This window comes from Flavobacterium aquariorum (assembly GCF_003254745.1).
In the GTDB taxonomy this organism is placed as follows: Bacteria; Bacteroidota; Bacteroidia; order Flavobacteriales; family Flavobacteriaceae; genus Flavobacterium; species Flavobacterium aquariorum.
The window spans coordinates 57,672-172,525 of record NZ_QKXH01000009.1 but is presented as its reverse complement, the minus strand read 5'-3'; the positions used below and the strand labels follow the sequence as shown (position 1 = coordinate 172,525).

109 protein-coding genes and 1 rRNA gene (1 of these 110 only partly in view) are annotated in these 114,854 nt (G+C 34.3%); 55 read left to right on the top strand and 55 right to left on the bottom strand.

Annotated features, from left to right (window positions below; genetic code table 11):
• Window positions 1-136: 136 nt before the first annotated feature.
• Window positions 137-246: ribosomal RNA gene (gene rrf, locus DOS84_RS14855) — 5S ribosomal RNA — on the top strand.
• Between the two features lie 135 nt (window positions 247-381).
• Here rrf and DOS84_RS19410 read toward each other — a convergent pair.
• Window positions 382-588, bottom strand: a complete 207-nt coding sequence (locus DOS84_RS19410; RefSeq protein ID WP_111410906.1) for a transposase — start codon at window positions 586-588, stop codon at window positions 382-384.
• 462 nt (window positions 589-1,050) lie between these two features.
• Between DOS84_RS19410 and DOS84_RS14840 the strand changes: the two genes are divergently transcribed.
• From DOS84_RS14840 to DOS84_RS14810, 7 genes are all read left to right on the top strand, one after another.
• On the top strand, window positions 1,051-1,881 hold the full coding sequence (locus DOS84_RS14840; RefSeq protein WP_111410904.1) for a 1,4-dihydroxy-2-naphthoyl-CoA synthase: 831 nt from the start codon (window positions 1,051-1,053) through the stop codon (window positions 1,879-1,881).
• Window positions 1,882-1,970: 89 nt separating this feature from the next.
• Window positions 1,971-2,486, top strand: coding sequence for a PH domain-containing protein (locus tag DOS84_RS14835; RefSeq protein ID WP_111410903.1), 516 nt, complete (start codon window positions 1,971-1,973; stop codon window positions 2,484-2,486).
• Window positions 2,486-4,006: a PH domain-containing protein gene (locus tag DOS84_RS14830; protein WP_111410902.1), complete on the top strand. Its 1,521-nt coding sequence runs from the start codon at window positions 2,486-2,488 to the stop codon at window positions 4,004-4,006. The genes DOS84_RS14835 and DOS84_RS14830 overlap by 1 nt, the downstream gene beginning before the upstream one ends.
• Window positions 4,007-4,112: 106 nt before the next feature.
• Window positions 4,113-5,075 carry a 1,4-dihydroxy-2-naphthoate octaprenyltransferase gene (menA, locus tag DOS84_RS14825; protein WP_111410901.1) on the top strand — a complete coding sequence of 321 codons (963 nt, stop codon included), beginning with the start codon at window positions 4,113-4,115 and terminating at the stop codon, window positions 5,073-5,075.
• Between the two features lie 89 nt (window positions 5,076-5,164).
• Complete coding sequence (locus DOS84_RS14820) at window positions 5,165-5,842, top strand: metal-dependent hydrolase (RefSeq protein WP_111410900.1); 678 nt, start codon at window positions 5,165-5,167, stop codon at window positions 5,840-5,842.
• A 142-nt stretch (window positions 5,843-5,984) separates the two neighbouring features.
• Window positions 5,985-7,184, top strand: coding sequence for a tetratricopeptide repeat protein (locus DOS84_RS14815; RefSeq protein WP_111410899.1), 1,200 nt, complete (start codon window positions 5,985-5,987; stop codon window positions 7,182-7,184).
• 47 nt (window positions 7,185-7,231) lie between these two features.
• Window positions 7,232-8,275, top strand: a complete 1,044-nt coding sequence (locus DOS84_RS14810; RefSeq protein ID WP_111410898.1) for an o-succinylbenzoate synthase — start codon at window positions 7,232-7,234, stop codon at window positions 8,273-8,275.
• Between the two features lie 137 nt (window positions 8,276-8,412).
• On the opposite strand, the gene DOS84_RS14805 is transcribed toward DOS84_RS14810, so the two are convergent.
• Both DOS84_RS14805 and DOS84_RS14800 read right to left on the bottom strand, forming a co-directional pair.
• Window positions 8,413-8,970 carry an acetate uptake transporter gene (locus tag DOS84_RS14805; RefSeq protein WP_111410897.1) on the bottom strand — a complete coding sequence of 186 codons (558 nt, stop codon included), beginning with the start codon at window positions 8,968-8,970 and terminating at the stop codon, window positions 8,413-8,415.
• Window positions 8,971-9,083: 113 nt separating this feature from the next.
• Complete coding sequence (locus DOS84_RS14800; RefSeq protein ID WP_243636381.1) at window positions 9,084-9,371, bottom strand: DNA polymerase III; 288 nt, start codon at window positions 9,369-9,371, stop codon at window positions 9,084-9,086.
• A 37-nt stretch (window positions 9,372-9,408) separates the two neighbouring features.
• Between DOS84_RS14800 and DOS84_RS14795 the strand changes: the two genes are divergently transcribed.
• Window positions 9,409-9,594, top strand: a complete 186-nt coding sequence (locus DOS84_RS14795; protein ID WP_111410895.1) for a hypothetical protein — start codon at window positions 9,409-9,411, stop codon at window positions 9,592-9,594.
• 145 nt (window positions 9,595-9,739) lie between these two features.
• Here the strand turns inward: DOS84_RS14795 and dnaX are convergent, their stop codons facing one another.
• Window positions 9,740-10,825 carry a DNA polymerase III subunit gamma/tau gene (gene dnaX, locus DOS84_RS14790; protein ID WP_111410894.1) on the bottom strand — a complete coding sequence of 362 codons (1,086 nt, stop codon included), beginning with the start codon at window positions 10,823-10,825 and terminating at the stop codon, window positions 9,740-9,742.
• Window positions 10,826-11,051: 226 nt separating this feature from the next.
• Between dnaX and DOS84_RS14785 the strand changes: the two genes are divergently transcribed.
• The 8 genes from DOS84_RS14785 (at window position 11,052) to DOS84_RS14750 (ending at window position 17,669) form a co-directional block, all read left to right on the top strand.
• Entirely contained in the window at window positions 11,052-12,182 is a 1,131-nt protein-coding gene (locus DOS84_RS14785; protein WP_111410893.1) for an NAD(P)/FAD-dependent oxidoreductase, read from the top strand.
• A gap of 354 nt (window positions 12,183-12,536) precedes the next feature.
• Window positions 12,537-13,043 (top strand): hypothetical protein, encoded by a 507-nt coding sequence (locus tag DOS84_RS14780; RefSeq protein WP_124020651.1) that lies wholly within the window; start codon window positions 12,537-12,539, stop codon window positions 13,041-13,043.
• A gap of 269 nt (window positions 13,044-13,312) precedes the next feature.
• Window positions 13,313-14,023 (top strand): methyltransferase domain-containing protein, encoded by a 711-nt coding sequence (locus DOS84_RS14775; protein ID WP_111410891.1) that lies wholly within the window; start codon window positions 13,313-13,315, stop codon window positions 14,021-14,023.
• Between the two features lie 48 nt (window positions 14,024-14,071).
• Complete coding sequence (locus DOS84_RS14770) at window positions 14,072-15,124, top strand: type III polyketide synthase (protein WP_111410890.1); 1,053 nt, start codon at window positions 14,072-14,074, stop codon at window positions 15,122-15,124.
• Between the two features lie 40 nt (window positions 15,125-15,164).
• The gene (locus DOS84_RS14765) at window positions 15,165-15,593 is read left to right on the top strand and encodes a 3-hydroxyacyl-ACP dehydratase FabZ family protein (protein WP_111410889.1); all 429 of its coding nucleotides are present in this window, start codon (window positions 15,165-15,167) and stop codon (window positions 15,591-15,593) included.
• Window positions 15,594-15,607: 14 nt separating this feature from the next.
• Entirely contained in the window at window positions 15,608-16,882 is a 1,275-nt protein-coding gene (locus DOS84_RS14760) for a beta-ketoacyl-[acyl-carrier-protein] synthase family protein (RefSeq protein WP_111410888.1), read from the top strand.
• A 44-nt stretch (window positions 16,883-16,926) separates the two neighbouring features.
• On the top strand, window positions 16,927-17,181 hold the full coding sequence (locus DOS84_RS14755; protein ID WP_111410887.1) for an acyl carrier protein: 255 nt from the start codon (window positions 16,927-16,929) through the stop codon (window positions 17,179-17,181).
• Window positions 17,178-17,669, top strand: a complete 492-nt coding sequence (locus tag DOS84_RS14750; RefSeq protein ID WP_111410886.1) for a 4'-phosphopantetheinyl transferase family protein — start codon at window positions 17,178-17,180, stop codon at window positions 17,667-17,669. The genes DOS84_RS14755 and DOS84_RS14750 overlap by 4 nt, the downstream gene beginning before the upstream one ends.
• 9 nt (window positions 17,670-17,678) lie before the next feature.
• Here DOS84_RS14750 and DOS84_RS14745 read toward each other — a convergent pair whose 3' ends face one another.
• Together DOS84_RS14745 and DOS84_RS14740 are read right to left on the bottom strand one after the other, a co-directional pair.
• A complete protein-coding gene (locus tag DOS84_RS14745; protein ID WP_111410885.1) occupies window positions 17,679-18,275 on the bottom strand; it encodes a 3'-5' exonuclease in 597 nt (198 codons plus the stop codon).
• A 2-nt stretch (window positions 18,276-18,277) separates the two neighbouring features.
• Window positions 18,278-20,194: a DUF294 nucleotidyltransferase-like domain-containing protein gene (locus DOS84_RS14740; protein WP_111410884.1), complete on the bottom strand. Its 1,917-nt coding sequence runs from the start codon at window positions 20,192-20,194 to the stop codon at window positions 18,278-18,280.
• Between the two features lie 173 nt (window positions 20,195-20,367).
• Here DOS84_RS14740 and DOS84_RS14735 point away from each other — a divergent pair, with 173 nt between their 5' ends.
• Window positions 20,368-20,874 (top strand): DUF2911 domain-containing protein, encoded by a 507-nt coding sequence (locus tag DOS84_RS14735; RefSeq protein WP_111410883.1) that lies wholly within the window; start codon window positions 20,368-20,370, stop codon window positions 20,872-20,874.
• Between the two features lie 414 nt (window positions 20,875-21,288).
• Here DOS84_RS14735 and fucP read toward each other — a convergent pair whose 3' ends face one another.
• The 4 genes from fucP to DOS84_RS14715 are packed head-to-tail and all read right to left on the bottom strand — an operon-like array spanning window position 21,289 to window position 25,955.
• A complete protein-coding gene (fucP, locus tag DOS84_RS14730) occupies window positions 21,289-22,662 on the bottom strand; it encodes an L-fucose:H+ symporter permease (protein ID WP_111410882.1) in 1,374 nt (457 codons plus the stop codon).
• Between the two features lie 12 nt (window positions 22,663-22,674).
• Entirely contained in the window at window positions 22,675-23,616 is a 942-nt protein-coding gene (locus DOS84_RS14725; RefSeq protein ID WP_111410881.1) for a carbohydrate kinase family protein, read from the bottom strand.
• A 31-nt stretch (window positions 23,617-23,647) separates the two neighbouring features.
• Entirely contained in the window at window positions 23,648-24,523 is an 876-nt protein-coding gene (locus DOS84_RS14720; protein WP_207802068.1) for a sugar phosphate isomerase/epimerase family protein, read from the bottom strand.
• 49 nt (window positions 24,524-24,572) lie between these two features.
• Complete coding sequence (locus tag DOS84_RS14715; RefSeq protein WP_111410879.1) at window positions 24,573-25,955, bottom strand: carbohydrate porin; 1,383 nt, start codon at window positions 25,953-25,955, stop codon at window positions 24,573-24,575.
• A 354-nt stretch (window positions 25,956-26,309) separates the two neighbouring features.
• Here DOS84_RS14715 and DOS84_RS14710 point away from each other — a divergent pair, with 354 nt between their 5' ends.
• A complete protein-coding gene (locus tag DOS84_RS14710; RefSeq protein WP_111410878.1) occupies window positions 26,310-27,047 on the top strand; it encodes an NUDIX hydrolase in 738 nt (245 codons plus the stop codon).
• Between the two features lie 66 nt (window positions 27,048-27,113).
• Here the strand turns inward: DOS84_RS14710 and DOS84_RS14705 are convergent, their stop codons facing one another.
• Complete coding sequence (locus DOS84_RS14705; RefSeq protein ID WP_111410877.1) at window positions 27,114-27,575, bottom strand: SRPBCC family protein; 462 nt, start codon at window positions 27,573-27,575, stop codon at window positions 27,114-27,116.
• Window positions 27,576-27,725: 150 nt separating this feature from the next.
• On the opposite strand from DOS84_RS14705, the gene DOS84_RS14700 reads away from it, so the two are divergent.
• A complete protein-coding gene (locus DOS84_RS14700) occupies window positions 27,726-28,955 on the top strand; it encodes a multidrug effflux MFS transporter (RefSeq protein WP_111410876.1) in 1,230 nt (409 codons plus the stop codon).
• Window positions 28,956-29,195: 240 nt separating this feature from the next.
• The gene (locus DOS84_RS14695; protein WP_111410875.1) at window positions 29,196-30,500 is read left to right on the top strand and encodes a rhamnogalacturonan acetylesterase; all 1,305 of its coding nucleotides are present in this window, start codon (window positions 29,196-29,198) and stop codon (window positions 30,498-30,500) included.
• 167 nt (window positions 30,501-30,667) lie between these two features.
• On the opposite strand, the gene DOS84_RS14690 is transcribed toward DOS84_RS14695, so the two are convergent.
• Window positions 30,668-31,864: a PAS domain-containing sensor histidine kinase gene (locus DOS84_RS14690; RefSeq protein WP_165830450.1), complete on the bottom strand. Its 1,197-nt coding sequence runs from the start codon at window positions 31,862-31,864 to the stop codon at window positions 30,668-30,670.
• Window positions 31,865-32,133: 269 nt separating this feature from the next.
• A complete protein-coding gene (locus DOS84_RS14685; protein ID WP_111410873.1) occupies window positions 32,134-32,547 on the bottom strand; it encodes a hypothetical protein in 414 nt (137 codons plus the stop codon).
• A 92-nt stretch (window positions 32,548-32,639) separates the two neighbouring features.
• On the opposite strand from DOS84_RS14685, the gene DOS84_RS14680 reads away from it, so the two are divergent.
• Window positions 32,640-32,939, top strand: coding sequence for a hypothetical protein (locus tag DOS84_RS14680; RefSeq protein ID WP_124020650.1), 300 nt, complete (start codon window positions 32,640-32,642; stop codon window positions 32,937-32,939).
• A gap of 49 nt (window positions 32,940-32,988) precedes the next feature.
• Here DOS84_RS14680 and DOS84_RS14675 read toward each other — a convergent pair whose 3' ends face one another.
• The 8 genes from DOS84_RS14675 to DOS84_RS14640 form a co-directional block, all read right to left on the bottom strand.
• A complete protein-coding gene (locus DOS84_RS14675; RefSeq protein WP_243636380.1) occupies window positions 32,989-33,855 on the bottom strand; it encodes a hypothetical protein in 867 nt (288 codons plus the stop codon).
• Between the two features lie 221 nt (window positions 33,856-34,076).
• Window positions 34,077-34,835: a hypothetical protein gene (locus DOS84_RS14670; RefSeq protein WP_111410871.1), complete on the bottom strand. Its 759-nt coding sequence runs from the start codon at window positions 34,833-34,835 to the stop codon at window positions 34,077-34,079.
• 124 nt (window positions 34,836-34,959) lie between these two features.
• On the bottom strand, window positions 34,960-35,538 hold the full coding sequence (locus tag DOS84_RS14665) for a hypothetical protein (RefSeq protein ID WP_111410870.1): 579 nt from the start codon (window positions 35,536-35,538) through the stop codon (window positions 34,960-34,962).
• 80 nt (window positions 35,539-35,618) lie between these two features.
• A complete protein-coding gene (locus tag DOS84_RS14660) occupies window positions 35,619-36,269 on the bottom strand; it encodes a hypothetical protein (protein ID WP_111410869.1) in 651 nt (216 codons plus the stop codon).
• Between the two features lie 111 nt (window positions 36,270-36,380).
• A complete protein-coding gene (locus tag DOS84_RS14655; RefSeq protein WP_111410868.1) occupies window positions 36,381-37,652 on the bottom strand; it encodes an NAD(P)/FAD-dependent oxidoreductase in 1,272 nt (423 codons plus the stop codon).
• A gap of 173 nt (window positions 37,653-37,825) precedes the next feature.
• Window positions 37,826-39,160 carry a DEAD/DEAH box helicase gene (locus DOS84_RS14650; protein ID WP_111410867.1) on the bottom strand — a complete coding sequence of 445 codons (1,335 nt, stop codon included), beginning with the start codon at window positions 39,158-39,160 and terminating at the stop codon, window positions 37,826-37,828.
• A gap of 198 nt (window positions 39,161-39,358) precedes the next feature.
• Window positions 39,359-40,897 carry a DEAD/DEAH box helicase gene (locus tag DOS84_RS14645; protein WP_111410866.1) on the bottom strand — a complete coding sequence of 513 codons (1,539 nt, stop codon included), beginning with the start codon at window positions 40,895-40,897 and terminating at the stop codon, window positions 39,359-39,361.
• A 109-nt stretch (window positions 40,898-41,006) separates the two neighbouring features.
• On the bottom strand, window positions 41,007-41,534 hold the full coding sequence (locus DOS84_RS14640) for a DUF6155 family protein (protein ID WP_111410865.1): 528 nt from the start codon (window positions 41,532-41,534) through the stop codon (window positions 41,007-41,009).
• A gap of 105 nt (window positions 41,535-41,639) precedes the next feature.
• Here DOS84_RS14640 and DOS84_RS14635 point away from each other — a divergent pair, with 105 nt between their 5' ends.
• Together DOS84_RS14635 and DOS84_RS14630 are read left to right on the top strand one after the other, a co-directional pair.
• Window positions 41,640-41,915, top strand: coding sequence for a DUF3817 domain-containing protein (locus tag DOS84_RS14635; RefSeq protein ID WP_111410864.1), 276 nt, complete (start codon window positions 41,640-41,642; stop codon window positions 41,913-41,915).
• Window positions 41,916-41,919: 4 nt separating this feature from the next.
• A complete protein-coding gene (locus tag DOS84_RS14630) occupies window positions 41,920-43,176 on the top strand; it encodes a mechanosensitive ion channel family protein (protein WP_111410863.1) in 1,257 nt (418 codons plus the stop codon).
• A gap of 90 nt (window positions 43,177-43,266) precedes the next feature.
• Here the strand turns inward: DOS84_RS14630 and DOS84_RS14625 are convergent, their stop codons facing one another.
• A complete protein-coding gene (locus DOS84_RS14625; protein WP_111410862.1) occupies window positions 43,267-43,653 on the bottom strand; it encodes an acyl-CoA thioesterase in 387 nt (128 codons plus the stop codon).
• Window positions 43,654-43,723: 70 nt separating this feature from the next.
• Here DOS84_RS14625 and DOS84_RS14620 point away from each other — a divergent pair, with 70 nt between their 5' ends.
• The 11 genes from DOS84_RS14620 (at window position 43,724) to DOS84_RS14570 (ending at window position 54,690) form a co-directional block, all read left to right on the top strand.
• Entirely contained in the window at window positions 43,724-44,122 is a 399-nt protein-coding gene (locus tag DOS84_RS14620) for a glyoxalase (RefSeq protein ID WP_111410861.1), read from the top strand.
• A gap of 341 nt (window positions 44,123-44,463) precedes the next feature.
• The gene (locus tag DOS84_RS14615; protein ID WP_111410860.1) at window positions 44,464-45,024 is read left to right on the top strand and encodes a gluconate 2-dehydrogenase subunit 3 family protein; all 561 of its coding nucleotides are present in this window, start codon (window positions 44,464-44,466) and stop codon (window positions 45,022-45,024) included.
• A gap of 48 nt (window positions 45,025-45,072) precedes the next feature.
• Window positions 45,073-46,776, top strand: a complete 1,704-nt coding sequence (locus DOS84_RS14610; protein ID WP_111410859.1) for a GMC oxidoreductase — start codon at window positions 45,073-45,075, stop codon at window positions 46,774-46,776.
• Between the two features lie 17 nt (window positions 46,777-46,793).
• Complete coding sequence (locus DOS84_RS14605; protein ID WP_165830449.1) at window positions 46,794-47,948, top strand: Gfo/Idh/MocA family protein; 1,155 nt, start codon at window positions 46,794-46,796, stop codon at window positions 47,946-47,948.
• Between the two features lie 10 nt (window positions 47,949-47,958).
• The gene (locus DOS84_RS14600; RefSeq protein WP_111410858.1) at window positions 47,959-49,011 is read left to right on the top strand and encodes a sugar phosphate isomerase/epimerase family protein; all 1,053 of its coding nucleotides are present in this window, start codon (window positions 47,959-47,961) and stop codon (window positions 49,009-49,011) included.
• Window positions 49,012-49,030: 19 nt separating this feature from the next.
• Complete coding sequence (locus DOS84_RS14595; protein WP_111410857.1) at window positions 49,031-49,393, top strand: c-type cytochrome; 363 nt, start codon at window positions 49,031-49,033, stop codon at window positions 49,391-49,393.
• 14 nt (window positions 49,394-49,407) lie between these two features.
• Complete coding sequence (locus DOS84_RS14590; RefSeq protein WP_111410856.1) at window positions 49,408-50,871, top strand: Gfo/Idh/MocA family protein; 1,464 nt, start codon at window positions 49,408-49,410, stop codon at window positions 50,869-50,871.
• A gap of 25 nt (window positions 50,872-50,896) precedes the next feature.
• Window positions 50,897-51,607: a 3-keto-disaccharide hydrolase gene (locus tag DOS84_RS14585; RefSeq protein ID WP_111410855.1), complete on the top strand. Its 711-nt coding sequence runs from the start codon at window positions 50,897-50,899 to the stop codon at window positions 51,605-51,607.
• A gap of 40 nt (window positions 51,608-51,647) precedes the next feature.
• Entirely contained in the window at window positions 51,648-52,877 is a 1,230-nt protein-coding gene (locus DOS84_RS14580) for a nucleoside permease (protein WP_111410854.1), read from the top strand.
• 19 nt (window positions 52,878-52,896) lie between these two features.
• The gene (locus DOS84_RS14575; protein ID WP_111410853.1) at window positions 52,897-53,790 is read left to right on the top strand and encodes a hydroxypyruvate isomerase family protein; all 894 of its coding nucleotides are present in this window, start codon (window positions 52,897-52,899) and stop codon (window positions 53,788-53,790) included.
• Between the two features lie 27 nt (window positions 53,791-53,817).
• Entirely contained in the window at window positions 53,818-54,690 is an 873-nt protein-coding gene (locus DOS84_RS14570; RefSeq protein ID WP_111410852.1) for a sugar phosphate isomerase/epimerase family protein, read from the top strand.
• Window positions 54,691-54,801: 111 nt separating this feature from the next.
• On the opposite strand, the gene DOS84_RS14565 is transcribed toward DOS84_RS14570, so the two are convergent.
• The 12 genes from DOS84_RS14565 to pckA all read right to left on the bottom strand — a co-directional run bounded on the left by DOS84_RS14565 (window position 54,802) and on the right by pckA (window position 66,551).
• Window positions 54,802-56,454, bottom strand: coding sequence for a M1 family metallopeptidase (locus DOS84_RS14565; protein WP_111410851.1), 1,653 nt, complete (start codon window positions 56,452-56,454; stop codon window positions 54,802-54,804).
• Between the two features lie 172 nt (window positions 56,455-56,626).
• Window positions 56,627-57,226: a bifunctional phosphoribosyl-AMP cyclohydrolase/phosphoribosyl-ATP diphosphatase HisIE gene (gene hisIE, locus DOS84_RS14560; protein WP_111410850.1), complete on the bottom strand. Its 600-nt coding sequence runs from the start codon at window positions 57,224-57,226 to the stop codon at window positions 56,627-56,629.
• Between the two features lie 43 nt (window positions 57,227-57,269).
• On the bottom strand, window positions 57,270-58,025 hold the full coding sequence (hisF, locus tag DOS84_RS14555; RefSeq protein WP_111410849.1) for an imidazole glycerol phosphate synthase subunit HisF: 756 nt from the start codon (window positions 58,023-58,025) through the stop codon (window positions 57,270-57,272).
• A gap of 12 nt (window positions 58,026-58,037) precedes the next feature.
• A complete protein-coding gene (locus DOS84_RS14550) occupies window positions 58,038-58,343 on the bottom strand; it encodes an NIPSNAP family protein (RefSeq protein ID WP_111410848.1) in 306 nt (101 codons plus the stop codon).
• Between the two features lie 6 nt (window positions 58,344-58,349).
• Window positions 58,350-59,075 carry a 1-(5-phosphoribosyl)-5-[(5-phosphoribosylamino)methylideneamino]imidazole-4-carboxamide isomerase gene (gene hisA / locus DOS84_RS14545; RefSeq protein ID WP_111410847.1) on the bottom strand — a complete coding sequence of 242 codons (726 nt, stop codon included), beginning with the start codon at window positions 59,073-59,075 and terminating at the stop codon, window positions 58,350-58,352.
• A 55-nt stretch (window positions 59,076-59,130) separates the two neighbouring features.
• Window positions 59,131-59,712, bottom strand: coding sequence for an imidazole glycerol phosphate synthase subunit HisH (gene hisH / locus DOS84_RS14540; protein ID WP_111410846.1), 582 nt, complete (start codon window positions 59,710-59,712; stop codon window positions 59,131-59,133).
• 4 nt (window positions 59,713-59,716) lie between these two features.
• On the bottom strand, window positions 59,717-60,064 hold the full coding sequence (locus DOS84_RS14535; RefSeq protein WP_207802067.1) for a nuclear transport factor 2 family protein: 348 nt from the start codon (window positions 60,062-60,064) through the stop codon (window positions 59,717-59,719).
• 11 nt (window positions 60,065-60,075) lie between these two features.
• A complete protein-coding gene (hisB, locus tag DOS84_RS14530; RefSeq protein WP_111410844.1) occupies window positions 60,076-61,212 on the bottom strand; it encodes a bifunctional histidinol-phosphatase/imidazoleglycerol-phosphate dehydratase HisB in 1,137 nt (378 codons plus the stop codon).
• A 4-nt stretch (window positions 61,213-61,216) separates the two neighbouring features.
• The gene (gene hisC / locus DOS84_RS14525; RefSeq protein WP_165830448.1) at window positions 61,217-62,263 is read right to left on the bottom strand and encodes a histidinol-phosphate transaminase; all 1,047 of its coding nucleotides are present in this window, start codon (window positions 62,261-62,263) and stop codon (window positions 61,217-61,219) included.
• Window positions 62,253-63,545: a histidinol dehydrogenase gene (gene hisD, locus DOS84_RS14520; protein WP_111410843.1), complete on the bottom strand. Its 1,293-nt coding sequence runs from the start codon at window positions 63,543-63,545 to the stop codon at window positions 62,253-62,255. The genes hisC and hisD overlap by 11 nt, the downstream gene beginning before the upstream one ends.
• Before the next feature lie 94 nt (window positions 63,546-63,639).
• Window positions 63,640-64,497 carry an ATP phosphoribosyltransferase gene (hisG, locus tag DOS84_RS14515; protein WP_111410842.1) on the bottom strand — a complete coding sequence of 286 codons (858 nt, stop codon included), beginning with the start codon at window positions 64,495-64,497 and terminating at the stop codon, window positions 63,640-63,642.
• Between the two features lie 434 nt (window positions 64,498-64,931).
• Window positions 64,932-66,551, bottom strand: coding sequence for a phosphoenolpyruvate carboxykinase (ATP) (gene pckA, locus DOS84_RS14510; protein WP_111410841.1), 1,620 nt, complete (start codon window positions 66,549-66,551; stop codon window positions 64,932-64,934).
• A gap of 285 nt (window positions 66,552-66,836) precedes the next feature.
• Between pckA and DOS84_RS14505 the strand changes: the two genes are divergently transcribed.
• On the top strand, window positions 66,837-68,537 hold the full coding sequence (locus DOS84_RS14505; protein ID WP_111410840.1) for a putative transporter: 1,701 nt from the start codon (window positions 66,837-66,839) through the stop codon (window positions 68,535-68,537).
• A gap of 78 nt (window positions 68,538-68,615) precedes the next feature.
• Here the strand turns inward: DOS84_RS14505 and DOS84_RS14500 are convergent, their stop codons facing one another.
• Window positions 68,616-70,592, bottom strand: coding sequence for an alpha-ketoacid dehydrogenase subunit alpha/beta (locus DOS84_RS14500; RefSeq protein ID WP_111410839.1), 1,977 nt, complete (start codon window positions 70,590-70,592; stop codon window positions 68,616-68,618).
• Window positions 70,593-70,764: 172 nt separating this feature from the next.
• Between DOS84_RS14500 and DOS84_RS14495 the strand changes: the two genes are divergently transcribed.
• From DOS84_RS14495 to DOS84_RS14475, 5 genes are all read left to right on the top strand, one after another.
• Window positions 70,765-71,715: an isopenicillin N synthase family dioxygenase gene (locus tag DOS84_RS14495; protein ID WP_111410838.1), complete on the top strand. Its 951-nt coding sequence runs from the start codon at window positions 70,765-70,767 to the stop codon at window positions 71,713-71,715.
• Between the two features lie 79 nt (window positions 71,716-71,794).
• A complete protein-coding gene (locus DOS84_RS14490) occupies window positions 71,795-72,124 on the top strand; it encodes a translation initiation factor (RefSeq protein ID WP_111410837.1) in 330 nt (109 codons plus the stop codon).
• A gap of 121 nt (window positions 72,125-72,245) precedes the next feature.
• A complete protein-coding gene (locus DOS84_RS14485) occupies window positions 72,246-73,118 on the top strand; it encodes a nucleoside phosphorylase (protein ID WP_111410836.1) in 873 nt (290 codons plus the stop codon).
• A 133-nt stretch (window positions 73,119-73,251) separates the two neighbouring features.
• Window positions 73,252-74,376, top strand: a complete 1,125-nt coding sequence (locus DOS84_RS14480) for an SDR family oxidoreductase (RefSeq protein ID WP_111410835.1) — start codon at window positions 73,252-73,254, stop codon at window positions 74,374-74,376.
• Between the two features lie 152 nt (window positions 74,377-74,528).
• Entirely contained in the window at window positions 74,529-75,461 is a 933-nt protein-coding gene (locus DOS84_RS14475) for a transglutaminase-like domain-containing protein (protein ID WP_111410834.1), read from the top strand.
• Between the two features lie 177 nt (window positions 75,462-75,638).
• On the opposite strand, the gene ung is transcribed toward DOS84_RS14475, so the two are convergent.
• The gene (ung, locus tag DOS84_RS14470) at window positions 75,639-76,310 is read right to left on the bottom strand and encodes a uracil-DNA glycosylase (protein WP_111410833.1); all 672 of its coding nucleotides are present in this window, start codon (window positions 76,308-76,310) and stop codon (window positions 75,639-75,641) included.
• Between the two features lie 179 nt (window positions 76,311-76,489).
• Between ung and DOS84_RS14465 the strand changes: the two genes are divergently transcribed.
• From DOS84_RS14465 to DOS84_RS14455, 3 genes are read left to right on the top strand one after another with little or no spacing between them, the layout of a single operon-like run.
• On the top strand, window positions 76,490-78,655 hold the full coding sequence (locus tag DOS84_RS14465; protein ID WP_111410832.1) for an endonuclease MutS2: 2,166 nt from the start codon (window positions 76,490-76,492) through the stop codon (window positions 78,653-78,655).
• Window positions 78,656-78,711: 56 nt separating this feature from the next.
• A complete protein-coding gene (locus DOS84_RS14460) occupies window positions 78,712-79,236 on the top strand; it encodes a DinB family protein (protein WP_111410831.1) in 525 nt (174 codons plus the stop codon).
• A 19-nt stretch (window positions 79,237-79,255) separates the two neighbouring features.
• On the top strand, window positions 79,256-79,672 hold the full coding sequence (locus DOS84_RS14455; RefSeq protein ID WP_111410830.1) for a thiol-disulfide oxidoreductase DCC family protein: 417 nt from the start codon (window positions 79,256-79,258) through the stop codon (window positions 79,670-79,672).
• 280 nt (window positions 79,673-79,952) lie between these two features.
• Here the strand turns inward: DOS84_RS14455 and ettA are convergent, their stop codons facing one another.
• From ettA to holA, 4 genes are all read right to left on the bottom strand, one after another.
• Window positions 79,953-81,644, bottom strand: a complete 1,692-nt coding sequence (ettA, locus tag DOS84_RS14450; RefSeq protein ID WP_111410829.1) for an energy-dependent translational throttle protein EttA — start codon at window positions 81,642-81,644, stop codon at window positions 79,953-79,955.
• 51 nt (window positions 81,645-81,695) lie between these two features.
• On the bottom strand, window positions 81,696-81,872 hold the full coding sequence (locus tag DOS84_RS14445; RefSeq protein WP_207802066.1) for a CAL67264 family membrane protein: 177 nt from the start codon (window positions 81,870-81,872) through the stop codon (window positions 81,696-81,698).
• A gap of 75 nt (window positions 81,873-81,947) precedes the next feature.
• Window positions 81,948-83,903 carry a type I pullulanase gene (gene pulA, locus DOS84_RS14440; protein WP_165830447.1) on the bottom strand — a complete coding sequence of 652 codons (1,956 nt, stop codon included), beginning with the start codon at window positions 83,901-83,903 and terminating at the stop codon, window positions 81,948-81,950.
• A gap of 76 nt (window positions 83,904-83,979) precedes the next feature.
• Entirely contained in the window at window positions 83,980-84,984 is a 1,005-nt protein-coding gene (gene holA, locus DOS84_RS14435) for a DNA polymerase III subunit delta (protein WP_111410827.1), read from the bottom strand.
• 77 nt (window positions 84,985-85,061) lie between these two features.
• On the opposite strand from holA, the gene DOS84_RS14430 reads away from it, so the two are divergent.
• From DOS84_RS14430 to DOS84_RS14420, 3 genes are all read left to right on the top strand, one after another.
• Window positions 85,062-85,535: a type I restriction enzyme HsdR N-terminal domain-containing protein gene (locus DOS84_RS14430; protein ID WP_111410826.1), complete on the top strand. Its 474-nt coding sequence runs from the start codon at window positions 85,062-85,064 to the stop codon at window positions 85,533-85,535.
• Window positions 85,536-85,587: 52 nt separating this feature from the next.
• The gene (locus DOS84_RS14425; RefSeq protein ID WP_111410825.1) at window positions 85,588-86,583 is read left to right on the top strand and encodes a glycosyltransferase family 2 protein; all 996 of its coding nucleotides are present in this window, start codon (window positions 85,588-85,590) and stop codon (window positions 86,581-86,583) included.
• 72 nt (window positions 86,584-86,655) lie between these two features.
• Complete coding sequence (locus DOS84_RS14420) at window positions 86,656-87,507, top strand: OmpA/MotB family protein (RefSeq protein ID WP_111410824.1); 852 nt, start codon at window positions 86,656-86,658, stop codon at window positions 87,505-87,507.
• Window positions 87,508-87,912: 405 nt separating this feature from the next.
• On the opposite strand, the gene DOS84_RS14415 is transcribed toward DOS84_RS14420, so the two are convergent.
• The 7 genes from DOS84_RS14415 to DOS84_RS14385 form a co-directional block, all read right to left on the bottom strand.
• Complete coding sequence (locus DOS84_RS14415) at window positions 87,913-88,953, bottom strand: carboxypeptidase-like regulatory domain-containing protein (RefSeq protein ID WP_111410823.1); 1,041 nt, start codon at window positions 88,951-88,953, stop codon at window positions 87,913-87,915.
• Between the two features lie 80 nt (window positions 88,954-89,033).
• Entirely contained in the window at window positions 89,034-89,654 is a 621-nt protein-coding gene (locus DOS84_RS14410) for an L-threonylcarbamoyladenylate synthase (RefSeq protein WP_111410822.1), read from the bottom strand.
• An 80-nt stretch (window positions 89,655-89,734) separates the two neighbouring features.
• Window positions 89,735-92,071 carry an ATP-dependent helicase gene (locus tag DOS84_RS14405; RefSeq protein WP_111410821.1) on the bottom strand — a complete coding sequence of 779 codons (2,337 nt, stop codon included), beginning with the start codon at window positions 92,069-92,071 and terminating at the stop codon, window positions 89,735-89,737.
• 575 nt (window positions 92,072-92,646) lie between these two features.
• Entirely contained in the window at window positions 92,647-93,465 is an 819-nt protein-coding gene (locus tag DOS84_RS14400; RefSeq protein WP_111410820.1) for a glycoside hydrolase family 16 protein, read from the bottom strand.
• A gap of 63 nt (window positions 93,466-93,528) precedes the next feature.
• Window positions 93,529-93,948: a DUF1801 domain-containing protein gene (locus DOS84_RS14395; protein ID WP_111410819.1), complete on the bottom strand. Its 420-nt coding sequence runs from the start codon at window positions 93,946-93,948 to the stop codon at window positions 93,529-93,531.
• A 212-nt stretch (window positions 93,949-94,160) separates the two neighbouring features.
• Window positions 94,161-94,478 carry a hypothetical protein gene (locus DOS84_RS14390; RefSeq protein ID WP_111410818.1) on the bottom strand — a complete coding sequence of 106 codons (318 nt, stop codon included), beginning with the start codon at window positions 94,476-94,478 and terminating at the stop codon, window positions 94,161-94,163.
• Between the two features lie 402 nt (window positions 94,479-94,880).
• Window positions 94,881-95,420, bottom strand: coding sequence for a lipid-binding SYLF domain-containing protein (locus DOS84_RS14385; RefSeq protein WP_111410817.1), 540 nt, complete (start codon window positions 95,418-95,420; stop codon window positions 94,881-94,883).
• Between the two features lie 250 nt (window positions 95,421-95,670).
• Between DOS84_RS14385 and DOS84_RS14380 the strand changes: the two genes are divergently transcribed.
• Window positions 95,671-96,141 carry a hypothetical protein gene (locus DOS84_RS14380; protein ID WP_111410816.1) on the top strand — a complete coding sequence of 157 codons (471 nt, stop codon included), beginning with the start codon at window positions 95,671-95,673 and terminating at the stop codon, window positions 96,139-96,141.
• A gap of 123 nt (window positions 96,142-96,264) precedes the next feature.
• Here DOS84_RS14380 and DOS84_RS14375 read toward each other — a convergent pair whose 3' ends face one another.
• Window positions 96,265-96,819, bottom strand: coding sequence for a hypothetical protein (locus DOS84_RS14375; protein ID WP_111410815.1), 555 nt, complete (start codon window positions 96,817-96,819; stop codon window positions 96,265-96,267).
• 270 nt (window positions 96,820-97,089) lie between these two features.
• Window positions 97,090-97,857, bottom strand: coding sequence for a sulfite exporter TauE/SafE family protein (locus DOS84_RS14370; protein ID WP_111410814.1), 768 nt, complete (start codon window positions 97,855-97,857; stop codon window positions 97,090-97,092).
• Between the two features lie 130 nt (window positions 97,858-97,987).
• Between DOS84_RS14370 and DOS84_RS14365 the strand changes: the two genes are divergently transcribed.
• Window positions 97,988-98,509, top strand: a complete 522-nt coding sequence (locus DOS84_RS14365; protein ID WP_111410912.1) for a DUF7935 family protein — start codon at window positions 97,988-97,990, stop codon at window positions 98,507-98,509.
• Window positions 98,510-98,596: 87 nt separating this feature from the next.
• On the opposite strand, the gene DOS84_RS14360 is transcribed toward DOS84_RS14365, so the two are convergent.
• Together DOS84_RS14360 and DOS84_RS14355 are read right to left on the bottom strand one after the other, a co-directional pair.
• Window positions 98,597-99,496, bottom strand: coding sequence for a patatin-like phospholipase family protein (locus DOS84_RS14360; RefSeq protein WP_111410813.1), 900 nt, complete (start codon window positions 99,494-99,496; stop codon window positions 98,597-98,599).
• Between the two features lie 80 nt (window positions 99,497-99,576).
• Window positions 99,577-101,640 carry a M1 family metallopeptidase gene (locus DOS84_RS14355; RefSeq protein ID WP_111410812.1) on the bottom strand — a complete coding sequence of 688 codons (2,064 nt, stop codon included), beginning with the start codon at window positions 101,638-101,640 and terminating at the stop codon, window positions 99,577-99,579.
• Between the two features lie 101 nt (window positions 101,641-101,741).
• Between DOS84_RS14355 and DOS84_RS14350 the strand changes: the two genes are divergently transcribed.
• Window positions 101,742-102,479, top strand: a complete 738-nt coding sequence (locus DOS84_RS14350) for a Dph6-related ATP pyrophosphatase (RefSeq protein ID WP_111410811.1) — start codon at window positions 101,742-101,744, stop codon at window positions 102,477-102,479.
• A gap of 64 nt (window positions 102,480-102,543) precedes the next feature.
• Here DOS84_RS14350 and DOS84_RS14345 read toward each other — a convergent pair whose 3' ends face one another.
• The 4 genes from DOS84_RS14345 to DOS84_RS14330 form a co-directional block, all read right to left on the bottom strand.
• Window positions 102,544-104,028 carry an aminopeptidase P N-terminal domain-containing protein gene (locus DOS84_RS14345; RefSeq protein ID WP_111410911.1) on the bottom strand — a complete coding sequence of 495 codons (1,485 nt, stop codon included), beginning with the start codon at window positions 104,026-104,028 and terminating at the stop codon, window positions 102,544-102,546.
• Window positions 104,029-104,237: 209 nt separating this feature from the next.
• Window positions 104,238-104,669 carry a hypothetical protein gene (locus tag DOS84_RS14340; protein WP_111410810.1) on the bottom strand — a complete coding sequence of 144 codons (432 nt, stop codon included), beginning with the start codon at window positions 104,667-104,669 and terminating at the stop codon, window positions 104,238-104,240.
• A gap of 84 nt (window positions 104,670-104,753) precedes the next feature.
• Window positions 104,754-105,299, bottom strand: a complete 546-nt coding sequence (locus tag DOS84_RS14335) for a DUF1697 domain-containing protein (protein ID WP_111410809.1) — start codon at window positions 105,297-105,299, stop codon at window positions 104,754-104,756.
• 60 nt (window positions 105,300-105,359) lie between these two features.
• Window positions 105,360-105,806, bottom strand: coding sequence for a NanQ anomerase/TabA/YiaL family protein (locus tag DOS84_RS14330; protein WP_111410808.1), 447 nt, complete (start codon window positions 105,804-105,806; stop codon window positions 105,360-105,362).
• 188 nt (window positions 105,807-105,994) lie between these two features.
• Here DOS84_RS14330 and recG point away from each other — a divergent pair, with 188 nt between their 5' ends.
• From recG to DOS84_RS14305, 5 genes are all read left to right on the top strand, one after another.
• Window positions 105,995-108,103, top strand: a complete 2,109-nt coding sequence (gene recG, locus DOS84_RS14325) for an ATP-dependent DNA helicase RecG (protein WP_111410807.1) — start codon at window positions 105,995-105,997, stop codon at window positions 108,101-108,103.
• A gap of 553 nt (window positions 108,104-108,656) precedes the next feature.
• Window positions 108,657-109,715 (top strand): efflux RND transporter periplasmic adaptor subunit, encoded by a 1,059-nt coding sequence (locus DOS84_RS14320; protein WP_111410806.1) that lies wholly within the window; start codon window positions 108,657-108,659, stop codon window positions 109,713-109,715.
• 71 nt (window positions 109,716-109,786) lie between these two features.
• Window positions 109,787-112,885 carry an efflux RND transporter permease subunit gene (locus tag DOS84_RS14315; protein ID WP_111410805.1) on the top strand — a complete coding sequence of 1,033 codons (3,099 nt, stop codon included), beginning with the start codon at window positions 109,787-109,789 and terminating at the stop codon, window positions 112,883-112,885.
• A 167-nt stretch (window positions 112,886-113,052) separates the two neighbouring features.
• Entirely contained in the window at window positions 113,053-114,363 is a 1,311-nt protein-coding gene (locus tag DOS84_RS14310; RefSeq protein ID WP_111410804.1) for a TolC family protein, read from the top strand.
• Between the two features lie 24 nt (window positions 114,364-114,387).
• A protein-coding gene (locus DOS84_RS14305) for a bestrophin family protein (RefSeq protein WP_111410803.1) crosses the window boundary here: on the top strand, window positions 114,388-114,854 show its 5' portion. 397 nt of this gene lie beyond the right edge of the window; the window shows 467 of its 864 coding nt (coding positions 1-467); it begins with the start codon at window positions 114,388-114,390; its stop codon lies off the right edge, out of view.

The following is a 114,854-nucleotide window of genomic DNA, read 5'->3' as shown; positions in this document are numbered from 1 at the left end:
CGACTTCGGTCGGGAGAAGAAACTTTCTAATACTTTTTATGTTCTTTATCTCAGTATGTTAAGATATTATGTGATTGATGATTATCAAAAAAGATAAACATCATTACAATGATTGCCCAAAGCAATTGTAACGACTTAAGGTGGTTATTGCGGCGGGGCTCACCTCTTCCCATCCCGAACAGAGTAGTTAAGCCCGCCTGCGCAGATGGTACTGCAGTTATGTGGGAGAGTATGTCGCTGCCTTTTTTTATAAAACCCTTCATCTAAAGATGAGGGGTTTTTGTTTTACAATAGGTTTAAAAAAACAGATTTTATAAAAACTGAAAATCTGGAACTATGCGTAATTACGGATCAAGTCCAAAACCTGTGGGAGCGTAAAAATTAAGCATAAATATTTGTTAGTCTAAAGAGGAAATATTCTATATTTCTAACACCTCTAAATTGTGATCTAAAAGCTTTTATTTTTGCATTAAAAGATTCTTCGGATGCATTGGTACTTCTATTATCAAAATAGTTTAAGATTGATTGGTAATTGAAAGTTATGGTATTGAGTAGAATATTATAGTTTTTAAACCTTGACTCATTCACGTTTCTATACTAATGCGCCAGTTTAGACATGGCAATATACTATTGTAAATACCTCTAAGCTGTTGATTTAGATTATATACTGTCATTATATCAGAGTATAAGTCAAAGATCAACTGCCCCCTTTCTTTTTGGCTATAAGTCCTTTTTGGGCTAGATTTATAAAGTATATATCTTCTTATGGCCAATAGCTGTTTTAGAGAATCCCATTGGATAAAAGCTGCAAGATGTATGTTTTGTTTTCTGATCTTGCTTTTATTAATAATTGATTTTCAAAATCCATAGCTTCCCATCGATGTTTGTTTCTCATCTCTGGTAAAGCTTCCAAGGTTAACTTTGTATCAAAGGTTATATTAGCTGTTTTGTAATTTATTTATTGATTAAGATGTTGATTAATTGTTTTTATATTTTAGAAGTATAAAAAATGCCTTATTTTTACATTATAATAATTTAAAAGTAAATAGAATGGATTGGATAATCGCCAAAGAATTTGAAGATATAACCTATAAAAAATGCAATGGTGTTGCCAGAATTGCATTTAACAGACCCAATGTACGCAACGCTTTTAGACCCAAAACAACATCTGAATTATATCAAGCATTTTATGATGCGCAAGAAGACACGTCCATAGGTGTGGTTTTGCTTTCTGCCGAAGGGCCTTCTTCTAAGGATGGTGTGTATTCTTTTTGTAGCGGTGGAGATCAAAATGCCCGTGGTCATCAAGGTTATGTGGGGGATGATGGACAACATCGTTTGAATATTCTTGAAGTACAGCGCTTAATCCGTTTTATGCCAAAAGTGGTTATCGCGGTAGTCCCAGGTTGGGCTGTCGGTGGAGGACATAGTTTGCACGTAGTTTGTGATATGACTTTAGCTAGTAAAGAGCACGCTATTTTTAAACAAACCGATGCCGATGTAACTAGTTTCGATGGTGGATATGGATCTGCTTATCTTGCCAAAATGGTTGGGCAGAAAAAAGCAAGAGAAATTTTCTTTTTGGGACGAAATTATTCTGCTCAAGAAGCGATGGATATGGGTATGGTAAATGCCGTTATTCCTCATGCTGAATTGGAAGATACTGCTTATCAGTGGGCTCAAGAAATACTTGCAAAATCACCTATGGCTATCAAAATGCTAAAGTTTGCGATGAATCTTACCGATGATGGCATGGTGGGACAACAAGTATTTGCTGGAGAAGCAACAAGATTGGCCTATATGACTGAAGAGGCAAAAGAGGGAAGAAATGCATTCCTTGAAAAGCGCAAACCAAATTTTGAGAAAAAATGGTTACCTTAAAAAAAAGAATTTAAAATGTTTAAAAGTTTAAGGGTTTCAAGTTTTGCGATTTGAAACCTTAAATTTTATATTTATTCAAAAAAAAAGATATGGAAGACTTCATGAACGAAACTATTGATACTACTCAACTTCCTAAATTTGAAGATGTAGTATTTTCTATTTTGCATCCTAATTATTGGAAAGTGACTTTGATAAGTTTGGCGGTATTTTTTTTGGTTTTGGCAATAGGAGTGGGACTTGTATTTTATTTTAATGAAGATCTTTATCCTTTCATTTATCAACTGAGTATTGTTTTTGCAGTTTTGTTACTATTAGTGTTTTACTTTTCGTGGATAAGTTTCAAGAAAAAAGGTTTTGCTTTTAGAACCCATGATGTGTTATTTAGACATGGAATAATTGCCACAAATACGCTTGTAATTCCTTATAATAGAGTACAACATGTTGCTTTACATGAAGGGTTTGTTTCTAGGTTCTTTGGCTTGGCAAAAATTCAAATCTTCACAGCAGGTGGAAATTCCAGTGATATTGAAATTCCAGGAATTGCTAAAGAGGAAGCCGAAAACATCAAGCAACTTTTGATGGGTAAAATTCAAAAACAATTGTAATGGGATCCGATTTTAATCAGCCACAACGACAATCCATCGTTGGAATTTTAGTAATGTTTGTTTATTCACTTCAAGGATATGCAAAAGCATTATGGCCTATTTTGGTGATTTGGATTTTTAAATTTGATCAAATCAATAAATTCTATTTATTGATAGGTATAATTGTCGTTTTTACTATAGTTGGAATCGTTTCTTATTTGAGATATTTGAATTTTACCTTTTACATAGATCATAAAAATGGGGAGTTTATTATAACCGAAGGGATTTTTAACAAAACCAAAACAACTATACAGCTTTATAAAATCCAACAAGTAAATATCAATCAGTCGCTAATTCAAAGGTTGGTGGGTGTTTATGAATTGGCTGTCGATACTGCGGGTTCTAATAAAAAGGAAGGAGATATCAGAGCTATTTCTCATGAATTGGCATTGGACTTAAAAGTTCGTCTATTAGAGAATGAAAATAAAAAAAATGTAAATAATGACGATTCAATTAGCACTTCAGATGAAATTTCAATTGAGAAAACTATTGATTCTGAGGCACCTTTTATAAAAATCAGTTTTTTGAGTTTATTGAAAATTGGAATTACTTCCAATTATGTAAAGAGCTTTTTCGTTTTACTGGCTTTTTTTATCACGCTTTTTGATCACATTAAGCAAATAACGGGGAGAGATATTTTACACGATGAAAATATCGAAGATTATGTCGATAAAAGCCAAATTGCCACTACATTTTTGATGTTATTTGTCATTTTCTTTTTGGCAGTTATTATAATTAATTTGGTTAAAACGATTTTCACCTATTTTGATTATAAAATTGCCAGACAAAAAGGTTCTCTATTGCTTTCTTATGGATTGTTGAATGCAAAAAGCACTATTATAAAGCCAGAAAAGGTTCAAATAACAAGTATTACCCAGAATTATTTTCAAAAGAAGATGAATGTGTTGCATCTTAAAATTAAACAAGCTACTGGTGGAGAAAAAGAAGACCACAAACTCGCTATCGAAATTCCCGGTTGTGACAAACTGGAAAAAGATTCGATTTTGAAATTATTATTTCAAAAGATTCCCGAAAAAGGAGTGATGCTAAAACCTAATTTTAGAAAATTGGGATTTTCTGTTTTTCTGACTATTGGATTGCCACTGTTAGGTTTTTATTTTGTTAGGGATTTGATAATTGAAGAATTGCCAACGATTGATTATTTTGTGCTGTTATTTGTTCTTTTCATTGGAATAATTCAGTTTTTTGCATTCAAAAACACCCGTCTCTATATTAATGATGATTTTTTAATCCTGCAAAGTGGTGCTTGGGATGTTACAAATAAAATTATTTTACCCAGTAAAATTCAAGCGATTACAACTTCTCAACTATTTTGGCATAAAAATATCAATATTGGATCATTAACTTTGCATACTGCTGGAGGGAATATTAGTTTTCAATTGGGTAATTTTACAGCTATAAAACAATACGTCAATCTTTGGTTGTACGAAATGGAAACTTCCGATAGCAATTGGATGTAGCCCCTAGCTTCCGAAGGGAAAAAGATTGTAGATTACAGAATTATAAATTATGAGAATTTGTTTAAACTCTTAAACAAATTAAACTTTTAACAAACTAAACAACGCAATGAAACATTGGATTGAAGCAGCAAGATTAAGAACATTACCATTATCAGTTTCTGGAATTATAGTTGGAAGTATGTATGCTTTGGCGAACCCTACCGAGAATGTACTCACACCGACAGAAGTTTTCAATTGGAAAATATTTGCTTTTGCTTTATTGACAACTTTAGGGTTGCAGGTGCTTTCAAATTTTGCCAATGATTATGGCGATGGTGTAAAAGGAACGGATAATGAAGATAGAGTAGGGCCAAAACGCGCTATCCAAAGCGGTGTGATAACGCCACAAGCAATGAAAAAAGCATTGGTGATTACTTCGATATTAACTTTAGCTTCTGCAATATTCTTGATTTACGTCGCTTTTGGAGAGACAAATCTTGTGTATTCCTTGTTTTATTTGGTGTTAGGGATTTTGGCCATAGCATCCGCGATTCGCTATACAGTAGGTACTTCAGCATACGGATATCGCGGATATGGAGATGTTTTTGTCTTTGTTTTTTTTGGATTAGTAAGTACTTTGGGCGTTAATTTCTTGTATTCAAAACAATTGGATTGGGTGCTTATTTTGCCGGCTATCGCAATTGGATTATTAAGTGTTGGCGTTTTGAATTTAAACAATATGCGTGACCAAGCATCTGATGCCAAATCAGGAAAGAATACTATGGTTGTAAAAATGGGTGCCGAAAAAGCAAAAAAATATCACTATTTCCTAATTGTTTCCGCTATGATTTCGGTCGTTGCGTTTGCTATATTGAGTAATTTTCGTTTTGATCAATATTTGTTTTTATTAGCCTATATCCCGTTGACAAAACATTTAATCACAGTTTCCAAAAACCAGGACCCTAAATTATTGGATCCAGAATTAAAGAAAGTAGCATTGAGTACCTTTTTGCTCTCTATATTGCTATCTTTATGTATGATTTCGTTGATTTCGGACATCATAGTAAATGTTTTCTTGGGAGGAAGATAATGACAATATCAATTTCACTGGCAATAGCAATATCAAAAAACAATGTAAATAGTGTTTTTAACTTTTTTCAATTTTAAACTTATAATAAAATGAAAATAACATTCTACGGTCACAGTTCTTTAGGGATAGAAGTCAGTGGCAAACACATTCTGGTTGACCCTTATATTTCGGCCAATCCAAAAGCAGCTCATATTGATATTAATACTCTCAAGGCCGATTTTATTCTTTTGACGCATGCGCACGGTGATCACGTTGTCGATGTAGAATCTATCGCCAAAAGAACGGGAGCTGTAATCATTTCCAATTATGAAATTGCGACCTACTATGGAGCGAAGGGCTTTCAATCGCATCCTATGAATCACGGTGGAAGTTGGAATTTCGATTTCGGAAAATTAAAATACGTAAGCGCCATTCACTCGAGTTCTTTTCCTGACGGAAGTTACGGTGGGAATCCTGGCGGTTTTGTAATTGAGGGCGAACACAAAAACATTTACATTGCTGGCGATACTGCCCTTACTATGGATATGAAACTCATTCCGATGCGAACCAAACTCGATTTAGCGATTTTACCTATCGGTGATAATTTTACCATGGATGTGGACGATGCCATAATTGCTTCCGATTTTGTGGAATGTGATAAGATTTTGGGCATGCACTACGACACATTTGGGTACATCGAAATCAACCACGAGGAAGCCATCAAGAAGTTTTTTGACAAAGGAAAAGATTTGATGTTGCTTGAAATTGGCAGTTTTATCGAACTGTAATTTGGAGCTTTTTCCTGCTATCCGCTTGTATCTTTATTGAAGCGAAAAAAAAATCGCTTCAATAAAGGATACCGCTTCTATCAGGGCTAGGGTACACCGTTTTTAATATCTTTTCTTTTAAAGAAAGACCAATATTTCCATAATGAAAAAAAAACACTTCCTATTATTTATTGCGCTTCAATTCACCATAAATATTTTTTCACAACAGGATGGTTATTGGGATAAAAACCGTTCGACTACTAAGGAAATCAATATTTCCGCTAGAGACCGAATCGTCATAAAAACCGAAGATTTACCGCTTGGAACTACCGAAATCGTATATAGAATCACCCTTTTGGACGAAAATCAGCAACTGGCCAGCAGTTTGGTTTCTGTTTTAAAATCAATTCCCGATCCTACAGGAATTAGTCAAGGTTCTGCTGGAGCTGTTTTTGTGTTGTCAAAAATATCTGGTGACGATAAATGTGCATATGCTATTTTTTCTAATGATAAATTAGCTTTAGAATACAAAGATTCAGGAAAAACGCTGGAATCGTGTTTGGCACAGGACGAACCTGTTAGTAAAGATGCCAAACGTCTTTCTGTTGATAAATCAACTTGCCTTAATGGAAGTGCTCTATGGTTTGGTTTTGAAAGTAAAAATTGGATTATGAAGCAAAAAATCGTTTTGGAAGTTGTGCCTTGGGTGGACAAAAAATTAAGCCGAGGATGGAGCGTTGATAACAGAAAGACTATTATTGACCAATGCAAAACTTCTAATTTGGCTCAAAAAATGACCAATTCGGATAATTTTTGTGTTTGCGTATTGGATAAAATCCAAGACAAGTACAAATTTCAAGAGTTTCAAAAATTGTTGGCAATTGAGCGTTCCAAAGTTTTTAAAGATGCCGGCGATACCTGTTTCGGTGAAACAAGCACTTCTACCGCTGTTTATTCCGATTTACGTAAAGAAGCATCGCTTTTAATAAAAAAAGGCAAATTTGGGGATGCAATTGATAAATTAGGGGTAATTATAAATGATGGTAAAGCTACAGCATTGGATTATAGTGCAATCGGGAGCTGCTATCTTTTGACCAAGCAATACGGAAAAGGATTAAAATACTTGAAAGACGGAGAAAAACTTGACAATACGGAGCTTTTGGTTCAATTGAATTTAGCTCATGCGTATCTATTGAACGACAATTACAAAGAAGCCAAAAAAATCTACAAAAAATACCAAAATCAAAATGTTACCGATAGTTTGAGTTGGGTTCAAAAAACAGAACAGGATTTCAAGGCTTTCCAAAAAGCAGGGATTCAGAATGAGGATTTTGAGAGAGTGTTAAAATTATGGAAAGATTAGTTAAAAATCTAATAATCCAAAAGTCCAATAATCTATAAATCTAAAATATGTTTGCTTCATACCACAAATACATCCTCAATTTTAAACGCCCATCCGGAACTTCTCGTGGAGTGATGACCGAAAAAGAAACCTGGTTTATTGTTTTGGAGCAATACGGTAAAAAGGGAATAGGAGAGTGTGGTATTTTGAGAGGATTGAGTATTGACGACCGTCCCGGTTATGAAGAAAAATTGCAATGGGCGTGTGCTAATATTCATCTTGGTAAAGATCAACTTTGGGAAGCCTTATTAGAGTTTCCATCTATACAGTTTGGAGTCGAAATGGCGTTCCAGTCCTTGGCTAGTGAAAATCCTTTTTTACTCTTTCCGTCAGACTTCACAAAAGGGATAAAATCAATCCCAATAAATGGTCTGGTTTGGATGGGAGAAGAGGCTTTTATGAAGCAACAAATCGAGGAGAAATTAGCCGATGGATTTCGATGCATAAAACTCAAAATTGGAGCTATAGATTTTGATAAAGAATTGCAATTATTGCGTTATATTAGGCAACATTTCACCCCGGAACAAGTTGAAATAAGAGTCGATGCTAATGGTGCTTTTGATTTAAATAAAGCTTTATATAAATTGATGCAATTATCTGAATTTGTATTGCATAGCATTGAGCAGCCTATTCAAAAAAACAATACTGACAGTATGGCAGAGCTGTGTAAAACGACTCCTTTTCCTATTGCATTGGATGAAGAGTTAATAGGAGTGTTTACTGCTACTGAAAAAGAAGAGTTACTCCTTAAAATCAAGCCGCAATACATCATTTTGAAGCCTAGTTTTGTTGGTGGATTTCGTGGTACTCAAGAGTGGATTTCTTTGGCCGAAAAGCACAATATTGGATGGTGGATAACCTCTGCTTTGGAAAGTAATATTGGATTGAATGCTATCGCTCAATGGACATTTACATTGAATAATTTAATGCCACAAGGATTAGGAACGGGGGCATTATATACCAATAATTTTGATTGCCCACTACAGGTTTCAGAAGGGCAATTGTGGTATAGTAGCGAGTTAAATTGGGATTTGGATATCGATACATTTTAATTGAAGAACGAAGAATTACTTAAGTTCTGACACAGTTGTTTTATTACAATTGTTTCGCAAATACATTAAAAATATAAAAAAGGCTCAAAACGTATCACAGTTTTGAGCCTTTTTGGATGATATCTAAAAATTGTTTATTAGTAAGGTAGAACTCTTTTGTTTTTTGTTTCTTCCAAAAGTTCAGCTACTGCTAAATAAAAAGCACTGCTACCACAAATTATACCAATTGCACCAGCAACAGGAGCTAAAGGTTCAATTCCGGTAAATTTTTCTATAGCCAAAACGAAAAACAAAATGGTTAAAGATAAAAAGACAAATTGCTGTACTTTGCTGCCGCCCCAAGTTCCCCACCACATAAAAGCAGTAAAAATCCCCCAAAGAGTTAAATAGCAGCCGAAAAATGGAGTAGGAGTTGTTCCAGCCATTTCAAATCCTGTATTTGGTAAAAGCCAAATTCCGACCAAAGAAATCCAGAAAAAACCATAGGAAGTAAAAGCAGTCCCTGCAAATGTTTTCCCGTTTTTGTATGATAATATTCCGGCTATTATTTGTGCCAGCCCGCCATAAAAAATACCCATCGATATGATAACGGCGCTTACTGGGAAAAAGCCCAAATTGTGGATGTTTAATAAAATTGTGGTCATTCCAAAGCCTAAAAGGCCTAAAGGAGCTGGATTAGCTGGTTTGTTCTCCATTTTAGTTTTTTAATTGTTAGTAAAGTTTAAAAATAACGTTATAGTTCGTTATCAATTGATACGAAAATGACATTTTATGATATGAAATGCTCACTTATTAGGATAATGAATTATTAAGCGTCTAAATCCAAACCAAAAGTGGTTCTCAATAATTCAATATTAGGATTGATTTCTAAAAGTCTGTTGTAACGGTCTTGGTCTGTAAAACTTCTTCTTATTTCGATGCTTTCATTTACATTCACTTCGATGGTAATATCATGATTGTGTAAATGACCGCGCAAATGGCCTAAAAGACCAATCATTTCTTTCTCAAAATCTAGTTTTGATCCTTCGTTTGGTAGTTCAAAAGTGATGCTGGTACCGTCTAATTTTGGATCATTGATCAATAATAAGGATTCCATTATTTTGTATCCTTTTTCACCTAAACGCTGAGCATATTTGGTCCATTGCAAAAGCATTTCGGTCTCTGTAAAAGCTTCAGAAGGTAAATTGGTGTTGTCTTCCTTTATAAATCCTTTTAGACTTTCTTCTAATGATTTCTTGGCTCGAATACTGGAAAGTGATAAAGCTGAAAACTTAACTTCGTTGTTCGAGGGTGTTGAAACTGCAGGATTTGGAATCTGAGGTTTTTCTTCAGCAACTGCAATTGGCTTTACAGTTTCAGTCTTTTCAATGTCATCGGAATCGGTATTTCCATTGCCATTTTTTTCTTTTTTAACAGCTTCAACTATAGAGTAATCTGCAACTTTTCTAAAATAAGTAGGCGAAATTATAAATTGCTCAACTTTTTTTTTTCTCCATCATAAGTGATAGAGGCAAGTTGCATCAAGCAAAGTTCGACAAGAAGTCGTTGATTTTGACTAGCTTTGTATTTTAAATCGCAATCATTGGCAATATCTATTCCTTTCAACAAAAAGTCCTGGCTACATTTTTGAGCCTGAATTCCGTACATCTTTTGAGCTTGTTCTCCAACCTCAAGTAGTACAAGTGTTGCGGGTGTTTTGCTTACCAATAAATCTCTGAAATGTGTGGCTAATCCTGAAACAAAATGATGACTGTCAAATCCTTTGGACAGAATATCATTAAATGCTATCAATAAGTCTGGTATTTTGTTTTCCAGAATTAAATCGGTAACGTTAATATAGGTTTCGTAATCTAAAACGTTTAAATTTTCGGTAACCGCTTGACGAGTAAGATTATTTCCGCAAAAAGAAACTACTCTGTCAAAAATTGACAAAGCGTCACGCATAGCGCCATCTGCTTTTTGGGCTATGATATGGAGTGCATCATCCTCAAAAGCTACACCTTGGCTGGTTGCAACATCAGCAAGATGTTCTTTTGCATCTTTTACGGTGATTCTTTTAAAGTCAAATATCTGACAACGAGATAAAATCGTTGGGATAATTTTATGTTTTTCGGTTGTAGCCAATATAAAAATGGCGTGTTTTGGTGGTTCTTCCAATGTTTTCAAAAAAGCATTAAAAGCAGCCGAAGACAACATATGGACCTCGTCAATAATATACACTTTGTATTGCCCGGTTTGTGGAGGAATACGAACTTGATCAATCAAATTTCGGATATCATCAACAGAATTGTTGGAAGCGGCGTCCAATTCGAAGACATTGAAAGCAAAATCTTCGTTGGGATCATCATAGCCGGGCTGATTTATTTTTCGAGCCAAAATACGGGCGCAAGTTGTTTTTCCGACACCACGAGGTCCCGTGAATAAAAGAGCTGAAGCTAAATGGTTGTTCTCTATGGCATTGAGTAATGTATTGGTAATCGCTTTTTGTCCCACCACATCTTTAAATGTTTGGGGACGATATTTACGTGCCGATACTACAAATTGTTCCATAGGTTTTTTTATTCGAAAGCAAATATAGGACTTGATAAATCAAAAAGCAAGAATCAAAATTTTAATTTTTTAAGCTTATAGTTTTCTTGTCAAAAAAACGTTCAGGTTCAATTTTCGAACTACATTTGTGTATTTCACTTACATTTTTAATTATTATAACGAGTATTTAGGCTTTTCAAAGACAATAAGAACATTTTATTAACATTCTTTATAATTTTACTTCTATATGATTACTAATAGGTCGGTTACAATTGTTGGAGGAGGATTGGCTGGGCTGACAGCAGCAATACATTTGTCTAAAATTGGTTTACAAGTTATTGTTATTGAAAAAAATGAATATCCAAAACATAAAGTTTGTGGTGAGTACATTTCAAATGAAGTTTTGCCTTATCTGAATTGGCTTTCGCTGAATATTTCAGAATTAAATCCTACTCATATCTCAAAATTAGATTTTTCAACCCCAAATGGAAAATTAATCAATTGTGATTTACCACTTGGTGGATTTGGTGTCAGTAGGTTTACATTGGATGCGTTTTTATGTAAAAAAGCTATCGAAAATGGGTGTGAAATTGTTCAGGACAATGTAGATGATATCGTTTATGAAAACGACGTTTTTACTGTTTCGACTTTAAAAAATAGAGTCATATCCTGCGAAATTGTTATAGGAGCCTTTGGAAAACGGTCTAATATTGATCAGAAATTAAAAAGAGGATTTATTCAGGAAAAATCACATTGGTTAGCTGTGAAAGCCCATTATTCAGGTGAGTTCCTAAATGATTTAGTGGGGCTTCATAATTTTGAAGGTGGGTATTGCGGTGTTTCAAAAGTCGAAAATAATGTTATTAATATTTGTTATTTAGCAAGTTATGAGTCATTCAAAAAATACAAAAGCATCGAGGAGTTTCAGAGTCAAATTGTAAGCAAGAATCCTCATTTGAAACAGATTTTGGACACTAGTAAAATGCTTTTTGAGACTCCATTGACAATCAGTCAAGTGTCATTTGATAAAAAAGCAAGCGTAGAAAATCATATTTTGATGATTGGGGATACTGCGGGTTTAATCCATCCTTTATGTGGTAATGGTATGGCGATGGCGATTCATAGTGCCAAAATTGCTTCTGAGTTGATTGGTGATTTTTATACAGGCAAGATAAAATCGCGAGAGGAATTAGAGAAAAAGTACATTGCAGAATGGAATGCTAATTTCAAAAAGAGATTGAGAATTGGTCGTGTTTTGGCTTTTATACTGCAAAAACGAAAAGTCTCTGCTTTTTTCATGAAAATAATGATTGAATTCCCGTCTTTAATGCCATTTATAATAAAACAGACTCACGGGAAAACAATTGATGTTAAATGATTTGAATAAAAGCAATAGCAATATATATATTCTAAAAATAATTGTGTAAAAATATTCTTGAAAGGATACTTTGTATTTAGCGGATAAGATTTTAAATAAAAAAATGATCTCTGTTATAAATGAAAAAGCAAGGTGTGTGGCTTTCTAATATCATTCCCCAAATTGATAAATCTGAATATTTTAGTTTTTTGCGAAAATGCAAATGAGGTTTATTTCATATTCTCAATATTGCACAAATACGAAGTACCGAAATCATTTTCAAACATTGTGGACGCTGCCTATGAATAATGCTATTCATAAATGGTAAATGTGGTGGTCGTGTAAAATCGTAACAATCAAAAAAAACAAAATAAAATGAAAACATCAATTTATTTGCTATTAGTGTCGGGTATGTGCTATGCGCAAACTACTACAGTGCATTTCTTTTACGGAACATCAGAAATAGCAGGAAGTGAAATGACGTTCAATATACGTGGAACGGAATCTACATATATTGGCGGAGGATTTAGCGGAGCATTAAATCAGAAAAAATCTGATGGTACCATCGCATACGGACATATAAGCGAATCGGAGATGCAATATGCTACCAAATCATTAAATGAGGAATGGTGCTCAATCTATGGTGTAGGTGGTGCTGGATTCATTAGAAAAGTGTTAATCAAATACAAAGCAGGATTGTCTGTTTACAACAAAAAAATAACATTCGACAATGGTCAGATAATATACAATAAAATTGACAAAGTATTGTATAAACCTCTTGTTGGTGTTGGAGCAATGTATGAAATTAATAAAGATTTCGGTGTTGAAATAGGTGTCGACACTTTTAATAAATTCACTGGAGGATTTGCGGTATTATTTTAGGAAAAAACGCATAAAAATTTGCTTTAAAAACAACATTTAATAAAGAAATCAATTCCAATTCGGTATTTTACAAGAATTTTGATATGTTTAAAATTAAGCTCGTACTATAACCGAAATAATAAAGATACAACGAGAAGTATCTATTTCACAGAATTATAGTTTTTAATGATTTTTTTGTTTACCCGAAATTTTTTTTCATATCTTACAGGCGATTAGAGAGCTTAGGGCAAAAAAGCAATAGAATTTAATTTTGAAATAATTAAAAATTAATGCTTGTAAATACACAACAGCGTACCAATAATCCTGAAATAATGGATGATTTTACTTTGGAAGGCAATGCTTTGAAATTAGCATTGGATAAAATAGCGCAAATAAACCAACTTTTAGGAGGGAACCGATTGACTTTGAAAGGTGTTGCGAAATTGTTAAAAAATGAATCCAATTTAAGCCCGGTCACAATTGTAGATGTTGGTTGTGGTAATGGGGATATGTTGCGGAAATTGGCTGATTTTGGTTTTCAGAATAATTTAAATTTGGAATTGATCGGTGTGGACGCAAATCCATTTACGGTAAATTACGCAATCGATTTGTCCAAGAATTACCCCAATATTAAATACCGGTGTGAGGATGTTTTTAATCAATCTTTTAATGAATTGAAGTTTGATATATTGCTTTGCACATTGACTTTACATCATTTTGATAATAATGAAATCGTAGAATTATTAACGTTATTCAATCGAAATTCAAAACTCGGTTTTGTTGTAAATGATTTACATCGCCATTCAGTTGCGTATAGATTATTTCAAGGACTTTGTTTTGTTTTTCGAATGAATAAAATGTCGCGGGAAGATGGTTTGACTTCTATATTGAGAGGTTTTAAAAGGGAGGAGTTAATTGCTTTTTCGGAAAATTTGAGATTTAAAAAATACAGTATACAATGGAAATGGGCTTTTCGCTACCAATGGATTGTAGAGAAATAAGATTATGTTGATTTTTGAAAGTTTAAAATATACCCCAAAAGAAAATAAATGAGTGTAAAAATAAAATGTGTTGCGAAGCAATTGCCAAAGTTTTCAAGAACTACAGAGGAGATTCTTCCTTTTTTGGATATTTGGTTAGAAGGTCAAGAAGAGCGTTTTATTCGAAAAGTTAAAAAAATTTTTGAAGGTGCCGGAGTAGATAAGCGGTATTCGATAATGGATCCGTTGGCGGTTTTTGAAAACACCTCATTTGAAGATAAAAATGATATTTATATTAGGGAAGTGATTGATCTGGGTGAAAAAGTCTTAAATAAAGCATTGAAAAAAGCACAATGGCTCCCTGATGATTTGGATTATATCATAACTGTTAGTTGTACTGGAATAATGATTCCTTCCTTGGATGCTTATTTGATTAACAGTTTAAAATTAAGACAAGATATAGTGAGATTGCCGGTGACCGAAATGGGATGTGCAGCAGGAATTTCAGGAATTATTTATGCGAAAAATTTTCTTCAGGCTAATCCAGGTAAAAAAGCGGCGGTTATTGCGATAGAAAGTCCCACAGCTACGTTTCAATTAAATGATTTTTCGATGCCAAACATTGTAAGCGCTGCAATTTTTGGTGATGGAGCGGCCTGTGTTTTGCTTTCGTCAGTGGAAGAAGAGGAAGGACCAGAGATTTTGGCAGAAGAAATGTATCATTTTTTTGATAATATTCACATGATGGGATTTAAGCTTACCAATTCAGGATTGCAAATGGTTTTGGATATTGATGTTCCTGAAACAATAAGTTCTCATTTTGGAGATATTATTCATCCTTTTCTGAAAAAGAATAATTTGGAAATATCAGATATTGATCATTTGATTTTTCATCCGGGAGGAAAAAAAATCGTTCAAATTGTGGAGGATCTCTTTTTTGACCATGGAAAAAATATTGACGATACCAAAGCTGTTCTGAAGCTTTACGGTAATATGTCAAGCGCAACCGTGTTGTATGTTTTGGAGCGATTTATGGATAAAAATCCAGAAAAAGGCTCTCAGGGCTTGATGTTGAGTTTTGGTCCCGGATTTTCGGCTCAAAAAGTGTTGTTGCGGTTTTAGAACATGAGATTTTGAGTTATGTGCATTTTAAGTAAAATCAATGGAAAAAAAAGATATAATTTCAAAATTGCCCTATTCCAAACCGTTTTTGTTTGTGGATGAAATAGTAAGAATTGATGAAGATGGAGTGGAGGGTGAATATACTTTTGATGAAAATCTTGATTTTTACAAAGGTCATTTTAAAGAAAATCCAGTTACTCCTGGAGTAATTTTAACGGAGGTCATGGCTCAGATTGGGGTGGTTTGTTTGGGAATATTTTTATTAAATGAAAAAATAAGTTCAATATCAGTAATTGCTTTAACATCAGTTAGTATTGATTTTTTAAAACCTGTTTTTCCAAATGAAAAAGTAACTGTAATTTCTCAAAAAATCTATTTTAGATTTGGAAAGTTAAAATGCAAGGTCAATATGCAAAATGTAAAAGGAGAAATAGTTTGCAGTGGAATAATTGCAGGTATGATAGTTTGAAATTGTAATTAAAAATGAAAAAGCGAGTTGTTATAACAGGTCTTGGCGTAGCTGCTCCAAATGGGGTGGGGCTTGATGTATTTCAGCATGCTATAAAAAATGGAATTTCGGGAATAAGACATTTTGAGGAATTGGAAAGATTGAAATTTTCTTGCCAAATTGCCGGGATGCCTGATGTCTCAACGGAATTGGCATTGCAATATTTAACAGAGCTGGAACTTAAAAATTTTAATGCGACAGGAATTTTATATGGTATTATTGCAGGGATTGATGCTTGGAATGATGCTTATCTGTCAATTGAAAAAACGGATGTACCTGATTGGGACAGCGGAATTATTTTTGGGGCAGGAACTTCAGGACTTGATAAGCTCCGTGAAAGCATTTATAAAATTGACGATTTTAAAGTCAGAAATTTAGGGAGCACCACTGTGATTCAAACAATGAATAGCGGAATAAGTGCTTATTTAGCGGGAAAATTAGGCTTGGGTAATCAGGTTACTACCAATTCCTCAGCATGTACGACGGGAACTGAAAGTATTATTATGGCATATGAACGCATAAAGTCGGGTTTGGCCAAGCGGATTCTTGCAGGAAGCACTAGTGATTCCGGGCCTTACATTTGGGGTGGATTTGATGCTATGAGAGTTTGTACATATAAGCATAACGATTCGCCGGAAACAGGTTCGAGACCAATGTCGGAAAGTGCTTCAGGATTTGTGCCTGCTAGTGGTGCTGGTGCTTTGGTTTTGGAAGATTTAGAAACAGCTTTGGCAAGAGGTGCTAGAATATATGCAGAAGTATTAGGGGGAGATTTAAATTCTGGAGGGCAAAGAGGGACTGGTACACTAACAGCGCCAAATCCTGTGGCTGTTCAAAGATGTATTCAGAATGCAATGAAGAATGCAGGAACTTTGGCTGAAGATGTTGATTTAATTAATGGTCACCTTACGGCTACTAGTAAGGATGGTTTGGAAATTTCAAATTGGAGCATGGCTTTAGGTAGAGGAGGAGTGGATTTTCCTTATGTTAATTCATTGAAATCAACCGTGGGACATTGTTTATCAGCTGCAGGGAGTATAGAAAGCGTGGCCAGTATTTTGCAATTGCACCAAGGTTTTATTTTTCCAAATCGCAATTGTGAAGATTTGCACCCAGAAATTACTGAAATCATTGATTCGTCAAGAATTCCATTGCAACTGATTGAAAAAGATTTAAATATTGTCATTAAAGCGAGTTTTGGATTTGGAGATGTAAATGGATGTGTTGTTTTTAAAAAATATTTATCTTAGTAAATGATAAGTTTTGGTAATTGGTTTAATAAAATATAAACTTTATGAGTAGAGAAGCGACAATAGAACAGTTAAAGAATATAGTAAAGCCTTATATTCAAAATCAGGAAGCATTTGATTCTCTTACGGAAGAAACTGATTTTGTGAATGATTTGAGAATCAATTCTGCAAATTTGGTTGATGTGATATTAGATATTGAAGAAAAATTCGATATTATAATTGATAATGAATCGATGGAGAAAATGGTCAATGTAAAATCAGCTATAGGAGTTATTGAGGCCGAATTATTAAAACAATGATTGGTAATGATATAGTTGATCTTGATTTAGCCCGAAAAGAAAGCAATTGGAAGCGGAAAGGATTTTTGGATAAAATTTTTTCTAAGCATGAGCAATACTTAATTCTTAATAATTCTAATCCAGAGCTCATGGTTTGGAATTTATGGAGTAGAAAAGAAGCTGCTTATAAGATTTACAATCGTGAAACAGGTACAAGCGGTTATTTTCCATGGCGATTGCAATGTCATTATGATGATGAAATTTCTGGAACGGTCTCTATTGACGGGTTTGTCTTTTATACCCAAACCTATATCACTGATTTTTATATTTATTCAATTGCTGTTTCCAAAATGGATTTTTTCAGTAAAATAAAGCCTTTGGATTCTTTAGAAAACATAAAAAAAGAAAATGGAATCCCTTATATTTTGGATACTTTTTCAAATGCAATTACTCCGGTCTCCATAACACATCACGGACATTTTCAAAGGGTAATTGCATTAGACCAGTAGCTTGAAAATTTATTTGATTCCTAATCTGTTCTTTAATTTTAAAAACAGCAATGCGATAGTGTAAGCCTCTTCGGAAGGAGATTTTCGGTAGCTTTTCGGTAATTTAAAAATTTCTGATAATTCATCAAGTGAAAACTGTTTATCGTTAACATCTATCAGTTTACGATACATTACATCAATGTCTAAAGCTTCATTTTTTAGTCTACCACAATCTAGCCTCATTAAAGCACTATTAATCATATCGACATCAAAATCCACATGATGTCCAATTAAAACGGCATTTCCAATATAATCGATGAAAGCATGAATCGCCTCTGGTTCGCTCAGTTTTTTCATTTTACTTTCCAGTATAAATTCATTTGATAAACCATTATCATGAAAATATTTATATTGCAGTAAAATAGACTCAAAGCTATCACCTATATGAATTTTGTTGTTTACTATGGCAAAGGAACCGATGGACAAAATAACATCCTTATCAGGATTCAGTCCAGAAGTTTCAGTAGAAAATACAACATATCGTTTTGATTTATGCTCAAACTTAGCAAGATAAGTTTTCCAAAAATCAGGGTATTCTTTGTTTATGTTTTTTAGCCAATCTAGCATTATTATGAAAATTGTGTTAGTTTGAAATTACTTTTAATTAATTCTTCCAGTTCTTTCATTGGGGCTAAGGCGTTCTTTAGTTTTTCTTTGTCTAATTTTGTTAGTTCACTTAGGTTTATATATTGTCCTGAATTTTCATTTTTCAAACCTTCACTTACTCTAAATTTTGATAAAGTCAAAAATGCTTCAGCGCAATTTAAGTAAATATCTGAATTTTTGGCGTCAATAATTGCTAATTGTTTGAAACGCTGGTAGGTATTATTTAATCCTTTGATGTTGAAATGCAAGGCAAATAATCTGGCTCCGTCAATTAAAGGCATCAGAGCTCTTGTTTTTATGTCAAATTTATCTTTGTTGGGTTCGTCTTCTTCCAGCACAAATTTCTTAAAAAAGGTGAGTGGGGAATTTTTTCTTAATGCGTCGTTGCCTAGGAAGTCAAAAAATAATGTATTGTGATCCAAGTCTTTCAAGATGACATTTTCTATGGCCTCAAATATCTTTTTTTCTCCAAAAACGAGTTCCAAATCAAAGAAAATACTACTAAGGTCATTGCTGTTTTCACCTGGAGTATTCATCCAACTGTCATATTGTTTAGTCCAGTCTGTCAGTGATTTACACCAAAGCATATTGCTTGCCATATGACCATTTGGACATAATTCGTAGCCAACTTTTTCAAGTATTGCAGTAGCTTTTTTTCCTAATTTTAAGAAATAATCTCTTACGTCTCTATATTTATCAGGCATCACGTCTTCAAATATCAATAAACTGTCCTGATCGGTTAGTAATAATTGCTCTTTTCTCCCTTGACTTCCAATACTTAACCATGCGAATCGTGCAGGAGGGGATCCTAAATCTAGAATAGATAATTCTACAGCACGTTTTAATATAGCTGAGTTTATTTCGCTGGCTATATTGTTTATGTTAGAAAGTGGTATATTTTTATGAATTGAATTCTGAATTAATTCAGTCAATCTTTCTCTTAAATGTTTTAGATCCTTGGCATTGGATGATCTTTTGATTTCCTTGATTAAAACACCTGGATTATTGGCTTGGGCGATAATTAGGTCATGTTCAGAAATTACTCCTTTCACAGTGGATTTATCTGTTCCGTCCGAAGTCACACACAAATGGGTTACATTGTTTTTTAACATCAAAAGTTGTGCTTCTGCCAAAGAGACATTTTCTACTACAGTTACAACAGGAGCAGACATGATTGCTTTCATGGTAACGGTTAGAGGAAACTGTCCTGTTGCAATTTTGGAACACATATCCGTATGGGTAACTATTCCAATGGGTAATTGATTGTCACAAATAACGACACTGGTAGAACTGTTTTCGGTCATTCGCAGGGCAACATCTTTTGCAATGTCATTAATAGTTGCGGTAAGCGGTAATCTATTATAGGTCAATGACTGAAAATATTGCATTTCAGACTTTTGGTCAATATAAAAGACATTATCATTGGCCAATTTGCCTCTTAAATTTTCTTTTTCTTTTGGATTCCAAGTATTAGTAGCGAAACTTTCTAAAAGAAAATTCAATACATCTGGATTATTGGCTACAAAAGGTCTAAAAGTGACAATTGGTATAGCATAAATAATACTTTCTTCACGGGCTTTGGCCGTCATCATGTAATTATTTTTAGCAAAAAAGGGTCTTAAACCCAAGATATCACCTGCATGACACTTATTCAATAAAGTTTCTTCGGCATCAGCGATAACGGATAAATGAATTACACCAGAGGCAACAACATAGAAACAATCATGCAGTTTGTCATTTATTTGGAATAAAGTTTCATTTTTTTCCAGATTCAAAACCCGAATACTTGTAGCAATGGCTGATAGTTCTTGAAAAGTCAAGTTGTCGAATGGAGGGTATTCTTTCAAAAAGTCAGCGATATTTTCCGCAATTGTATTCATAGTCTTGTTGTAAAGTAATGCTTGTAAAAATAATAAAAATAGACATCAAAAGTAAGGCTATAAAAACTAATTTTGATAAATTATGGTATAGTTAAATTTTTCATAAAATACTATGTGTTAGAATGATATTGAATACAATTATTTAATTTTAATGCTAAATAAATAAATAAACTATGAAAATTTTAAACATCTCATTACTAGTATTGTTCTCGTTTTTTGCGATTTCATTTGCAAATGCCCAAGAGAAACCAAAGAGTCCGCCAGAAAAAGCGACTGGAATGATAAATGGAGCTACAATTCAAATTAATTATGGAAGCCCTTCGGTAAGAGGACGAAAAATTTGGGGAGAATTGGTTCCTTTTAATGAAGTTTGGCGTGCTGGAGCTAATGAAGCTACAACTTTTGAAACAGATAAAGATATAACCATTGAAGGTTTAAGATTACCGGCGGGAAAGTATGCCTTTTTTATAATTCCTAATCAAAGCGAAAGTGTCATTATTTTTAATAAAGAAGCTAAACAATGGGGCGCATATAAATACAACGATAAACTCGATCAACTTCGTGTAAAAGTAAAACCTCAAATGGCTGATTCATCTACAGAAAAATTAACATATATTATAAATGCAACTGATGTAGAATTAGTTTGGGATAAATGGATTATTGGTTTCAGCGTAAAATAATTGTTGACATAAATCCGAATAGGTAGAATTATAAATGCAACTGATGTAGAATTAGTTTGGGATAAATGGATTATTGGTTTTAGCGTAAAATAATTGTTGACATAATTTTTATAAATCATCGCCAAAATAATGGCGATGATTTTTTTTGCGCTAAGTTTTTTATACTAGTCACAGAATAGGTAGATGGATGTTTTTTTGTGAAGTTATAAATATGGTAGAATACTAAGGATTTGGTGTTTTTAAAATATTCTATTTTACATAATATAAATTATAGTTCAAAAATGCATATTGAATAATTAATTTGAAATTGAGTTTTAATGCTAATTTTTAATATACCGTAACGAACAATAAAGTCTTACTGCTTGTTACGGTATGAAATAATAATTATTCTTTTTAATGCTTAATCATAAACAATTAAATTACAGAGTTTGCAATGTCAATACTTTCAAATTCATTGATTCTTGTAACTTTTTTGGATGATTTATAAGTGCTATAGCCATAATACGCTACAACAGACAAACAGATTAATGGCAAAATAAATGAAAAATTTACCTCTGGTATAAATCCTAAAATCCTAACATCTGAAAATCCTGAGCCACCCCAATCTAAAATGCTTCCTTGCATAACAGGCATTAATGCACCGCCAACAATAGCCATTACCAAACCGGCAGAACCAATTTTTGCTTCGTCACCCATGTCTTTTAATGCAATTCCGTAAATGGTTGGAAACATAATGGACATAAAAATAGAAATGCAAACCAAAGAAATTAAACCAGCCATCCCTTGTAATAGAATTGCTCCCATAGCACATAATACTCCGCAAATACCAAAAACCATTAATATTTTGGAAGGATTTATGCTTTTCATTAATCCAGTTCCAATCCATCGTCCGATTAAAAATAAAATCATAGCTGTTATGTTGTAATATGTAGCTGTTAATTCCAATCCGAAAGTCTTATTGATGTTGTCCACGTATTGAAAAATAAATGTCCAGCACATAATTTGTGCACCTACATAAAATGCTTGCGCTACAACACCATTTTTGTAATTTTTATTAGCAAATAACTTTTTGAATGATTCTGATATTGACATTTTGTCTTCGTGTGCAGTTTTTGGCATTTTGGTTAGAATAATAACAACTAGGATTATTAATACAAAAACACCCAATCCAATATATGGAATACTGATAACCCCCAAATCATTTTCACGAATAGCGGCCAACTCATTTGAACTTAAAGCTTTGAAAGCAGCAGGTGTATAATCATCTGATTTAATTTCTTTGATGACCAAGAATTGAGCCATTACCAATCCGGTGATTGCTCCGATTGGGTTAAATGCCTGGGCTAAATTCAAACGTTGTGTGGCTGTTTCTTTATTCCCCAAGAATAAAATCAATGGATTTGAAGTGGTTTCCAAAAAAGCCAAGCCACAAGTAATTACCCAAAGCGATACCAGAAAGAATGTATAACTTTGATAATGCGCTGCTGGATAGAATAAAAAAGCACCTGTAGCATACAATATCAGGCCAAGTATTATTCCAGATTTATAACTGAATTTTCTAACGAATAAAGCTGCTGGCAAAGCCATGAAGAAATACCCGAAATAAAAAGCAAATTGCACCAAAGATGCTTGCGTATTAGAAAGTTCCGGCATCACTTTCTTGAAAGTAGAAACCATTGGTGTTGTTAAATCATTTGCAATTCCCCAAAGGGCAAATAATATGGTTATTATTATAAATTGAAAAACAAATTCTTTACTAACTACAGGGATTTTTTTGGATAGGTTCATTGTTTTGTTTGTTTAGTTAATTGAAAATATATTTGATTCTTCAAAAACAGAATCGGTTTGTTCAAATCCGCATAAAAATTCCTCTATTTCAGATTGCGAAATTACAGGGTTTGCGCCTTCACTTTGAGCAACAATAGATCCAATTGCACTGGCGAAATTAATAGCATATTGTGGGTCTTTTTCGTTAAGGAGCATGATGATTAGGGATGCCAAAAAAGAATCTCCAGAGCCTACGGTATCCACAACATTTACTTTGAAACCTGAATTGTGATAAAATTTATTTTTATAATACAATACTGCTCCATGCGAACCCAAAGTAACACAGACGGTATTAGTGTTTGTTTTCTCTGCAATGAATTTAATATTTTGCTCTAAAGACTTTTTATTTGAATTCAAATCCTCGCAAATTTCATTTAATTCATCATCGTTAAACTTCAAGAAATCAGCCTCATTCAATAAATCCAAAACGTTTGTTTTGGTGTAATGGGGATTTCTTAAATTCACATCAAATATTTTATATTTTGCTACCGCCAAAAGTTCTTTTAGTGTGTCTCTGGAAACAGAATCTCTAGAAGATAAGCTTCCGTAAACAAAGAAATCGGCGTCTTTAACGATTGCTAAATTCTTGGCGGAGGTTTCAATTTTATCCCAGGCAGCTGGATAATTAATGTCGTAAGAAGCATTTCCTTTTTCATTCAAAATCACATTTACAATTCCTGTTGGATATGTATCATTAATTTGTACCGACTCTGTGTTTATTCCTTTGTCTTTCAAATAATCAATTAGTATTTTTCCGCTTTCATCATTTCCCACACCGCTGATCATAGCAATATCTGCTCCTAATGAACTTAATCGTGATGCTACATTTAGTGGCGCTCCCCCAATTTTTTTGTGTTCCAAGAAAACATCAAAAAGAATTTCTCCAAAACTGACACCTTTTAATTTCTTTTCCATTTTTTTAAATTTTATGTGTAAAACAATATTTTTAGATAGTTACTTTAATTCGGCTTAATGATTTGTTATACCATTTGTCCACCATTTCTTTCATGAATAAAAGACTTCCTTTGGCTAGATCTTCTGAGTTGTATTTGGAAGGTCTCCATAACGAAGTTGGGCCAACTAATGCTGAAATCTGTGATGAAAAATTTTCAAGCACCAATGGTCCTTGATAGTTAATAGTTGCCAATGCTTTGAAGAAATCATCCCAATGTACATTTCCTTCGCCTGTCATTCCCCGGTCGCTTTCGGTGATGTGGACATGTTTTAGATGATTCCCGGCACGAATAATAGGATCGTAAAAATTTCTTTCTTCGATATTCATATGAAATGTATCAAGGTGGAGTCCTATATTGGGCTGGTCAAGATGTTCAATCATATCCAAAACTTCGTCTGCAGACGTAAATACGTAGCTTTCGTAGCGATTGATAGGCTCTGGAGCAATTGTAACATTGCGTTGTTTGGCATAATGGGCGACATCCTCAAAAACTTGCAGCAGAATTACTTTTTCGTCTGGCGTGCAAGGATTTCCTGTAAATGTTCCAATAGCGGAATGCAATACTCCTCCTAAAAAATCGCCATCCATTTCGGCTACCTTGTCAAGAGCTGATTTAATGATAGTTATTGCTTGTTCAGGATGAAAAGGGATATGACAATCTGTTGGCAAGTTCAAGGTACAGCGTCCTAGAATGCCATTTTTATCAAGTTGTTTTTTTGTTTTTTTTGGATTAAAATCCAATGAAGCGGGTAAAATAATTTCAAGCATATCAAAACCATATTCAGCAGTTTTTTCTATAGCATAACGTCCGCCTTCCGTACTCCAGTTAGGAATAAAAGATAAAATTGTTGTTCCAAAAATTGGCATAATTATTTAGTTTTAAATTAGTTATTATTGAAGGGAAAAGTTATTCTTTTTAAAACAACCACCATTCTGTTTTAACTCCTACATATGTTCCCCAGCTCTTTTGATTCACTTGTAAATAAGGCGAATAATTGTGGTCGCGAGCGTAATCGTTGTAGTGAGCAAGCGTACAAACCAAGCGAATATGCGGACGACTCCAAGGATCTTTTTTGCCTAAGGGAACAATTGTTGGTGCAAATGAAAATTTCCACATTTTGGCTTCTGGGTTATCACCGTCTTTTCGAACAGCATAATGTACTTCTTCAATCAAATGCAGCCACTTGGTCACATAAAAGAAGCTTCTAAATCCTACCACAAAATCAGTTTTCTGGTTGTACAATTGATTTCCGTTTAAATATTCATCGGTGTTTGTACTTGATGAACCTCCTTTACTTTTGGTAAAAACACCATATCCATTGAGGCTGAATTTTGGAGTAAGATTTAATAGAAAATGTTCTACTGTTGTAAAGGAATACGCGTTGGTATATTTTCCTTCTGTATCTGGTGCTCCATAAGTAGCCCAAGTAAAAGTGTTTCCATTGTCACCACCGTTAGCAATTCCTGCTCCATAACGAACCGAAAACTGATTGAACGAACCAGTTAATTTAGTTTTGAATGAATTGTTGTATTTCGCTCCAATCACCCATCCGTTATCGGCAGGATATACTTTAGAAGCACTTTTGGAATTGGCTGAAACATAATGGAATTCACCCAAAAGTTTCAAAACACTATTGTTTTTCAAGTTAATGCTGTGCTCCCCTATCCAAACCATACGCTGACGAATGGCGGGATTGGTCGCGCCGGCAACGGTAACTTCATAATTATAAGGATAAACATTTGTAGAATCGGCTGAGGCAGGCATCAACATTGTTAATTCGGTGTTTTTGAAGCTAACGCCAAATCCCTGAGCAGAATGGTCATCAAAATAAAAATAATCACTGATGTGAATGTCATCATATCGACGAAAGCGGGAACCAACCCAAGCAGACCATCTGCTTCCCATGATATTTCTGGCTTCAACAAAAGCTTCAGGAAGAATAAAGGTTAGTCCGCCATTGGAGCGGGAACTTACATTACCAACAAATTGTCCGTTGGCTGCATACATTCCTAAACGCATTTGAAAAGTTACATTGGTACTGTCTTTTCCAATAAGTTTTGGAGTGAAATGTACTGCAGGTAAAATATCTACATAATCCGTTTGCTCCATACGGCCTCCTAAAGAACCTTGTCCGGAAAGGTTTAGTGGTTTCCACATATTTCCTTCTCCGTTTGGTGACAAGCCTACACCCATACGGCCAGTTGTTCCTAATGAAAAATTAGTGTTTGTTATGACGACTTGTGAATAAGTACATATTGAGGTTGTTAAAATGAGAAGCAAAAGAAGGGAGGTTTTCATGCACTTTTTTTTAAATATTAGATTTCATTTTTGGAATTATTTTTTGAATAATTAATAAACGTCAATATGACTATTTATTTTTCAAATGTAAAAATAAATTTAATATAACAATAAAAAATGATTAAATATTCTGAAATATAAGTAAAAATTAGTCTTAAATAATAGTAATATAATAAAATTACTTACAATTATTTGTTTTGTAGTTAATGTTTATATGACGTTTAATTGTAAAATATTTCAATTTAACAGTAAAATTATAATGATAAATAAATCATTACTTTTGTACTGATGAATGTTTAAGTAAAAGGGTTAATTGTTCTATAAAGTGTTTATTAATTATATCTAGTTCTCTTCATGATGCCTAAAATAATCCCCAACATATCTGTAGACTGCGTGGTTTTTGGATTTGATGCCAATACAAAATCATTGAATGTATTGTTATTAGATCGTTATCTAGAATCCGAAGAAAATCATGAAGTTTTAGTCAATGACTATGTGTTAACCGGATATCATACACTGGAAAATGAGACTATTGATGATACGGCAACGCGGGTTTTACGGGAACTTACGGGATTGGATAATTTGTACAAAAAGCAATTTAAGGTTTTTGGGGATCCCAACCGTTTGATGAATGAGAAAGATGTTATTTGGGCAAAAAGTGAAAATTTCAATGAGCGAACTATCACTATTGCTTATTATTTTTTAGTAAAAACACATGAGGTTGATATAGAAAACAATCAACATAAGCCAAAATGGTTTCCTGTAAATGATTTACCTGAATTGGGATTTGACCATAAAACGATTATCAATGAAGCATATACCGATTTGAAAGCTAAATCATTATATCAGCCTATCATTTTTGAGCTTTTACCTGATAAGTTCACTATTAAAGAGTTACAAGATGTATATGAATGCATATTGGGCGTTGAAATCGATAATCGAAATTTTAGAAGGAAATTGCTAACTAAAAAATATCTAATTGAGCTAGACGAAAAGCAAGTGGGTGTTTCCAAAAAGCCTTCGCAACTTTTTATGTTTAGTAAAGATGTTTACCAAAAAATATACAAGGAAAGCTATCTGATAAGTATTTAGTGATTTACTGTTTGGAATGTTTTATTTAAAAGAAAGCTTCCCTCCTTTTATCTGGTATGAATTGTTTTATAAAACCATTTTTATCAACTCATCTTCAAGTCTGTCAAAGTTTTCTTCATTTTTGTCAACTACAAATGGTCTTAATTTATTGCTTTCTTCAGCTGTTTCGAAAATCATTTTAAAAACTATCTTAGTTTTGTCGTTGGATATTTCTTCAAATGTGACAAGAACTTTAAAAAGCGGTTTTGAATGGCGTTTCCAAAAAATCAGATTGGGTTCGTCAATTTTTATAAATTCAACTTCATTGTGATAATTTCCTTTGTCTGGGCCGTGCATAATAAAGCTCCATTTTCCCCCGGGGCGTAAGTCAAATTCGTTGAAAGTGTTTGTGAATCCTTTCGGGCCCCACCAGTTTTTTAGATGGTTTGGATCGGTCCAAGCTTTAAAAGCAAGATTTATTGATGCGTTTACAATTCGGGTCGTTACAATTTCGTAGTCAGGAGTTGTTGAGAAAATTTCGGGTTCCATTGTTCTATTATTTTAGTGTTTGAAATGGGATTCTATTAATTTTCAAACAGAAAGATAGTAAAAAAAAGCAAAGTTCCATTCATTGGTATGCCTATTATGGACATTAATATGATATTTCAATATGTTATCTTTGCAAAAGATAAAAAGATTATGACAAAAGGAAAATACATTCAGCTGATATTAATTTTAGGTTCCATGACGGCGCTTGGACCGTTTTCAATTGATATGTATTTACCCAGTTTTTCGGGGATTGCCAAAGATCTTCATACTAGTGTAACTTTGGTTTCAGAATCGTTATCCAGCTATTTTATCGGGATTTCTTTTGGGCAATTATTATATGGGCCGTTACTGGATCGTTTCGGTCGAAAAAAGCCATTGTTTATTGGACTTCTAGTTTATATTCTGGCTTCTTTTGGATGTGCCGTAGTGTCCGACATTCATGTTTTTATAGGACTTCGGTTTGTTCAGGCTGTTGGGAGTTGTGCCGCTACCGTGGCTTCGGTTGCAATGGTTCGGGACTTGTTTCCAGTAAAGGAAATTCCCAATGTTTTGTCCAAATTAATGCTGGTTCTAGGGCTTTCGCCAATGTTGGCACCCACCATTGGGAGTTATGTAACCACTTATTACGGTTGGCATCCCATATTTTATATACTAATGTGTTTGGGAGGTTTTGTGCTTATTGCTTCACAATTGGGTTTGCCTGATACACACAAACCAGATCACACTATTTCATTGAAACCGAAACCAATTATCAGCAATTTTGTGGCGATTATCAAAGTACCACAGTTTTACACCTATGCTTTGACAGGGTCGATTGCATTCTCTGGATTGTTCACTTATGTTGCCGCTTCCCCGATTTTGTTTATGGATATTTTAAAAGTAGATGCCACGGTTTATGGTTGGATTTTTGCTTTTATGTCGGTAAGTTTTATTGGCTCAAGTCAATTGAATTCCTTATTATTAAGACGATTTTCTAGCGAACAGATGATTTTTGGTGCTTTGGTTGCCCAAATCGCAATAAGTGTGACTTTCTTGATTTTGGCAATAAATGGTGATTTAGGATTGTACGGTACTATTGCAATGTTGTTTCTGTTTTTGGCTTGTTTGGGTATTTCCAACCCAAATACAGCGGGATTGACCCTTGCTCCTTTTGCCAAAAATACCGGAAGTGCCTCGGCATTGATGGGAGCTACCCAATTGGGAATTGGTGCTTTATCTTCTTTTGCGGTGGGTATTTTTGTTAAAGATTCTATGGTACCGATGGTTGCTATTATGACTTGTACCACGATTATCGCCTTTATCATTTTGAATATTGGTAAAAGAAAAATAAAGAAAACTGTTATGAATTCTGGTGATGAGGAGATTATGATGGGACATTAATTTTCACCAGTTATTGATTCACTTTATGGGCACGGATTACTTCGTCAGTTCGCTTTCGGTCGTGTGTAAATCCGAGCTATTAGATTTTTTTTAAAAATCCTGCCAGTCAGATCCTTGTGTGTTGACTGGCAGGTTTTTTTCAACTAAATCAGAAAATGAGTGTCGAATTTCATAAAAATAAGAGCAATCATTGTACATTAGCAATCAGTTTATATCGAATAATTTTAAGAAACACAAATTATGAAACACTTTAAAAGCATCTTTTTATTTTTATGCATGACCCACTTTTTCTGTGCCAATGCCCAAGACAATGCGCCTATTAAAGAATTTACTTTTGGTGGAAATACTGATAAAAAATCAGGTACACTCATAAATAAAGCTGTTGCGTATACTAATGCCATCGGATACGGATTTGATTTACAATCCGATAAAAATGTAACATTTGGGGAAAAATCAATATCGGCTAAGAGTCCGTTCTATTTTTCGATGAAGCTTCCAGAAGGGAATTATAGTGTGGAGGTCGTTTTGGACGGGAACAACAGCGGAATTACAACTGTAAAGGCAGAGTCCAGAAGATTGATGTTGCGAGAAATTAAAACTGCTGCAAAAGAAACTAAAACAACACGTTTTGTGGTCAATGTCAGAAATCCGAAATTTGATGTGAACAGTACCATTAAACTTAAACCTGCTGAACTTAAGGGGCTGAATTGGGATGATAAATTAACCTTGGAGTTTTTGGGGACATCAATTGTTCAAAGCATCAAAATTTATCCTATTTCAAAAATTAAAACAATTTATGTAGCTGGAGATTCTACCGTTATGGAACATGATTCGGAGCCTTGGGCATCTTGGACTCAGTTTTTTCCAAATTATTTGACGACAGATGTAGTGATAGCCAATTATGCTTGTTCAGGTTTGACGCTCCGTTCTTTTACATCCGGATATCGATTAGATAAAATTTTATACTTGATGGAACCAGGTGATTATCTTTTTATTGAGTTTGGCCACAATGACGAAAAAGCAACAGGAGACGGGAAAGAAGCTTCGGGAGTGTATACCGCATTACTAAAGGATCTTATTACAAAAACTAGAAATAAAGGAGGTTCTCCAATATTGATAACTCCAATACAAAGACGTTATTTTAATCCTAATGGGACTTTAAAGCCTACTCACGGCGAGTTTCCAGATGCAATGCGAAAAGTGGCTCAAGAGATGCAGGTTCCTTTGATAGATCTTACTAAAATGACAACTTCTTTGTACCAAAGCTGGGGTAATGAACTTTCAAAAAAAGCCTTCGTTTATTATCCTGACAACACATTCCCTGGACAAATAGGTGCTTTGGTTGATAATACCCACTTTAATAATTTTGGTGCCAATGAAGTGGCTAGATGTATAGTACAGAATATTAAAAATACAGGTTTGGATCTTTTTAAAAATATAAAACCTACAGTTCCTCATTATATTTTTAAAAACCCAAGCAAACCAAGTGATTGGACTGTTCCGATGAGTGCTCGAATTGAAGTTACCAAACCTGATGGGGAATAAAAACTTAGATTTCTAAGCATATTGCAATGCCTCAAAATTATCTTATATAAAAAAATAAAGCTACTATAACAAGTAGCTTTATTTTTTTACGGATTGCAAATCCGCGATATCGGATTATGACTTGCACCACGATTATTGCTTTTGTAATACCTTTTCAACAACAAAAATTAAGCGCTTTCATCAAACATAATTTCGTCTGAACTGCCTATTTTATATAAAGGTTTCTCAATAAGTAATGTAAAATAGAAAGTGGATCCCTCTCCTTCGATACTTTCGACCCATATTTCACCGCCATTTTTTTCCAAAAAGCCTTTTACCAATAACAATCCAATACCCGCTCCTTTATTTTGTTTTCTTGTTTCAGAAAGTGTTTTCATTTGCGGTGTGAAAAGTTTTTCCATTATTTCTTTAGACATTCCAATTCCGGTATCTTTAACCTGGACAATAATTTTATCTTCTGTGCTTTTAGCCGAAATCTTTATTGAACCACCTTTTTCGGTATGTTTTATTGCATTTGAAACGATATTCTGAATGATGGAAATTAACATTTTACTGTCGGCAAAGACAGAAGTGTTTTCTTCAATTTCGTGATGGAGATTTATAGTGTTTATAGAAGCCGTTTCATTTAAACTATCAAAAACTTTATCAACGTATTCCGTTAGTTTTAATTTTGTTGGAGAGAAGGTGTCTGATGCGTATTTTATTCTTGCCCATTCCACTAAATAGTCCAACATTTCCAATTCATCAGTTGCGGATTTATGAAGCAAGTCAAGCATTTCCTGAACAGTATCAGGATTCATTTTACGGAAATTTTCTTTTAGATATTTTGCAGTACCTATAATGGCAGACAAAGGACTTCTCAAATCGTGTGAAAGGATGGCCATAACACTCTCTTTGTGAGTATTTAGATCTTCCAGTTCTCTGACATAATTTTTTATGGCATCCTCTGATTGTTTCCTATCAGTCAAATCCCTTAAAACCTTAACATAGCCTAGCATTTCTCCGTTTAGACCAATGAGAGGAAAAACCAATCCATAAGCATAAAAAAGGCTCTTGTCTTTGGCAATGTGCCATCTGTTATCGGTTGCTCTGCCTTCTTTTAAAGCAGTTTCAATTTCTTTTTTAGGAATACCATTTTTTAAATCTTCCTCTGTAAAAATTAAGTCAAAAGATTCACCAATAACTTCATCTGTTTCATACCCAAATATTTTTGCAGAGCCAGAACTCCAGCTGTTTATGATGAAATCATTATCTAATGTAAAAATGGAATAGTCTTGTAAACTGTCGATTATTTGGCTATAAAACTCAGCGGTTGGAATGTATTTATTTTTAAGAATCTTTGTGAAGTTTTGTTTGATTTCCATTGGATTTATTTTAATCATTATGATGAAATGGTAGGTATTAGGCAAACCACCATTAATCATAATGCTACTTTATTACTGCTGATTTTCGGCTAAATTAAGCCTTATCTTCGGATTTGTAACGACATCTGATAAAAACTATTTTCAAATTAAGGCTATTGTTTAAATCTCATGTAATTGCAGGAGGTTTCAGTTCTTAGTATTGAAAAACAACAGTATAATCTTGATCGTGGATTTACTTTATGGACACGGATTACAAATCCGCTATTGGATTACATCTTTTGCATATAGACTGATTTACCATTTACCATTACATCATACTGACCCGTTTTTTCATTAATAGTTGTTCGGACATATTTTCCTTTAAAAACAACAACTGCACCATAGATTTTTCCGTTTTTGACTGATTCAAAATCAAATATTAGTCTTTTGTTATCTGGGCTAATACTTAGTTTGTAACTGCTAAATTCTGCGTTTTTGGCAAATTCTAGTGTAGTGTCAATTATTTTATCGTCTACATAAAAATTGACGACTTTTTCGCTTAAGCTAATATCTGGATAATATTCATTCGCTTTTTTAAGCAATTCATATTGTGCCGGAGTTGCATTCTCAATTTTAGATGTAATATTTTGTGAAAATGATGCTACCGAAAACATAAGACCTAATATTAAAATGTACTTTTTCATAATGTTGATTTTTTATTTGTTACTAGATAGGTTTAAAACAGTAAGCAATTTACGAATATTTTTTATAAAAAACTGTAAAACAGATTGTTGTGTTGTTGATTCAGATAGCTAAACCTGAAAATGGTATCGCAAGAACTATAAATGGTATTGCTAAAAGTATGAATGGTATCGCAAGAACTATAAATGGTATTGCTAAAAGTATGAATGGTATCGCAAGAACTATAAATGGTATTGCCAAAAGTATAAATGGTATCGCAAGAACTATAAATGGTATTGCTAAAAGTATAAATGGTATCGCAAGAACTATAAATGGTATCGCAAGAACTATAAATGGTATTGCTAAAAGTATAAATGGTATTGCTATTACTGTAAATGGTGGTGACTATTTATGAAACAGGATAGGCATTTGTGGTTTTGCCTATCCTGCTTTGCTTTTGGATGTTATATTTTATTAGAGAATTTTAATCCTTTTACTTGAGCGAATTGTGGGGATGTTGCTCCGTAGATTGATTTTATGTATTTTTTTACATCGGCGACAACGTCCAGTAATCCTGTTTCTTCTTTGTAGAACAAGGTGTTGCGAGCGATTCGTGAGTTGCTTATGGCGGTATATGCTGTTGCAACGGCATTGTTTTTGGCAGTCAGGTCGGTTTGTTTTGCGGTTAGGGCGGCCACTTTTAAATCGGTTTCGTTTGGGGCATAACTGGTTTCCGATTGCACCACTGAAATTAATCCCGCCCAGTGCTGTATTTGCTGATCAAAGGATTGCTGACTTGTAGAAATAGTTTTGGGAGCTTCTGCATTCGGGTCGGTTAGTGTTTCGATTTTTTTTGATTTATTAGATCCTTGCAATTTTTGATTAAATCCTTTTGCATCCTCTACTTTTTTGGCTGTGGCATCGGTGATTTGCAATGCATTTACCACTCTTGTTGCCAGTGGTTTTAAATTACTAAAGGCCTCTGCCCTTTCGTTTGTTTTATTATTGAAAGCGGTGTTTTTGGTTACTACATCTCCTAAACTTGCCTGGCTTGCTGTAGCGAGTGCTGTAAGCTGAGGCAGTTTTAATGCGTTTTTGCTTGGATTGTAACTTGCTCCGTAAGCCGTAACGAAAGCGATTAAACTCTGAAGGTTTGCCACGTTCTTTGCGTGACCTGATTCGCTCACTGATTTTTTATTTGTAGTGGTGTTCGCGCTTGTTAAGTCGCTCACGGAAATTGTCTTTTTAGCGGAGTTCGCGCTTGTTAAGTCGCTCACTGAAATTGTCTTTTTAGCGGAGTTCGCGCTTGTTAAGTCTGATGTTGTTGTCATTTTTGAAAGTTTAAATTGGTTAATTAATCTTTCAAAAATAAAATTATAAAACTTAACTTACGCTATTTTTATTACAAAAAATAAAATATTTTGTAATAAAAATTTGCTTTTTTGTGATAAATAAGATTTTGTATTGGCACGAGCGGGACGCTCGCGCTAGCGGGGGGATTTACTTTGTGGGCACGGATTGCAAATCCGCGCTATCGGGGTTGAAATTTCATTTACAAAGCCCAGTTAAAAAGTCCTATAAAAAGCAAACCTGTCAAACAAACTAGCACAATTGATGAAAAAATAGATGACAAAATTAAGATATAACTTGTGCTTCTTTTTGTTGTCACAGAGTAAAATTTATATAGATGCAACTCAGAATTAATTAACCAAATAAGCGACAATATTAAGCAAAGCCAATCGATTGGAATACCATAATAGTAAAGTAAGGAAGTGAAATTTGTTATATTAAAGGGTAGAATGAAATTCAAGAGAGTCATGAAAATTGATAAAATTGTATAGAGGGCAATAAAGCTACCAAACAAATAACATTGCATGTAAAAAATATTCTCTAAATTACTTTTCGTAATTATAATTTTTTTCTTCAGTAGAATTATATATGAAAATAATAAAGGAGGCCAAATCGAAATAATTATAGCTTTGGTAATACGATTAGAAGAGAAATTAAACTCGAATTCAGTAATGTTCGTAGAATTACCACTGAATATGCCTCCAATTATAAATCCAATATATTCTAGTAAAATAGCATGAAATATTAACAGGCAAATGGAAAAAATAACCCAAAATGTTATTGGAGAAGTATAGGCATCATACTTATCATCTGTACGTTTATCAATTTCTTGTGACAAGACCGTAATCATTTTTTTAGGACGTCTAATAATGCAATAAAGAGTTTTTGGTGCTAATAAAATAAGACTTGCTAGCCAAAAAATCAATGCCTCTAACTCTGTTACTAATGATAGCCAATTCATAAGCAGTTGTTGTTTTTAATTTTTAGTATGTTCTATAAATTGACTGATGTCATTGAACTAAATTAAGCCCATTATTTGGATTTACTTTGCGGGCACGGATTGCAAATCAGCGCTATGGGGGTTACTATAGTCCACTTTTTTTTCCAAATATTGGTTGAAGTTTTTCCCAAATTTGTTGTTCAATAATTTCAACTACAAATCTTTCAATAACTTCGTTTTTATCTAATGATTTCACTTTAAATATATCGATGACTATTTCATAATTGAAGTTTTCATCCCATTTTGATAAATGTAAACTGTAAACTCTATTTTTTAAAACTCCTAAATGATTTTTAATTCTGGTTACAAAATCTGTTGTTGAGCTCCCAACATATAACACATTTGATTTTTCGCCATTAAATCTTGAGACATTTACGCGGTCAACATTTTTGACTTTCAGTTTGTTTTCTTTTGAAAATCTGAGAAATTTTTCAATAAGAACTTTAGCTGTGTTTTTATCTTTAACTCGAATTATATATATAATCGGAATTTCACTTTTCTCTAATTCATTGCTATGGGACTTTAAAGTCGGGCTATTTCTAAAGTTACTAGAGTGAAAGACAATTTGTTTATGATGCTGAAGATTTGACTTTGCCAGTTTATCTTGTAATAAAATGGAAAAATTCACTGAATTTTCGAGTATTTCTTTAGTGTCGATTTTCATGCAATTTCAAGATTACGTTGTGGTAATCAGCGTGTTTACTTTGTGGGCACGGATTGTAAATCCGCGCTATTGGGTTTCATTTATTTTATTATTTCACCTATACTTAAATTATCATCTATAGTCAAACTAAATAATACTTGTCCGTTCATATCTACATTTTTATAATTTCCATCTCCATCAAATTCAACAAATTCTAAAGCGTTACCAGTCCAATATACTTGATTTTCAGAACTAGCATGAATACTAATTTCATTAGAAAATTCTCCGTTACGGTTAATTATTTGCGGATTCCAATTTGTTCGAACATCTAGTTTTTCTGCAACAAATTTTGAAGCTTCTATTGCACATTCCATAAAATCAATTTTACCGTAAGTATTATGCATAATTGTAATTCTATTTCGTAAAAATCTAAACGTTGCATTGGGACTTCTTTCAAACATTGTTGAGACGCTTATTGAACATTGTCTTGCTTGCCTTCTTAATTGTCCATGCTTAATAGAATCGCCTAAGTCATGAATTATTTCATACGCCCTATTTTCTTTGGCTAACTGATTTGGGTCAGCTTGTAAAACATTCTCAGGCATGTGTTTAATTGCTAAAGTCAGTCCATTTGCAGAAGTTATAAAATCATTTATATTAGGATTCATTGACACAATTGTTGAGAATTTTATATTTAGTTCTTCCCATGGTTTTATTATTTCAGTAATAAATTTTATTGCCTCTTCTTTCATAGTTTTTCGATTAAGGATTAAAAATACCTATTTTAATTATAACTTTTAATTATTTCTCTAGTTGGAATAAAGGTGTTTTCAACTTGTTTCATAGTAAAAACTATTTTGGAACTAAGCCTCCCCTTTCGTTCTCTTCTCTGGTCTGATAATCATCCGTAACGATTGGTCTTTTGAAAAATAAGCAATCATCCAATGGTAAAAAGTATTTAATCTATTGCGGTAGGTTATCAAGGATATTAGGTGAACGAATAACCAAATCATCCAAGCGAAAAAGCCTTTGAAATGCATTTTTGGTTTTGGTAAATCGACAACGGCTTTGTTTTTTCCAATGATCGCCATTGAGCCTTTGTCATTGTATTTGAAGGGTTTTAATGGTTTGTTTTGAACCATTCGTTTGAAGTTTTCGGCGAGGTTTAATCCTTGTTGGATTGCCACTTGCGCCACTTGTGGGTGACCTCCCGGGAAATCGACATCATTGAGTTGGATGCAGGTATCACCAATGGCATAGATATTTTCGGTAGCGTTTACTTTGTTAAAAGCATCGGTTGCCATTCGTTTGCCACGACCGTAGCTTTCTGTCGGGATTCCTTCAAATTCTCTTGCAGAAACTCCTGCCGCCCAAATTAAGTTTTTGGTTTGAATGGTTTTTCCATCGGCAAAGAAAACGGTATCGTCTTTGTAATCCACGACACGAGTGTTTAGTTTTACGACTACTCCAAGTTGCGTCACTGCTTCGAGCGTATCCGCTTGCGACTCCAAGCTCATAGGCGATAACAGTGCATCTCCCCCATCGACCAAATATATATTACTGGCGGAGGTTTGTAATTCGGGGTATTCTTTGAGTAAAATGTTTTTTCGCATCTCGGCAAACATTCCGGAAACTTCCACTCCTGTTGGGCCTCCTCCAACTACGACAATGGTCAAATGCTTTCTGCGTTCGTGTATGTCTTTGCAAATGGCAGCTTTTTCCAGGTTTTTCAATAAGGCATTGCGCATTTCGATGGCATCATTGAGGGTTTTCATCGGGATGGCATTTTTCTTGACATTTTCCATTCCGAAATAACTGGTTTCGGCTCCTGTTGCAAAAACCAAGTGGTCGTAATGCAATTCGCCATTATTGAGGATTATTTTGTTTTCGGCAGGAATTACTTTTTGTAATTCGCCCAAACGAAACTGAAGGTTCTTTTTGCCTGCAAAAAACTTTCGGAAAGGATAACTGATGCTTGAAGGTTCCAAAAAGCCTGTGGCAACCTGATAGATGAGTGGCGGAAAGAAATTATAATTGTTTTTGTCAACAAGGGTTACTTCAATTCCTTTGTGGTTGGTGAGTTCTTTGGCTAAATTAATGCCGGCGAAACCTCCACCTATTATTACTATTTGCATATTGACTTTTATTAGTGATTAGCTGTTAGTAATTAGTGATTAGCTGTTAGTAATTAGTGATTAGTCAGCAGGAGATAAAACTATAAAAAAGCTAATCACTAATTACTAGTCACTAATAACTTACTATGACTATAAAAGTACAATTTATATTAGGAGGAAAAACTTATAAGTAATTAGTTTTTGAATTTTTTAACAGGCTTTTCCGCAATTTCAGTTTTGTTTTGCAACAAATAATTGGCCAACAATTTTTCGATCAATTCATCTTTGGTCAGATGATGAAAAATGGTTTTTATTTTTGTTTTTAATTCGGCATCCACGTCGTGATTCGGTTTGGTTTTGAAGATTTGCTTCGCCCATAAAAGCGTGTTGTTCTCTTCAATACTCGCAACAGATGGTTTTTTGTATTTGGTAAACTGGATTCCCAATTCTCTTTCGAAATCGGCAATTTCAGCTACTTCTTCAGGTTGCAAAACGGTCAAAGAAAGTCCTTTGGCCCCTGCCCTAGCCGTTCTTCCGCTACGGTGAACGTATACTTCATAGACATCCGGCAAGTGATAATTGACTACATAAGAGATTTCTTTTACGTCAATTCCCCTAGCGGCCAAATCGGTAGCCACCAAAATATTGATGTGTCCCTCACGAAATTGCTCCATGATTCGGTCACGGATTCCCTGTGACAAACTTCCGTGTAATGCTCCTGATGAAAATCTGTTGATTGCCAAGTTTTTTGCCAGTTTGTTAACAGCAGCTTTGGTTTTACAAAAGATAATACCGCGTTCGCCATCTTTGGAATTCAGGAAATGCATTAAAACATCCAGTTTTTCTATAGGATCTACCACAATATAGTTGTGGTCAATACCTTGATTACCGACAGTTTCCATACTGGCGCTTATCGTCACTACGTTTTTGTTTAGGTAATTCTGGATTAACTGCTTAATCGTTCCAGGCATAGTCGCCGAAAACAAAAAGGTTCTGTATGTTTTGGGTAATTCGGTTATGATTTCGTCCAAAGCTTCTTTAAGAATAGATACCATTTCATCGGCTTCGTCGAGAACCAGAAATTTGGTTTCTTTTAGGCTTATGGCTTTTCGTTGCAACAAATCGATCAAACGACCAGGTGTTGCCACGACGATATGCGTTGGAGTTTTTAATCTTTCAATTTGCGGTTTAATTGGGATTCCACCACAAACGGCTGCTATTGAAACTTCAGGAAGATACTTGGCATAACTTTCCAGATTATTGAAAATTTGTTGTCCCAATTCTCTTGTAGGCACCAGGATTACGGCTTGAACAGCAGCAACATTCGTGTCTATCAATTGTAATAAAGGTAATCCAAAAGCAGCGGTTTTTCCCGTTCCTGTTTTGGCAAGCCCCACAATATCGGTAGTGTTTGCTAACAATAACGGAATGGTTTTTTGCTGAATTTCGGTTGGGGTTACAATTCCCATTTCGGTAATCGCTTTTAGTGTACCTTTTGAAACTCCTAAATCTGAGAATTGTGTTGACATACTTTTTGTTTTTTTTATTGTAAAATGCTCTTGAATAGCAGAATGTTGTTTTAGCCCGGATGGCAGTGAAAATCCTTATGAGCCGGGGTTCGGCTTATAAGATTGCAACGGACAGCCGGAATAGCTCCTGAAAATTATTTATATAAATCAAAATAGAGACACATTGCTTGCGTCTCTACGTTGAAATTTGATGTTTTATTAATCGAGTTCGTTCATGACTTTTTCACGGTATTTTTTACCGATTAACAAGGTCATTTTAAGTTTATAATCGTCCATCAGCCATTCTCTGTAGTTCTTGCTACATTGACTAAGGCATTTTGAAAAACGTTTTACGCGGTATTCGATATCGGCTTCCAATTCTTTTGAAAGTGCTTTGGCTTCCTGTAATTCTTCGGTATTGTCCACACACATGGCGGCGTGTTGGTCAATTGATTTTTCTAAAACTACTTTGGATCTTAAGTTCTGAGCTATAGCGAGTTTGTGTTCTTCATCTACATCAAAAGTTACATCGGCAGTTTTGCTGAATTTGGCACGCAATTCTGGTGGCATCGAATATTTGAAATGCGTCTCAATTTCGCTGTCATCTCTTAAATTCTCTAAGTAAAACTCAGGAGATTTAAAGATATGCTGCCAGTTCACGGGATCGCTCCAGAGTCCGAAACGGGCGGCATTATTTCCTAAATCGATTACATTGAATTCGTCTTTACCAGGTAATTTTCGGGAACCACGACCTATCATTTGGAAATATAATGTTAGCGATTTGGTTGCTCTGTTCAAAATAATGGTTTCAACGGTAGGTTCATCAAAACCTGTTGTAAGAATCCCTACTGAAGTTAGAATCGCATCCGGCGTGTGCTTGAACCAATGCAGAATTTCTTTTCGTTCTTCGTTGCTGCTGGTGTTATCCAAGTGGCGAATACCGTAGCCTGCTTCCCTGAAAGTCTCATAAACATATAAAGATGTGTTGATTCCGTTGTTGAAAATCAAGGTTTTTTTGCCTAAAGATTTTTCGGTATACGCATGCAATAATTTTTCTTGCATGGCCATATTGGTATACAAATCATCGGAAGATTTCACGGTATAATCTCCGTTGATACCTACCTTTAAGGATGTCAATCCAACATCATAACTATAGGTAACGGCTTTTGCCAAAAAACCGTTTTCTATTAATGAGCTAATGGTGTCTCCCACGATTAGTTCATCATAGCTTTGGTGCATTGGTAATTTTATGTTTGAACTCAAAGGAGTAGCAGTTACTCCAAGGATGAATGCATTTTTGAAAGATTTCAATAATTTTCGGAAGGAATTGTAATGCGCCTCATCGATAATAACTAAACCAATATTGTCTAAATGTAGTTTTTCGTCATTGATACGGTTTTTCAAAGTCTCGACCATTGCCACAAAACAAGAGTAATCATTTTGGTCTGGAAGTTCTTTTACTTTACTATTGATGATTTTGTTTTTTACGTCAAAACCTTTTAACATTTTTGAAGTTTGCTTACACAACTCGATACGGTGCGTTAGCACTACCACTTTTTTGTTGTGTTGTGACAAATAACGGCGAACGATCTCAGAAAAAATAACTGTTTTTCCTCCACCAGTAGGCAATTGGTATAATAAATGATGTTGTGCAGGGGCATTGTCTATACGCTCAAATATGGCGTCAATGTCTCCTTGTTGGTAAGCGTAAAGTTCTTTTTTGGCTTCGATTTCAATTTCTAAACTCTCTTGATGCATTGTATATTTTTCGATTTTTGCAAAAATACGCCTAAAAAACAGTTATTCGGCCAATTTTTTTTAAAAATATATAGGACGGATTAATTAAAATCGATTACAAATGGGGTTCTTAGTCTTCCAAAAGTTCAATATTTGTTTTGAAATCAGTGGTATTCATCCATTTTTGATTTGATGCTTCTTCGCAAATGGCAATTAGTCGGTTTTTAAATTCACTGATAATTCCATTTGAAATAATGAATTTCAAGGCTTGTTCGAATGAATTGAACATGCTTTTGTAGAATAATTCCTGTTTTACTAGGTTCTCTGCAGAGAAAGTCTGGGCGATTTCAATGTTATAGAGCATTACATCGGCAATAACAAAGGGATCTACGCCCAATAAAATAAAATGCTTGATGTATTTTTGAGCTACCGAGCGTCTCATTTTTGGTTTTTTTCTTTTGCCTTTGGTTTGCAACGGAAAATATTCATGAGAGATTTTGAGTTTGCATTCCTGTAACAAGGTTTCCTCTTTTGGATTGAAAACAAAATTGTAATACACTTTTACGGGAGGGAATTTTTCATACAATTCAAGAATTTGCTCTTCTAATTGTTCTTTAGTAAGTTCATTCAAATATTTTTTTAAATCTCGCTTGCTCATTTTCAAAGTTTAAGAATACAAAAGTAATTTAGTTTTCTAATGAATACATCAATAATGATTGATATTGACTAATTTTGCCGCTTATAATTGCAAAAACAACTACTAATGCTTAAAATTTTCAAGGTTACTGCCATTTTAGAAGGTATCTCTTATTTGGTTCTATTTTCGAATATGCTCTTTATTAAAATAAATAATCCCGAACTTTATCATACGATATTGCGTCCATTGGGAATGACACATGGTGTGCTATTTATCGGTTACGTTTTATTGGCTTTTTTATTAAAAAAGGCACAAAATTGGAATTTTAAAGTCTTTGGTGTCATACTGGTTGCTTCATTAGTTCCATTTGGTACCTTTTATATAGAAAAAAAATACTTGTAAAATTATGGACAAACTCATTCAATTCATTTTTGAATTCCTCTACCCTATTTTTAGACATTGGGGAATGAGCAGAACTGCATCTACTTATTTGAGTTTGTTTTTCAATACTATTTTGCTTTGTTTTTTGGCTTACGGGTTATATGTGGTATTCCGTTTTATATTGGTTACCATAATGGCCATTGTCGCCCAAAGAACCAGAACTAGATTTGACGATTTATTGGTAAGCAATAAAACAGCTAAGTATATTGCTTATTTGGTTCCTTTGTTTTTTGTCTACAAATCGGTTCCGGTAATTCTAGATAAATTTGAATATTGGGAAAGTATTTTCGGAAAAACCGTGGGTGTCTATATTGTTTTACTGATTTTATGGATTATCCGAACCGTTTTTAATTCGCTGCGCGATTATTTGAAATTGATTCCAAGATATAGTGACAAACCGATTGACAGTTTCATTCAGGTTATAATGATTGTACTATGGATGTTTGGGATTGCATTAATTATTTCTAAACTGTTTGACATTGACCAAAAGGAATTGTTGACTATCTTGGGGGCCGTATCGGCCGTGATTATCTTAATCTTTAGAGATACCATTTTGGGTTTTGTGGCAAGTGTCCAAGTGGCAATAAATGACATGGTGCGTATTGGTGACTGGATTACGATGGATCGTTATGGTGCCGATGGAGATGTGATAGAAATTAACTTGGCAACGGTAAAAGTTCGAAATTTTGACAATACCACCACTACGATTCCGACCTATAGTTTGAGTTCCGACTCTTTTCAAAACTGGCGAGGAATGCTAAATTCTGATGGAAGACGTATCAAGCGACACATTATTATCAAAGCCAATAGTATTCGCTTTCTGGAAGATCAGGAGCTTGTTGATTTAAAGAAAATAAATCTTTTGAGCGCCTATATTGATGCGCGAAAAACTGAGATAGACAACTATAATAGTGGGCATGAAATTGATAAAAGCCTGGCTATAAATGGTCGTAACTTGACTAATTTAGGTTTATTTCGAAAATATATCACTCAATATCTTCATCAATATCCTGGATTAAATAAAGATATGTTGATGCTTTGTCGTCAATTGCAGCCTACTCCCTACGGCATACCTCTAGAAATATATGCCTTTTCAAAAGATAAACGTTTTGAAAATTACGAATATATTCAATCGGATATTTTTGACCACATTATTGCTTCGGTTTCTTACTTTGATTTGGAAATTTTTGTAATGCCTTCTGAAAATGTTGTCAAGCCTTAAGTAGGCAAAAAGGATATTGATAAAGCAATGATAATTCTTAATCGATTTGCAATCTCAGCAACTTAGAATCTTAGTTTCTTTTTACCGAAACTAACCTATCCTGTCTTTTACATACTCAATTTCCGTTTTACCGTGCGCTTTTGGTTTTCCATCTTCGCCTAAATTTACCATTGTAGTGCTATCTATAGTAATGATTGTTTCGCGTGTCATCATATTTCGGGCTTCACATATTAACTCAATCGAACTGCGTCCAAATTTTACAACGTCAATTCCAATTTCGATTATATCACCTTGTCGTGCAGAACTTCTAAAATTGATTTCAGACATGTGTTTTGTAACAATTCTGGAGTTTTCCAATTGAATAATGGTGTATAAAGCCAATTCTTCGTCAATCCAAGCCAATAATTTTCCGCCAAATAATGTTCCGTTGGGGTTTAAATCTTCGGGTTTTACCCATTTTCTAGTATGAAATCGCATATTTTTTTATTTAATAATGCTAAAATAAGACATTGCTAACAGTAATTTTTATATTTTTAAAGAAAAAACGATGAATCAGAGAGATAAATTAATCAGAGAAATTCGAGGAGAATCATTGGGAAACGTGAGTAATCAATCGTCTTCAGAAGAATTATTTCAAAATGAAGTACTTAGGCCGATTTTGAAATTGCAGAACGATTTGTTTATTGCCTCTTTTTTAAATTACATCAGCAAATACAAAAGAGATTTTTACTCCAAATCGGTTGAAAATAAACTATCTATTATTGAAAATGCGATTCAAAAAGACATTAAGTTTCGTAATGCCTTAAAAGGAATGATTATCGCATTGTTTACGACTGATGAATATGCACTATATATTCAGAATTCTTCCAGTCTGAACAAAAGGATGATGAATTTATTGATCGAAAGATTGAAAAGTCAAGTTCAGTTGTTTGATAAGGAGAACTAATTAACCCGTTAGTGTTATTTTAACGCAATGAAATGAATTGTTGATCTTATTGAATATTTTTAATAGGATTTTTATTGTGTAAAAAATCATATAATTCTTTTATATCTCAATTTTCTAAAAAAGCACCTTCTTAAAACTTTGCATTTTTTCTTGCTTCTTACAGCTTGTGGTCGTGTATTTTTTATATTATTTACAAAAACGTATTGTTAATTGTGAATTATTAATTTATTCTATTTAATTAACGTATTTATAGTGAATATGTTTGTTTTTTATTTATTATTGTAATGCATTGATAATTGCATTATTGATAATTATTAAATAATATTTTTAATATTTCGCAAATGGAAAGACGAGAGGCACTAAAAAAGCTAGCTTATTTGATGGGAGGAGCAATTTCTGCTACCACAATGGGTGTATTATTTGAAAGTTTTACTGTATTTGATCCCGAACAGAATACGTATTCTTTTACGGCTACCGATGAAGAAATTTTGGCTGAATTTTCGGAAATTATTTTACCAACTACCGAAAATTCTCCCGGAGCAAAAGCTGCCGGCGTTGGAGCTTTCATTCCATTAGTTATGAAAGATTGTTATCCTCCAAAATTGCAAGAAGTCTTTAAAAATGGATTTGAAGATATGTTAGCCAAATGCAAAGCTAAATTCAACAAAGAATTCTTGAGTCTCAATAGTGAAGAAAAGAATCAGCTTATGAATGAATTAAAGCAACAAGCTATCGATAGTAATAAAGAACCTTCTTTCTTTATGATTGCTAGAGATTTAACCATATTAGGTTATTTTTCTTCAGAAATTGGTTGTACAATGGCCAGAGAATATTTGCCTATACCAGGAAAATATGACGGTAGTGCAGAATACAAACCCGGTCAGAAAGCTTGGGCAACATAATGGGAAAGTACTTGCAACTAAATTTTATTAATTACTAAAAAGAGACTCGTGAATATAAATACAGATTTAAAGAAGCAAAATACTTATGACGCAATTGTTATAGGTTCAGGAATAAGTGGTGGATGGGCAGCCAAAGAATTAACGGAAAAAGGATTAAAAGTCCTGATGTTGGAACGTGGTATGAACATCGAGCACATTAAAGATTATGATTCGGCTATGAAAGCGCCCTGGGAAATACCCTATGCCGGAAAAATGACCGAAGAGCAAAAGCGAACGCATCCAGTGCAAACCAGAGATTACCCATATAGCCAGGCTAATGAAAAGTGGTGGGTAAACGACTTAGAATGCCCATATACTGAGGATAAACGTTTTGACTGGTACAGAGGTTTTCATGTTGGAGGCAAGTCTCTAATGTGGGGTCGTCAAAGTTACCGTTTAAGTGACCACAATTTTGAAGATAATGCCAAGGACGGTCATGGTAATGACTGGCCAATTCGATATAAAGATATTGCCCCGTGGTATGATTATGCAGAAAAATTCGCTGGAATAAGCGGCCAAAATGAAAATTGGCCTTTGCTCCCAGACGGTCAATTTTTGCCACCAATGGATATGAATTGCGTCGAAAAATCTGTAAAAGAACGTATTGAGAAGCATTACAATAAATCCAGAATTATGACAATTGGACGAACTGCAAATCTTACTCAACCCCATTTAGGGAGAGGCAGTTGTCAATATAGAAATTTATGCAGTAGAGGCTGTCCATTTGGAGCCTATTTCAGTACACAGTCTTCGACTTTACCGGCCGCTATGGCCACTAAAAGATTAACAGTCCGTCCCTACTCGATTGTTAATCATATAATTTATGACAAAGACACCAAGAAAGCCAAAGGAGTAATGGTTATTGATGCCCAGACGAATGAAACTATGGAGTTTTATGCAAAAATTGTTTTTGTAAATGGATCGACTTTGGGATCAACCTTTATTTTATTGAATTCAACTTCCGAAGCTCACCCGAATGGTTTGGGTAATGGTAGCGGACATTTGGGACATAATCTAATGGATCATCACTTCAGATGTGGTGCTGAAGGAAGCGCTGAAGGTTTTGAAGACAAATATACTTATGGACGAAGAGCGAATGGTATCTATATTCCAAGGTACCAAAACTTTAATAATGACAAACGCGATTATTTGCGTGGTTTTGGATATCAAGGTGGTGCCAGTAGAGGTAATTGGCATAAAGAAGTTGCCGAATTAGCCTTTGGTGGTGATTTCAAAGAAACAATGTCAAGACCAGCTGACTCATGGACAATGGGATTAGGAGGTTTTGGGGAAATGCTTCCTTACTATGAAAATAAAGTGTATATCGATCATTCTAAAAAAGATAAATGGGGACAACCCGTACTGGCAATTGACTGTGAATACAAAGAGAATGAAGCGAAAATGCGTGAGGATATGATGTATGATGCTGCTGAAATGCTGGAAGCTGCAGGTATGAAAAATGTAAAAACCTATGATAATGGTTGTTTTCCTGGAATGGCTATTCACGAAATGGGGACTGCCCGTATGGGGAATGATCCTAAAGAATCAGTATTAAACAAATGGAATCAAATGCACGAAGTGAGTAATGTATTTGTTACCGATGGTTCTTGTATGCCTTCTATTGCTTGTCAAAATCCGTCATTAACATTCATGGCTCTGACTGCCAGAGCTTGTGATTATGCTGTAAAAGAATTAAAGAAAAAAAATATCTAGATTAGGATTATTCAATTATGAGAAAATTAAAAATGGGAATGATTGGCGGTGGCAAAAATGCTTTTATCGGAGCAGTTCACCGCATTGCCGCCAACATGGATGGTTTAATCGAATTGCATTGTGGAGCATTTAGTTCCAATCCTGAGTTATCTCTTGAATCTGGTAAAGAATTAGGTTTGGCAGAAGATAAATGTTATGAATCTTATGTTCAAATGATTGAAACAGAAGTAAAATTACCTCCAAATGAGAGAATGGATTTTGTTTCGATAGTTACTCCAAATCATGCCCACTTTGCTCCTGCTATGTTAGCATTGGAAAATGGTTTTCATGTTGTTTTGGACAAGCCAATGACTTTGACTTTGGCGGAAGCTAAATTATTAGAACAAAAAGTTAAAGAAACGGGGCTTTATTTATGCTTGACACATACTTACGCTGGATATCCGATGGTAAAACAAGCTCGTAGTATGGTAGCTGATAATGATTTTGGGGCCATTCGAAAAATTATAGTAGAATATCCTCAAGGCTGGTTGAGTACTCAATTTGAAACTGGTGGAAACAAACAAGCGGTTTGGAGAACAGATCCATCAAAAAGTGGAATTAGTGGTTGTATGGGAGACATTGGAACTCATGCGGCACATTTAGCAGAATACATTTCAGGATTAAAAATCACACAACTTTGTGCTGATATTAATACTGTCGTTGCCAACAGAAGATTGGATGATGACGGAAACGTATTGCTTAAATTTGACAATGGAGCCAATGGAATTTTGGTTGCCAGTCAAATTGCGGCTGGTGAAGAAAATAGTTTGAAAATTAAAGTGTATGGTGAAAAGGGAGGCTTAGAATGGCATCAAATGGAACCAAACACTTTGACTGTAAAATGGCTAGACTCCCCTACTCAATTGTATCGTACCGGAAACGGATATTTATCACAGATAGCTGCTTTTAATACTCGAATTCCAAGTGGACATCCAGAAGGATATTTGGAAGCGTTTGGGAATTTATACAAAAACTTTGCGTTGACTTTACAGTCTAAATTAGAAGGCAAAGAACCAACAGCAAGTATGCTTGATTTTCCGACAGCAAAAGACGGTGTTCGAGGAATGGCTTTTATAGAAAATGTAATCGCTTCGGGAAAATCAACTCAAAAATGGACTGAATTTAAAATTTAAATCGAATCAAATGACCACAATGCAAGGACCTGCGGTTTTTTTAGCGCAATTTATATCTGATGAAGCTCCTTTTAATTCTTTGGAAGGAATTTGCCAATGGGCAGCCAATCTGAATTTTAAAGGGATTCAAATACCAACTCTTGATTCTCGTTTTATTGATTTGAAAAAAGCGGCTGAAAGCAAAACTTATGCTGATGAACTTACAGGGATTGTTGGTTCCTATGGATTAAAAATATCTGAACTTTCAACTCATTTGCAAGGTCAATTGGTTGCCGTTCATCCCGCCTATGATGATTTTTTTGATGGATTTGCTCCACAGGCTTTGCGAGGAAATCCAAAAGCAAGACAAGAATGGGCGGTGCAACAATTGCATTATGCAGCAAAAGCTTCTCAAAATTTAGGTCTTAATGCGCATGCTACTTTCAGTGGTTCGTTATTGTGGCAATATTTTCATCCTTGGCCTCAACGCCCACCTGGTTTAATTGAAGATGGATTCAAAGAATTGGCTAATCGCTGGTTGCCAATCCTAAATGAATTTGATAAAAATGGTGTGGATGTTTGCTACGAAATCCATCCAGGTGAAGATTTATTTGATGGTGAAACTTACGAAATGTTTCTCAAAGCGGTAAATAATCATCAACGCGCTTGTATATTATATGATCCTTCACATTTTGTTCTTCAACAATTGGATTACATTCAATATATCGATTTTTATCATGAACGTATAAAAGCTTTTCACGTGAAAGATGCTGAGTTTAACCCGACTGGAAAACAAGGGACTTTTGGAGGCTATCAAAGTTGGGTAAATCGTGCAGGACGTTATCGCTCCCCTGGTGATGGTCAAATTGATTTTAAAACCATTTTCAGCAAATTAGCACAATATGATTATAAAGGTTGGGCAGTGATGGAATGGGAATGCTGTTTGAAAAATCAAGAAGATGGAGCGCGTGAGGGAGCCGAATTTATAAAAAAACACATTATCAAAGTGACTGATAAAGCTTTTGATGATTTTGCAGCGGTCGAAACCAACACACAGCTTAATAGAAAAAATTTAGGGATATAAATTGTTTAATTATTACAATATGAAAATTAAAATTTTAGTAGCAATAATTGCTTTGGGAGGTTTAAGTTCTTTTTCTGAATATGAATCAATTCCAACGAAATATGGTGGTAAAGACCAGGCGCAACCTTCCGAAGGAGAGGCAATAATGAAGAAGCTAGATTGTGCTACCTGTCACAAAATAGACAAAAAAGTAATTGGCCCCTCTTTTTTGGATATTTCCAAAAAATACCCAATGAATGATAAAAACATCAATTATTTAGCCGATAAAATTATCAAAGGTGGTTCTGGAGTTTGGGGCGCTATACCTATGGCTGCTCATACTGCATTAAAAAAAGACGACGCTAAAAAAATTGCTAAATATATTCTTTCATTGAATAAATAAATTGAAACCTACTTATGGATCAAGACTTCAATCAAAAAAAAGAACCAGAATCAATTGTTCGCAGGGATTTTCTAAAAAAAGGGGCACTAGCTACAGCTGCATTTATGATTATTCCAAGGCATGTTATGGGCAGAGGCTTCGTGGCTCCCAGTGACAGATTATTAATTGCCAGTATTGGTGTTGGTGGAAAAGGAAGGTCAGATGTAGCTTCTTTTGATAAAAGTGGCCTCGCTAATGTAGCCTATTTGTGTGATGTTGATACGAGAAGAGCTGCTGATAGTGTAAAAGCCTTTCCGAAAGCCAAATTTTACAAGGATTGGAGAGAAATGTTTGATAAAGAGCATAAAAACTTTGATGCTGTTTCAGTTTCTACACCCGATCATAATCACGCTATTCAAGCCTTTTCGGCTATGCAGTTAGGCAAACATGTATATGTGCAGAAACCAATGGCTCATGATATTTACGAGGCACATATGATGACTCAAGCGGCTGCTCGTTATAAAGTAGTAACGCAAATGGGAAATCAAGGTTCGTCCAACGACGGTACTCGAATCCTAAAAGAATGGTACGATGCAGATTTAATTGGAGATGTACATACAGTTTATGCCTGGACTGATAGACCTGTTTGGCCACAAGGAATTCCTTGGTCAACAGTAAAAACAGAAATTCCTAAAGAATTGGATTGGGATTTATGGTTAGGAACTGCTCCTAATAAAAATTATGTCGACAAATTAGTGCCATTTAACTGGCGCGGTTGGTGGGATTATGGAACTGGTGCGTTGGGCGATATGGGATGCCATTTAATGGAAGCACCATTCTCAGTATTAAATCTAAAATATGCCAAAGACGTTCAGTGCAGTGTAGGTTCCGTTTATGTGGATGAATTCAAAAGAGGTTATTTTCCAGAAAGCTGCCCTCCTTCCAGCCATGTGATGTTAACATTTCCTAAGACAGATAAAACGAAAGGAGATGTCCAAATACATTGGATGGATGGTGGTATTCAACCAGAACGCCCAGAAGAATTAGGAGCAAACGAAATCTTTGGTGATGGTGGAAATGGAACTTTGTTCATTGGAACCAAAGGAAAAATGATTTGTGACACTTATAGTGAAAATCCAAGATTATTGCCTTTAAGTCGCAATGAAAATCTAAAGATAACTGAGAAGTATCCTCGAGTAAAAGATGGCGCCAGTGGTCATCAAAAACAATGGATAGAAGGCTGTATTGCTGGTTATGGCAAAAAAGAATTAAGTTCACCTTTTGAAATTGCCGGCCCTTTAACAGAAGCTTTATTAATGGCCAATCTTGCTGTAAGAGGTTATGATTTACACAAAGAAGTATTAGGCGAAGATGTTTATCCGGGCCGTTCGGTTAAACTACTTTGGGATAATGATGCAAAGAAAGTAACTAATATCGATGATGTGAATCAATTTGTTAAACGTAATTATAGAGAAGGTTGGAAAAACCTAAGTTTTTAAAATAATAAAATTAAATAGTAAACCCATGAAAAAAATAATAACAACAGTATTAGTCTTTACTTTATTTCAAACTCTACAAGCTCAAAAAGGATTTAAACCTATTTTTGACGGAAAAACAACGACAGGTTGGCATACTTACGGGAAAACTACGGCTAGTGCCGGATGGAAAGTTGAAGATGGTGTTTTGCATTTTGATCCAGAGGCAGCCAAAAATGGTCAAGGAGGAGATTTAGTAACTGATGCTGAATATGAAAATTTTCATTTAAAAGTAGATTGGAAAGTGGCACCGAATGCCAATAGTGGGATTATATTTTATATTAATGAAAACCCTGCAAAATATAAAAATACTTATGAAACTGGTTTAGAAATGCAAGTTTTGGATAATGACGGTCATCCCGATGGGAAAATAACCAAGCATCGTGCCGGAGATTTATATGATTTAATTCAAAGTAAATCAGAACCAGTTAAACCGGTTGGTGAATGGAATACAGCCGAAATTGTTTGTAAAAATGGAAAGTTGACTTACGTTTTAAACGGAGTTATTGTTGTTGAAACAACTCTTTGGGATGACAACTTTAAAGCATTGGTTGCAGGGAGCAAATTTGCAGCTTGGCCAGGTTTTGGAACGTTTAAAAAAGGAAAAATTGCTTTGCAGGATCACGGCAACAATGTGTGGTATCGTAACATCATGATTAAAGAATGGAATACGATGGAAACTACAACTGGCTGTAAATAATAGCTCTAAAACAAACTTAACCAAAAATCAACCTCTTTTTATGAATACAACTATCCGCATTAAATTATCTGTAATGATGTTTCTGGAATTTTTTATCTGGGGGGCATGGTTTGTCACTCTTGGTACTTTTTTAGGAAACAATTTAAAAGCTTCTGGTTCAGAAACGGCAGCTGTTTTTTCCACTCAATCATGGGGGGCTATTATTGCTCCATTTATTATTGGTTTGATTGCAGATCGTTATTTTAATGCAGAGAAAATCTTAGGTATTTTGCATTTAGCGGGTGCCTTTTTAATGTATCAGATGTATCAATCGGAAGATGTTGGGGCATTTTATATCTATGTATTGAGTTATATGGTTTTGTATATGCCGACATTGGCATTGGTAAATTCAGTGGCTTTCAACCAAATGAAAGATCCAGAAAAAGAGTTTGCCAATATTAGAGTTTGGGGAACTATAGGTTGGATTTTAGCAGGATTGTCTATTAGTTTCTTGTTTCATTGGGATTCCGTAGAAGCTGTTACTAATGGATTACTTAAAAACACATTTCTTTTGGCCGGAATTGCAGCTTTGGTTTTAGGTTTGTTAAGTTTTACGTTGCCTAAAACACCACCGAAAGTTAGTGAGGGGAAAATTAAAATTGCCGATATTATTGGTCTTGATGCTTTAAAACTTTTAAAAGATAAAAATTTCTTAATATTTTTTATTTCATCTATTCTAATTTGTATTCCGTTGGCTTTTTATTATCAAAATGCACATCCTTTTTTGACAGCTGCCGGAGTTGAAAACCCAACAGGGAAAATGGCAATAGGTCAAATATCCGAAGCTTTATTTTTACTATTCATTCCGGTATTCTTTGCGCGATTTGGATTTAAGAAAACAATTCTGGTGGGAATGCTCGCTTGGGCTGTTCGCTACGTTTTATTTGCATATGGCAACGGCGGTGATTTGAGTTTTATGCTTATTACCGGTATAGCTTTGCATGGAATTTGTTATGATTTTTTCTTTGTTTCAGGGCAAATTTATACGAATTCAAAAGCAGGAGAAAAATACAAAAGCGCTGCCCAAGGATTGATAACATTGGCTACTTATGGTATTGGGATGTTAATTGGGTTTGCGGTTGCAGGCTGGATTACGGATAATTACAAAACGGTTGAAGGAGCAATTAATTGGCAAATGGTATGGATAATTCCTGCCGGAATTGCTTTTGCAGTATTCTTAATTTTTGCTCTTTTATTTCAGGATAAAAACAAATTAGTCGAAGAAGTTTAAATATTTTAAATACAAAAAAATGAGTGCAACTTTTGATAGAAGAACCGCTATAAAAGGCATTCTTGCAGGAACTGTGACGTTAGGGATTCCAACAGGATTATCGGCTTTGGCAATACCGAAAGAAGAATTAAATTTAGAATCTAATATGTTGAAAGGAAGAATTAACCATTCAGTGGCTCGTTGGTGCTTCAGTGATTTTGATATTGAAACGCTTTGTTTGGAAGCTAAAAAAATTGGAATTACCGGTATTGATTTGGTTGGCCCAAAGGATTGGCCAATACTTAAAAAATACAATCTTGTTTCCACTATGTGTAATGGGGCCGAATTAAATTTAGTGGATGGTTTCAATGATTCAAAATTTCATGAACAATTGATTAAAAATTATACGGAAATGATTCCTTTAGTGGCTGAAGCGGGTTATAAAAACTTGATATGTTTTAGCGGAAGCAGAAGAGGAAAAACTGATGAAGAAGGCTGGAATAATTGTGTACTTGGGTTGCAAAAGTTAATTCCATTGGCCGAAAAACATAAAGTTACCTTGGTTATGGAGCTATTAAACAGTAAGATTGATCACAAAGATTATCAATGTGATAAAACCTATTGGGGAGTAGAATTAGTAAAACGAATCAATTCGGAAAATTTTAAATTGCTGTATGATATTTACCATATGCAAATTGATGAAGGTGACGTAATTCGAACTATAAAAGAAAGCCACAACTACATAGCCCACTATCATACTGCCGGAGTTCCGGGACGAAATGAAATTGACGAAACCCAAGAACTCAATTACAGCGCTATAATGAAAGCCATTGCTGACAGTGGCTTTACAGGTTTTGTAGGACAAGAGTTCATTCCTAAACAAAAAGATAAAATAGCCTCTTTGAAAAAGGCAATTGCGATTTGTGATATTTAATTTTTAATCTAATAAAAAGTAAAAACAATGATAAAGAGAAGAGATTTTATAATTAACAGCGGTTTGGCTTTGGGTGCATTGGCGATTGCTCCTTCCCTAGCTTTTTCAATAAAACCAAAAAATATTGGTCTTCAATTGTATACTTTGAGAGAAGCATTTTCTAAAGACGTAAAAGGCGTTTTAGAAAATGTGGCTAAGTCTGGGTATAAAGAAGTGGAAACGTATGGATTTTCAGCTGAAAAAGGATTTTTTGGTACTTCTCCAAAAGATTTCAAAAAGATACTGACTGATAGTGGACTAAAAGCGACAAGTGGTCATTATGATTTTAAATCATTTATAAAAGACAATAATAACGATTTTTTGAAAGCCTCTATTGAGTGTGCCAATGTACTAGGAAGTGAATATGTGGTTGTTCCTTGGTTAGAAGAAAGTTTAAGAAGTAAGCTAGACGATTACAAACAAATTGCACAAAAAGTAAACGAAGCGGCGGTTTTATGTAAACAATCTGGATTGAAGTTGGCTTACCATAACCATGATTTTGAGTTCAAGAAGTATGGTGATCAATGTGGTTATGATATTTTATTGAAAGAAACAGATAAAAAGTTAGTTGATTTTGAATTGGATCTGTATTGGGCAGTTCGCTCAGGAAATGATCCTTTGCAATTATTTAAAGCTAATCCTGGACGATTTACGATGTGGCATGTAAAAGATATGGATAAATCCAAAGTGGAATGGAATACAGAAATTGGGGAAGGAAGCATCAACTTTAAATCCATTTTCGCAGAAGCTAAGCTTTCCGGAATGCAGCACTTTTTTGTAGAACAAGAAACTAATTATTCTCCCAATCCAACTGATTCCATTAAAACTAGTTGGGATTATGTATCTAAAAATTTAATTTAAACTTATTTAGCTATTTCACTATTAAATTAATTTTAATAGCGAGTAAAAAAGTTCTTTAATAGAAAAAGACCAGCAATTGCTGGTCTTTTTCTATTAAAGAAGTAATGGTATTTAATTAGCATTCTTAGAAAAAACATAGAAATCCTTGTTTATTTCTACTTTTTCAATTTTAGAAGAATTTGTAAAATCACTCCAATCTGTCTTTGGGGTCAAAGTAACTTCCGTTCCGTTTAGAGCAACTTTTACTGGCATGTCAAAACCGGTGACAATATTTGTCCAACGGTATTTCAAAGTGTTGTTTTGATAAGTATATTCTAATGTTGGAATTCTAATGTCTCTCAAATATTGATTGAAGAATGGGTTTAAATCCATACCAACCTGTTGACTTAAATAATCTTCAATTTGTTTAGTAGTTACCGTCTGATGGTAAAAAGTACTGTTCAAACCTCTCAAAATACTTCTCCATTTTTCATCATTATTTACGATTTGGCGTAATGTATGCAACATGTTGGATCCTTTGTAATACATATCGCTCGAACCTTCATTGTTTACATCATAATGACCAATGATTGGAGTGTCATTTTGAATATTTTTTCGAATGCCTCTTTCGTATTCAAAACCTGCGTCTTTTCCATAATAGTACTCGACAAAAAGACTTTCGGAATAATTGGTAAAACTTTCGTGAATCCACATATCGGCAATGTCTTTGTAAGTAATATTGTTCGCAAACCATTCGTGTCCTGATTCGTGTACAATAATAAAATCAAATTTTAATCCCCAACCCGTTCCGCTCAAATCGCGTCCCAAATAACCATTTTGATAACCATTCCCGTAAGTTACGCTACTTTGATGCTCCATTCCTAAATACGGAACCTCTACTAGTTTGTAGCTGTCTTCATAGAAAGGATAAGGCCCGAACCAATATTCAAAAGCTTTCAGCATTCTCGGGACTTCTTTGAATTGCTCTTTTGCTTTTGCCAAATTATCTTTTAAGACATAGTAAGTACAATCTAAATCACCTTTTTCACCTTTGTATTTCTCTGAAAAAGTAACATAATCACCAATGTTGATATTTACCCCATAATTATTGATCGGATTTTTCACAACCCAAGTATACGTTTTGGTACCATCCTTTAGTGTTTTTACATTTTGCAAACGACCATTGGAAACATCGGTTAGTCCTCCCGGGACATTTACGCTGATTTTCATTCCCTCTACCTCATCATACATATGGTCTTTGTTAGGCCACCAAACGCTGGCTCCCAATCCTTGACAGGACGAGGCGATGAAATCTTTTCCATTTTTGTCTTTTTTCCAGGTTAATCCGCCATCCCATGGCGGTCTAACGGCTACTTTTGGTTTGCCGTGATAGAATATTTTTATTTCTTTTGTGGCACCAACATTTTGAGCAGAAGCCAATGTTATGAAAAAGGCGTTACCTTCTCTTTTATATTTTAATGTTACGCCATCTTGAGTAACCTTGGTGATTTCCATTGGATTTTGCAAGTCAATTTGCATTACATTATAAGGCTGTAATACTTTATATTGAATAACGTTAGACCCAGTAATTGTGCTATCTACAGGATTCACTTTTACATCCAAATCATAATGTTTTACATCCCACCAAACCCTTTCTCTGGTGATATTACCTCTTAATGAATCTTGTCTGGTAAAAACAGCATCCGATTTGCCAAGCAGTCCTTGCGCTTGGATTCCATTAGAGATTAAAAACACAATCAATAACGGTTTTAGATATTTTTTCATGGATTTGATAATTTTCCTCCAAAACTACATACTTTTTTTGATTTTTTATGATCAAAATAAAACCCAATAGCAATTAAATTGCTATTGGGTTTCTTGGAGTATTATGTTTACTTTAAAACTTTAAAATCTATTTTTTAGTTTTTACATGAGGCATATAATTGAAAAATATTTTTTATTTCTGACGGCTTTTTAAAACATCAACTACATCATTCAACTGAAACCCTTTTGCTTGCAGTAGAATCAAATAATGAAATAGTAAATCGGCGCTTTCGCTCAAGAACAAATCATTGTTGTCATCTTTGGCTTCAATTACCACTTCTACCGCTTCCTCCCCTACTTTTTGGGCAATTTTGTTGATTCCCAATTTGAATAAAGAAGCCACATAACTTTTTTCGGAATCAGCATTTTCTCTACGGGTTTTGATGGTATTTTCCAGATTCGAAATAAAACCATATTCCTGCTTGTTTTCGGTTGCCCAGCAGGTATCTGTCCCTTTGTGGCATGTTGGTCCCACAGGTATTGCCTGAATCAATAACGTATCATTGTCACAGTCGTTTTTGATATCAACCAAATTCAGGAAGTTACCACTCTCCTCGCCTTTCGTCCAAAGCCTTTGTTTGGAACGGCTGTAGAAAGTTACTTTTTTTGTATCCAAAGTTTTTTGATAGGCCTCGGCATTCATGTAACCCAACATCAAAACATTTTTGGTTTCGCTATCCTGAATTATCGCCGGAATCAATCCGTGTGCGCTTTTTGAAAAATCTATGTTCATAATTGTAGTCTAAAGTTGTAAAGTCGAATGTCTTAATGAAAAACTAAATGCGAACTTCTATATTATTGTTTTTTAATTCTTTTTTCAATGCTTTGATTTCTATTTCCTTAAAATGAAATACGCTTGCGGCCAAAGCAGCATCAGCTTTGCCATCAATAAAGGTATCTACAAAATGTTGCATATTGCCAGCTCCGCCTGAAGCTATTATTGGAATATTAACCAATTGAGACAATTTTGCCAAAGCTTCATTGGCAAAACCGTTTTTGGTACCATCGTGATTCATTGAGGTAAAAAGGATTTCTCCCGCACCTCTCTCTTCCACTTCTTTAGCCCAGTCAAACAATTTGATTTCGGTAGGTACTTTTCCGCCTACTAAATGCACAATCCATTCTTCATCAATTTGTTTGGCATCTATGGCGACAACTACACATTGGCTTCCGAATTTTTGTGCCAAATCATTAATTAACTGAGGATTTTTTACTGCCGATGAATTAATGGAAACCTTATCTGCACCATTTTGAAGCAAAACTTCCACATCTTCAACTGCCGAAATTCCACCACCCACAGTAAACGGAATATTAATTGTTGCCGCTACTTTTCGAACTAAATCAATCAAAGTTCTTCTTCTCTCTTCGGTTGCCGAAATATCTAGAAAAACCAATTCATCAGCACCTTCATCCGAATAGATTTTGGCCAATTCCACAGGATCACCGGCATCGCGCAAATCTACGAAATTAACGCCTTTTACGGTTCTTCCGTTTTTAATGTCGAGACAGGGTATTATTCTTTTTGTTAGCATTTTTTTGTTTTTTTATTCGAATACTGGACGTAAAAACGTTCGTTCGTAGCTCAATATACATCTTGTCTCTTCGGCAATTTTAAAAGCCTCGATACATTCTTGATCTTCCAAAATTAGTTTTCTGTAATTTTCATATTCTGCTAAACTAGAAAACGAAAACATTGCATAAGCTATGTTATTTGCTCCTTCAGATGGTAAAAAATAACCATGATGTTGCCCTCCAAAACGGTTGACTAATTTAATCCATCGTTTACCGTAATCTTCAAAAACATCTAGCTGAAAAGGGTCTATTGTGTATCTCAAATAACAAGTTACCATATTTTATTATTTACTAATTATATATTTTTCCAATTGTTTCAATGAAATCCTTCCTTCGTAAATGGCTTTTCCAATGATTGTTCCTTCACAACCTAATTCCGCCAGTTTAGGTAATTCATCAAATGTAGAAATTCCTCCAGAGGCTATCAATTTTATGCCATTGGCTTCCGCTAAAATCTTAGCATACAAATCAAAACTTGGTCCTTCCAACATTCCGTCTTTGGCAATATCAGTACAAATTACATACTGAATTCCTTTGTTTTGGTAATCTTGAATAAATGGTACCAAATCTTCATCAGAATCTTCCAACCAACCAGAAACAGCCACTTTTTCATCATTTGCATCCGCTCCCAAAATAATTTTATCCGAACCATATTCTGCAATCCATTTTTCGAAAATAGTTCTGTTTTTTACAGCGATACTTCCACCCGTGATTTGATTGGCTCCTGATTCAAAAGCTATTTTTAAATCGGAATCCGCTTTAAGGCCACCACCAAAATCAATTTTTAATTTGGTTTGTGTGGCAATTTGTTCCAATATTTTATAATTAATAATCTTGCTTGATTTAGCTCCATCCAAATCAACCAAATGTAAATATTCGATTCCGTGGGCTTCGAATGATTTGGCTACTTCAAGCGGGTTTTCGTTGTATATGATTTTCGTATTGTAATCGCCTTTGGATAAACGAACACATTTTCCTTCTATAATGTCTATTGCGGGTATTATTCTCATTGAGATTTTGGATTTTTGATTAACAATTTTTGATTTTAGATATTGTCATTGATATTTATAACTTCAAAAAGTTACCCAGTATTCGTTCGCCTACATCACCGCTTTTTTCGGGGTGAAATTGTGTTCCGTAGAAATTATCATTTTCCAACGCGGATGAATATTCCAGCTCATAATTGGTTGTAGAAATCGTTTCAGCACAAAGGGGAGCATAAAAACTATGAACCAGATACATGTATTCGTTCTCGGCAATTCCTTTGAACAAATCCGATTTTAGGTTGTAAATATTGTTCCAACCCATTTGTGGCACTTTTACTTTTGAAGAAAATTTAATCACATCTACATCAAAAATTCCCAAACCTTCCGTATTTCCTTCCTCAGAAGAATTACACATCAACTGCATTCCTAGACAAATTCCGAAAACGGGTTGTTTGAGCGTTGGAATTAAAGCATCTAGACCGCTTTGCTTAAGCATTTTCATTGCGTAACTCGCCTCGCCTACTCCAGGAAAAATTACTTTATCGGCAGACTTTATTTCTTCTGGATTATTACTCAAAACGGCTTTGAATCCCAATCTTTCGATGGCAAACATGATACTTTGAATATTTCCTGCTCCATAATTTATGATTACTATTTTCATTTTCTTAATTAGTATAATGGGCTATCATTTTATTTACCAATCCTTCATCATTGAAAAACATAACTTCGATAGCCATTTTATTCATAATAGATTTGTAATATAAAGCCACTGAATTAACACCAAATGTAACTTCTATTAGCTCAAAATGTAAATCAGGAAACTTAATCAAGGCTTTATTCCAATACTCTTTGACGGATTGTTTTCCGGAAAGAGAACCACTTTCTATTCCTCCGGCCAATTTTATCATTGGTGTGGTAATTTCAATGTCTTCTGAATAATGTTTCATTATGTTTTCTAAATCATGAGAATTCCATGATTCAATCCACTCTTTAGCAAATTTTTGAGCATCCATAATTGGTAATATTAAAGCATTCCTTTAGTTGATGGCAAAATCATCTTTTCTGTATCACGTTTTACGGCTACTTTTATCGCTTTTGCAAAAGCTTTAAAGATGGCTTCAATTTTGTGATGCTCGTTGGTTCCTTCCGCTTTGATGTTGATATTGGCTTTGGCTCCGTCAGAAAATGATTTAAAGAAATGATAAAACATCTCTGTTGGCATTTTACCTACCATTTCACGCTTGAATTCGGTTTCCCAAACCAGCCAGTTTCTACCTCCGAAATCAATCGCAACCTGAGATAGGCAGTCGTCCATTGGCAAACAAAAACCATAACGCTCGATACCTAGTTTGTTCCCTAATGCTTTGGCGAAAACTTCCCCAAGCGCAATGGCGGTATCTTCTATAGTATGGTGCTCATCCACTTCAAGGTCTCCTTTTACCAAAATGTCCAAGTCCATTTGACCGTGGCGCGCAATTTGGTCAAGCATGTGATCAAAAAACGCGATTCCGGTTTCAATTTTGCTTTTTCCCGTTCCGTCCAAGTTCAGGTTGATGTAAATATCAGTTTCATTAGTCTTTCTTGTAATCGAAGCCGAACGCGCTTCGAGTTTCAAAAACTCATAAATGGTTTTCCAATCGGTAGATTGCAATACGATTACTTCGTCTAATTCTTCTTTCTTACTTGAAACTTCAGCTACTCCTAAATCATCTTCTGATTTCATAAAAATTGCTTTAGCCCCTAGATTTTTGGCTAATTCAACATCGGTCAAACGATCGCCCAGAACGAATGAGTTAGCCAAATCATATTCAGGATTATTAATGTACTTGGTTAACATTCCTGTTCTTGGCTTGCGGGTTGGTGCATTATCTTCCGGGAAAGAACGGTCCACGAAAATATCATCAAAAAGAACGCCTTCATTTTCAAAAGCTCTCAAGATGAAGTTTTGGGTTGGCCAAAAAGTATCTTCCGGAAAACTGTCGGTTCCCAATCCGTCCTGATTGGTAACCATAACCAATTCGTAATCCATTTCTTTGGCAATTTTTGCCAAATATTGAAATGCTTTTGGATAAAATTCCAATTTTTCCAGGCTGTCTAACTGATAATTTTCAGGTTCTAAAACAATGGTTCCGTCACGATCTATAAAAAGTACTTTCTTCATTTTCTTAAGCTATTAATGCTTCTATTAATTTTTTATTTTCTTCTTCCGTTCCAATAGTCAAACGCAAACAGTTCTCACATAAAGGCTGTGTCGTTCTATTGCGGATTACAATTCCTTTGGCAATCAAATCATTGTATCTTTTGTTGGCGTCATCCACTTTGATTAAAATAAAATTTGCCTCAGTTGGATAGATTTTTTCCACGTATTTTATATCAAGTAAAACTTTAAGTAACTCATCTCTTTGCTTTATTATTGTAACGATTTCAGATTGTATGGCATTGGTATTGTTCAATCTTTCTAAAGCCCTTTTTTGGGTTAATTCATTTACATTATATGGTGGTTTTATTTTGTTTAAAACCGCGATTATTTCTGATGAAGCATAACAAATTCCCAAACGAATTCCTGCCAAACCATAGGCTTTTGAAAGTGTCTGTGTGATAATCAAATTAGGGTATTGGTCAATTTTTTTCAACCAGCTTTCTTTTTCTGAAAAATCAATATATGCTTCGTCAATAACAATCAAACCATTAAAGTGCTCCAATAAAGTCGTAACGCTTTCTTCTGAAAAAGAATTCCCGGTTGGGTTATTGGGCGAACACAAAAAGATCATTTTGGTGTTATCATCTATTGCCTTAAAGATTTTTTCAATTTGAGGTTGAAAATCGGTTGAAAGCAATACTTCTCTATTTTCCACCGCATTGATATTAGCCAAAACACCGTACATTCCGTAAGTAGGTGGCAAAGTAATCACATTGTCCTTTTTTGGCTCGCAAAATGCTCTGAAAATCAAATCCAGCACCTCGTCACTACCGTTTCCCAACAGCATTTGGTTCGGATTTACTTTGTTTTGTTTTGCAAGGATATTTTTTACCGAAGCTTGTTGCGGGTCAGGATAACGATTCACGCCACTATTGTATGGATTTTCATTGGCATCCAAAAAAACCATATCAGCAGTGTCAAAATCCTCAAATTCATCTCTCGCAGACGAATATGGTTTTAAGACCTTAACGTTGTCACGAACTAAACTATCTAAATTAAAACTATTTATCATTTTCAAGGGCTTTTAAGCGTAAAGTAACTGCATTTTTGTGGGCTTGTAATCCCTCGGCTTCTGCCATAATTTCAATCGCAGAACCAATATTTTGTATTCCTTTTTCGGAAATTTTCTGAAAAGTCATCGATTTGGTGAAACTATCCAAATTTACTCCACTATAATTTTTGGCATAACCGTTCGTAGGCAAGGTATGATTGGTTCCAGAAGCATAATCTCCTGCGCTTTCCGGAGTGTAGTTTCCAATAAAGACAGAGCCCGCATTAGCAATATTGTCTATATAAAAAGTTTCATCTTTGGTACAAATAATAAAATGCTCTGGTCCATATTCATTGATTAATTCTAAAGCGATGGTGTCATTTTCAACAAAAATCAATTTTGAATTTGCAATGGCTTTTTCTGCAATGGTTTTTCTTGGAAGAACTTCCATTTGCGATTGCACTTCTTTTGCTACGGCATCAATCAATTGCTTAGAAGTCGAAACCAAAATCACTTGACTGTCTGTTCCATGTTCAGCTTGGGACAGTAAATCGGAAGCTACGAAAGCGGGAACGGCAGTATCATCGGCAACAATCAACAACTCAGATGGACCTGCAGGCATGTCGATGGCAACACCAAATTGGGTAGCCAATTGTTTGGCAACGGTCACAAATTGGTTTCCGGGACCAAATATTTTATACACTTTTGGAATAGTAACAGTTCCAAAAGTCATTCCTGCAATGGCTTGAATTCCGCCAACTTTCAGAATTTTGGTCACGCCACATAGATAAGCGGCATACAAAATGGCTGGATTGATATTTCCATTTTTATCAGGAGGAGAACATAAGACGATTTCGCTGCAGCCTGCAAGATTAGCGGGTACCGCAAGCATCAATACCGTTGAAAATAAAGGAGCGGTCCCTCCTGGGATGTATAAACCAATTTTTTGGATTGGTCTTTTCTCCTGCCAACAGTTTACACCTTCTATGGTTTCCACTATGATGCGGTTTGTTTTTTGTGCAGCGTGGAATTTTTCAATATTTGATTTTGCCAATTGAATGGCTTCTTTTAATTCTTTCGAAATAGTTGCGATTGCAGTTGCTATTTCGGTTTGTGAAACTTCTAAATCAGGTACTGAAACCCCATCAAATAGAGATGTATATTTTGCAACAGCAAAATCACCTTTTGATTGTACTTCCTTGAAAATCCCTTTTACAGTTGCTTCAATATCATCAACTGTTTTAGTTGGTCTTTCTAAAATTGCTGACCAAGTTTCTGGTTTTGGATTGTATATTTTGTTCATTTTTTGTATGCTTTAAGCTTTAAGCTATATGCTATAAGCTAATTAACTTGTGTTTTAGAAGGCTTAGAGCTTATTGCCTAAAGCCTAAAGCTTGTTACAGTACCATTTTTTCGATTGGGCAAACTAAAATTCCTTCAGCACCAACGTCTTTCAATTTATCAATTACTTCCCAAAAGGTGTCTTTATCGATTACCGAGTGAACGCTACTCCATCCTTCTTGTGCCAAAGGCAAAACGGTTAAGCTTCGCAATACAGGAAGGATCTTTCCAACTGCATCAATTTTGTCATTTGGAATGTTCATCAAAATGTATTTTGATTTTCTTGCTCTTAATACTGATTCGATTCTGAATTTTAGGGTGTCTATTATTTTTTGAGATTCAGGGCTTACTTTTGGAGAAACCGCTAATACAGCTTCACTTTTGAAAATAACTTCAACTTCCTTTAAATTATTTTTGAACAAAGTACTTCCGCTGGATACAATATCTACAATGGCATCAGCCAAACCTATATTTGGGGCAATTTCTACCGAACCGGATATTTGGTGAATATCAACAGTTATTCCTTTAGAACTAAAAAAATCAATTACAGTGTTGGGATAAGAAGTTGCTATTCGCATCCCTTCTAAATCTTTTACTGATTGATAATTAAATGTTTTAGGTACTGCTACAGATACTTTGCATTTTGAAAATCCTAATTTTTGAATTACTTCAATATTTTTTCCTTTTTCAACCAATAAATTATCTCCAACAATAGCAATGTCTACTACTCCATCAATTAAATATTGAGGGATATCTGAATTTCGTAAATACAAAACCTCTAAAGGAAAATTCGAAGCCTCTGCTTTTAATTGATCTATTCCATTATCTATTGAGATGCCTGCATCTTTTAGGATTTGGATGCTTTCTTCGTTTAAACGTCCTGATTTTTGAATTGCAATTTTAAGTGTACTCATTTTTAGTTTTTTAGTTTGTAGTTTAAATTAATGTTTGAGTACAAAGAATAGGTAATAAAAAACCCGTTTGATGTACTCAAACGGGTTTAGATTATTGTGATTTACACGCATACCATTAACACATCGCTTGAGGGCAATTATGAGAATGATGATGATGTAATTGAATTGATAACATAACTTTATAAAATTAGATAACTCTTTGTTTCTTTTGCAAATATAGAGGAAAAATTAATTGCAATCCAATTTTTATTTTAACGTTTCAATAATTATTTGTTAAATTAAAAAGTAAGGATTCAATGGGTTTGTTAAATTACCACAAAACGAATTGATCTTGAGTGATATTTTTAATTTTAAATACAAAACACCTATCGATGCTGTTTTTTATGCATTATCAATAGGTGTTTAACCAACTTTAAATAATTATCAATAATTTTCTAATTTAAAACTGCTTCCAAAGAAGGTCCAGCAGCGACCAAACGTTTTCCTTCTTCAGTATCCGTATATTGCTCGAAATTTTTAATGTAACGCTCTGATAAATCTTTTGCTTTACTTTCCCATTCGTCGGCATTTTTATAAGTATCTCTTGGATCAAGGATTCCTTCGCTAACATTTGTTAAAGCCGTTGGGATAGTTAAGTTCAAGTATGGAACTGTTTTTGTATCTGCAGAATCGATTTCACCACTAATGATGGCATCAATTATAGCTCTGGTGTTTTTTAGCGAAATTCTTTTCCCTGTTCCGTTCCAACCTGTGTTTACCAAGTATGCTTTTGCTCCGTGCTCTTTCATTTTTCCAATTAATGTTTTAGAATACATTGTTGGATGTAATGTTAAGAAAGCTTCACCAAATGCTGGAGAGAAAGAAGGTTCTGGAGAAGTAATTCCTCTTTCAGTCCCTGCCAATTTGGAAGTATATCCACATAAGAAGTGGTATTGAGCTTGATCTTCATCTAAGATAGAAACAGGAGGCAATACTCCAAAGGCATCAGCAGAAAGATAAATTATTTTGCTTGCGTGCCCTGCTTTAGAAGGCAATACAATTTTGTTAATATGATAAATTGGATAAGACACTCTTGAGTTCTCAGTGATTGAGTGATCATAGTAGTCAATTTCTCCGTACTCATCAACGATTACATTTTCTAATAATGCATCTCTTTTGATAGCTCTCCAGATGTCTGGTTCGTTTTCTTCGGATAAATCAATTACTTTAGCATAACAACCTCCTTCATAGTTAAATACTCCATTGTTATCCCATCCGTGCTCATCATCACCAATTAAATATCTTTTTGGATCGGCAGAAAGGGTGGTTTTTCCTGTTCCTGAAAGTCCGAAGAATACGGCAACATCTCCTTTTTCGCCAACGTTGGCAGAACAGTGCATTGAAGCCATTCCTTTTAACGGTAAATAGTAGTTCATTATGGAAAACATGCCTTTTTTCATTTCGCCTCCATACCAAGTTCCTCCAATAATTTGAATTTTTTCAGTAAGGTTGAATACAACGAAATTTTCAGAGTTTAATCCTTGCTCTCTCCAGTTTGGGTTTACCGTTTTTGAACCGTTCATTACTATGAAATCAGGCTGTCCAAAGTTTTCCAACTCATAATTTGAAGGTCTGATAAACATATTGGTAACAAAATGAGCTTGCCAAGCGACTTCCATTACGAAACGAACCTTAAGTCTTGTGTCTGGATTTGTCCCGCAAAAAGCATCGACTACATATAATTTTGGAGATGTTGAAAGTTGTTTTAGAACTAGTCCTTTCAATTCATCATAAATTCCCTGAGTTGTAGGAAAATTCACTTTATCATCCCAATAGATAGTGTCTTTTGAAACGGAGTCTTTAACAATGTATCTGTCTTTAGGAGAACGACCCGTAAAAACTCCTGTTTTTACTGCAACCGCACCTGTATCAGTTAAAGCACCTTTTTCATATCCTTTTCTTTTATTGGAAACTTCTGCTTTGAATAATTCTTCATAAGAAGGGTTGTATACAACTTCATGGTATCCTGTGATTCCTAAATTGTGTAATTCCTGAATAATTTTGATGTTTTTCATGTTTCTTTATTTATGTAATTTGATGTGTTAATTTCTTTATCAAAAGTACTCCAGCTAACAAAGAAAAAAACTGATTTTTATCATGTTTGTCAAAAAAATATGCGCAAACGTTTTCGTTTTTGTCTTGTTTTACAAGGAGTTAGAAAGTATTCTTTAAAGTTACACTAAGTTTTGGTAACAATTTGATACTTAGTGTTAAAGTAAGTCAAAACTGATTTTTGTCATATTTAAATAACAAAATTATTAATTTATTTACATCATTATTCACAACTAAAATATAATATTATGTTTGAATGGTTTAAAGTATTATTTACTCCCACCGAAACACCAGAAATGACACAATCTCTAATAGTCTTATTTATGGCTATTAGTGTTGGATTTTTTGCAGGAAAACTTAAAATTGGTAATGTGTCGCTTGGGGTGTCCGCGGTAATGTTTGTGGGCTTATTTTTAGGTCATTTGGGGTTTAGTATGGATGCTGAACTCATTCAGTTCGTGCGGGAATTTGGTTTAATTCTGTTTGTTTACGGTATTGGGATCCAGGTAGGGCCAACTTTCTTTTCTTCTTTCAAAAAAGAAGGCCTGATTTTTAATGCTTTGGGAGTTGGAACCGTTTTTTTGGGTGGAATTATTGCCTATTTAATTCATTTATTAGCCAATGTAAAAATTGAAAATGCTGTTGGATTAATGTCAGGTTCGGTTACGAATACTCCAGGTTTAGGGGCTGCCAAATCGACTTTGATTGAAATCCAAAAACAATTGAACCTTCCTTCTGATCACTTTTCAGATCCAGCCATTGCTTATGCTATAACTTATCCTATTGGGGTTTTTGGGATTATCATGATTATAATATTAGCCAAAAACTTTTTGAAAATTGATTTGTCGAATGAAGTTATTTTACTCAATGTAAAAAATAAAGATTCAGAAAATAAAATAGTTCGTCAAAAATGCAGAGTTACGCAGCCCAATGTAGTAGGAAAAACAATCCGTCAAATATTCAAAGAATTTCATATTGAGAATGTAATTATTTCAAGGCAAAAACAAAGCGGAACCAAGGTGGTTTTTTCTCCTTCATTAGATTCTATAATAAAAGATAAGGACGTTTTGATGGTAGTAGCTAAACAAAAAGATATTAATAAATTTATTGATATTGTCGGAAAAGTATCAACGGATTTATTCATTGAGTCTGAAGATGATGTTACAACCAAAATCCTTAGTGTAACTAAAAAAACGGCGACTCATAAAACATTGGCACAACTGGATTTATACAATCAATTTGGTTTAAAAGTTACTCGCGTAGTTCGTTCCGGATTAGAAATTTTAGCACAGCCTACACTGGAACTTTATTATGGGGATACTTTATTGGTAGTAGGTAGTAAAGAAGCAATTCAGGAAGCTGAGAATATTATCGGAAATTCTAAAAAAATACTTTTGGAGCCTGATTTTCTTTCTCTTTTCGGAGGGTTGATTTTTGGTGTTATTATTGGGTCAATTCCAATAATGATTCCTTCTCTGCCTGTTCCGTTAAAATTAGGATTGGCTGCTGGTCCTCTTTTGGCCGCATTATTTATCAGTAGATATGGCGGAGTTGGTGTAATTCATTCGTATATCAATAACGGTGCAATTCATTTTATGAAAGATTTCGGAATTTGTTTATTCTTCGCAGCGGTTGGGATTAAAGCCGGTCATGGTTTCTATGATAATTTTATAGCAAATGATGGATGGATGTGGATTTATTATGGTTGCTACATTACTTTTATACCATTAACGATATTGGTACTTATAAGCCGATTTGTATTTAAACTTAATTTTTATCAAATGGTGGGTATTATGAGTGGCTCCTATACCGATCCTGCTGCATTGGCTTTTAGTACCAAATATTTAGATTCTGATATACCTAACCAATCGTACGCTACAGTTTATCCGTTAGTAACCATCAGTAGAATATTGGTGGCACAGCTTCTTATTTTGCTGTTTGCGAGTTGATCATTAATTTATTTTCCAAAACAAAAAGGATGTCTAATTGCAGACATCCTTTTTGTTTTTTAATTTATAGTTTCTTCATTAATACTCTAAAAGTGCTTTTAATTCGGTTTCAAATCGACCTTTCGGTAAATATTGATCTTCCAATGCCTTTGTAAATGGAATAGGAGAATCCAAACTCGCCACACGTTTTACAGGTGCATCTAAGTATTCGAAACAATTTTCCATAATCAAGGCCGAAATATCGCTAGCAACGCCACCAAACATAGAATCTTCTTGATAAATAATCACTTTTCCTGTCTTTTTAACCGAGGTATAAATCGCTTCGGTATCCAAAGGTTGAAGTGTTCTTAAATCCAATACATCGGCTTTTATTTCAGGATTTTTGCCTAATGTGTCCAAAGCCCAGTGTACTGCGGCTCCAAAAGAAATAATGGTAATATCATTTCCTTCTTTTAGCAAAGCGGCTTTTCCTAATGGAATAGTATAGTAGTTTGTAGGCACCTCTTGTGATAAACTTCTGTATAATTGTTTGTGTTCGAAGAAAAGCACAGGATTAGGATCATTGATTGAAGCATTCAGCAAACCTTTGACATCATAAGGAAAGGCTGGATATACGACTTTTAGACCAGGAGTTTTTGTAAACCAGGCTTCATTGGTTTGGGAATGAAAAGGTCCCGCCTGAGTTCCGCCTCCACAAGGCATACGAACCACGACATCGGCTTTCTCTAACCACCGGTAATGTGATTTGGCCAATAAATTAACTATTGGATTAAATCCAGTGGATACAAAATCGGCAAATTGCATTTCGACAATCGCTTTATATCCATTAATTGATAATCCCATCGCTGTTGAAACTACTGCGCTTTCGCAAATGGGTGTATTTCGAACACGGTCTTTGCCAAATTGCGCCACAAAACCATCTGTTATTTTGAAAGCTCCGCCATATTCGGCAATATCCTGTCCCATGATAACCGATTTTTCATGACGCTCCATAGATTGACGTAAACTGCTGGAAATGGCGTCTATAAAGCGAATATTCTCTACTTCTGCATTCGGAAGAAATTCTTCATGAATATAGGGTTGGTAAACATCATTTAATTCTCCTTCGTAAGTGGGAACTATTTCTGGTTCGGCATTAGCCATAGCCCAACTTTCGTCAATATCTTTTTTGATTTCGTGTTGTATTTCATCATCATGCTCTTTGGTAAGGATATTGTTTTGGTATAAATAGCTTCTGTAATTGTCCACAGGGTCTTTTGCAGCCCATAAATCCATTAATTCCTGGGGAACATATTTAGTGCCACTCGCCTCTTCATGACCTCGCATTCTGAATGTTTTGAATTCCAATAAAATTGGACGTGGATTCTCAGCAATCGATGCTTTTAATTCTGTTAATAGATTAAATACTTCCAAAATATTATTCCCGTCAACGATGTGACTTTCGATTCCGTATCCGATTCCTTTATCGGCAAGGTTTTCGCAACGATATTGTTCATTGGTAGGAGTCGATAAACCGTAACCGTTATTTTCAATTATAAAAAGAACTGGCAAATCCCAAACCGCTGCGATATTCAAGGCTTCATGAAAATCGCCTTCACTGGTGGCGCCTTCTCCGGTAAAAACAGCCGTTACTTTTCCGTTTTTCTGTAATTTATTGGCCAATGCTATTCCGTCGGCAACGCCCAGTTGAGGTCCCAGATGCGAAATCATTCCGATAATTTTATAAAGCTGTGTTCCAAAGTGAAAACTTCGGTCTCTACCTTTGGTAAAACCATTGGCTTTGCCTTGCCATTGTGAAAATAAACGATGTAAGGGAATGTCCCTTCCTGTAAATACACCCAAGTTTCGGTGCATCGGTAGAATGTATTCATCGGTGTCCAAAACAGCGGTAATACCTACTGAAATGGCTTCTTGTCCTATGCCAGAGAACCATTTAGACACTTTCCCTTGTCGAATAAGGATTAACATTTTTTCCTCAACCAATCTCGGTTTCAGAATTCTTTTATATAGATCTAATAAGGTATCGTTAGATAGGTTTTTTTTATCAAAATTCATTTTTAGTCGTATTTGGTGAATATCTCAAAGATAAAAAAATATAACAGTTTAACTGAAAAATGTTATATTATTTTAAAATGTCAATAATTTTTAAAATAACTTATCTATTTTATTTTTTATCTTTGTACTTACGAAGTTTTAAAACTTCTAAAGTATTAAATACAGACATAATATGCAAAACATTCCTAGTGTTGACTTGCGTGATTTCCTTTCGGACGACCCGAAACGTAAACAAAAATTTGTAAATGAAATCGGAAGTGCATTCGAAGATATTGGCTTCGTAGCGCTCAAAGGGCATTTTTTAAACGATCAATTAGTTGATGAATTGTATGGCGAAATCAGGAATTTCTTTTCCTTGCCATTAGAAACAAAACACAGCTATGAGATTCCTGGAATTGGCGGACAAAGAGGTTATGTTTCTTTTGGAAAAGAACATGCCAAAGGACGTAAAGAAGGGGATTTGAAAGAGTTTTGGCATTTTGGACAGTATGTGGACGAAGATTCCAAATATGCTTCGGAATATCCAGATAATGTTGAGGTAAAAGAATTGCCACGTTTTAATGTTGTAGGTAAAGAAGCTTACCAAATGCTTGAAAAAACAGGTGTTTATGTATTGAGAGCTTTGGCATTGCATCTTGGATTGGATGAATTTTATTTTGACGAATACGCCAAAGACGGAAATTCAATCCTAAGACCAATTCACTACCCTCCTATTACATCCGAACCTGAGAATGCTATTAGAGCAGCAGCTCATGGAGACATCAACTTGATTACTTTGTTGATGGGAGCTCAAGGAAAAGGATTACAAGTTCAAAACCATAATGGTGATTGGATTGATGCTGTTGCTGAGCCAGACGAATTGGTAATTAATGTGGGTGATATGTTATCGCGTCATACCAATAATAAACTAAAATCTACGATTCATCAAGTGGTTAATCCACCAAGAGAATTATGGGGAACATCGCGTTATTCTATTCCGTTTTTTATGCACCCAGTAAGTGATATGAAATTAAACTGTTTAGAAAACTGTATCGATGCCGAAAATCCTAAGAAATTCGAGGATATTACTGCGGGAGACTATTTATACGAACGCCTAGTTGATTTAGGTTTAATTAAGAAATAAAATTCCAAAAAGCTGAAGAGCCAAATTCCAATGATACACTTTTGGAATTTGGCTTTTGATTTTTTATAATTTGAAAAATATGGATTTACAAGACCAATTGAAGAATCTTTTTCCGGATCACGAAATGGCTCCCGAGGAGGCAATAGAAAAAGAAGCGCATGAATTATATGTTCAAAAAGAACCTATGATTTGCAAATTCGAAAAGAGAAAAGGAAAAGCGACCACTATAATTGAGGGATACGAAGGAACCGACGAGGATTTTAAAATTCTGGCCAAAGAAATCAAAACCAAACTGAGTGTTGGTGGGACTTTCAAAGACGATTCTATTATCATTCAAGGTGATTATCGCGATAAAATAATGACTATCTTAAAAGATAAAGGGTTTAAGGTAAAACGTGTTGGAGGATAGGAAAAGTTTAGAAGTGTTAAAAAGTTTAGAAGCAGATTTAAACTTTATAAACATCTAAGCCTTCTAAATATCAAAACATCTAAACTTCCTAAACTTTTAACCCCTCTAAACTCATAAATAAATGGCTATTCAACAATCCGAATTAATACTCAATCCTGACGGGAGTGTGTATCACCTTAATTTGAAACCCGAACATATTGCTCACGATATTATTTTTGTGGGTGACCAAGATCGAGTGGCAAAAATCACCAAATATTTTGATTCTATTGAATTTTCTATCCAAAAAAGAGAATTCAAAACTCAAACTGGTATATACAAGGGTAAACGCTTAACGGTGATGTCTACAGGAATTGGGCCTGATAACATTGATATTGTCATCAACGAATTGGATGCGCTTGTCAATATTGACTTAGAAACCAGAAAACCAAAAGAAAAGCTAACCTCATTAAACATTATCCGAATAGGAACTTCCGGTTCTTTGCACGCCGATATTCCTGTGGATAGCTTTGTGATGGCTCAATTTGGCTTGGGACTTGATAATATGCTTCGCTCCTATTTGGTCGATACTGTTTCTAATATTGAAATGGAAAATGCATTTATTGAACACACCAATTGGGACTTGCGTAAAGGAAAACCTGTTGTTATTCCTTGTTCTTCGGTATTGGAAAAAAGAATTGAAAGCGATAGAATGCACAAAGGAATCACGGCAACCGCAGGCGGTTTTTATGGACCTCAAGGACGTGTTTTGCGTTTAAAGATTCAAGATTCAAGTTTAAATTCCAAAATGGATAATTTCCTTTTTGAGGGCACAAGAATTACCAATCTCGAGATGGAAACTTCAGCCATTTATGGGCTTTCCGCTCTTTTAGGGCATCATGCATTGTCATTAAATGCTATTATTGCTAATCGTGCCAACGGAACTTTTAGTGCTGATCCATACAAAGCCGTTGATGAATTGATTGAGTATACATTGCAGAAATTAGCAGAGAATTAAAACCTAGATTTGCACGAAAATATTCTGATATGGATTTGTGAAAATTAGTGTAATTCGTTTCTATTATTTGCTTTGCCACAAACTTCCTCATTCTTTTTTTTAAAACTATATTTGCATTTCGAAAAATGAACCAATGAAAATAATTCTTACCGGCGCAACTGGAGTTTTGGGATCGCATATTATGTATGACATTCTAGAGCTTTTTATCAAACAAAGCAATAACGGAAAACTTTTTATTATTGCCAGAAACAAAGGAAAATTCAGTGCTTTAGACCGTGTTAATGAACTTTTGACCAGTGATTACACTCCTTCTATTTTACTGAAAACTGGTTTAGAAAAACTTCATGAGTATATAGAAATTATAGATTCGGATTTGGCTAATCTCCAAGATACTTTTTCTGAAAAGATAAAAGGAGCTTACTTTATTCACTCCGCAGGTTATGTTAATCTATCCACGGACGAGAATCTAAAAGAGAAAATTTTTGACGAAAATGCCAAAATAACCAAATCGCTATTCAAGACTTTTCATCCTTTTATCAAGAAATTCATTTACATAGGAACAGCATTTTCATCCGGAATACGTGGCGGACTGATTGACAATGATTTTCATAATCTGGATTTCACACCAAAGCATCGCAATGCGTATGAGGATGCTAAATTTCATTCGGAGAATTACATTGCTAAAGAATGCAAAAAGTTGGGATTGCCTTTTCAAATTTTGAGACCAAGCGTTATTGGAGGTAAAATGCTGGGTACCGAAAGCCCTTATTTTATTCCGAAATACATGGTTTTTTATCTTTTGGCAAAGTTCTTTCATTTTACTTCACAGCGAAAAGGTGAGCAGGAGAACGTTCGGTTCATCATCAACGAAGAGACAGGACTGAACATTATTCCAGTTGATTATGTAGCCAGAGTGATTGTAAACGCTTTTGAGCGAGACGACATCGAGCAATTGAATATTGTAAACGACAAAAGTTTTAATATCGTAAAGGGTTTACAATTGATTATGAAAGAAGTGGGTTATACGAATTTTACTTTGATTAAAAATCCGCTCGATTTCAAATACAAAAACACCATCGAAAAACTTTATTATGAAAGCATTGGTAAGCATTTGAAGCCTTATTTTATTACCAATCCCAATGAATACGATACCACTTTACTGAATTCAATTCTTGAGATTCCAAAACTGGACAATGAGGCGTTTACCAATATGATTCGCTATGCTATATCCAATGATTTCAAGGATATTAATGTGTAATTAAAGTTGCTGAGTTGCTAAGCTCTCTAAGATTCTCAGAAACATAGTGACTTTGAAAAAAACTTAGTGACTTAGTATCTCAGAATCTAAGTAACTTTAAAAAAAAAAAGTACTTTTACAAAAAGCAATCCAAGTCCCTACTTTTGGGTATTATGATACAACTTAACAAAACGAATTTTCATTTAGTAAAGTCCAAGTTTCAGTTGAAAAAACCTTGGGATAGTTTTGTTATCTTTCTTTTGAGTATTCTTATTACAATCCCTTTATTTATAGTACTTCACCAAAATTTAATTGATCCACATTGGTATTTTAATTTGGATCGAATACTGCTTTTTATTCTTGTCTTGGTAACTGTTCACCTTGCTTTATACTCTTTAAGGACCATAATTATTATTTGTTTGGCACTCTATTTTTTGGCACTCATTTATGGTAGTTTATTTGGGAATTTTAGTTTCAATTCCGTTTTTGACGATTACAATTCGATGCTTTACACTATGAATAACAATCCTTTTCCCCAGGATATTATTATCGCCAAATTACTGCCGTTTCCCAATAAGGATGAGATCTTAAAGGCAATCGAATATGAGAATCCGAAGGTGAGAAACTTTGCCATTATGGCAACAACAAAGCATTTTAAGAAAATTCGGGGCTATTCTGATTACAGAAACTTAATCCAGTGTTTTGCCGTTTTTAAAGAAATCAATAGCCGTTGGAATTATGTAAATGATCCCAAAAACGGAGATTATATTGCCACAGCGCATGAATCGTTACTTTATTTTTCGGGAGACTGCGATGATCATTCTATTTTGATGGCCGCTGCTATTAGATCTATCGGCGGCACACCAAGGCTTATTCACACCAAAGGTCATATCTATCCCGAAATTTTAATTGGAAACAGGAGTGACCTTGAAAAAGTAAATTATTTGATCAAAAACGTATTGTTTTCACAAGAAAGTCATCATAAACAGCTCAATTATCATATTGATGAACGCAATCAAGTGTGGTTAAATCTCGATTATACGGCAAAATATCCTGGAGGTCCCTTTCTTTCCGAAGAAATATTGGGGGCCTTGACATTGGAATAAAATAAAAATATTTTGGGAGTGTCCCCGTTGAGAAAAGGGGCTTACTAATCAAATCGCTTATACAGCCCCTTTTCTCAACGGGGTCGGGCTATCCGCGCTACTTCGGTAGCTAGCTCTTATCCCTCACTCGAAATCAAGATATTTAGTGTAATTATGATGTTTTGTTTTTAATTGAAATTACAGCCAGTCAATCTTCTCTAAGTTATGCTGTATTAAATACAAATTCGTCTGACTGAAATGTTTATTTCCAAACCATTTTCCCTGATTGGCACTCATGGGCGAAGGATGTCCTGATTCTAAAACCAAATGCTTTGTCCGATCAATTTTTGCTCCTTTTTTTTGGGCAAAACTTCCCCATAACATAAAAACTACATGTTCTTTTTGATCAGATATCTTTTGAATAACCGCATCTGTAAAAAGATTCCATTTGAGATGTTTATGACTGTTTGGATTATCTTTCCTTACAGTTAACGATGCGTTGAGTAATAAAACGCCTTGTTTTGCCCAAGATTCTAAATTTCCTGAAGTGGGCATAAAAATAGAATCGAGATCAGTTGTTAATTCTCTATAAATATTGCGCAGCGAAGGCGGAATTCTTATAGAATCACTTACGGAAAAGCACAAACCATTGGCTTCGCCATCACCATGATATGGATCTTGTCCGATAATAACCACTTTTACATTTTCAAATGAACACATATTAAATGCTGAAAAAATCAATTCTTTTGGCGGAAAACAAACCGCATTTTGATATTCCTGTTCAATAGTATTCATCAATTCATAGAAATACGGTTTCTCTATCTCGTCTGATAAAATAGTTTGCCATGAAGGAATTAAGTTGAGGTTCATATTCAAAAGTTATTTTGCAAAGATACATGAAGATTTGAAAGAGATTCGCAAAAGGACCGAAACAAAAGCTAAAAATAAAATCCAATCTTCTTGATTTTATCTCTTATAATCTCTGCAAAATAAGGCTATGTTTCTTTCTTAAATAACCTTATTTTTGTAACGTAAAATCAAATTATTAAATGATCTCCATTACCGAAAAAACGTTACAAGATTTACAATTTCCTACGGTTCTCGAAACGATTTCCGAAATTTGTAATACCGACATAGGAAAACAAAAAGCCTTGGAAATAACTCCTTTTAGAGACAAAGAGTCTTTGATGGCTGCATTGTTGCAAACTTCAGAGTATGTTTCCTCTTTCCAGAATAACAATGCGATTCCGAATCACGGTTTTGATGCCATTACATATGAAATAAAATTTCTCGCCATCGAAGACAGTTTTCTGGAAGTAGGTGGTTTTAGAAAAATTGCCACAATATCAGAAACGACGAATGTTCTTTTGACTTTTTTAAATAAATTCAATGATTATTACCCGAATCTTTGCGCCAAAGGTTCAGGGATTCAACTAACCAAAGAGATTATTACGCTTGTAGATGCTGTGGTGGACAAATACGGAGAGATAAAAGACAATGCTTCTCCCCGATTATTGGAAATTCGTCGTGAAATGAATTTAGTCCGAGGAAAAGTCAATCAAAGTTTTGGTTCGGCTTTGACTCAATACAACAGCTTGGGGTATTTGGATGATATCAAAGAGAGTTTTGTGCAAAACCGTCGTGTTTTGGCTGTATTAGCCATGTACAGACGAAAAGTGAAAGGTTCTATTTTGGGAAGTTCCAAAACAGGAAGTATTGCTTACATAGAACCCGAAAATACTCTTAAATATTCTCGCGAACTAAGTAATTTGGAATATGAAGAAAAAGAGGAAATTACAAGAATTCTAAAGCAGCTATCAAATGGAGTTCGTCCATTTTTGCCTCTGCTGATTCAATATCAGGATTTCCTGAGCGATATCGATGTGATTGCTGCCAAAGCTAAATACGCCAATAGAATCAACGGAATTTTACCAACTATTACCGAGGAACGTCGTCTTTATTTCAGAGAGGCCTATCATCCTATTTTGTATTTGAATAACAAACAGAAAAAAGAAGTTACGTATCCGCAAACAATAGAATTAAGTCAGGAAAATAGAATAATCGTTATTTCTGGTCCTAATGCCGGAGGTAAAACGATCTCGATGAAAACCGTTGGCTTATTGCAATTGATGCTGCAGTCGGGTATGTTGATTCCTGTTCATGAACGCAGTGAAACCTTTCTGTTTGATAGAATATTGACAGATATTGGGGATAATCAATCTATTGAAAATCACCTAAGTACTTATAGTTATCGATTGAAGAACATGAACTACTTTTTGAAAAAGTGTAACAAGAAAACCATGTTCTTGATTGATGAATTTGGTACGGGTTCCGATCCGGAATTGGGAGGTGCTTTGGCAGAAATCTTCTTGGAAGAGTTTTATCATCGTGAAGCATTCGGATTGATCACCACGCATTATTCGAACTTAAAAATTCTGGCTAATGAATTGCCTTATGCAACCAATGCCAACATGCTATTTGACGAAAAATCTTTAGAACCGATGTATAAATTGGTCTTGGGACAAGCGGGAAGCTCTTTTACTTTTGAAGTGGCCTTGAAAAATGGAATCCCTTTTAGCTTAATCAATCGTGCCAAAAAGAAAATTGAAATAGGAAAAGTTCGTTTTGATAAAACGATAGCCAATTTGCAAAAGGAACGCTCGAAATTGGAAAAAACGTCCACAAACCTCAAAGAGGAAGAAACTCGAGCGCGTGAAGAGAGCAAAAAAATGGAAAATATCAATGTCAAAATCAAGCAAAAATTGGAAAGCTATCAAGAATTGTACGATAGCAATCAAAAGACAATTTACATTGGTCAAAAAATAGAAGATATCGCCGAGAAATATTTCAATAATAAAAACAAAAAAGACCTGATTGGAGAGTTTTTGAAAATCATCGAAATTGAAAATTCCAAACGCAAAAAAGCCACTCCGAAAGAGGCTAAAGCAATTATTCAGAAGAAAAAGGAAATTATTGAGGAAGTTACAGTTGTTGTGGAAGAAATCCGAAAGGAAAAGAAAGAAAAGAAATTAAAACCTGTAATTGAGAAGCCAAAACCTATTCTAAAAGTTGGTGACAGAGTTCGAATGCTGGATGGAAAATCAGTGGGAAGCATTGATAAGATTGAGAAAAACAAAGCTGTGGTTAACTATGGCTTGTTTACTTCTAAAGTAAGTTTGGATGATTTGGAATTTGTGGAAGCGGGTAAGAAGTAATATTTAGTTAGTGTATTTAGTATTTATTCTAGGAATTATTTAAAAACAAATAAATTATGGAACAAATAAAATGGTTTGACAGAAAATTTAATTTTGAAACTGAGCAAAATATTTTTCCATCAATTATTGAACGTCTTTCTGGCACACCTATAAGACTTGAGGAAAAGCTCAAATCAATACCGTCTACAATTTTGGAAGACAGAATTAATAATACATGGTCAATCAAAGAGAATGTTGGGCATTTAATTGATCTTGAGCCTTTATGGACAGGAAGACTTGAAGATGTAATAAACAATCAGTTAGAATTGCGCATTGCAGACTTGCTAAATATAAAAACAGATTTAGCAAACCATAATGATACACCTATTGAAAATCTTCTTAGTAGTTTTAGAGAGATAAGACAACATACAGTTTCATTGCTCAAAAGTATTGATGAAGAAACGGTTTTCAAATCCTCGCTTCACCCAAGACTAAAAATTCCAATGCGAACAATGGATATTTTTTTATTTGTAGCAGAACATGATGACCATCATTTGGCAAGAATAACAGAAATAGTAAAAATTATAAATAAAAAAGTGTAGGTTTCTGAAGAACAAATAAATGCAAAACCTCCCTCCCAATAAAAAAATAATTCTCTTTGATGGCGTTTGTAATCTCTGCAATTCGGCAGTGCAATTCGTTATTAAACACGATAAAAAAGATACTTTCCGATTTGTGGCACTACAATCAGAATTGGGGCAAGAAATCCTTGCCTATATTGGAATTGATGCCAAAAATATTGACAGCATTGTTTTGTATGAACCAGGAATCGCCTACTATTACAAGTCTGATGCTGCTTTGCAAATTGCTAGGAGTTTGGGTGGAATATTTTCGTTTGGAACTGCTTTAAAAGTTATTCCGACTGGAATAAGAAACTACCTATACGACTACATTGCCAAGAATAGATACGATTGGTATGGTAAAAAGGAAAGTTGCATGATTCCAACTCCTGAATTGAAAATAAAATTTTTAGAATAATTCTGGTTTTATGATAAATGTCATCTCTTAACACGTATTGATATCATAAATTTGACACATCTTAATATTTAATTTTTATAAGAGGTTTGTCACTTTATTCATAGTGAAAGCGATACGTTTATAATGGTAGTTGTTTTCGGATTGGTAATTATTGGTTTAAATTGAAGCTGTGATAAAGATGATGAATTCTGATAAAATGAAATGATTAGTTTTTTTTGTCTAAAAAAAAGAGGATGCCTTTCTGTGGACATCCTCTTTTGCATTTTTATAGAAAATAGTATTATCTAATCAATTTTCTGTATTTCAATCGTTTTGGAGTTAAATCACCACCTAAACGTTTCTTTTTATTTTCCTCATAATCAGAGAATCCCCCTTCAAAATAATACACTTCAGAATTTCCTTCAAATGCTAGTATATGAGTACAAATTCTGTCTAAGAACCATCTGTCATGAGAAATCACTACTGCGCAACCTGCGAAATTTTCCAAACCTTCTTCGAGTGCACGAAGCGTATTTACGTCCAAATCATTCGTAGGCTCATCCAGTAACAATACGTTTCCTTCTTCTTTCAAAGTCATGGCAAGATGCAAACGGTTTCTTTCACCACCCGAAAGCATGGATACTTTCTTGTTTTGTTCGCCTCCACCAAAATTAAAACGCGATAAATAGGCTCTTGAATTTACTTGTTTTCCGCCCATCATAATAAGTTCCTGTCCATCGGCAAAATTTTCCCAAATGGATTTATTCGGATCAATATTCGAATGTGCTTGATCTACATAAGCAATTTTTACAGTGTCACCAATCAGAAATTCTCCACTATCTGGTTTTTCTTCTCCCATAATCATTTTGAAAATGGTAGATTTACCAGCACCATTTGGCCCAATAATTCCAACAATTCCAGCTTGTGGCAAAGTAAAATTCAAATTATCATATAATAATTTGTCTCCAAAAGCTTTAGCTACATTTTTGGCTTCAATAACATTAGTTCCTAAACGAGGTCCATTTGGAATATAGATTTCCAAGTTTTCATCCAATTGTTTTTGGTCTTCGTTCAAGAGTTTATCGTAATTCTGTAAACGTGCTTTCTGTTTGGTTTGACGGCCTTTTGCGCCTTGACGAACCCATTCTAACTCACGCTCTAAAGTTTTTCTGCGTTTAGAAGCCACTTTTTCTTCCTGTGCCATACGGTTTGATTTTTGGTCTAACCATGAGGAGTAGTTTCCTTTCCAAGGAATACCTTCGCCTCTATCCAATTCCAAAATCCAACCTGCAACGTTATCCAAGAAATACCTGTCGTGTGTTACTGCAATTACAGTTCCTGAATATTGTGCTAAGTGTTGTTCTAACCAAAGTACACTTTCAGCATCCAAGTGATTCGTAGGCTCATCCAGAAGCAAAACGTCTGGTTGCTGTAATAACAAACGGCATAAAGCCACACGACGACGTTCTCCTCCTGAAAGGTTTTTAATTGGTGTATCTCCCTCTGGTGTGCGCAAAGCATCCATCGCGATTTCTAATTTCGTATCAATTTCCCAGGCTCCCAATGCATCAATTTTGTCTTGTAATGCAGCTTGACGATCCATTAATTTATCCATTTTATCCGGATCTTCATAGTTTTCCGGGAGACCAAACAAATCATTGATTTGGTTGTATTCTTCCAAAACTGCCATTGTTTCGGCGGCACCTTCACGAACAATTTCGATCACGGTTTTTGAATCATCAAGAATAGGATCTTGCTCTAAATATCCAACAGTGTAACCTGGTTGAAAAACAACATCCCCCTGATAGTTTTTATCAACTCCTGCAATAATTTTTAAAAGAGAAGATTTTCCAGAACCATTTAAACCTAAAATACCTATTTTGGCTCCGTAAAAGAAACTTAAATAGATATTTTTAAGCACTGGTTTATCTGCTCCTTGATACGTTTTACTCAATTTTTGCATTGAGAAAATTACTTTCTTATCGTCTGACATATTTAAATGTTTTAATTTATTATGTGATTAATTATTGGTTTTGAATGCAAATTAAACCCTTCCTTTAAGAGAACTAAATACCCAAGCATTAGCTAAAAAACCAAATCCTACAGCTGCAAATCCCCAGCCTGCCACATCGTCGTATCGAAAAGCTCCTAATCCTATCAATAATAATCCCATGACTATCATTATAAAGGTCGCCCATCCAAGAATAGTGTTTTTATTCATTCCTATAATTGTATTATTTGTTTTTAGAGAGCTGCAAATATCGATATTTTTCAGCACATTTTTTAATTAAAATAATTATTCCTGATACAAAATTACGGCACTTCTGCTTGGGATTCTTACAGATTGATTTTTAATGATTTCAATACCGTTTTGATTGATTATTTCGCCATTGCAAACTATTTTCCATGTTCCGTCAAGTGGCTGTTGTGCTTCTTTTTCATCTCCATTAAAATAAACTCTGATATTCTTCCATTTATCCCCATTAGCATAATTTTTCAATGTATACGCTACTAATAAAGGAGAATCAATTTCCAAGAATTCCAAATGTTCTTGAATCATCTTTTCAGATGTCATTTTAAAGGCTGGATGATTATTTCTTAGTGCAATTAGATTTTTATAATATTGAACCAACTCTTTGTTTTCGTGTTTCCAGTTCCAATTGATTTTATTGATGCTGTCAGGTGATTTATAGGAGTTCTCCACTCCCATTTTGGTACGTTTCATTTCTTCTCCCATGTGCAAAAAAGGAATGCTTTGTGAAGTCAAAACAATGGTATTAGCCAGTTTATCCATTTGAATCAATTCCTTTTCAGTTGCTTTTGGATTAGCTATTTTTAGTTTATCATACAAAGTGTTGTTGTCGTGACAGGAAACATATCCAATAACTTTTGTCGGACTGTCAGCATAAGGAAATTGACCATAACTTCTTTTAGAATCATATTTTATTTGCGGATGATTTGTAGAAGCTACAATTCCAAATTGAATTACTTCTTTATAATTTGGATTTCCGCTTGCAAAACCTTTTTCAGTAACATTAGACCAGTGCCCTTTTACACCATCTCTTATGTCATCTGAGAAAACCGCAATATCATTTAACTTTTTAACATTGTTTTTTAAGGCTCTCTTTTCTATTGGTAGAGGGGAATCTCCTGCTGTCCATCCTTCACCGTATAGAAAAATACTCGGGTTGATTTCTTTTAATGTTGCCGAAATAGCATTCATTGTTTCAATATCATGCACAGCCATTAAATCAAATCTAAATCCATCAATATGATATTCTTTTACCCAATATTTGAGGGATTCCAACATGAATTGTCGAGCCATGATTCGGTCGGAGGCAAATTCATTTCCACAAGCTGTAGCATCCGAGCGTTTTCCATCAGGCCAACTTCTGTAATAATAACCAGGAACCAATTGGTCAAAAATATCGGTAGAACTGGTGTGATTGTAAACCACATCCATTACCAGTCGAATTTTAGCTTCGTGCAATGCCAAAACCATTTGTTTGTATTCCTTCATGCGAACTAAACCATCAAAAGGGTTTGTTGAATACGATCCTTCTAAAGAGTTGTAATTCTGTGGATCATATCCCCAATTGTATTGGTTTTTATCTAATGAAGTCTCGTCAATAGATTTGTAATCAAATACTGGAAGCAAATGCAAATGGGTAATTCCTAACTCTTTTAAATGGTCTAATCCTGTTGCTTCTCCAAAAGTGTTTTTAGTGTTTTTCTCCGCAATGCCAAGAAATTTCCCTTTGTTTCTTACTCCTGATGACGGGTCGATAGAAAAATCACGGACATGAGCTTCATATAGTATAATGTCCGAAACAGATTTTAAAGGAGGCTGCTTGTCGGTTTTCCAGTTCGAAGGATTCGTTTGTTTTGGATCGAATATTAAACCTCTATTTCCGTTGACACCAACTCCTTTTGCATAAGGATCGGGCATTTCTTTGGACCAATTTTCATTACTTTTTACCTGAAAAGTATAATAAGTATTGTGATAATTACCATCTAAAACAATTTGCCAAACTCCGGTTTTTGGGTCGTAATCTAGACTTTTAGTTGCTGTGGCTTCACCCCCATTGCCTTGTTTGTAAAAATTGATTTTGGTTTCTTCAACATTGGGACTCCATAATTTAATCGTGGTTTTGTTACTAGTGTAATTTACGCCTAAATCATCTTTCAAATAAACGGGATAAGCATCGAAAGAAGCATATTGAATGGTGTTTATTTTTGAATTTTGTGACATGGCTAAATTTGCTGTGAGAAGTAAACCAATTATGAAATGGAATTTTTTAGCGGAACCAAACATAGTATAATTGTTTTTAATTAAATATTTTATAAAGCATTTCTCTTAACAAATCAGCCTGTGACAAACTGTTGGCACCAACTCCTTTACTTTTTACATCGGTATCTCGTAATGAAGCTACAATCTGACTCACTTTTCTCATCGGATAATTTTTGACCGCAACATCATAATCTTTTAAAAAAAATGGATTCACACCCAAAGCGGAGGCCACATTTTTAGGATTTTTATCTTTTAAACCATGGTATTTCAATAATTGTACGAAAAAACCAAATACCAAACCGGTTGTCATTACTATTGGATTGTCTTTTGGATTTTGTGCAAAATTATCGGCAATTTTATAGGCTTTCAGTTGGTCGCGTTCGCCAATGGCTTTTCGTAATTCAAAGACATTATAGTCTTTACTGAACCCAATATTTTCTTCTATGTCTTTGGCTGAAATAGTAGTTCCTGCAGGCAATATGATTTGCAGTTTTTCCAGTTCATTATTGATTTTACTCAAATCGGTTCCTAGAAACTCGACCAATATAGCGGAAGCTTTGGGTTCAATAGTGTATTTTTTTCCTGCTAATACACGTTTAATCCAATCCCCGACCTGATTTTCATATAGTTTTTTACTTTCATAAACGATCCCATTTTTGGACAAAAGTTTAGTGACTTTTTTTCGTTTATCTAAGGTCTTGTATTTGTAACAAAACACCAAAACGGTTGAAGGCATTGGGTTTTCTGCATAACTTTCAATTTTGTCGATTGTTCTGGATAATTCTTGGGCTTCTTTGACAATGACTACCTGGCGGTCAGCCATCATTGGATATCGTTTAGCTGTCGAAACAATATCTTCAACAGTGACATCTCTGCCATATAAAACAGTTTGATTGAAACCTTTTTCCTCGTCGGATAAAATATTTGCTTCAATATATTCTGATAATTTGTCAATGTAATAAGGCTCTTCTCCCATCAAAAAATAAATGGGTTTGATGTTTCCTGCCTTTATATCATTTACAATCTTTACAACTTCGTCCATTTTTAATTTAGATTTCAAATTTTAGATTTTAGATTTCAAAAACTAAAACCTTAAAACTTATTTAATACTTTTGCTTCATGCAAAAACTCAATTTTCCTTCCTATACTTTTCGTTTCAAAAATAGCGAAAATAAAGTATCAATTTTTGATGCAATCAGGAAAAAATTCATCATTCTTACACCCGAAGAATGGGTTCGTCAACATGTTATACATTTTTTATTGGACGAAAAAAAATATCCAATATCCCTTATTAATGTAGAAAAAGTGTTAATGGTCAATGGTTTGCGTAAGCGCTATGATGTTGTGGTTTTCAATCCAAATGGCACTATTTTAATATTAATCGAATGCAAAGCACCAGAAGTTAAAATTGCACAAGCGACTTTTGATCAAATTGCGAGATATAATATGACTTTGGAAGCTGAATTTTTGATGGTAACCAACGGACTTAATCATTATTTTTGTCTAATGGATTTCGAAAATGAGAAATACGAATTTTTAAAAGAACTTCCAGATTATGTTTTGACAAAAAAGAATATGGAGAACAAAATATAGAAAAAGATTTTTGAGTATTAATTTCGAATTCATAAAACATAAATAAACTTCCTTGGAAAAAATAGCCGTAGTAATTCTTAATTGGAATGGAGTAAAACTTTTAGAACAGTTTTTGCCTTCTGTAATTCAATATTCTCCCGAAGCAACTGTGTATGTTGCCGATAATGCCTCAACAGATGAATCCATAGCATTTGTAAAGAAAAATTATCCCACAATTAAAATAGTTCAAAACAAAACCAATCAAGGGTTTGCGGGCGGGTATAACGAGGCTCTGCAACATATTGATGCGGAAATTTATGCTCTAGTAAATTCTGATATTGAAGTTACGGAGAATTGGTTGAAACCTATTTTGGAAACTTTTGAAACGGAACCCGAAACCGCAATCATTCAACCTAAAATATTAGATTTTAAAAAGAAAGACTATTTTGAGTATGCTGGAGCTGCTGGTGGATTTATTGATCAATTTGGTTATCCCTTTTGTCGTGGCCGTATTTTTGATAATCTGGAAAAAGACAACGGACAGTATAATGATGATACGGAAATATTTTGGGCTTCTGGTGCCTGTTTTTTTATTCGATCTTCTATTTATAAGGAACTGAAAGGTTTTGATGAAGATTTTTTTGCCCATCAGGAAGAAATTGATTTATGTTGGCGAACCATCAATAAAGGGTATAAAATAAAGTATTGCTCAGAATCAATAGTTTATCATGTTGGAGGAGCTACTTTGCAACAAGCTAATCCACAAAAAACGTTTCTAAATTTTAGAAATTCATTATTAATGTTAACCAAGAATTTACCACAAAATACTCTTTTTCAGGTTCTTATAATTCGAATGTTGTTGGATGGAATTGCTGGCATGAAATTCATCATAGGAGGTCAATTCTCTCATTGTTGGGCTATTATACGAGCACATTTTTCTTTTTATGGATTATTTTTAAAGAATTATAAAAAAAGAGAAAAAAATCAGATCGAAATATACTTTAAAACAAAAAGCATCGTTTATGGTTATTATGTTAAAAATGGCACAGTTTTTGGTGATGTTATTTAACAATAATTTACATTTAAAATTAACATTTAAAAACTAACTTTGTAATTCACGTTTAATTAAAATTTGCATTCTATGAAAAAATTAATGATCACTCTATCAGCATTGGCTCTTTTGACATCATGTGTGTCTAAAAAAGAATATGCAGCTTTGGAAGCTAAGAATAAAGAAACACAAGATTTGCTAAATACTTGTACAGTAAAACTAAATTCTTGCCTAGAAGAAAAAGCAGGTCTTAAAGCGACTGTAGATGGATTGAGAGAAACTAATCAACATTTGATAAGCACTTCAAAAGATATGACAATTCTATCTACTAAAGGTGCAGAAAATATTGAAAAAGCTTTGGAATCTATTAAAGAAAAAGATTTGAAAATTACCAGAATGCAAGATGCTTTAACCAAAAAAGACAGCGTCACCCTTGCAGTTGTTACCAGTTTGAAATCAGTTGTTGGAATGAATGATCAAGACATCGAAATCAATGTTGATAAAGGCGTGGTATTTATCTCTATCTCTGATAAAATGTTATTCAAAAGCGGTAGTTATGAAGTAAGCGATAAAGCTAAAGGAGTTTTGTCTAAAGTTGCTAAAGTGGTTAATGACAAACCAGATTTTGAATGTATGGTTGAAGGTCATACCGATACTGATGTACTTAAAGGGAATTCTTGCTTAATCGATAACTGGGATTTAAGTGTAAAACGTTCTACAGCTATTATCCGTATTCTATCTAATGATCTAGGCGTAAAACCAGAACAATTAATCGCAGCAGGTAGAAGTTCATACGTTCCTTTGGTACCTAATGATTCTGCGGAAAACAAATCTAAAAACAGAAGAACTCGTATCTATGTAATGCCAAAAATAGATCAATTCTATGATATGGTTGAAAAAGAAATGAAAAAACCAACTGCAGCAGCACCAGTTCAAAAATAAATCATTTTAAAAATTAAAGATACGCCTCGAATAATTTCGAGGCGTTTTTTTATGTCTTTATTTTTGTGAAATCTGTTTTTAAAATTGAAATTAATCCAATTTTTGAGTTAAAAATTAAGCACAAAAAAAGCAGAACTAAAGTCCTGCTTTTATGTATCCCTAATTTTTTCTTTAACAACCAATTAAATATAAATTAAGAACTACATGCTATAAATGGCTCTAAATGAGTTTTTTTCTTAAATATTTCACTAAATAAGGCTTTTATTCTAAATTATCCAATTAATTTATAAAAAAATTAATATTTTTTTAAAGAATATCAAGACTTCCCTTACTTCACATATATACAACTGACTCCTCTTCATATAAATAAATTATTTTTAACAAATCTGGTTTCTTTCTAAATTATTATTGGAGAAGTTTTTCTGGCACAGACATATAGTTAAATGGTAGCATATCTCCCATTTTCTCTTCTGAAATTTTTCCGGAAAAAATAATATTTTCTATATTAGAATTATTTCCATATCTATCAATAGTAAAAGAACTAGTTTCAAAAATAACATTTGATTCCTCCTTTTGATGAAACAGAATGTCGTAAGAAGCAATAAATTTGGTACTTTTATTTTTTTCAGACTGTTTTATCACTTCTACTTTAATAAAATCTTCTTCTTTGTATATTTTAAAACAATTATTTGAGCTCATTGGCTGTTCATTATTGGATAATAAAAACTGCTTTTTACTCCAAATATTATTTGCCATATTACTAAAAAAATGAATTTGAGAACCTTGATATGCTTTTTCTCTATGTATTAAAATTTCACTTGTATTATTTATTTCTTCAAAACGACTTAACCCTTTATAAAAACTTAAAACAGCATCATCAGCATAGACACTTAATTTACTAAATGTAACTTCAAAACTCTCTAATTCATAGTATATTTTATATCCTAAAGAAGGACTAATAATGATTAAGGGCTTGTCAGAAAAAGCTTTTAAAACAAAATTTTTCTTATCGTATTTAAAGTATATATCTTCTTCATTTTCGATTAGTGCAACCTTACCATTAGGAGTTTGCCCCAAAAACTGTTCTCTAAATATTTTTAGTTTTTGTTTTCTTGAAAATTGATCCTTTCTACTTACTACTACTTCTTTTAGAGTGTTTTCTGAAGGACTTAATTTTATATTTAGATCCTTATTTACATCAAAACCTGTGAAATATTGTGTTTGAAATCCCATAAAACTTATTACTAAAATAGTATTTGCTTTAGGAACATAATTTAAAGAAAAAAATCCATTTTCATCGGAAACCGTAGAAATTGTAGTACCCTTATAATAGATATTTACGCCTGATAATGGTATTTTATCTTTATCAAAAACCTTTCCTTTAATGTTTTGAGAAAAGGAACTTAAAGTCATAACCAAATAAAAAAGTACATATAAATTTTTCATATTGCAAAATTAAAGTTATTTAAACTGCTAGCTAATTAACAATATTTTTATCAATAATCAAATTTTTTGTGAAATTTTAATTACAAAATATCCAAACTTCCCTTACCTTCTCTAATCACAATAGGCTCATCTCCAGATAAATCGATAATTGTTGATCCAATATTGTCACCATAACCTCCATCGATGACTAGGTCCACCAAATTTTGCCATTTTTCAAAAATAAGCTCTGGGTCAGTTGTATATTCGATTACTTCATCTTCATCTCGAATGGATGTTGAAACGATTGGATTTCCAAGTTGACGCACTATTTCCAATGCGATTGAATTATCGGGAACACGGATACCAACGGTTGTTTTCTTCTTGAATTCCTTAGGCAAACTATTATTGCCCGGAAGAATAAAAGTATAAGGACCCGGTAATGCTCTTTTAAGTATTTTAAAAGTCGAAGTATCTATTTGCTTTACATAATCGGATAAATTGCTCAAATCGTGGCAAATAAACGAGAAATTGGCTTTTTCTAACTTTACTCCTTTTATTTTAGCAATTTTTTCAAGAGCTCGTGAATTAGTGATATCACAACCCAATCCATAAACGGTATCTGTAGGGTAAATTACTAAACCACCTTCTTTTAAAACCTTAACGACTTTTGCAATTGCTGATTCGTTGGGTTTGTCTTCGTATATTTTTATAATTTGAGCCATGTTTTTTTTTTAAAGTTTAAATGTTAAAAGGTTTAAAGCTATACTGTGCGAAACTTGAAACCTTAAACTTGAAACATTTCTTAACCTATTATATCCAATTTTGCAAAACGCAATAACAATTTTTTTAAGCCACCTACTTCAAACTTGATTTCTGCTTTTTTATCGGCGCCAACACCTTCAAGGTTGATGACTTGCCCTTTTCCAAAGCGTTCATGCATAACCACATTTCCTGGAACTAGTGTATTGTCAAATAAATTTGCGCTTCCAGCTGAAGGATTACTTCCTGATACCGGTTTCAGTTTCCGAATATTAATATCTGATTTAGGCTCGTTATCAGCAACGTGTTTTGGTGGCGTACTTCCTATCGGTTTGGCCAGACGTAATTTGGATTTATCCACATCTCCAAAAATATCACCGTCAATCATAGGTTTGAAACGGTAATTGCTTTCGGCTGGTGTAAGATATTCCAAATATTGGCCATCAATTTCTTCAATAAAACGCGAAGGTTCACTGTCGGTCAATTTTCCCCAACGATAACGCGATTGAGCATACGTTAAATACGCTTGATGTTCCGCACGGGTTAAAGCTACATAAAATAATCGACGTTCTTCTTCGAGTTCGCTTCGTGTACTCATACTCATGGCACTTGGAAACAAATCTTCCTCCATTCCTACCACAAATACATGCGGAAACTCCAGTCCTTTGGCCAAATGGATTGTCATTAAAGCCACACGGTCTTCATCGCTGGTATCTTTGTCCAAGTCAGTTGCGAGTGCTACATCTTCCATAAATTCAGATAATGCGCCACGAGCTCCATCAACCTCTTTTTGTCCTTCGATAAAATCCTTAACTCCATTCAGCAATTGTTCAATATTTTCAATTCGAGCCATTCCTTCAGGAGTAGCGTCTTTTTTTAATTCTTGAATCAGGCCAGTTTTTTTGGCTACATGTTCTACAACATAAAATGCATCGTGATTCTCATTAATCACCTGAAAACTCTGAATCATCGTAACAAAATCCAACAGTTTCTGCTTTGTTCCCGAATTCAGTTTCAAGTCAATTCGCTCAATATTTTGCATTACTTCAAAAATAGAGCGTTTGTAATGATTAGCCGCAATTGTAAGCTTCTCGATAGTTGTATTTCCAATTCCTCGAGCAGGATAATTGATCACGCGCACCAAAGCTTCTTCATCTTTAGGATTGATAACCAATCTTAAATAACACAGCGCATCTTTAACCTCTTTTCGTTGATAAAAAGATAAACCTCCATAAATACGATACGGAATATCTCTTTTTCGCAACGCATCTTCCATGGCCTTGGATTGCGCGTTTGTACGATACAAAATTGCAAAAGCACCATTGTGCAACTGATGGTTCATTTTTTGTTCCCAAATGGTAGCAGCAACAAATCGCCCTTCTTCATTATCGGTAATACTGCGGTGTACTTTTATTTTAGGACCAAATTCATTGGCCGTCCAGACCACTTTGTCCAGTTTTACTTTGTTTTTATCAATAATGGTATTGGCTGCTTCAACGATATTTTTGGTCGAACGATAATTCTGTTCCAGCCTAAAGGTTTTTACTCCTTCATAATCTTTCTGGAAGTTCAAAATGTTATTGATGTTCGCACCACGGAAAGCATAAATACTTTGTGCATCATCCCCTACTACGCAAATATTCTGAAATTTATCCGACAAAGCGCGAACAATCAAATACTGCGAATGGTTGGTGTCTTGGTACTCATCTACCAAGAGGTAGCGAAAACGGTTCTGGTATTTTGCCAAAACTTCTGGAAAACGAGTTAGTAATTCATTAGTTTTCAATAATAAATCATCAAAATCCATCGCTCCTGACTTGAAGCATCGATCTACATAATTCTGATAAATCTCCCCCATTCTAGGCTTTTTACTCATCGCATCGGCTTCTTGCAAATCGGGATCATTAAAATAAGCTTTTACGGTAATAAGGCTGTTTTTAAAATTAGAAATTCGACTCAGAACTTGTTTCGGTTTGTACACATCACGATCCAACTGCATTTCCTTGATAATTCCTGATATAGCGCGCAAAGAATCCTGCGAATCATAAATCGTAAAATTAGAAGGATAACCCAAATGCTCCGCTTCCGAACGCAAAATTCGGGCAAAAACAGAGTGAAAAGTTCCCATCCACAGATTTTTGGCTTCACTGGCACCAACAATATCCGAGATACGTTTCTTCATTTCCCTCGCTGCCTTATTGGTAAAAGTAAGGGATAAAATATTAAATGGATCAACACCTTGGTGCATCAAATAAGCAATCCTGATCGTTAGTACACGAGTTTTTCCAGAGCCTGCACCCGCAATAATTATCATAGGACCATCCTTTTGCAATACAGGTTCGCGTTGTGCCTCGTTAAGTTGTTCTATATATTTTTGCATCGAAAAAATTCAGTTTAATGCAAAAATAAGAATTTAAGAATGAATAAACGAGTCTTAACAGAATTCAGATTATAGAATTTAGAAAGCAGTTTTTGGGCTATAGTTTTCAAATATTAAAATCTAAATTTAGTATTCTGCAATCTAAACTCTGCAATCTAAAATAATTTGGGCGTGACCACAATAGAAAAAGGGGCTGTCTAATATTGGTCTCTATTCGCCCCTTTCTCTATTGCGGTCGGGCTATCCGGGCTACTTTGGTAGCTTCCTTCTATCCCTCACGCGAGATTCTGCAAAACAAGATGACCCGTTTTTAAAAGTAAATAATATATTTAAAACCCTAATTGTCAATATTAGGTACTATTAATTTGTGATGCATATCTCGTTTTATGTAAAATTCCAAAAGCATATTATATTCTTGATATAAATTCTTCAATTCCGTGTATACTTGTCGATTTTTAACATCCAGTTTATAATCTGAAAATTTAAATTTTCAATCGAATTGTGCTTATTGTAATATTTAAAGTAAGGTAAAAATCGTTGAATTTAATTACAAAATAAAAGAGTTTTCGGTAAAATTATTTGTGTTTGTAACCCCTAACATAATCGATAACAAAGTTTTTCGGATAGATTTTATCTTTTTCACTCCCCGTTTCTGTGGGAATTTCATAAATGCCTAGCATAAATTGCATTGGATAATTAGGTGACTGTTTAATCTCCCTGATTTTTTGGTTATCAATATAAAAAATCACTTTTTCAGGAGTCCATTCAGCCGAATAAATATGAAATTGAGTGACATCAATATCAAAATCATCTTCATAAAAGGCTTCTTTTAAATTTGGATCATTGAATTTATGAATGCCATAGCCAATTTTTGCTTTGCTTTCCTGCACATTACAACCTTTAACTTCAAAAATGCAAATCTCTGCTGATTTATCTGGGCTGTCTTCAAATCCTATCATCCACAGCGCCACAACATTCGAATGGGTATCTAATGATTTGGCTCTAATTTCAAAAAAACCATATTGAGGCAAATAGGTTTTGGATGTGTTTTGCTTTTCTCTTACCACACAATTGGGATTAAATTTGTGCTGTCCAATGCCGCTTCCAACTTCTCCAGAAAAAACACCTGTTTGAATCGAAGAACACTTCACTTCTCCATTAAATTCAGGGCACCAAGGCTTTTGTTTTTTGGTAATTTGTAAAATCAAATTGCCGTTATTGATTTCATATTGTGGCCGGGACATTTTCTTCGAACTCCATTGCGGTAAATAGAAGGGTAACCAATTTTCGGTATCGATTGTATCTTTTTCAAATTCCTCATTGAATTCCAAAATAAAATTTTCTTTTATTTTAGGATTTGCTGGAAAGTCATTTTTTGAAAACTGTAGTTTCATGTTTTATTAGAAGATTTAGTTTTTATTTGAAAGATAAAAATAGAAGTTATCTAGCTATTAATATCAATTTGGATACAATTCCTTAATATGGGCAATCGATTTTTGTGCCAATTGTCCCAATACTGCGATATCAATATCTTCTAGTTTTTGTATGTACAAGCAAGTTTTACTGGTTTTATGTTTTCCTAATTTGGATAGCAATGCTTCTTTCTCGGCAAAAGTAGAAGCGAGATATACCGTTATGGCATTTTTCCGTGAAGCAAGACCTACAAGTGACGCATTCCCCTCATGTCCGCTATCGTATTTATAATTATACATTCCGAAACCAACAATAGCAGTTCCCCACATTTTGGGTTCAAAGCTTGACAGTTTGCCTAGCAGATCAATTATTTTTGAACAGTCTTCGCGCCTTTTTGCATTGCTTATGGAGGCTAAAAAAGCGGCGACACTATTTTCTGTTTCAGTTGTTTTATTTTTTGCCATGCAGTAATCTTAGAATTTGTACAGTTATTTAGGGTTAGATATTTTAAAGATAAAAAAAAGCTGCGACTTTTTTAAATCGCAGCTTTTAGTTTTTATATGCAGTAGCTTTTTTTTATGCACTATGCGACTAATTACATGTTGGTAGTAGTAAAAGTGCGAAGTAAATAGTTGATATTGAATGATTACTATATGCTCATTGGGAGTGTCTATTTTTAGATGCTTTTTTTAAGGAATAAAAAGAAAACAGTCACTATCAAAATTAGAAAAGTAAATTTCAAGAATAATAACATTCTTTCCGAAATTAGTTCTAATTCTGATTCATCGTCATGGTATTGACTATTTGTGAGTTTTAACCTATCATTATTGCTATATACTTTGACTTTCCCTTTAATTAATTTGGATGATGTTTTTTTCTTTTGTTTTTGCTCTACTATTGAATATTGATTTTGAGTATATCCGAATTTATTGTCTTTCTGATCTGTAAATTCTCTTGCTTGATTCGTATCAATTTCAGGAATTATATTTTTCATGATTACCTTATGTTATAAATAATTGTATGGCAGTATTCAAACTTGTATTACTGACTTTTAATTTTAAAATGTATATTAGTTTGAGTGCAAGTTTAATGCCAAATATTTATGATATTGGATTTTGGCTAAATATTTAGATTAAAATTAACAACTATTTGTTTTGTAACTATTTAATTTTTAACACATTAAATATGTGTGGATTTTTTAAAAGATTTAGAAATTGCTTACTATTTAGTATGTAAATTTCAAAAAGCGGATTTTCGATAACTATAATTTTTTTAAAACCTTAGGAGAGAAACAAAAAAAGCCATGACATTTTTAGATCATAGCTTTTAGTTTTTTATGTTTTGTAGCTTTTTTATAAAACCATTATATTTAGATCATTGGTTTCACTAGCAAAAATTATATTTTATTAAATTTAAATTTCTGTCCCCCAACAGCAGCCTCGTACATAAGCCCTCCTTTTTGCATGGTGAACACCATAACACCGTTAGCATATTTTGCATTTCCCGAAGCGCCAGCTTTTGCGGCTACAGCTGATACTTGAGCTGCAAACTCAAATTTACTTTGTTTAAAACGTTCCATTGCCGATTGTGACTCAAAAAATATTACCTCACGATATGCTTGCCCCCCAGCCTGAAAACCAATGCTCAATTGCGATAATTTTGCCATTCCTATCAAATGATTATTTTCATATACAGCCCCGTTACCAGCTGCTCCTCCAACTCCGACGCCACCTTTTCCGACATTTGGAAAGATGACATAACCATAAGCATTGTCAAAAATTGATTTCATAAGATGATCAGTTTTAATGAACTCAGCTTTTGACGTATTACAGTCAGCTATAATTTTATCCTTTTTGGCGTCTGATTGACCAAATATTGATGTTGTGCTTATTGCACAAACCATCAGCATTATCCAAATAACATTTAATTTTTTCATAGTATAAGTATATTAAATTGTTTGTAAAATTTCTTGTATCAAAGTTAATACAAATTTCTTGTATGAGTACAAAATCAATCTGATTATCAATGGTATAAGTGTTTTTTTTTATACAGTTAGGAGATAAAAATGTCCCTTGGGCCAACTCGCGGTTTAATATAATTGTCCGCTAAATATTATTAATACACACTATTTATTTGTAAATTAGCAAATACTATCGTTACAATTATTAACTAAATAATTTACTATTATGAAAAATTTAGGCCTATTCTGTTTGTTATTGACTTGCATTGGACTCCAAAGCTGTAAAAAGAAAGAAATTGAAACTGCCAAAGCTGGTGCCGAAAAGCCGATAAGTGTTGCGTGCTACAAAGCGTTGTATGAAAATGACACTATTGAATTAAAAATCAACACTTTTAAAGATGATAAAATTACTGGAGATATGGTAATGAAAATTATGGATAGACCAGTAAAAACTGGAAAAATTGTCGGTGGGTTTCATGGAGACACCTTATTTGTAGACTACACATTTTTTCAGGGAACTTATGATAAAAAAATATACAAAAACCCAATGGCAATGCTAAAAAAGGGTAGCGAACTCATTCTGGGCAGTGGGAAAATAGAAACCTATTTGGGACGCTCTTATTTTGCCAAAGACACACCAATAGATTTTGAAAAAGTGAAATATAAATTTACAACTGTTGAATGTGTTGATAAATGATTACCATTGGAGGTTAATCTAAACACGAATTTTACTAGTTTTCTCTAATCGATGCAGTTATCGCGGTATTGTAATGATTCCACAAAGGAATTCATGGAAATACGTAAAATTCGTGTTTGTTATTTAAATTTTGTCAAAAGAACTAAAATACATATACCAATTCCATTCCCAGTTTTTACCCTTATCTTCCGAAAATGCCTGGCTCCAAATAGGATTCTCTTTGTCTCTAACGTCCCAACGAAATACAACGACTATTTCCTTTCCATTAAAAGTGTCTTTAGTAAAAAAATGAGCAATGTTGTTTTCAAACGAACCCATAACCCCAGGTTGTAATACTCCTTCATTAGAGTCAGCCCAATAAATAGTCCAAAGTTTTGTTTTTGGATTAAAAAGCCTCAACGACATCCCTTCAAAAGGTTCACCATCAAATGTTGCAAGATAATTGTCAATATTTCCAATGCCATTCAATATGCTATACATTTCCTGAGTAGATTCAAACTCAATCCATTCTTTGCAATTGTCCAAACGTGATTTTAGTTTTCGGTTCTTCAGTTTCCATTTACCCTGATAAAAATCAAAATCATGTTTGGATGAAGTTGGAGAAGCTGTAATTTCCAGATTTCTACTTTTGTTAAACTTTACTTTCGGGACTTGTATTCTGTCTTTGCTTGGTATCATTCTAGTGCTTTATTTGCGAGTAACTTTTGAGAAATGTCATTTTTTAATGATTGCTAAAATATAAAAAAAACTAATTAAATTTATGAATAATTATTCATAAATTAACAGAATACCTAATATTTTTCTAAATTCGTAATACCGCGTAAAGGATAGAAGCTAGCCACCGAATTAGAACGGATAGCCTGACCGCCACTAGGAAAAAGGGCGCATAAATGGTATTATTGGCAGCCCTTTTTTCTAGTGGTGGTTACGCCCACATAACAAAGGGTATTATTTGAAAAAGACATCGTAGGCAAAACGAAGTAGTGTACCAACCACAACTACCAAAAAGAAGATTCGGATGAATTTGTTTCCCCGATTGATGGCGAGTTTGGCACCTATCAAACCTCCTATTGCATTGCTGGCCGCCATGGGTAGGGCGATGGCCCAAATGATTTTGCCTTTAAGCATAAATAAACAAATGGAACCAAAATTAGTAGCGAGATTGACCATTTTAGCATTGGCAGAGGCATGTAAGAAGTCAAATCCCATTATGGCGATGAAGGCAACAACCAGAAAGCTTCCCGTGCCTGGGCCTATGAATCCATCGTAAAATCCCACTATAAAACTGATTCCCACGGCATTCAGAATTTGAGTTCTGGCAGAAATGTCTCTGACTTGATGCTGCCCGAAATTTTTCTTGGCATACGTGTAAATCGCTAATAGTGAAAGCACTATAAGTAATAAAGGTTTCATGAAATCATTGCTCACATAAGTTAATAATGTAGATCCCAAAAAGGCGGCAGGAAAAGCTAGCAGCATCATAATAATTAGGATTCTCCAATTAATAGTGACTCTTTTCATATATTGATAAGCGGCAAATGATGTACCGCTAAATGCAGGAATTTTCAAAGACCCTATCACGGTCGAAACGGGAAGATTAGGTAAAAGTATAAGTCCCACCGGTGTTTGGATAAGGCCACCCCCACCTACAATGGCATCTATAAATCCTGCAAAAAAGGCGGCTAAACAAAGTAATACGATGATGTAGGTTTCCATTTGGGCTTATGCTATTTTGGTTTTGAATCTTGAATGGCAAAAATACCAATCCACTTCATATTATTGCGAAAAAATAGTCATTGATTTAGTTTCAAAAACATTATTTTTGCTTTTTTTAAAACGAAAACAAATGGATTTATCAAAATTGCTTGAACTGCTGAGTTATACTTTGCCTGCTATTATCACAGGGATGGTTGCCTATTATTTTTTTAATTTGCATACCAAAAATGAGGAAGGAAGACGTCGTTATTTATTGATGAAAGAGGGACAAAAAAATTCTATGCCCCTGCGTTTGCAGGCTTATGAGCGTATGACTTTGTTTTTGGAACGCATTAGTCTTTCTAATTTATTGACTAGAATTTCTCCGATTTCGACGGAAAAAAATGATTATGCCAATTTTGTTATTGCTCAAATCGAACAAGAATTTGAACACAATTTAGCGCAACAAATATACATGACGGATGAGTGTTGGACAATTATCACCACTGCCAAGAATGCTACGATTCAGATGATTCGCAAAGCAGCTATGAGTCCTGTAGTGAATAACGCCGATCAATTAAGGGAAGCTTTATTGAATGATTTATTGGAAAAACAAACGCCAAGCAATGCTGCTCTGGGATATATCAAAAAGGAAGTGAGCCAGATGTGGTAGTTTTTTAGTTACTAAGATTCTGAGAGGGTAAGTTTCTAATTTTTTTTCTCAAATTCTTAGCAACTTGGAATCTTAGGATCTTTTTTATCACCTTATTTCACTCATTATTTCGCTTTTATTTTGAGCATATTTGAAGCCAAGTCGCCACCATTTTTTCATTTTCTTTCGATTAAAAATGAGTGCATTATTGGTTAACTTGGTTGGGGTGTAATATAAATTGAGTTTTACATTATGGTTTATAGCAGAGAGTTTTCCAATCGACACATCGTGTTTTCCCAACTGATCTAAGGAAAATAAAAACAAATCAATCATTAATGAAAACGGGTTCTTTCCCAAAGTGGTTTTGGTCAATGTGATTTCGGTTTCCAAGATAATAACGTCAATTTCGGTGGCACCGCGATGAATGGCTTCACGAATGGGTACCAAACTGGAAAATCCCCCATCTCCGTATTCACAGCCCTCTTTTTTGACCAAACTCATGAATGGAATGTAATTGCTCGATATCCAAATCCATTCGCAAAATTCATTGTACGTGCAGCTTTTAATCGATTTGTATTCGGCTTCGTTTTTGGAAATATTTGTAACGGTTACAATAACATCTGTTGGTAATGATTTCAGGTAGTCAAATTCAGAAACGGTCAGATTGGTTTTGATGAATTTTTGAAGATTTCTGCTTTCACCAAAAGTTCGTTTTCCTCTCAAAAATTGCCGAACAACGTTGAAATGGTTAATCGTTACGTAACTTATTCTGTTTTTCTTTTTAACAATAAACGGATTGATATCAAATATCTGATCCATGCCGACGCTCGTAAAAATCGAATGGAGTTTCTCAATATCCCCTAAAGCCAAGTGCGGAATAAGTAAACTTCCGGTAGACGTTCCTAAAAATAAATCGTAAGTACGACCTTTATTTTGCAATAAATACTGAGCTACGCCACCTGCAAATGCGCCTTTACTGCCTCCTCCTGAAATTACTAATGCTCGCATATTTAAAAAGTTTCTAAGATGCTGAGAGACTAAGACTCTAAGTTTTTTGAAAAAATATTAGAGTCTTAGAAACTTAGAATCTATTCTTTAAGTAATCTATCCAATTGAAATTGTTCCTTTTCGTTTAAATTTGGTAATATGGCTTGGAAAGAAGCCCTGATTTCGGGATTTTTTAATAAAACCCTAATGTTTTCTCTTCCAAATTTAGAAAATTGCCACATATGATGCGTCGTGGCGTTGACTAAATTCTTTAAAACAGTCTCGTTAATTACATTAAAGTTAATCAGATATTCCAAGGCATTTTGTCTAGTTGTGGCTTCATAATTGGTAGAAGAGTAACTAACCAATTCCTGAAGATACGTTTCTTTGTTGCCTGAATATTCGGATGTTGAAATTGCCAACGACAACCATAGTATATGCAGATTGAAATCATTGAATCCTACCCAATCTGTGGTCTTTAATAAATATTCCGATCTTTTATTTTCAAAGCTATTCCATAAATAATACAGTGCAAATTCTTGGGTTTGGTAGGATTTGTCATCCAGCAATGTTTCGTAATCTGCTCTGAAGTCTTCGGGTATTTTCTGGAGCGTGCCGGCAACCGCTTGACGAACTTGGGTGTTTTGGGTTTGCAACGCCAATCGCAGTAGCTGTTTTTTATCTTCGAATTTCTCTTTCATCAGTTGGCCAACAATCGATGCTTTTACGGTAAAATACACATCCGATTGCAGTGTTTTTTCGAAAAAAACATATTTCTCTGCCAATGGTTTGTTTCTGAGTTTGGCAACTTCAAGCTGTACTTGCATTGCTTTATTTTTGGCTAATAATTCGTTGGCTATTTCGCTATTAAATGCTGATGATTCTAACCACACTTTACTGAAATTTTTCAAATCATAATTAGATACTTTTTTGATTTCTTCGAAGAAATTTTGCGTCGTTACATTTTGATAGGCATATTTCTTTAGGTAATTCTTCACGGCTTTTTTGAAAGCTTTCTCTCCAATTCCTTCCCTTAAAACGTGTAACGCCCAAGCTCCTTTTTGGTAGAAAGACAATGAACTGGATTTGGCATTCAACACCGGAATGGTATCCGTTTTAGAAGCCTGTTTGAGTTGCATGGACGATTCGTATAATTTGGAATAAAAGTAATCTTCCCCATAAATTTCTTTTTCAGCCAGTAAAGCGTAATAAGTCGCAAAACCTTCCTGAAGCCAATGATCTTTTCCGCTTTGGGCTGTGATTAAATCACCAAACCATTGGTGAGCGAGTTCGTGGGCATTGACATTGGTATAACTTCGGTCTTCAAAACCAATGTTGTCAACCACATATCGGGTTGTAAATAATGTAGTACTGGTATTTTCCATTCCGGCATACAAAAACTCAGAAACAGGAATTTGGCGGTAGATTTTCCAAGGGTACTTCACTCCTATTTCTTTTTCCAAATAATCAAATATTTCCTTGGAATACCGATAGGTTGGCTCTTGCTTTACAACATCTTTTGGATTTATGTACATTTCCAAAGGAATTCCCGATTTAGCTTTTTGTGTGTTTTTATAAAATTTTCCAATAGCAAGTACCAGTAAATAAGAACTCATTGGTTTTTTCATTTGGTAACTCCAATGGGTTATGTTTTTATCTTCTATTTTGTTTTTTAAAACACCATTGGATAACACTTCATATTTGGAATCAAAAACAATATCCATATTGAAAATCACTTTTTCATTGACATCATCAAAACTCGGGAACCAATGACTGGTATATTTTCCTTGTCCTTGTGTCCAAATTTCTAAATTGTCTGTATTTTCAGAACCTACAAAATACAAGGTTTGTTTGGGTTTGGCTTCGTATGAAAACTGAACTGAATTTTTACCTTTTTGGAATGGATAAATCAAAAGCAATTCTTTTCCATTGGTGGTAAATGGAATCTTTTTGCCTTTCAGTTCCACATCGGTAAAGGTCATATTCTGCGCATCGATTTTAATAGTATCAATGGGTTTTAATATTTCAAACGTATAGGTTACATCGCCATTAATGCTTTTATTGTTTGGATTAATGGTGATATGACCATTAACGGTTTTGAAATCAACCGATTTGGTTTGTTGTGCGAAAGCAAATGTGGATAGAAACAGAAAAAAATACTTCATTAAAATTGAATTTGTCGCTAAGTTATCCAAAGTTACAAAGGTTTAACCAACAAATCGTACTAAATTTGTATCTCAAACCCGAATAAATTAATACAAAACCATTGAAAAAGAAAGCCCTATTTAATTGGAGCAGCGGCAAAGATTCTGCGTTGGCACTGTACAAAATTCTGCAAAATGATGAATACGAAATTAGCTGTTTGTTAACCAGTGTTAATCAGCAATTTCAGCGTATTTCAATGCACGGTGTTCGGGTAGAATTATTAGAACAACAAGCCCAAAGCATTGGATTACCACTCGAAATTATGCAAATTCCCGAAATGCCAACAATGGAAGTGTACGAAGCAGTTATGCAAACTACACTCTTCGAATTAAAGGAACAAGGAGTTACTCACTCTATTTTTGGAGATATTTTTCTGGAAGACTTGAGAAAATATAGAGAAGATAAATTGGCCGAAATAGGTTTTGAAGGAGTTTTTCCACTTTGGAAAATTCCCACACTCGATTTGATTCAGGAATTCATAGCATTAGGTTTCAAGACGATTGTGGTTTGTGTTAACGAACGATTTTTGGACAAAAGTTTTGTGGGACGCGTCATTGATCAGAATTTTATCAATGATTTACCAGAAAATGTGGATGTATGTGGCGAAAACGGAGAATTCCATACCTTTACTTTTGATGGACCAATTTTCAGTAAACCAATTGAGTTCGAAATTGGTGAAGTGGTCTATCGTAAATATGAAAAACCAAAAGAGGAAGATTCGTCGGATACTGCATGTGATACTTCAGCTTCGGATGCTTTTGATTATGGATTTTGGTATTGTGATTTGCTGGTAAAATAAGTATATAAAAAAGCTCCGTAATTTAAGTAATACGGAGCTTTTAGATTTATTTTAAATAAATGTCTTAGTCTAGTTTTGGCAAATTGTAGTTATCGAAAAGACTTTTTTCAGCCATAAGTGCTTCAATTTCATTTGATTTTCTAGGTGCTTCGCCAGATAAATTTACAGGAGTATTATCTGTTACCAAAATATCATCTTCGATTCGTACCGCAATTCCCCACCATTTTTTACCACAATCGCTTCCGCTTGGAATATAAATTCCTGGTTCAACAGTTAATACCATATCTTTCTCGAATGTGTTGTACATTCCAGGATCGTGTACATCCAGCCCTATATGATGCGAAGTTCCGTGAGGGAAGTATTTTCTGGAATCTTCAGCCTTATTAATGATTCCTAATTTCATTAAACCATTGGTGATAATATCACGGGCTGCTTTATCTGGAGCTTCAAAGCTATTTCCAATTTTTACTGTTGCAATGCCCGCTTCTTGGGCTTCATAAACTAAATCGTAAATTATTTTTTGCTCAGCAGAAAATTTACCGTTGGCAGGAATTGTACGAGTAACATCGGCAGTATAGCCATGATATTCAGCTCCTAAGTCCATTAAAACCAAATCATTTTCAACCTTCATTTTACTGTTCTCGATATAGTGTAAAACACAACCATTGTTTCCGGCTCCAACGATGGAAGGATAGCCTTCATACTCACTGCCATATTTTTTGTAAACAAATTCGTGAATCCCTTGAATCTCTGTTTCAGACATTCCAGGATGCATTGCTTTCATGGTTTCGCGTTGCCCCATCGCCGAAATCCGAACGGCCTTGGTCAATAAAACCATCTCTTCTTTGGACTTAACCTCACGTAAACTTGCCATATAAGTATTGATCGCTTTAGTGTCCATATTCGCTTTTTTAGCTGCAATAGTTTTGGTTGTATTGATTTCATTAGAAATATTAGAATCGGTTTTAGTTTCTGTTTTTGTATTGTAGCCAATTTGAGCTTTAAATGAACCGACTAATTTGTACAAATCTGCGTCTTCTTTCTTGGAGTCGCGATAATCGTCTTTGAAATCTGTAAAAAACACATTGCTGAAACTATAAAAATCAATACCAGAGTTTAAAAATTCCTTTCCGTTAAGAGCATTCTCAAAACCCAAACTTTTTTTGGCTCCATCAACACCCAAACGTACGCCTGTCCACTGTTCTGCTCTTGGGTTTTTTTCTTGAACGTAAAGCAGTTCGTTATATGTTTTACCATCTTTATTTGTTTGATTATCCGAAAAAATCACTAAAACGCAATTAGGTTCTTTATACCCTGTCAAATAATAAAAATTAGGATCCTGATGATATATAAAATCGACATCATTTGCTCTATTTCGAACAGCATTTCCAAAAAATACCGCTACACTATTCTTTGGCATTTTTTTACGTAAAGCCTCTCTTCGCTCCTTGTGAAACTGCGCCGATAAATAATCAGTAGGATTGCCATTCTGAGCTATTGTCGTACAAATCATAGCTAGAACGAGAATAATAGAAAGTTTGAATTTCATTTTGTTTTGGTTTAAGGATTCGATTTTGATTAATTGGAAGTAAATATAAATATTTTTTGCAGTCGGCGTATATTTTTTCTTCTGGTGATTTCTGCAAAAGAAAAAGAGAACAATAAAGCAGTACACTTTAGAGTTCTCTTTTCCAAAAATTGCAATAATTGAAATTAACCAAACATCAAATTATTAACAATACGGGTAAACAATCCAAATCAATTTACCTTTTCGTAATCTAGTCCAGGACCATCACAGTTTCTCCAGGTACTGGACAAAGTAGCAGACGCTGAAAAATAAAGTTCTTCTTTTAGATTCCCATAACAGCTTCCTATGAGTTCGCTTTCTTTGGGATATGTTAATTCTAAATATAACACATCAGAATTATTTTGTGTAGTATATGTTCCCGAAACTGTTGTTTTGACATTGTTTCGGGTTCTGGATTTTGTAAATGTTCCGTCATTGTTGAACGAATAGGATTCTTGCCAATCCATTGCAGTTCCTATGGTTACTGAATTAATCATAGAACCCGACATTTTTACTAATGTCCATTTTCCATGATAATCAGATATAGTTGTAATTTCTTCTTTGTCTTTTGAACAAGAAGAAAAAACAGAAAGGAAAATAACAATAATAGCAAGGCTTTTCATCCGTAAGTTATAGAGTTACTTATTAAGATGCCTCAAATTGCAAAAGGTTGCGTCAAATTATAATTATTTTTTTAAAAGATGAATTTATCTTTCTTCATACATTTTCAATAACTGTGTTACTGTATTCCAATTACGGATTGTTGCCGTTACATTCAGTTTTTTCTCGATGTATTTTTGGTCAAACCTTGTTTTCCCTGCTCCTACAGCATATTTAATAAAAATTCTGCTTTCGTCAATGCTGGCTTCGTCCGGTTTGAATTGACTGATTTTTAAATCATTGATATTGTCACTTCTCAAGGTTGTCGAAACAAAAGCCACATATAGTTTTTTAGAGTCAACGTCTTTTTCTTTCAGAAATGGATTGTTTTTTAGGCTTTTTTCTAAATCGGATTTTCCAATGACAACGATAGGAACTTCATGCCCAAAAGCCTTGAAAATTTCCTGTTTGATTTTGAAACCAACTGAAGCCGCATTTTCCTCCTCGGTATCTACAAAAACATTTCCCGATTGGATATACGTTTGCACGTTTTGAAAACCAATGGCTTCTAAAGTTGTTTTCAAAGCATCCATTTTTATCATATTGTGACCGGAAACATTGATACCACGAAGAAGTGCGAGATGAGTTGTCATTTTTTTTAGTTTTTTATTTCTGCAAAAGTACTGTGTTTATTGGCTATGGATGAGAGTTTATTATATTTTTACTTTTACGACCACTTTTTTTACTTTCGAAATTTGACCTGCTTTTACGCATGGTCTATGAAGATCCTCCGGAAAAAACAGAGTAAACATTCCTTCCTCCACTCTAATCATTGAAGTTTCGCCATTATAGAATGTATAATCTTTTTCTAAGTTTTCTTCAACAACAACCTGATTAGTTAAAGGGGCGAACCCCATAAGTTCGACACCTTGAATAACGTATTGGATATCAATATATTTGTGATGCCCTTCTAAAACACAATCTTTCTCTTCCTTAGTGTCATATTCTTGAACGATTGCAAAAATATCGTCATTGTCAATTTGGTGTTTTCCTGATTCTATTGTGGTCAAGTCAGTCTCAGTAATAAATTCAAATCCCTTAGCCAATCTTTTGGTAAGTTTGCTGTATAGTCTGTAATTTTCAATTTTATCGATAACCATTTTATGTTTTTTTATTTGATTCAAAGGTATTGTGAATTATAAGAATTTCCTAAACATTCCCATTTCCAAATTTCCAAACAAAAAACTATCTTCGCTTTTTAAAAAAGAGAAAAGAAATAGAATAAAGAGAATAGACTCGAAAAATCTAAGTTCTAGAATCTGCAATCTGAAATCTGCAATCTAAAAAAATGTCCAATAACCTCCTAGAAACTCCCATAGAATTCCTCAAAGGCGTTGGCCCCAATCGGGGGGCGTTATTGCGTAAGGAATTGGGGATTTTTAAATACGGAGATTTGGTCAATTTTTTTCCAAATCGTTACATTGATCGAACTCGTTATTATAAGATAAATGAGCTGCAAAACAATATTGCCGAAGTACAGATTATTGGCAAAATCATTAATATTAAAACTGTTGAATTTGGTCGCAATCAAAAACGACTGGTAGCCACATTTGTAGATGATACGGGACAAATGGATCTCAACTGGTTTCAAGGACACAAATGGATTAAAGAGAGTTTAAAGCTTAACGAAGTCATCGTAATTTTTGGAAAATGTACTCAATACGGAAGCCAATACAGTATGGCGCATCCAGAAATAGAATTGTTGAGCGAACACGAAAAAAGTTTGCGTTCCGCAATGCAGCCCGTTTATCCTTCCACCGAAACATTGGCCAATCGCGGTATAACCAATCGCGTCGTGAACAAAATGATGCAGCAATTGTTTCTCGAAACACAGGCATTATTTAGTGAAACTTTGCCTTCTTATTTGACTAGCGAACTTAAACTTATCCCAAAAAATGCAGCTTTATTCAACATACATTTTCCTAAAAGTGCCGAAATTTTGGCGAAAGCCCAATTCCGATTAAAGTTTGAAGAATTGTTCTTCATTCAATTGCAATTGATAACTAAGAATTTGATTCGGAAACATAAAATCAAAGGACATCCGTTCACGACAGTGGGAGAATTTTTTAATGAATTTTATAAAAATCATTTGCCATTTGAACTGACAAATGCTCAAAAAAGGGTAATCAAGGAAATAAGAACCGATATGGGAAGCAACGCCCAAATGAACCGATTACTGCAAGGAGATGTGGGTTCCGGGAAAACCATAGTGGCCTTTATGAGTATGCTTTTGGCTTTGGATAATGGTTTTCAGGCCTGTTTGATGGCGCCAACAGAGATTTTGGCCAACCAGCATTTTATCGGGTTGTCGGAATTAGCAGCTTCATTAAACATCAATATTAAAATACTAACTGGTTCGACCAAAATAGCCGCCCGCAGAATCATACACGAAGAACTGGAAAACGGCACTTTGCAAATACTCATCGGTACTCACGCCTTGTTGGAAGACAAAGTAAAATTCCAAAATTTAGGCCTCGCGGTTATTGACGAGCAACACCGTTTTGGAGTCGAACAGCGTTCTAAATTGTGGAAAAAAAATACGGTTCCACCTCATATTTTGGTGATGACGGCCACTCCTATTCCAAGAACGCTCGCGATGAGTTTGTACGGTGATTTGGATATTTCGGTTATTGACGAGTTGCCTCCGGGTAGAAAACCCATTCAGACTGTACATCGTTTTGACTCGAATCGACTAAAAGTTTGGAAATTCATTCGGGACGAAATTGCGTTGGGTCGCCAAATTTATATTGTTTATCCGCTAATTCAGGAGTCTGAGAAAATGGATTACAAAGATTTAATGGACGGTTATGAAAGTATTTCTCGTGATTTTCCACTGCCGCAATATTCGGTTTCGATCCTTCACGGAAAAATGAAACCTGCAGACAAAGATGAAGAAATGAAACGCTTTGCTGAAGGTAAAACAAATATTATGGTAGCCACAACCGTAATTGAAGTAGGTGTAAATGTTCCCAATGCAAGCGTAATGATTATCGAAAGTGCAGAGCGTTTTGGACTGTCACAGCTCCATCAGTTACGAGGTCGCGTGGGACGTGGAGCTGATCAAAGCTATTGCATTTTGATGACTTCTTTCAAATTGTCAAGTGACAGTAAAACCCGCATGGAAACAATGGTAAGTACGAATGACGGTTTCGAAATAGCCGAAGTCGATTTGAAACTTCGTGGTCCCGGCGATTTGATGGGAACGCAACAAAGTGGTGTACTGAACCTTCAAATTGCTGATATTGTCCGGGACAGAGATATTTTAATGTTGGCACGAAATTATGCCATCAAAATCTTGAAGGATGATGCGCCTATGCAAAAACCGGAAAACGCTATCCTAAAAGCAGTTTTTATCGAATTGACAAAAAAGAAAAATATTTGGAATTACATTAGTTAAGTTACTAAGCTTCTGAGATGCTAAGATTCTAAGTTTTTTTGGATGACTGAAAAAAAAACAAAAATCTTTCCCTTTAGCCTTGATTACTTCACTTTACATTTATTTTTATAGGAGTTCAGTGAACTTCGTTTGTAGTGAAAATTATTATGTACCGGGGTTCGGCATATAATATTGTAACGGAAAGCGGGTTCTATACTTACTAAAAACACCACATCTTTCTGCTCCAAAATTATAATTTAACACCTATCTCAAACTTGTATTCGGCTAATTATTTATTAAGGATAAAAGTGGATTATTTGAATCTCAAAAACGTAAATTAACAAAGACATAGAATCTTAGCATCTCAGTAGCTCAGAAACTCTCCATTCCAATTAAACCTTTCTATTTTTTTACTGTCCAACTCTTTAAGTCAAATAGCGGTTTTGGCTTAATTTTAATATTTGTATGTACAAACGTTAAATAAAAATTAACAATTCAATTTTTCACAATTCTAAAACCTAAATTTGTCTTTTCCTTTTCAAAGGATATGTTAAACTTCTTTTACATTTATAAAATGAAAATAAAAAATCTTGTTTATGCCTTATTGTTAATAGGGTTTGTTGGATTTATAGCCTACAGAATTTCTTCCAATAATGCCAAAAATAGCGGTCCAAAGGACAAAGATGATAAAGATAAACCAATGACTGTGACAGGCATTGTAGTTCATCCTAAAACTTTCGATAATAACTTATCACTTTCGGGTTCTATCGAAGCCAACGAACAAATTGAAATTCGTTCTGAAGTTTCAGGAATCGTTGAGGGGATTTATTTTCAAGAAGGAAGTAATGTGACAAAAGGGCAACTTTTGTTCAAAGTTAATGATATTGAATTAAGAGCTCAATTGGCTCAGGCCAATACCAAAGAAGGTTTGGCTGCCGAAAATGAAAGAAGGGCTAAATTATTGCTACAAAAAGAAGCAATCAGTCAGGAAGAGTATGATATTGCAAGAGCCGATCATAAATCTACTCAAGCACAAAGTCAGTTAATCAAAGCTCAAATTGCAAAAACATCAGTTCGCGCTCCTTTTTCTGGGAAAATTGGACTTCGTTCTATCTCACCTGGAATCTATATTACACCAACAGTTTTGGTTGCGAAATTAGTAAACAGCAGTAAATTGAAAATCACTTTTTCGATTCCAGAGAAATATGCTTCTCAAGTTAAGACAAACACACCTTTGAGTTTTACGGTTGAAGGTTCCGATGAAAAATTTACGGCGACAGTCTATGCTATTGAGCCAGAAGTAGCCGTTACCACACGAACTCTTCAGGTAAGAGCGATTACAGAAAACAGTCAGGGAAAATTATTGCCGGGTACTTTTGCAAATGTTGCATTGCCTTTGAGCATTATAAAAAATGCGATTGTCGTTCCTACAGAAGCGATTATTCCAGTTCAAAACGGTAAAAAAGTATTCATAGCCAAAAACGGTTTAGCCAAAGAACTTATGGTAGAGACAGCTACCAGAACTGATGCTTCTATCTTGGTGCTTTCCGGTTTGAAAGCTGGAGATACTTTATTAACGAGTGGTGTTATGTCCTTAAAAGATGAAGCTCCTGTTAAAGTAATCATTAAATAAAATTCCTAATTTGTTAGATTTTAGTATTTACTCTAAAATCTAAAATCTGCATTCTAAAATCTAAAATCTCTATGAGTTTATCCACTTTAAGCATAAAAAGACCTGTAATGACCATCGTTATGAACTTAACGATTATTTTGTTTGGTATTATAGGTTACACTTATCTGGGAGTTAGAGAATTTCCATCGATAGATCCTGCCCAAGTTTCGATTCGAACGAATTATACTGGAGCAAATTCGGATATTATTGAATCCCAAATTACCGAACCTTTAGAAAAAGCAATCAATTCCATCGATGGTATTCGAAATGTAACTTCATCAAGTGCTCAGGGAAGCAGCACAATTACTGTCGAATTTAATTTGGACAAAAATCTAGAGGAAGCAGCAAATGATGTTCGTGATAAAGTATCACAGGCAATTCGAAATTTACCGCAAGATATTGATGCTCCTCCAGTTGTTTCAAAGGCTGATGCGAATGGAGATGCTATTATTTCGATGACCGTTCAAAGTGATACTCGAAGTGCACTCGAACTTAGTGATTATGCCGAAAATGTAATAGGGCAACGACTCGAAACTATTCCAGGGGTTAGTGGAGTTCAAATCTGGGGGCAAAAAAGATATGCGATGCGATTGTGGATTAATCCAGAAAAATTAGCTTCTTACGGTTGTACTGTTGCTGAAGTTCGCGATGCCTTGAATAGCCAAAATGTAGAATTACCTTCTGGAAAAATTACGGGTGACAATACCGAATTGACGGTAAAAACAGTAGGAAATCTTTCAAAACCAGAACAGTTCAATAACATTATCATACGATCTGTGGGTGAAAAAATAGTTCGTTTTAGCGATGTAGGTACCGCCGAATTAGGGCCGGAAAATGTTGAAACTAAAATGACACAATCAGGCACTCCCCTAGTTGGTGTGGCTATTGTTCCGCTTCCAGGAGCTAATTATTTGGATATTGCAAGTGCATTCTACAAAGAATTTGAGCGCTTAAAAAAGGATTTGCCAAGTGATATCAAATTAAATATTGCTATTGACAATACGGTTTTTGTGAAAAAATCAGTTATTGAAGTAGCCGAAACGTTAGGAATATCAATCGTATTGGTGATTTTAATTATCTTTTTGTTTTTTAGGGATTGGGCAATTGCTTTTAGACCTTTAATCGATATTCCTGTTTCCTTAATTGCAACATTCTTCATTATGTGGCTTTTTGGATTTTCGATAAATGTATTGACTTTACTCGCCATTGTACTTGCTACGGGACTAGTTGTAGATGATGGTATTGTAGTCACCGAGAATATTTTCAAAAAAGTAGAAGAAGGAATGTCGCCTATAGAAGCCGCAATAAAAGGGTCCAATGAGATTTTCTTTGCTGTAATTTCGATATCAATCACTTTGGCGGCAGTATTTTTACCTGTTATTTTCTTGGAAGGTTTTGTCGGACGATTGTTTCGAGAGTTTGGTGTCGTCATTGGAGCTGCAGTATTGATTTCAGCTTTTGTGTCTTTAACATTAACCCCAATGCTAAATGCTTATTTGATGAAAGGTGGTGAGCAAAAGAAATCAAAGTTCTATATTCGAACTGAGCCATATTTTCAAAAATTAAACAGCACTTATGCCAATGCGCTGGAACGGTTTATGAAAAGAAAATGGTTAAGTTTCCCAATTCTTATAGTGTGTTTTGGATTGATATATTTATTTTTTAATATTCTAAAAAAAGAGACGGCTCCTTATGATGACCGAAGTGGTTTCGTAATGCGTATGACAACTCCCGAAGGTTCTTCTTATGATTATACGGATCGTTTTATGCAGGAAGTTTCCAAATTGGTAGATGATTCTATTCCAGAAAAGAAAGTGAGTCTTGTGATTACTTCCCCAGGTTTTAACTCTTCTTCTGTTAATAGTGGTTTTATACGAGTTTCATTGGTTGAACCCGATCAAAGAAAGATGTCCCAAAAGGAAATTGCAGATAAATTAACGAAATTGACTAGCCAGTATTCGGAGGCCAAAACATCAGTAATTGAACAGCCTACTATCGCGGTAAACAGACGTGGTGGATTACCTGTTCAGTACATTATTCAAGCTCCCAATTTTGAAAAACTTAGAGAAAAGATTCCTTTGTTTATGGATGAAGCTGCAAAAAGTGATGTCTTCTCTGTAACAGATGTGAATTTGAAATTCAACAAACCCGAAATCAACGTTTCAATAGACAGGGCAAAAGCCGAAAGTTTAGGAATTTCAGTTAAAGATGTTGCTCAAACATTACAGCTTTCTTTGAGTGGTCAGCGTTTTGGTTATTTTATAAGAAACGGAAAACAATACCAAGTAATCGGTCAGTTTGAACGACAAGATCGTTCCAAACCATTGGACTTAACATCAATGTATGTCAAAAACAACAAAGGAGAATTGATCCAAATGGATAATGTGGTCAAGATTGAAGAACAAAGCAATCCTCCTCAATTGTACCATAATAATAGATATATGTCTGCTACGGTTTCTGCGGGTCTAGCTCCAGGCAAAAGTCTAAGTGATGGAATTGATGCAATGAACGAGATTAAAGCCAAAGTTCTTGATGATTCGTTTACCACTGATTTAGGTGGAGAATCTAGAGATTTCGTCGAAAGTAGTTCGAATACTTCTTTCGCTTTTGGATTGGCTTTATTGTTGATTTTCCTAATATTAGCGGCTCAATTTGAAAGTTTTGTGGATCCTTTTATCATTATTTTGACAGTGCCTATGGCTGTTGCAGGAGCCTTATTTTCACTTTGGCTGTTTAATCAAACCTGGAATATCTTTAGCCAGATTGGAACTATCATGTTGATTGGATTGGTAACCAAGAACGGAATTTTGATAGTTGAATTTGCCAATCAATTGCGAGAGCAAGGGAAACCAAAATTAGAAGCAATTTTGGAAGCTTCAGAGTCAAGGTTGCGCCCTATCTTGATGACCAGTTTGGCTATTTCTTTGGGAGCTTTGCCTATCGCATTATCACTTGGTGCAGCAGCTACGAGTAGAATTGGAATGGGTGTTGTTATCGTTGGAGGTACTATCTTTTCTTTGATTCTTACTTTATTTGTAATTCCTGCATTGTATTTAATGTGGTCTAAAGCAAGAAAGCACTATCCGGAATTCGATCATATCGATGAATATGAAAACGAAATAAAAAAATAATAAAAGACTCTAAGTTACTAAGTCTCTAATTTGCGAAGATTTAGGAAGTTTTTTTTAAATATATATACGCAAAAGAGAATATTAACAAACGAGTGTTTAGAAAAAAATAAACTTAACTTAGAATCTTTGTCACTTAGTGACTTAGCTTCTACCTTTAAAAAAATAATATGAATACCAAACTGTTTTTTAAAAGTCTCCTGCTGTTTTTCTTTTGCTTTGCAATAGGAAATGCACAAGAATTGCTTACTCTGGAAAATGCCGTTAAAATTGCATTGGAAAATAATTATGAAATAAAAATTGCCGACAATAATTTAAAAATTGATAAAACGAATGTAGCTATTGGAAATGCAGGAATGTTGCCTTCTCTAAGTGCAGTGGCTACAGATAATAATAGTATTTTGAATACTTCTCAAACCCGATCAGACGGTACTACGGTTGAGTTGAAAAATGCCAAAAACAATAATTTGAATTATGGTGTTGCTTTGGATTGGACTATTTTTGATGGTATGAAAATGTTTGCCAAATACGATCAATTGAAGGAATTGCAAAATATGAGTGAGGCACAAAGGAAAATGACTATAATTAATAAAGTAAGCAGCGTTAATTCGGTTTATTATGATTTGATACAGGAACAACAAAAGTTATCCGATTTAGATTCTACAATTATCATTTCCCAAAAAAGACTTGAGTTCACCAAAAACAGATACACTATCGGGAAAAATTCCAAATTGGATGTGTTGAATGCACAAGTGGATTTGAATACAGATCTTGGCAATTTATTAAAAGAAAAACAAACTTATGCCAATGCCAAAACGCTTTTGAATCAGCTATTGGCGAGAGATTTGAATACTGATTTTAAAGTTACTGAAGGAATCAATGTAGATCGAAAATTGAAACTTGTTGATCTGATAACATTGGCAGAAAAGCAAAATCCTGAGTTAGAGATGCAAATTATCAATAAAAAAGTAATTGAACTAGAATTGAGGCAAATCAAAGGGGAACGCTATCCAACGGTTAAATTGAATTCAGGTTATAATTTCAATGATACAAAATCAAGCCTTGGTTTTACAACTCAATCCTCAGCTCATGGTTTGAATTATGGCTTTTCGGCTTCTTTGAATTTGTTTGATGGCGATGCTCAAAACAGAAATGAAAAAATCGCTCAAATGCAAGTTGACAATACTCAATTGGTAATTGATCAACAATTGAATCTATTGCGTAGTAATTTGACAGTTGCATTTCAGGTATATTTGACCAATTTAGATTTGATTGATTTAGAAGCCAATAATACCGCAATTTCTAAGCAAAACCTTGAAATTACTGCCGAAAAGTTTAAAATTGGAACCATTACTTCTGTTGAGTTTAGAGCGGCCCAATTGAATTTTATCAATTCAAGAATTCGTTTGAGCAGTGCGCAGTTCCAAGCAAAATTATCTGAAATTACATTAAGGGAATTAGCAGGTAATCTTAATTTTTAATTATTTTTATACCAAAAAGTAAGAATGGTTTCATACAATCCTAAAATTTGGTTCGCTTATATCTTTCGTTTTCATAGATCGGATACGATTAGACAATTATTTCCAATATTATTTTTAATTATAATTTATTCAGGTGTGGTCGCATACTTGGAGATTGATTATTTCAAATTGGAGGAAACCAGTCATGTCAAAAATCTTTTTGTAATTCATACTACATTAGGTTTTGTTATTTCCTTATTATTGGCATACAGAATCAATTCTGCCTATGATCGTTGGTGGGAAGGACGTAAATTATGGGGAGCTTTGGTTAATAACAGTCGAAATCTCGCTATCAAACTTTCAGTTATATTAAAGGATGAAAGGGATTTGGCTTATTTCAGGAAACTAATTCCAAGCTATGCATCGATGTTAAACAAGCATTTGAAAGATGAAGAAACAAGTATGCAATTGTTTGAGCATGTTGACTTAGAGATTGATCATCACAAACATAG

What these genes read in the sequence shown, in the direction of transcription:
- DOS84_RS14840 (WP_111410904.1), top strand. Translation starts at nt 1,051, where the DNA reads ATGGATTGGATAATCGCCAAAGAATTTGAAGATATAACCTATAAAAAA.
- DOS84_RS14835 (WP_111410903.1), top strand. Translation starts at nt 1,971, where the DNA reads ATGGAAGACTTCATGAACGAAACTATTGATACTACTCAACTTCCTAAA.
- DOS84_RS14830 (WP_111410902.1), top strand. Translation starts at nt 2,486, where the DNA reads ATGGGATCCGATTTTAATCAGCCACAACGACAATCCATCGTTGGAATT.
- menA (WP_111410901.1), top strand. Translation starts at nt 4,113, where the DNA reads ATGAAACATTGGATTGAAGCAGCAAGATTAAGAACATTACCATTATCA.
- DOS84_RS14820 (WP_111410900.1), top strand. Translation starts at nt 5,165, where the DNA reads ATGAAAATAACATTCTACGGTCACAGTTCTTTAGGGATAGAAGTCAGT.
- DOS84_RS14815 (WP_111410899.1), top strand. Translation starts at nt 5,985, where the DNA reads ATGAAAAAAAAACACTTCCTATTATTTATTGCGCTTCAATTCACCATA.
- DOS84_RS14810 (WP_111410898.1), top strand. Translation starts at nt 7,232, where the DNA reads ATGTTTGCTTCATACCACAAATACATCCTCAATTTTAAACGCCCATCC.
- DOS84_RS14805 (WP_111410897.1), bottom strand. Translation starts at nt 8,970, where the DNA reads ATGGAGAACAAACCAGCTAATCCAGCTCCTTTAGGCCTTTTAGGCTTT.
- DOS84_RS14800 (WP_243636381.1), bottom strand. Translation starts at nt 9,371, where the DNA reads ATGGAATCCTTATTATTGATCAATGATCCAAAATTAGACGGTACCAGC.
- dnaX (WP_111410894.1), bottom strand. Translation starts at nt 10,825, where the DNA reads ATGGAACAATTTGTAGTATCGGCACGTAAATATCGTCCCCAAACATTT.
- DOS84_RS14785 (WP_111410893.1), top strand. Translation starts at nt 11,052, where the DNA reads ATGATTACTAATAGGTCGGTTACAATTGTTGGAGGAGGATTGGCTGGG.
- DOS84_RS14780 (WP_124020651.1), top strand. Translation starts at nt 12,537, where the DNA reads ATGAAAACATCAATTTATTTGCTATTAGTGTCGGGTATGTGCTATGCG.
- DOS84_RS14775 (WP_111410891.1), top strand. Translation starts at nt 13,313, where the DNA reads ATGCTTGTAAATACACAACAGCGTACCAATAATCCTGAAATAATGGAT.
- DOS84_RS14770 (WP_111410890.1), top strand. Translation starts at nt 14,072, where the DNA reads ATGAGTGTAAAAATAAAATGTGTTGCGAAGCAATTGCCAAAGTTTTCA.
- DOS84_RS14765 (WP_111410889.1), top strand. Translation starts at nt 15,165, where the DNA reads ATGGAAAAAAAAGATATAATTTCAAAATTGCCCTATTCCAAACCGTTT.
- DOS84_RS14760 (WP_111410888.1), top strand. Translation starts at nt 15,608, where the DNA reads ATGAAAAAGCGAGTTGTTATAACAGGTCTTGGCGTAGCTGCTCCAAAT.
- DOS84_RS14755 (WP_111410887.1), top strand. Translation starts at nt 16,927, where the DNA reads ATGAGTAGAGAAGCGACAATAGAACAGTTAAAGAATATAGTAAAGCCT.
- DOS84_RS14750 (WP_111410886.1), top strand. Translation starts at nt 17,178, where the DNA reads ATGATTGGTAATGATATAGTTGATCTTGATTTAGCCCGAAAAGAAAGC.
- DOS84_RS14745 (WP_111410885.1), bottom strand. Translation starts at nt 18,275, where the DNA reads ATGCTAGATTGGCTAAAAAACATAAACAAAGAATACCCTGATTTTTGG.
- DOS84_RS14740 (WP_111410884.1), bottom strand. Translation starts at nt 20,194, where the DNA reads ATGAATACAATTGCGGAAAATATCGCTGACTTTTTGAAAGAATACCCT.
- DOS84_RS14735 (WP_111410883.1), top strand. Translation starts at nt 20,368, where the DNA reads ATGAAAATTTTAAACATCTCATTACTAGTATTGTTCTCGTTTTTTGCG.
- fucP (WP_111410882.1), bottom strand. Translation starts at nt 22,662, where the DNA reads ATGAACCTATCCAAAAAAATCCCTGTAGTTAGTAAAGAATTTGTTTTT.
- DOS84_RS14725 (WP_111410881.1), bottom strand. Translation starts at nt 23,616, where the DNA reads ATGGAAAAGAAATTAAAAGGTGTCAGTTTTGGAGAAATTCTTTTTGAT.
- DOS84_RS14720 (WP_207802068.1), bottom strand. Translation starts at nt 24,523, where the DNA reads ATGCCAATTTTTGGAACAACAATTTTATCTTTTATTCCTAACTGGAGT.
- DOS84_RS14715 (WP_111410879.1), bottom strand. Translation starts at nt 25,955, where the DNA reads ATGAAAACCTCCCTTCTTTTGCTTCTCATTTTAACAACCTCAATATGT.
- DOS84_RS14710 (WP_111410878.1), top strand. Translation starts at nt 26,310, where the DNA reads ATGATGCCTAAAATAATCCCCAACATATCTGTAGACTGCGTGGTTTTT.
- DOS84_RS14705 (WP_111410877.1), bottom strand. Translation starts at nt 27,575, where the DNA reads ATGGAACCCGAAATTTTCTCAACAACTCCTGACTACGAAATTGTAACG.
- DOS84_RS14700 (WP_111410876.1), top strand. Translation starts at nt 27,726, where the DNA reads ATGACAAAAGGAAAATACATTCAGCTGATATTAATTTTAGGTTCCATG.
- DOS84_RS14695 (WP_111410875.1), top strand. Translation starts at nt 29,196, where the DNA reads ATGAAACACTTTAAAAGCATCTTTTTATTTTTATGCATGACCCACTTT.
- DOS84_RS14690 (WP_165830450.1), bottom strand. Translation starts at nt 31,864, where the DNA reads ATGGAAATCAAACAAAACTTCACAAAGATTCTTAAAAATAAATACATT.
- DOS84_RS14685 (WP_111410873.1), bottom strand. Translation starts at nt 32,547, where the DNA reads ATGAAAAAGTACATTTTAATATTAGGTCTTATGTTTTCGGTAGCATCA.
- DOS84_RS14675 (WP_243636380.1), bottom strand. Translation starts at nt 33,855, where the DNA reads ATGACAACAACATCAGACTTAACAAGCGCGAACTCCGCTAAAAAGACA.
- DOS84_RS14670 (WP_111410871.1), bottom strand. Translation starts at nt 34,835, where the DNA reads ATGAATTGGCTATCATTAGTAACAGAGTTAGAGGCATTGATTTTTTGG.
- DOS84_RS14665 (WP_111410870.1), bottom strand. Translation starts at nt 35,538, where the DNA reads ATGAAAATCGACACTAAAGAAATACTCGAAAATTCAGTGAATTTTTCC.
- DOS84_RS14660 (WP_111410869.1), bottom strand. Translation starts at nt 36,269, where the DNA reads ATGAAAGAAGAGGCAATAAAATTTATTACTGAAATAATAAAACCATGG.
- DOS84_RS14655 (WP_111410868.1), bottom strand. Translation starts at nt 37,652, where the DNA reads ATGCAAATAGTAATAATAGGTGGAGGTTTCGCCGGCATTAATTTAGCC.
- DOS84_RS14650 (WP_111410867.1), bottom strand. Translation starts at nt 39,160, where the DNA reads ATGTCAACACAATTCTCAGATTTAGGAGTTTCAAAAGGTACACTAAAA.
- DOS84_RS14645 (WP_111410866.1), bottom strand. Translation starts at nt 40,897, where the DNA reads ATGCATCAAGAGAGTTTAGAAATTGAAATCGAAGCCAAAAAAGAACTT.
- DOS84_RS14640 (WP_111410865.1), bottom strand. Translation starts at nt 41,534, where the DNA reads ATGAGCAAGCGAGATTTAAAAAAATATTTGAATGAACTTACTAAAGAA.
- DOS84_RS14635 (WP_111410864.1), top strand. Translation starts at nt 41,640, where the DNA reads ATGCTTAAAATTTTCAAGGTTACTGCCATTTTAGAAGGTATCTCTTAT.
- DOS84_RS14630 (WP_111410863.1), top strand. Translation starts at nt 41,920, where the DNA reads ATGGACAAACTCATTCAATTCATTTTTGAATTCCTCTACCCTATTTTT.
- DOS84_RS14625 (WP_111410862.1), bottom strand. Translation starts at nt 43,653, where the DNA reads ATGCGATTTCATACTAGAAAATGGGTAAAACCCGAAGATTTAAACCCC.
- DOS84_RS14620 (WP_111410861.1), top strand. Translation starts at nt 43,724, where the DNA reads ATGAATCAGAGAGATAAATTAATCAGAGAAATTCGAGGAGAATCATTG.
- DOS84_RS14615 (WP_111410860.1), top strand. Translation starts at nt 44,464, where the DNA reads ATGGAAAGACGAGAGGCACTAAAAAAGCTAGCTTATTTGATGGGAGGA.
- DOS84_RS14605 (WP_165830449.1), top strand. Translation starts at nt 46,794, where the DNA reads ATGAGAAAATTAAAAATGGGAATGATTGGCGGTGGCAAAAATGCTTTT.
- DOS84_RS14600 (WP_111410858.1), top strand. Translation starts at nt 47,959, where the DNA reads ATGACCACAATGCAAGGACCTGCGGTTTTTTTAGCGCAATTTATATCT.
- DOS84_RS14595 (WP_111410857.1), top strand. Translation starts at nt 49,031, where the DNA reads ATGAAAATTAAAATTTTAGTAGCAATAATTGCTTTGGGAGGTTTAAGT.
- DOS84_RS14590 (WP_111410856.1), top strand. Translation starts at nt 49,408, where the DNA reads ATGGATCAAGACTTCAATCAAAAAAAAGAACCAGAATCAATTGTTCGC.
- DOS84_RS14585 (WP_111410855.1), top strand. Translation starts at nt 50,897, where the DNA reads ATGAAAAAAATAATAACAACAGTATTAGTCTTTACTTTATTTCAAACT.
- DOS84_RS14580 (WP_111410854.1), top strand. Translation starts at nt 51,648, where the DNA reads ATGAATACAACTATCCGCATTAAATTATCTGTAATGATGTTTCTGGAA.
- DOS84_RS14575 (WP_111410853.1), top strand. Translation starts at nt 52,897, where the DNA reads ATGAGTGCAACTTTTGATAGAAGAACCGCTATAAAAGGCATTCTTGCA.
- DOS84_RS14570 (WP_111410852.1), top strand. Translation starts at nt 53,818, where the DNA reads ATGATAAAGAGAAGAGATTTTATAATTAACAGCGGTTTGGCTTTGGGT.
- DOS84_RS14565 (WP_111410851.1), bottom strand. Translation starts at nt 56,454, where the DNA reads ATGAAAAAATATCTAAAACCGTTATTGATTGTGTTTTTAATCTCTAAT.
- hisIE (WP_111410850.1), bottom strand. Translation starts at nt 57,226, where the DNA reads ATGAACATAGATTTTTCAAAAAGCGCACACGGATTGATTCCGGCGATA.
- hisF (WP_111410849.1), bottom strand. Translation starts at nt 58,025, where the DNA reads ATGCTAACAAAAAGAATAATACCCTGTCTCGACATTAAAAACGGAAGA.
- DOS84_RS14550 (WP_111410848.1), bottom strand. Translation starts at nt 58,343, where the DNA reads ATGGTAACTTGTTATTTGAGATACACAATAGACCCTTTTCAGCTAGAT.
- hisA (WP_111410847.1), bottom strand. Translation starts at nt 59,075, where the DNA reads ATGAGAATAATACCCGCAATAGACATTATAGAAGGAAAATGTGTTCGT.
- hisH (WP_111410846.1), bottom strand. Translation starts at nt 59,712, where the DNA reads ATGAAAATAGTAATCATAAATTATGGAGCAGGAAATATTCAAAGTATC.
- DOS84_RS14535 (WP_207802067.1), bottom strand. Translation starts at nt 60,064, where the DNA reads ATGGATGCTCAAAAATTTGCTAAAGAGTGGATTGAATCATGGAATTCT.
- hisB (WP_111410844.1), bottom strand. Translation starts at nt 61,212, where the DNA reads ATGAAGAAAGTACTTTTTATAGATCGTGACGGAACCATTGTTTTAGAA.
- hisC (WP_165830448.1), bottom strand. Translation starts at nt 62,263, where the DNA reads ATGATAAATAGTTTTAATTTAGATAGTTTAGTTCGTGACAACGTTAAG.
- hisD (WP_111410843.1), bottom strand. Translation starts at nt 63,545, where the DNA reads ATGAACAAAATATACAATCCAAAACCAGAAACTTGGTCAGCAATTTTA.
- hisG (WP_111410842.1), bottom strand. Translation starts at nt 64,497, where the DNA reads ATGAGTACACTTAAAATTGCAATTCAAAAATCAGGACGTTTAAACGAA.
- pckA (WP_111410841.1), bottom strand. Translation starts at nt 66,551, where the DNA reads ATGAAAAACATCAAAATTATTCAGGAATTACACAATTTAGGAATCACA.
- DOS84_RS14505 (WP_111410840.1), top strand. Translation starts at nt 66,837, where the DNA reads ATGTTTGAATGGTTTAAAGTATTATTTACTCCCACCGAAACACCAGAA.
- DOS84_RS14500 (WP_111410839.1), bottom strand. Translation starts at nt 70,592, where the DNA reads ATGAATTTTGATAAAAAAAACCTATCTAACGATACCTTATTAGATCTA.
- DOS84_RS14495 (WP_111410838.1), top strand. Translation starts at nt 70,765, where the DNA reads ATGCAAAACATTCCTAGTGTTGACTTGCGTGATTTCCTTTCGGACGAC.
- DOS84_RS14490 (WP_111410837.1), top strand. Translation starts at nt 71,795, where the DNA reads ATGGATTTACAAGACCAATTGAAGAATCTTTTTCCGGATCACGAAATG.
- DOS84_RS14485 (WP_111410836.1), top strand. Translation starts at nt 72,246, where the DNA reads ATGGCTATTCAACAATCCGAATTAATACTCAATCCTGACGGGAGTGTG.
- DOS84_RS14480 (WP_111410835.1), top strand. Translation starts at nt 73,252, where the DNA reads ATGAAAATAATTCTTACCGGCGCAACTGGAGTTTTGGGATCGCATATT.
- DOS84_RS14475 (WP_111410834.1), top strand. Translation starts at nt 74,529, where the DNA reads ATGATACAACTTAACAAAACGAATTTTCATTTAGTAAAGTCCAAGTTT.
- ung (WP_111410833.1), bottom strand. Translation starts at nt 76,310, where the DNA reads ATGAACCTCAACTTAATTCCTTCATGGCAAACTATTTTATCAGACGAG.
- DOS84_RS14465 (WP_111410832.1), top strand. Translation starts at nt 76,490, where the DNA reads ATGATCTCCATTACCGAAAAAACGTTACAAGATTTACAATTTCCTACG.
- DOS84_RS14460 (WP_111410831.1), top strand. Translation starts at nt 78,712, where the DNA reads ATGGAACAAATAAAATGGTTTGACAGAAAATTTAATTTTGAAACTGAG.
- DOS84_RS14455 (WP_111410830.1), top strand. Translation starts at nt 79,256, where the DNA reads ATGCAAAACCTCCCTCCCAATAAAAAAATAATTCTCTTTGATGGCGTT.
- ettA (WP_111410829.1), bottom strand. Translation starts at nt 81,644, where the DNA reads ATGTCAGACGATAAGAAAGTAATTTTCTCAATGCAAAAATTGAGTAAA.
- DOS84_RS14445 (WP_207802066.1), bottom strand. Translation starts at nt 81,872, where the DNA reads ATGAATAAAAACACTATTCTTGGATGGGCGACCTTTATAATGATAGTC.
- pulA (WP_165830447.1), bottom strand. Translation starts at nt 83,903, where the DNA reads ATGTCACAAAATTCAAAAATAAACACCATTCAATATGCTTCTTTCGAT.
- holA (WP_111410827.1), bottom strand. Translation starts at nt 84,984, where the DNA reads ATGGACGAAGTTGTAAAGATTGTAAATGATATAAAGGCAGGAAACATC.
- DOS84_RS14430 (WP_111410826.1), top strand. Translation starts at nt 85,062, where the DNA reads ATGCAAAAACTCAATTTTCCTTCCTATACTTTTCGTTTCAAAAATAGC.
- DOS84_RS14420 (WP_111410824.1), top strand. Translation starts at nt 86,656, where the DNA reads ATGAAAAAATTAATGATCACTCTATCAGCATTGGCTCTTTTGACATCA.
- DOS84_RS14415 (WP_111410823.1), bottom strand. Translation starts at nt 88,953, where the DNA reads ATGAAAAATTTATATGTACTTTTTTATTTGGTTATGACTTTAAGTTCC.
- DOS84_RS14410 (WP_111410822.1), bottom strand. Translation starts at nt 89,654, where the DNA reads ATGGCTCAAATTATAAAAATATACGAAGACAAACCCAACGAATCAGCA.
- DOS84_RS14405 (WP_111410821.1), bottom strand. Translation starts at nt 92,071, where the DNA reads ATGCAAAAATATATAGAACAACTTAACGAGGCACAACGCGAACCTGTA.
- DOS84_RS14400 (WP_111410820.1), bottom strand. Translation starts at nt 93,465, where the DNA reads ATGAAACTACAGTTTTCAAAAAATGACTTTCCAGCAAATCCTAAAATA.
- DOS84_RS14395 (WP_111410819.1), bottom strand. Translation starts at nt 93,948, where the DNA reads ATGGCAAAAAATAAAACAACTGAAACAGAAAATAGTGTCGCCGCTTTT.
- DOS84_RS14390 (WP_111410818.1), bottom strand. Translation starts at nt 94,478, where the DNA reads ATGAAAAATATAATTCCTGAAATTGATACGAATCAAGCAAGAGAATTT.
- DOS84_RS14385 (WP_111410817.1), bottom strand. Translation starts at nt 95,420, where the DNA reads ATGAAAAAATTAAATGTTATTTGGATAATGCTGATGGTTTGTGCAATA.
- DOS84_RS14380 (WP_111410816.1), top strand. Translation starts at nt 95,671, where the DNA reads ATGAAAAATTTAGGCCTATTCTGTTTGTTATTGACTTGCATTGGACTC.
- DOS84_RS14375 (WP_111410815.1), bottom strand. Translation starts at nt 96,819, where the DNA reads ATGATACCAAGCAAAGACAGAATACAAGTCCCGAAAGTAAAGTTTAAC.
- DOS84_RS14370 (WP_111410814.1), bottom strand. Translation starts at nt 97,857, where the DNA reads ATGGAAACCTACATCATCGTATTACTTTGTTTAGCCGCCTTTTTTGCA.
- DOS84_RS14365 (WP_111410912.1), top strand. Translation starts at nt 97,988, where the DNA reads ATGGATTTATCAAAATTGCTTGAACTGCTGAGTTATACTTTGCCTGCT.
- DOS84_RS14360 (WP_111410813.1), bottom strand. Translation starts at nt 99,496, where the DNA reads ATGCGAGCATTAGTAATTTCAGGAGGAGGCAGTAAAGGCGCATTTGCA.
- DOS84_RS14355 (WP_111410812.1), bottom strand. Translation starts at nt 101,640, where the DNA reads ATGAAGTATTTTTTTCTGTTTCTATCCACATTTGCTTTCGCACAACAA.
- DOS84_RS14345 (WP_111410911.1), bottom strand. Translation starts at nt 104,028, where the DNA reads ATGAAATTCAAACTTTCTATTATTCTCGTTCTAGCTATGATTTGTACG.
- DOS84_RS14340 (WP_111410810.1), bottom strand. Translation starts at nt 104,669, where the DNA reads ATGAAAAGCCTTGCTATTATTGTTATTTTCCTTTCTGTTTTTTCTTCT.
- DOS84_RS14335 (WP_111410809.1), bottom strand. Translation starts at nt 105,299, where the DNA reads ATGACAACTCATCTCGCACTTCTTCGTGGTATCAATGTTTCCGGTCAC.
- DOS84_RS14330 (WP_111410808.1), bottom strand. Translation starts at nt 105,806, where the DNA reads ATGGTTATCGATAAAATTGAAAATTACAGACTATACAGCAAACTTACC.
- recG (WP_111410807.1), top strand. Translation starts at nt 105,995, where the DNA reads ATGTCCAATAACCTCCTAGAAACTCCCATAGAATTCCTCAAAGGCGTT.
- DOS84_RS14320 (WP_111410806.1), top strand. Translation starts at nt 108,657, where the DNA reads ATGAAAATAAAAAATCTTGTTTATGCCTTATTGTTAATAGGGTTTGTT.
- DOS84_RS14315 (WP_111410805.1), top strand. Translation starts at nt 109,787, where the DNA reads ATGAGTTTATCCACTTTAAGCATAAAAAGACCTGTAATGACCATCGTT.
- DOS84_RS14310 (WP_111410804.1), top strand. Translation starts at nt 113,053, where the DNA reads ATGAATACCAAACTGTTTTTTAAAAGTCTCCTGCTGTTTTTCTTTTGC.